96 protein-coding genes, 1 tRNA gene and 3 pseudogenes (1 of these 100 cut by a window edge) are annotated in these 97,968 nt (G+C 72.0%); 46 read left to right on the forward strand and 54 right to left on the reverse strand.

What is annotated here, in order from left to right:
- On the forward strand, positions 1-450 hold the 3' portion of the coding sequence (locus PV343_RS18290; RefSeq protein ID WP_319147994.1) for an FAD-dependent oxidoreductase. It extends 1,218 nt beyond the left edge of the window; only the last 450 of its 1,668 coding nucleotides appear in the window; its start codon lies off the left edge, out of view; its stop codon occupies positions 448-450.
- Positions 451-506: 56 nt separating this feature from the next.
- On the opposite strand, the gene PV343_RS18295 is transcribed toward PV343_RS18290, so the two are convergent.
- A tRNA-Thr gene (locus tag PV343_RS18295) sits at positions 507-580 on the reverse strand.
- Positions 581-797: 217 nt separating this feature from the next.
- Between PV343_RS18295 and msiK the strand changes: the two genes are divergently transcribed.
- From msiK to PV343_RS18310, 3 genes are all read left to right on the forward strand, one after another.
- Positions 798-1,934 carry a diacetylchitobiose ABC transporter ATP-binding protein MsiK gene (gene msiK / locus PV343_RS18300; RefSeq protein ID WP_319147995.1) on the forward strand — a complete coding sequence of 379 codons (1,137 nt, stop codon included), beginning with the start codon at positions 798-800 and terminating at the stop codon, positions 1,932-1,934.
- Positions 1,935-2,140: 206 nt separating this feature from the next.
- A complete protein-coding gene (locus PV343_RS18305) occupies positions 2,141-2,602 on the forward strand; it encodes a hypothetical protein (protein ID WP_319147996.1) in 462 nt (153 codons plus the stop codon).
- Positions 2,603-2,704: 102 nt separating this feature from the next.
- The gene (locus PV343_RS18310; protein WP_319147997.1) at positions 2,705-3,436 is read left to right on the forward strand and encodes a nucleotidyltransferase family protein; all 732 of its coding nucleotides are present in this window, start codon (positions 2,705-2,707) and stop codon (positions 3,434-3,436) included.
- 316 nt (positions 3,437-3,752) lie between these two features.
- Here the strand turns inward: PV343_RS18310 and PV343_RS18315 are convergent, their stop codons facing one another.
- The 7 genes from PV343_RS18315 to PV343_RS18345 all read right to left on the reverse strand — a co-directional run bounded on the left by PV343_RS18315 (position 3,753) and on the right by PV343_RS18345 (position 10,680).
- Positions 3,753-5,486, reverse strand: coding sequence for a DoxX family protein (locus PV343_RS18315; RefSeq protein WP_319147998.1), 1,734 nt, complete (start codon positions 5,484-5,486; stop codon positions 3,753-3,755).
- Between the two features lie 128 nt (positions 5,487-5,614).
- On the reverse strand, positions 5,615-6,556 hold the full coding sequence (rlmB, locus tag PV343_RS18320; protein ID WP_319147999.1) for a 23S rRNA (guanosine(2251)-2'-O)-methyltransferase RlmB: 942 nt from the start codon (positions 6,554-6,556) through the stop codon (positions 5,615-5,617).
- 99 nt (positions 6,557-6,655) lie between these two features.
- Positions 6,656-8,056: a cysteine--tRNA ligase gene (gene cysS, locus PV343_RS18325; protein WP_319148000.1), complete on the reverse strand. Its 1,401-nt coding sequence runs from the start codon at positions 8,054-8,056 to the stop codon at positions 6,656-6,658.
- Between the two features lie 84 nt (positions 8,057-8,140).
- Positions 8,141-8,545, reverse strand: a complete 405-nt coding sequence (locus tag PV343_RS18330; RefSeq protein ID WP_319148001.1) for a PPOX class F420-dependent oxidoreductase — start codon at positions 8,543-8,545, stop codon at positions 8,141-8,143.
- A 49-nt stretch (positions 8,546-8,594) separates the two neighbouring features.
- Positions 8,595-9,143: a 2-C-methyl-D-erythritol 2,4-cyclodiphosphate synthase gene (gene ispF / locus PV343_RS18335; RefSeq protein ID WP_319148002.1), complete on the reverse strand. Its 549-nt coding sequence runs from the start codon at positions 9,141-9,143 to the stop codon at positions 8,595-8,597.
- Positions 9,133-9,885: a 2-C-methyl-D-erythritol 4-phosphate cytidylyltransferase gene (gene ispD, locus PV343_RS18340; RefSeq protein ID WP_020940823.1), complete on the reverse strand. Its 753-nt coding sequence runs from the start codon at positions 9,883-9,885 to the stop codon at positions 9,133-9,135. The genes ispF and ispD overlap by 11 nt, the downstream gene beginning before the upstream one ends.
- Before the next feature lie 312 nt (positions 9,886-10,197).
- Positions 10,198-10,680 (reverse strand): CarD family transcriptional regulator, encoded by a 483-nt coding sequence (locus PV343_RS18345; RefSeq protein ID WP_003953493.1) that lies wholly within the window; start codon positions 10,678-10,680, stop codon positions 10,198-10,200.
- A 614-nt stretch (positions 10,681-11,294) separates the two neighbouring features.
- Here PV343_RS18345 and PV343_RS18350 point away from each other — a divergent pair.
- Entirely contained in the window at positions 11,295-11,987 is a 693-nt protein-coding gene (locus PV343_RS18350) for a DUF461 domain-containing protein (protein WP_319148003.1), read from the forward strand.
- Between the two features lie 104 nt (positions 11,988-12,091).
- On the opposite strand, the gene PV343_RS18355 is transcribed toward PV343_RS18350, so the two are convergent.
- Together PV343_RS18355 and PV343_RS18360 are read right to left on the reverse strand one after the other, a co-directional pair.
- Complete coding sequence (locus PV343_RS18355; RefSeq protein ID WP_010358452.1) at positions 12,092-12,772, reverse strand: response regulator transcription factor; 681 nt, start codon at positions 12,770-12,772, stop codon at positions 12,092-12,094.
- Positions 12,769-14,022 (reverse strand): sensor histidine kinase, encoded by a 1,254-nt coding sequence (locus tag PV343_RS18360; RefSeq protein ID WP_319148004.1) that lies wholly within the window; start codon positions 14,020-14,022, stop codon positions 12,769-12,771. The genes PV343_RS18355 and PV343_RS18360 overlap by 4 nt, the downstream gene beginning before the upstream one ends.
- A gap of 180 nt (positions 14,023-14,202) precedes the next feature.
- Between PV343_RS18360 and phoU the strand changes: the two genes are divergently transcribed.
- Together phoU and PV343_RS18370 are read left to right on the forward strand one after the other, a co-directional pair.
- Entirely contained in the window at positions 14,203-14,892 is a 690-nt protein-coding gene (gene phoU / locus PV343_RS18365) for a phosphate signaling complex protein PhoU (RefSeq protein ID WP_133921856.1), read from the forward strand.
- A gap of 123 nt (positions 14,893-15,015) precedes the next feature.
- The gene (locus tag PV343_RS18370) at positions 15,016-15,171 is read left to right on the forward strand and encodes a hypothetical protein (protein ID WP_020940827.1); all 156 of its coding nucleotides are present in this window, start codon (positions 15,016-15,018) and stop codon (positions 15,169-15,171) included.
- Between the two features lie 554 nt (positions 15,172-15,725).
- Here the strand turns inward: PV343_RS18370 and PV343_RS18375 are convergent.
- The 4 genes from PV343_RS18375 to PV343_RS18390 all read right to left on the reverse strand — a co-directional run bounded on the left by PV343_RS18375 (position 15,726) and on the right by PV343_RS18390 (position 18,586).
- Positions 15,726-16,010 (reverse strand): hypothetical protein, encoded by a 285-nt coding sequence (locus PV343_RS18375; RefSeq protein WP_319148005.1) that lies wholly within the window; start codon positions 16,008-16,010, stop codon positions 15,726-15,728.
- On the reverse strand, positions 16,007-16,870 hold the full coding sequence (locus PV343_RS18380; RefSeq protein WP_319148006.1) for a GAF and ANTAR domain-containing protein: 864 nt from the start codon (positions 16,868-16,870) through the stop codon (positions 16,007-16,009). The genes PV343_RS18375 and PV343_RS18380 overlap by 4 nt, the downstream gene beginning before the upstream one ends.
- A gap of 152 nt (positions 16,871-17,022) precedes the next feature.
- Positions 17,023-17,571, reverse strand: a complete 549-nt coding sequence (locus tag PV343_RS18385; RefSeq protein ID WP_319148007.1) for a GNAT family N-acetyltransferase — start codon at positions 17,569-17,571, stop codon at positions 17,023-17,025.
- A gap of 52 nt (positions 17,572-17,623) precedes the next feature.
- Entirely contained in the window at positions 17,624-18,586 is a 963-nt protein-coding gene (locus tag PV343_RS18390; RefSeq protein ID WP_319148008.1) for an ArsR/SmtB family transcription factor, read from the reverse strand.
- A 55-nt stretch (positions 18,587-18,641) separates the two neighbouring features.
- Between PV343_RS18390 and PV343_RS18395 the strand changes: the two genes are divergently transcribed.
- The 10 genes and pseudogenes from PV343_RS18395 to PV343_RS18440 all read left to right on the forward strand — a co-directional run.
- On the forward strand, positions 18,642-21,950 hold the full coding sequence (locus PV343_RS18395; protein WP_319148009.1) for an amino acid adenylation domain-containing protein: 3,309 nt from the start codon (positions 18,642-18,644) through the stop codon (positions 21,948-21,950).
- A 93-nt stretch (positions 21,951-22,043) separates the two neighbouring features.
- A complete protein-coding gene (locus PV343_RS18400; protein WP_317444074.1) occupies positions 22,044-22,247 on the forward strand; it encodes an MbtH family protein in 204 nt (67 codons plus the stop codon).
- Position 22,248: 1 nt separating this feature from the next.
- The gene (locus PV343_RS18405) at positions 22,249-23,511 is read left to right on the forward strand and encodes an MFS transporter (protein WP_319148010.1); all 1,263 of its coding nucleotides are present in this window, start codon (positions 22,249-22,251) and stop codon (positions 23,509-23,511) included.
- Positions 23,508-26,624, forward strand: a complete 3,117-nt coding sequence (locus tag PV343_RS18410) for a type I polyketide synthase (protein ID WP_319148011.1) — start codon at positions 23,508-23,510, stop codon at positions 26,622-26,624. The genes PV343_RS18405 and PV343_RS18410 overlap by 4 nt, the downstream gene beginning before the upstream one ends.
- A 20-nt stretch (positions 26,625-26,644) precedes the next feature.
- Positions 26,645-27,415, forward strand: coding sequence for a thioesterase II family protein (locus PV343_RS18415; protein ID WP_319148012.1), 771 nt, complete (start codon positions 26,645-26,647; stop codon positions 27,413-27,415).
- On the forward strand, positions 27,318-29,177 hold the full coding sequence (locus PV343_RS18420; RefSeq protein ID WP_319148013.1) for an acyl-CoA dehydrogenase family protein: 1,860 nt from the start codon (positions 27,318-27,320) through the stop codon (positions 29,175-29,177). Before PV343_RS18415 ends, PV343_RS18420 begins: the two co-directional genes overlap by 98 nt.
- A gap of 1 nt (position 29,178) precedes the next feature.
- A complete protein-coding gene (locus PV343_RS18425) occupies positions 29,179-31,149 on the forward strand; it encodes a non-ribosomal peptide synthetase (RefSeq protein WP_319148014.1) in 1,971 nt (656 codons plus the stop codon).
- Between the two features lie 138 nt (positions 31,150-31,287).
- Positions 31,288-31,740, forward strand: a complete 453-nt coding sequence (locus PV343_RS18430; protein ID WP_319148015.1) for an SHOCT domain-containing protein — start codon at positions 31,288-31,290, stop codon at positions 31,738-31,740.
- Positions 31,741-31,767: 27 nt separating this feature from the next.
- Entirely contained in the window at positions 31,768-32,208 is a 441-nt protein-coding gene (locus tag PV343_RS18435; RefSeq protein WP_319148016.1) for a hypothetical protein, read from the forward strand.
- A gap of 202 nt (positions 32,209-32,410) precedes the next feature.
- Positions 32,411-32,680 (forward strand): annotated as a pseudogene (locus tag PV343_RS18440) (membrane-associated oxidoreductase); the annotation flags it as partial.
- A 294-nt stretch (positions 32,681-32,974) separates the two neighbouring features.
- Here PV343_RS18440 and PV343_RS18445 read toward each other — a convergent pair.
- Entirely contained in the window at positions 32,975-33,196 is a 222-nt protein-coding gene (locus tag PV343_RS18445; RefSeq protein WP_319148017.1) for a hypothetical protein, read from the reverse strand.
- Positions 33,197-33,455: 259 nt separating this feature from the next.
- Here PV343_RS18445 and PV343_RS40420 point away from each other — a divergent pair, with 259 nt between their 5' ends.
- A complete protein-coding gene (locus PV343_RS40420; protein ID WP_106960698.1) occupies positions 33,456-33,530 on the forward strand; it encodes a 50S ribosomal protein bL37 in 75 nt (24 codons plus the stop codon).
- Positions 33,531-34,115: 585 nt separating this feature from the next.
- Here the strand turns inward: PV343_RS40420 and PV343_RS18450 are convergent.
- A complete protein-coding gene (locus PV343_RS18450) occupies positions 34,116-34,265 on the reverse strand; it encodes a hypothetical protein (RefSeq protein WP_319148018.1) in 150 nt (49 codons plus the stop codon).
- Positions 34,266-34,684: 419 nt separating this feature from the next.
- Between PV343_RS18450 and PV343_RS18455 the strand changes: the two genes are divergently transcribed.
- On the forward strand, positions 34,685-36,673 hold the full coding sequence (locus PV343_RS18455) for an Ig-like domain repeat protein (protein ID WP_319148019.1): 1,989 nt from the start codon (positions 34,685-34,687) through the stop codon (positions 36,671-36,673).
- Positions 36,674-36,932: 259 nt separating this feature from the next.
- Here the strand turns inward: PV343_RS18455 and PV343_RS18460 are convergent, their stop codons facing one another.
- The 5 genes from PV343_RS18460 to PV343_RS18480 form a co-directional block, all read right to left on the reverse strand.
- Positions 36,933-37,418 carry a DUF4265 domain-containing protein gene (locus tag PV343_RS18460; RefSeq protein WP_319148020.1) on the reverse strand — a complete coding sequence of 162 codons (486 nt, stop codon included), beginning with the start codon at positions 37,416-37,418 and terminating at the stop codon, positions 36,933-36,935.
- Positions 37,419-37,769: 351 nt separating this feature from the next.
- A complete protein-coding gene (locus PV343_RS18465) occupies positions 37,770-38,144 on the reverse strand; it encodes a hypothetical protein (RefSeq protein WP_319148021.1) in 375 nt (124 codons plus the stop codon).
- Positions 38,141-42,082, reverse strand: a complete 3,942-nt coding sequence (locus PV343_RS18470) for a CHAT domain-containing protein (RefSeq protein WP_319148022.1) — start codon at positions 42,080-42,082, stop codon at positions 38,141-38,143. The genes PV343_RS18465 and PV343_RS18470 overlap by 4 nt, the downstream gene beginning before the upstream one ends.
- Before the next feature lie 397 nt (positions 42,083-42,479).
- Complete coding sequence (locus PV343_RS18475; protein ID WP_319148023.1) at positions 42,480-42,734, reverse strand: hypothetical protein; 255 nt, start codon at positions 42,732-42,734, stop codon at positions 42,480-42,482.
- Between the two features lie 214 nt (positions 42,735-42,948).
- Positions 42,949-43,587: a hypothetical protein gene (locus PV343_RS18480; RefSeq protein WP_319148024.1), complete on the reverse strand. Its 639-nt coding sequence runs from the start codon at positions 43,585-43,587 to the stop codon at positions 42,949-42,951.
- A 347-nt stretch (positions 43,588-43,934) separates the two neighbouring features.
- Between PV343_RS18480 and PV343_RS18485 the strand changes: the two are divergent.
- From PV343_RS18485 to PV343_RS18495, 3 genes and pseudogenes are all read left to right on the forward strand, one after another.
- Positions 43,935-44,342 (forward strand): annotated as a pseudogene (locus PV343_RS18485) (replication initiator); the annotation flags it as partial.
- Positions 44,335-44,573: pseudogene (locus tag PV343_RS18490) on the forward strand (helix-turn-helix transcriptional regulator). The pseudogenes PV343_RS18485 and PV343_RS18490, both read left to right, overlap by 8 nt.
- On the forward strand, positions 44,573-45,820 hold the full coding sequence (locus tag PV343_RS18495) for a tyrosine-type recombinase/integrase (protein ID WP_319148025.1): 1,248 nt from the start codon (positions 44,573-44,575) through the stop codon (positions 45,818-45,820). Before PV343_RS18490 ends, PV343_RS18495 begins: the two are co-directional and overlap by 1 nt.
- A gap of 80 nt (positions 45,821-45,900) precedes the next feature.
- Here PV343_RS18495 and PV343_RS18500 read toward each other — a convergent pair whose 3' ends face one another.
- Positions 45,901-46,662, reverse strand: a complete 762-nt coding sequence (locus tag PV343_RS18500; RefSeq protein ID WP_319148026.1) for a phosphoglyceromutase — start codon at positions 46,660-46,662, stop codon at positions 45,901-45,903.
- 176 nt (positions 46,663-46,838) lie between these two features.
- Here PV343_RS18500 and PV343_RS18505 point away from each other — a divergent pair, with 176 nt between their 5' ends.
- Positions 46,839-48,155, forward strand: coding sequence for an MDR family MFS transporter (locus PV343_RS18505; protein ID WP_319148027.1), 1,317 nt, complete (start codon positions 46,839-46,841; stop codon positions 48,153-48,155).
- Positions 48,156-48,268: 113 nt separating this feature from the next.
- On the opposite strand, the gene PV343_RS18510 is transcribed toward PV343_RS18505, so the two are convergent.
- The gene (locus PV343_RS18510; RefSeq protein WP_020940846.1) at positions 48,269-48,694 is read right to left on the reverse strand and encodes a DUF2000 domain-containing protein; all 426 of its coding nucleotides are present in this window, start codon (positions 48,692-48,694) and stop codon (positions 48,269-48,271) included.
- 49 nt (positions 48,695-48,743) lie between these two features.
- Between PV343_RS18510 and PV343_RS18515 the strand changes: the two genes are divergently transcribed.
- Positions 48,744-49,553 carry a helix-turn-helix transcriptional regulator gene (locus tag PV343_RS18515; protein ID WP_319148028.1) on the forward strand — a complete coding sequence of 270 codons (810 nt, stop codon included), beginning with the start codon at positions 48,744-48,746 and terminating at the stop codon, positions 49,551-49,553.
- On the opposite strand, the gene PV343_RS18520 is transcribed toward PV343_RS18515, so the two are convergent.
- From PV343_RS18520 to mshA, 3 genes are all read right to left on the reverse strand, one after another.
- Positions 49,532-51,244, reverse strand: coding sequence for a glycosyl hydrolase family 28-related protein (locus PV343_RS18520; protein WP_319148029.1), 1,713 nt, complete (start codon positions 51,242-51,244; stop codon positions 49,532-49,534). The two genes, PV343_RS18515 and PV343_RS18520, sit on opposite strands and share 22 nt — an antisense overlap.
- A 141-nt stretch (positions 51,245-51,385) precedes the next feature.
- Positions 51,386-51,886: a YbjN domain-containing protein gene (locus tag PV343_RS18525; RefSeq protein ID WP_319148030.1), complete on the reverse strand. Its 501-nt coding sequence runs from the start codon at positions 51,884-51,886 to the stop codon at positions 51,386-51,388.
- Positions 51,879-53,216: a D-inositol-3-phosphate glycosyltransferase gene (gene mshA / locus PV343_RS18530; protein WP_319148031.1), complete on the reverse strand. Its 1,338-nt coding sequence runs from the start codon at positions 53,214-53,216 to the stop codon at positions 51,879-51,881. Before mshA ends, PV343_RS18525 begins: the two co-directional genes overlap by 8 nt.
- 187 nt (positions 53,217-53,403) lie before the next feature.
- Between mshA and PV343_RS18535 the strand changes: the two genes are divergently transcribed.
- The 3 genes from PV343_RS18535 (at position 53,404) to PV343_RS18545 (ending at position 57,206) form a co-directional block, all read left to right on the forward strand.
- Positions 53,404-54,249 carry a class I SAM-dependent methyltransferase gene (locus tag PV343_RS18535; protein ID WP_387952867.1) on the forward strand — a complete coding sequence of 282 codons (846 nt, stop codon included), beginning with the start codon at positions 53,404-53,406 and terminating at the stop codon, positions 54,247-54,249.
- Positions 54,250-54,493: 244 nt separating this feature from the next.
- Positions 54,494-55,615 carry an NlpC/P60 family protein gene (locus PV343_RS18540; RefSeq protein WP_319148033.1) on the forward strand — a complete coding sequence of 374 codons (1,122 nt, stop codon included), beginning with the start codon at positions 54,494-54,496 and terminating at the stop codon, positions 55,613-55,615.
- A 286-nt stretch (positions 55,616-55,901) separates the two neighbouring features.
- Positions 55,902-57,206, forward strand: a complete 1,305-nt coding sequence (locus PV343_RS18545; protein ID WP_319148034.1) for a PP2C family protein-serine/threonine phosphatase — start codon at positions 55,902-55,904, stop codon at positions 57,204-57,206.
- 68 nt (positions 57,207-57,274) lie between these two features.
- Here the strand turns inward: PV343_RS18545 and PV343_RS18550 are convergent, their stop codons facing one another.
- From PV343_RS18550 to PV343_RS18580, 7 genes are all read right to left on the reverse strand, one after another.
- Positions 57,275-57,625: a DUF2516 family protein gene (locus PV343_RS18550; RefSeq protein ID WP_319148035.1), complete on the reverse strand. Its 351-nt coding sequence runs from the start codon at positions 57,623-57,625 to the stop codon at positions 57,275-57,277.
- A gap of 100 nt (positions 57,626-57,725) precedes the next feature.
- Positions 57,726-58,322 carry a hypothetical protein gene (locus PV343_RS18555; RefSeq protein WP_319148036.1) on the reverse strand — a complete coding sequence of 199 codons (597 nt, stop codon included), beginning with the start codon at positions 58,320-58,322 and terminating at the stop codon, positions 57,726-57,728.
- A gap of 85 nt (positions 58,323-58,407) precedes the next feature.
- Complete coding sequence (locus PV343_RS18560; RefSeq protein ID WP_319148037.1) at positions 58,408-58,899, reverse strand: helix-turn-helix domain-containing protein; 492 nt, start codon at positions 58,897-58,899, stop codon at positions 58,408-58,410.
- A gap of 296 nt (positions 58,900-59,195) precedes the next feature.
- The gene (locus PV343_RS18565) at positions 59,196-60,575 is read right to left on the reverse strand and encodes an MFS transporter (protein ID WP_319148038.1); all 1,380 of its coding nucleotides are present in this window, start codon (positions 60,573-60,575) and stop codon (positions 59,196-59,198) included.
- Positions 60,576-60,716: 141 nt separating this feature from the next.
- Positions 60,717-61,214 (reverse strand): HAD domain-containing protein, encoded by a 498-nt coding sequence (locus PV343_RS18570; RefSeq protein ID WP_319148039.1) that lies wholly within the window; start codon positions 61,212-61,214, stop codon positions 60,717-60,719.
- 11 nt (positions 61,215-61,225) lie between these two features.
- On the reverse strand, positions 61,226-61,849 hold the full coding sequence (locus tag PV343_RS18575; RefSeq protein WP_319148040.1) for an RraA family protein: 624 nt from the start codon (positions 61,847-61,849) through the stop codon (positions 61,226-61,228).
- 26 nt (positions 61,850-61,875) lie between these two features.
- On the reverse strand, positions 61,876-62,931 hold the full coding sequence (locus PV343_RS18580) for a phosphotransferase (protein WP_319148041.1): 1,056 nt from the start codon (positions 62,929-62,931) through the stop codon (positions 61,876-61,878).
- A 306-nt stretch (positions 62,932-63,237) separates the two neighbouring features.
- Here PV343_RS18580 and PV343_RS18585 point away from each other — a divergent pair, with 306 nt between their 5' ends.
- On the forward strand, positions 63,238-63,969 hold the full coding sequence (locus tag PV343_RS18585; protein WP_319148042.1) for an HAD-IA family hydrolase: 732 nt from the start codon (positions 63,238-63,240) through the stop codon (positions 63,967-63,969).
- Positions 63,970-64,003: 34 nt separating this feature from the next.
- Positions 64,004-64,987, forward strand: a complete 984-nt coding sequence (locus PV343_RS18590; protein ID WP_319148043.1) for a hypothetical protein — start codon at positions 64,004-64,006, stop codon at positions 64,985-64,987.
- A gap of 3 nt (positions 64,988-64,990) precedes the next feature.
- Here the strand turns inward: PV343_RS18590 and PV343_RS18595 are convergent, their stop codons facing one another.
- The 3 genes from PV343_RS18595 to PV343_RS18605 are packed head-to-tail and all read right to left on the reverse strand — an operon-like array spanning position 64,991 to position 67,546.
- Positions 64,991-65,893: a GntR family transcriptional regulator gene (locus PV343_RS18595; protein WP_319148044.1), complete on the reverse strand. Its 903-nt coding sequence runs from the start codon at positions 65,891-65,893 to the stop codon at positions 64,991-64,993.
- A gap of 37 nt (positions 65,894-65,930) precedes the next feature.
- Positions 65,931-66,668: an HAD family hydrolase gene (locus PV343_RS18600; protein ID WP_319148045.1), complete on the reverse strand. Its 738-nt coding sequence runs from the start codon at positions 66,666-66,668 to the stop codon at positions 65,931-65,933.
- Positions 66,668-67,546, reverse strand: a complete 879-nt coding sequence (locus PV343_RS18605) for a winged helix-turn-helix domain-containing protein (RefSeq protein WP_319148046.1) — start codon at positions 67,544-67,546, stop codon at positions 66,668-66,670. The genes PV343_RS18600 and PV343_RS18605 overlap by 1 nt, the downstream gene beginning before the upstream one ends.
- Positions 67,547-67,676: 130 nt before the next feature.
- Here PV343_RS18605 and PV343_RS18610 point away from each other — a divergent pair, with 130 nt between their 5' ends.
- Positions 67,677-67,865: a hypothetical protein gene (locus PV343_RS18610; RefSeq protein ID WP_319148048.1), complete on the forward strand. Its 189-nt coding sequence runs from the start codon at positions 67,677-67,679 to the stop codon at positions 67,863-67,865.
- 5 nt (positions 67,866-67,870) lie between these two features.
- Here PV343_RS18610 and PV343_RS18615 read toward each other — a convergent pair whose 3' ends face one another.
- From PV343_RS18615 to PV343_RS18625, 3 genes are all read right to left on the reverse strand, one after another.
- The gene (locus tag PV343_RS18615) at positions 67,871-68,779 is read right to left on the reverse strand and encodes a winged helix-turn-helix domain-containing protein (RefSeq protein ID WP_319148049.1); all 909 of its coding nucleotides are present in this window, start codon (positions 68,777-68,779) and stop codon (positions 67,871-67,873) included.
- Between the two features lie 340 nt (positions 68,780-69,119).
- The gene (locus tag PV343_RS18620; RefSeq protein ID WP_319148050.1) at positions 69,120-70,361 is read right to left on the reverse strand and encodes a GNAT family N-acetyltransferase; all 1,242 of its coding nucleotides are present in this window, start codon (positions 70,359-70,361) and stop codon (positions 69,120-69,122) included.
- 60 nt (positions 70,362-70,421) lie between these two features.
- Complete coding sequence (locus PV343_RS18625) at positions 70,422-71,015, reverse strand: aerial mycelium formation protein (protein WP_319148051.1); 594 nt, start codon at positions 71,013-71,015, stop codon at positions 70,422-70,424.
- Positions 71,016-71,174: 159 nt separating this feature from the next.
- On the opposite strand from PV343_RS18625, the gene dtd reads away from it, so the two are divergent.
- On the forward strand, positions 71,175-71,600 hold the full coding sequence (dtd, locus tag PV343_RS18630; protein ID WP_319148053.1) for a D-aminoacyl-tRNA deacylase: 426 nt from the start codon (positions 71,175-71,177) through the stop codon (positions 71,598-71,600).
- A 36-nt stretch (positions 71,601-71,636) separates the two neighbouring features.
- Here dtd and PV343_RS18635 read toward each other — a convergent pair whose 3' ends face one another.
- The 6 genes from PV343_RS18635 to PV343_RS18660 all read right to left on the reverse strand — a co-directional run bounded on the left by PV343_RS18635 (position 71,637) and on the right by PV343_RS18660 (position 76,373).
- The gene (locus tag PV343_RS18635) at positions 71,637-72,602 is read right to left on the reverse strand and encodes a YgfZ/GcvT domain-containing protein (RefSeq protein WP_319148054.1); all 966 of its coding nucleotides are present in this window, start codon (positions 72,600-72,602) and stop codon (positions 71,637-71,639) included.
- Between the two features lie 10 nt (positions 72,603-72,612).
- Entirely contained in the window at positions 72,613-73,050 is a 438-nt protein-coding gene (locus tag PV343_RS18640; protein WP_319148055.1) for a Fur family transcriptional regulator, read from the reverse strand.
- A gap of 32 nt (positions 73,051-73,082) precedes the next feature.
- The gene (locus tag PV343_RS18645; protein WP_319148056.1) at positions 73,083-73,658 is read right to left on the reverse strand and encodes an FABP family protein; all 576 of its coding nucleotides are present in this window, start codon (positions 73,656-73,658) and stop codon (positions 73,083-73,085) included.
- A gap of 239 nt (positions 73,659-73,897) precedes the next feature.
- Complete coding sequence (locus PV343_RS18650; RefSeq protein WP_319148057.1) at positions 73,898-74,761, reverse strand: hypothetical protein; 864 nt, start codon at positions 74,759-74,761, stop codon at positions 73,898-73,900.
- The gene (locus PV343_RS18655) at positions 74,758-75,672 is read right to left on the reverse strand and encodes a hypothetical protein (RefSeq protein ID WP_319148058.1); all 915 of its coding nucleotides are present in this window, start codon (positions 75,670-75,672) and stop codon (positions 74,758-74,760) included. Before PV343_RS18655 ends, PV343_RS18650 begins: the two co-directional genes overlap by 4 nt.
- Positions 75,669-76,373, reverse strand: coding sequence for a hypothetical protein (locus tag PV343_RS18660; RefSeq protein WP_319148059.1), 705 nt, complete (start codon positions 76,371-76,373; stop codon positions 75,669-75,671). The genes PV343_RS18655 and PV343_RS18660 overlap by 4 nt, the downstream gene beginning before the upstream one ends.
- Before the next feature lie 211 nt (positions 76,374-76,584).
- On the opposite strand from PV343_RS18660, the gene PV343_RS18665 reads away from it, so the two are divergent.
- On the forward strand, positions 76,585-76,947 hold the full coding sequence (locus PV343_RS18665) for a DsrE family protein (RefSeq protein ID WP_133921900.1): 363 nt from the start codon (positions 76,585-76,587) through the stop codon (positions 76,945-76,947).
- Positions 76,948-76,989: 42 nt separating this feature from the next.
- Here PV343_RS18665 and PV343_RS18670 read toward each other — a convergent pair whose 3' ends face one another.
- The 8 genes from PV343_RS18670 to PV343_RS18700 form a co-directional block, all read right to left on the reverse strand.
- Positions 76,990-77,253 (reverse strand): DUF3099 domain-containing protein, encoded by a 264-nt coding sequence (locus PV343_RS18670; protein ID WP_319148060.1) that lies wholly within the window; start codon positions 77,251-77,253, stop codon positions 76,990-76,992.
- Between the two features lie 128 nt (positions 77,254-77,381).
- On the reverse strand, positions 77,382-77,669 hold the full coding sequence (locus PV343_RS18675; protein WP_020940877.1) for a DUF1416 domain-containing protein: 288 nt from the start codon (positions 77,667-77,669) through the stop codon (positions 77,382-77,384).
- 44 nt (positions 77,670-77,713) lie between these two features.
- On the reverse strand, positions 77,714-78,559 hold the full coding sequence (locus PV343_RS18680) for a sulfurtransferase (RefSeq protein WP_319148061.1): 846 nt from the start codon (positions 78,557-78,559) through the stop codon (positions 77,714-77,716).
- A 140-nt stretch (positions 78,560-78,699) separates the two neighbouring features.
- Positions 78,700-78,780 (reverse strand): Ms5788A family Cys-rich leader peptide, encoded by an 81-nt coding sequence (locus PV343_RS40425; protein ID WP_350751515.1) that lies wholly within the window; start codon positions 78,778-78,780, stop codon positions 78,700-78,702.
- Positions 78,781-79,026: 246 nt separating this feature from the next.
- A complete protein-coding gene (locus PV343_RS18685; RefSeq protein ID WP_319148062.1) occupies positions 79,027-79,764 on the reverse strand; it encodes a DUF2993 domain-containing protein in 738 nt (245 codons plus the stop codon).
- Between the two features lie 148 nt (positions 79,765-79,912).
- Complete coding sequence (locus PV343_RS18690) at positions 79,913-81,172, reverse strand: hypothetical protein (protein ID WP_319148063.1); 1,260 nt, start codon at positions 81,170-81,172, stop codon at positions 79,913-79,915.
- A 4-nt stretch (positions 81,173-81,176) separates the two neighbouring features.
- A complete protein-coding gene (locus PV343_RS18695; RefSeq protein ID WP_020940881.1) occupies positions 81,177-81,431 on the reverse strand; it encodes a MoaD/ThiS family protein in 255 nt (84 codons plus the stop codon).
- 73 nt (positions 81,432-81,504) lie between these two features.
- Entirely contained in the window at positions 81,505-82,371 is an 867-nt protein-coding gene (locus tag PV343_RS18700; protein ID WP_319148064.1) for an alpha/beta hydrolase, read from the reverse strand.
- Between the two features lie 159 nt (positions 82,372-82,530).
- Here PV343_RS18700 and PV343_RS18705 point away from each other — a divergent pair, with 159 nt between their 5' ends.
- The 7 genes from PV343_RS18705 (at position 82,531) to PV343_RS18735 (ending at position 88,957) form a co-directional block, all read left to right on the forward strand.
- A complete protein-coding gene (locus PV343_RS18705) occupies positions 82,531-83,310 on the forward strand; it encodes a response regulator transcription factor (RefSeq protein WP_319148065.1) in 780 nt (259 codons plus the stop codon).
- Between the two features lie 85 nt (positions 83,311-83,395).
- Complete coding sequence (locus PV343_RS18710) at positions 83,396-84,421, forward strand: LacI family DNA-binding transcriptional regulator (RefSeq protein WP_319148066.1); 1,026 nt, start codon at positions 83,396-83,398, stop codon at positions 84,419-84,421.
- A gap of 113 nt (positions 84,422-84,534) precedes the next feature.
- Positions 84,535-85,608, forward strand: a complete 1,074-nt coding sequence (locus PV343_RS18715; protein WP_319148067.1) for a S1C family serine protease — start codon at positions 84,535-84,537, stop codon at positions 85,606-85,608.
- Between the two features lie 29 nt (positions 85,609-85,637).
- Positions 85,638-85,868, forward strand: a complete 231-nt coding sequence (locus PV343_RS18720) for a hypothetical protein (RefSeq protein ID WP_319148068.1) — start codon at positions 85,638-85,640, stop codon at positions 85,866-85,868.
- A gap of 87 nt (positions 85,869-85,955) precedes the next feature.
- Entirely contained in the window at positions 85,956-86,690 is a 735-nt protein-coding gene (locus PV343_RS18725) for a response regulator transcription factor (protein ID WP_319148069.1), read from the forward strand.
- Entirely contained in the window at positions 86,687-88,150 is a 1,464-nt protein-coding gene (locus PV343_RS18730; RefSeq protein ID WP_387952854.1) for a sensor histidine kinase, read from the forward strand. The genes PV343_RS18725 and PV343_RS18730 overlap by 4 nt, the downstream gene beginning before the upstream one ends.
- 93 nt (positions 88,151-88,243) lie before the next feature.
- Positions 88,244-88,957, forward strand: coding sequence for a PH domain-containing protein (locus PV343_RS18735; RefSeq protein WP_319148070.1), 714 nt, complete (start codon positions 88,244-88,246; stop codon positions 88,955-88,957).
- 89 nt (positions 88,958-89,046) lie between these two features.
- Here the strand turns inward: PV343_RS18735 and PV343_RS18740 are convergent, their stop codons facing one another.
- Positions 89,047-90,840: a bifunctional metallophosphatase/5'-nucleotidase gene (locus PV343_RS18740; protein ID WP_319148071.1), complete on the reverse strand. Its 1,794-nt coding sequence runs from the start codon at positions 90,838-90,840 to the stop codon at positions 89,047-89,049.
- A gap of 181 nt (positions 90,841-91,021) precedes the next feature.
- On the opposite strand from PV343_RS18740, the gene mshD reads away from it, so the two are divergent.
- From mshD to PV343_RS18775, 7 genes are all read left to right on the forward strand, one after another.
- Entirely contained in the window at positions 91,022-91,948 is a 927-nt protein-coding gene (gene mshD / locus PV343_RS18745; RefSeq protein ID WP_319148072.1) for a mycothiol synthase, read from the forward strand.
- Between the two features lie 101 nt (positions 91,949-92,049).
- Positions 92,050-92,436, forward strand: coding sequence for a GntR family transcriptional regulator (locus PV343_RS18750; RefSeq protein ID WP_020940891.1), 387 nt, complete (start codon positions 92,050-92,052; stop codon positions 92,434-92,436).
- Positions 92,433-93,329: an ABC transporter ATP-binding protein gene (locus PV343_RS18755; protein ID WP_319148073.1), complete on the forward strand. Its 897-nt coding sequence runs from the start codon at positions 92,433-92,435 to the stop codon at positions 93,327-93,329. The genes PV343_RS18750 and PV343_RS18755 overlap by 4 nt, the downstream gene beginning before the upstream one ends.
- Entirely contained in the window at positions 93,326-94,327 is a 1,002-nt protein-coding gene (locus tag PV343_RS18760; RefSeq protein WP_319148074.1) for an ABC transporter permease, read from the forward strand. Before PV343_RS18755 ends, PV343_RS18760 begins: the two co-directional genes overlap by 4 nt.
- On the forward strand, positions 94,324-95,073 hold the full coding sequence (locus PV343_RS18765) for a hypothetical protein (RefSeq protein WP_319148075.1): 750 nt from the start codon (positions 94,324-94,326) through the stop codon (positions 95,071-95,073). The genes PV343_RS18760 and PV343_RS18765 overlap by 4 nt, the downstream gene beginning before the upstream one ends.
- Positions 95,074-95,195: 122 nt before the next feature.
- Positions 95,196-97,550 (forward strand): RNA degradosome polyphosphate kinase, encoded by a 2,355-nt coding sequence (locus PV343_RS18770; protein WP_387956082.1) that lies wholly within the window; start codon positions 95,196-95,198, stop codon positions 97,548-97,550.
- The coding region (locus tag PV343_RS18775; RefSeq protein ID WP_319148077.1) for a CHAD domain-containing protein at positions 97,531-97,968 on the forward strand (438 nt) is incomplete at its 3' end. The genes PV343_RS18770 and PV343_RS18775, both read left to right, overlap by 20 nt.

Raw genomic sequence — 97,968 nt, forward strand, 5'->3', positions numbered from 1 at the left:
GGCACCGACGAGGACCAGCCGGTGGTCCCCGACGGGCTGTCCCTGAACGGGCGCCCCGGCACCCGGGCCCCGCACCTGTGGCTGCGCCGCGCCGGGGCCCGCCTGTCCACGCTCGACCTGTACGAGCGCTCGCTGGTGCTGCTCACGGACGCCCCGGACGACGCCGGCTGGTACGAGGCGGCCCGCCGGGTCGCCTCCCTGGACGGCGTACGCCTGGACGCCTACCGCATCGGCCCGGGCGCCGACGCGGACCTCACCTACGACACCGGCGCTCCCGGCGCGGCGGACGCCCCGGACTGGGCCGAGGCCCACGGCACCACGGCCGACGGCGCGGTCCTGGTCCGCCCGGACGGCTTCGTGGCCTGGCGCGCGACGGGCGCCGTCCCGGACCCGGAGGGCACCCTGCGCGAGGTGCTGCGCACCCTGCTCCGGCCGGCCCGGCAGCCCTGACCCGGGCAGACGGAAGGCCACCCGCACCGGACGGTGCGGGTGGCCTTCGTGTACGGAGCCCCCTGTCGGATTCGAACCGACGACCTACGCATTACAAGTGCGGTGCTCTGGCCATCTGAGCTAAGGAGGCCTGCACGCGCATACCGCGTACGTGCCTGTGCAGTGTACCCACGTCCCACCACGGGCCCGTCGAAAATTTCCGCGAAGTTCACAGGGGCCGGGGTGCTGACAGACGGGTGAACGGCAGGTACCGTCCAGAACCGGTTCACTCGCGTGGACTACACCAACCACCTTCCTACAACGGATCGTCCGGCACGTTCCTGCCGGTAGAAGGGGGCCCATTCACCATGGCCACTGTGACGTTCGACAAGGCGACCCGGATCTACCCGGGTTCCACCAAGCCCGCCGTCGACGGTCTCGACATCGCGATCGAGGACGGCGAGTTCCTCGTCCTGGTCGGCCCGTCGGGTTGCGGCAAGTCCACCTCGCTCCGGATGCTCGCGGGGCTCGAGGACGTCAACGGCGGAGCCATCCGCATCGGTGACCGCGACGTCACCCACCTGCCGCCCAAGGACCGGGACATCGCCATGGTGTTCCAGAACTACGCGCTGTACCCGCACATGTCCGTCGCCGACAACATGGGCTTCGCGCTCAAGATCGCCGGCGTCAACAAGGCGGAGATCCGGCAGAAGGTCGAGGAGGCCGCGAAGATCCTCGACCTCACCGAGTACCTGGACCGCAAGCCGAAGGCGCTCTCCGGCGGTCAGCGCCAGCGTGTCGCCATGGGCCGCGCCATCGTGCGTGAGCCGCAGGTCTTCCTCATGGACGAGCCGCTGTCCAACCTGGACGCCAAGCTCCGTGTGTCCACGCGTACGCAGATCGCGTCCCTGCAGCGCCGCCTCGGCATCACCACCGTCTACGTCACCCACGACCAGGTCGAGGCCATGACGATGGGCGACCGGGTGGCCGTGCTCAAGGACGGCCTGCTCCAGCAGGTCGACTCGCCGCGGAACATGTACGACAAGCCCGCGAACCTCTTCGTCGCCGGCTTCATCGGCTCCCCGGCCATGAACCTGGTCGAGGTCCCGATCACCGACGGCGGCGTGAAGTTCGGCAACAGCGTCGTCCCGGTCAACCGCGACGCCCTGAAGGCCGCCTCCGACAAGGGTGACCGCACGGTGACCGTCGGTGTCCGCCCCGAGCACTTCGACGTGGTCGAGCTGGGCGGCGGTGCCGCCACCTCGCTGTCCAAGGACACCGAGGACGCCCCGGCCGGTCTCGCGGTCTCCGTGAACGTGGTCGAGGAGCTGGGCGCCGACGGCTACGTCTACGGCACCGCCGAGGTCAGTGGCGAGGTCAAGGACCTGGTCGTCCGCGTGAACGGCCGCCAGGTGCCGGACAAGGGCTCCACGCTGCACGTGGTGCCGCGTCCGGGCGAGATCCACGTGTTCTCCACCTCCACCGGCGAGCGGCTCTCCGACTGAGCGGCTGAGCAGCGCTTTCACGCACGGTTGACGGAAGGGGCCCCGCGGATCGCCGCGGGGCCCCTTCCGTTGCCGGGAGATACCCCGGCACGGCGAGCATTTCGGGCGGGTCGCGTCAACCCTCTACCCAGAAAGGGACGCCACTTCATCCCCCATAAGGGTGACCAAATGTCGCCATATGGTTACCGGGCGCTACCCTCACTCGCGTGAAGCACTCCACCAACCCTCAGACGCGACGCGGCCACCGGGGCGGCCCTGCCCGCCGGATCGGCCGCACTCTCGCCCTCGTCCTGCCCGTCGTCCTGGTGCTCTCCGGGACCCTCGCGGTCACCCGGGTCAACTGGACGGGGAGCCCTTCCAGCTCGGTGCTGACCGCCTCGGACGTCTCCGCGGCGGAGGTCTCCACCCGGACGGTCGCCCACGCCCCGCAGGACGTCCTGCGCGACCGGCTGATGACCGAGCTGCAGGACCGGAACCCCGGGGTGGTCCTGACCCACCTCCAGCAGGCCGTCAACGGGCACCCGTCGCTGGCGAAGCACTGCTCCTCCATCGCGCGGGCCCTGGGCCAGGCGGCGGTCCGTATCTACGGCGCCTCACGCGCGCAGTCCTACGCCCGGCCGGTGTGCGACACCGCCTTCGCTTCCGGCGTGCTGGCCGCGCACAGCTAGGCGCGGCGCCGAGGCTAGACCCGGTTGGGAAGTCGGTAACGGCTCCTTAAGGAGCTTGTTGCGGCCGGATTCCCGGCCGGGGCGCCACGTACAGTTCGGGTCATGACCCATCCGAACGCCGCGTCGCGCCCCACTCAAGCCGTAGTCCTGGCCGGTGGCCAGGGCTCACGGCTGCGTCCCTACACCGACGACCGGCCCAAGCCGATGGTCGAGATCCCCGGTACGGGCACTCCGATCATCGGGCACCAGCTGGCCTGGCTCGCCGAGGAGGGCGTGACGGACGTGGTGATCTCCTGCGGCCACCTCGCCGAGGTGCTGCAGAAGTGGCTGGACTCGGCCGACCTGCCGGTGTCCGTCACCACCGTCGTGGAGACGGAGCCCCTGGGCCGCGGCGGCGGTCTCAAGTACGCCGCCGCGCACCTGCCCCATCCCGACCGGCCCTGGTACGCCACCAACGGCGACATCTGGACCCGCTTCTCCCTGCGGGACATGGCCGACTTCCACACCGAGCGGGACGCCCTCGCGACCCTGGCGCTGGCCCGGCCCCGGATCCCCTGGGGCGCGGTGAAGACCGACGGCTTCGGTCACATCACCGACTTCATCGAGGCCCCGCCGTCGACGTTCGAGATCAACGCCGGCGTGTACGTGTTCTCGCCCGAGTTCCGCGATCTGCTGCCCGAGCGGGGCGACCACGAGCGGACCACCTTCCCCCGGCTGGCCCGGGAGCGGAAGCTCGCCGGGTTCCCCATCCCGCAGGGTGCCTACTGGCGGGCCATCGACACAGCCAAGGACCTCACCGAGGCGGCGAAGGAACTGGCAGCCCTGGGCCGCTGACGGGCCGCTGGGCGCCCGGGGCGAGAGCCTGGGCGGCACGTTCCCATGCCCGGGTGACCGGCCGGGCGCCCGACCGACGGCCTCGGGCGGGCAGCCCGAGGCACACCCACGGCCGGGCCGGCGTCCGGGCGCACAGCGACAGCGTCGGCTCCGGCGGGGGCGGCCTCCCGGTCCCGCTCCCCGAACCACGGACCGCGGATCGGCCGCGCCGGGGCGCCGTGCTTCGAGCCTCGGACCCCGCGCGCCGGCCGTACGCCAAGGGCCCCGTACCTTCCCGGTACGGGGCCCCTTCGCGTGCTGTCGGCTGTCCTGTCCGCTAGCCCAGCAGGCCGCCCACCAGGCCCGGCTGGCCGGTGGAGGAGGTGCCGCCCGAACCGCCGCCGCTGCTGCCGCCGGTGGACGTGCCGCCGCCCGTCGCCGTGCCGCCCGTGCTGGTCGGGCCCGCCGTGGTGCTGGGGGCGCCGCCCGTCGGGGCGGAGCGGCGGGGCGGGACCTGGCCCGAGGTGCCCTGGGTCTGGCTGGGGGCCGTGGTGGTGGCGCCGGTGCTGCGGCTCGCACCCGGGGTCGTCGCCGCGCCGGAGGGGCTGGCGCCGGCCGTCGCGCCGCCGGACGGCGAGCTGGACGCCGACGGGGTCCGCCGGTGCGCCTGGCCGGGCTCCTGCGGGAGCGGGGAGCCGGGCACGTTGTTACGCGGGGCCTCGCCGGGGCCGGGCACGACCACCCGGCTGGAGTCGCGCACCGCGCCGCCCAGCAGGGAGCCGACCAGCAGGGTGAGACCGACCGTGACCGCCGTGACCAGGGCGCCGCGGCGCAGGACGTAGCGGCGCAGGTCCCAGATGTCGGCGCGGGGTCCCAGGGTGCGCCAGGCGCTGCCGGCGAGACGGCCGTCGACCGAGTAGACCGGGGCGCCCGCGATGATCAGCGGGGACCAGGCGGCCAGGTAGATGATGTCCGGGGTGTCGTAGGCGGGGACGCTCTTCCAGCTCACCGTGACGATCAGCGCGGCCGAGAGCAGGGCGCCGACCACGGCGGCGACGCGCTGCCAGCAGCCGAAGACGGTCAGGACGCCGACGGCCACCTGGAGGAAGGCGATGACGAGCCCGGAGCCGACCGGGTGGTGCAGCGCGAACTGGCGCAGCGGCTCGGCGACGTCCCACGGGTGCAGGGTGTTGAGCCACTTGACCATGGAGCCGCGCTTGCCGCCGTCGAAGTAGACGGGGTCGCACAGCTTGCCCATGCCGCCGTAGATGGAGATGAAGCCGAGGAAGATGCGCAGCGGGAGCAGGACGACGCCGAGGTTCATCCGGCGGCCCGGGTAGTAGGCGTGCCGCGCCGGGTCGTCGCCGTGGCGCCTGCGCAGACGCTCGCCCGTCTCGGCGGTGTCGTCGTAGTCGTCGTAGTCGTCGTAGTCGCCCTGGTCGGCGTACTCGTCGTGGCCGGCGTACCCGGCGTGGTCGCCGTAGTTCCCGTAACCGCCGTCGAACTCCTGCGCCGCGTAACCCGGTTCGTCGTAGGCGCTGCCCGCGGCGCGCATGGGGGGCAGGAGCCGGGTGCCCTCGTCGGGGGCGGTGCGCTGGTGCCCGACGACCGGGGTCTCCACCGTCTGGTCGAGCCCGGGGTAGGCGTCCGGGTATCCGGTGCCCACGCGCGGGATGACCTGGGTGGCGCCGGCCTCGACGGGCTCGTCGGCATGGCGGACGCTGCCCCGGACGGCCTGGAGCAGCCGGTGGGCGCCGGTGTCGTCGGGCGCGGACCTGCCGCTCCACACGACGGGCCGCCGGCGGCCGGCCGCGGCGGTGGCGCCGGCCCGTCCCCCGGTGCCCATGACCGGCATGCGGGCGGGTTCCTGGGTGGCGCTCAGGTGCCGGGCGATCCGCGGGGATTGGCCGCGCTTGGCCGACGCGCCCAACTGCACGCGGAAGCTGGCGTGACTGACGATGACCTGCGCCGGATCGCTCGGCACCTTCACCATGCTCAGCGCGGGAGCGTCGTCGAATCCCGACGAGCGGTCCCCCGTGGGTGTGCGGGGTGTTCTGGTGTCCACACGCATCTAACCGAGTGACGTGGAGTTAGGACACTGCTTTGACCGCCCGGATGTGTCCGGACCCCGTCAAAGCGGCTCCTGACGCCACATGGACGCCGTAATGACCCCGCACGGGTGACGTGCCGGACGGGTGTTCAGCTCCGCCTGCGCGCCGCCTCGTACAGCACGATGCCCGCGGCCACACCGGCGTTCAGGGACTCCGCGCCACCGGGCATCGGGATCCGCACCCGGAAGTCGCAGGTCTCGCCGACCAGCCGGGACAGGCCCTTGCCCTCGCTGCCGACCACGATGACGACGGGCCCGCCGAGCGCCTCCAGGTCGCCGAGCTCCACCTCACCGTCCGCCGCCAGGCCCACGACCGTGATGCCGGCCTTCTTGTAGGCCTCCAGGGTCCGGGTGAGGTTGGTGGCGCGGGCGACCGGCGTACGGGCGGCCGTGCCGGCGGAGGTCTTCCAGGCGCCGGCCGTCATGCCCGCCGAGCGGCGCTCGGGGACGACCACGCCGTGGCCGCCGAAGGCGGAGACGGAGCGGACGACCGCGCCGAGGTTGCGCGGGTCGGTCACGCCGTCGAGCGCGACGATCAGCGGGTCGGCGGCCTCGTCGTAGGCGGCCTCGGCGAGGTCCTCGGGGTGCGCGTACTCGTACGGCGGGACCTGCAGGACCAGGCCCTGGTGGTTCAGGCCGTTCGTCATGCGGTCCAGCTCGGGACGCGGGGCCTCCATCAGGTTGATGCCGCCGCGCTCGGCGGCGAGCTGGAGGGCCTCGCGGACGCGCTCGTCGTTGTCGACGAACTGCTGGACGTAGAGCGTGGAGGCGGGCACGCCCTCGCGCAGCGCCTCGACCACCGGGTTGCGCCCGACGACCAGTTCGGAGGCGGACTTGCCGCCCCGGCCGCGCGCCACGGGGCGGCGCGCCGTCTGCTTCGCCTTGGAGGTGGCGATGCGGTTCTTCTTGTGCCCCTTGCGCATCTCGGCGGGCGGGGTAGGGCCCTTGCCCTCCAGACCCTTGCGCCGCTGGCCGCCACTGCCGACCTGCGCGCCCTTCTTGCCGGACATGCGACGGTTGTTCGCGGCCATGACCTACCTGTCTCTGTGGTGCGTGCGGATGTGTACGTCTATGCAGTGTGCCGCCCGGAGGTCCGGGCGGCACAATCGATCATCGGACCGCGGACGGTCTCAGCGCTGGCCGAGGCTCCAGCGAGGCCCCTGCGGGCTGTCCTCGATGACCAGACCCGTCTCCTTGAGCTGGTCGCGGATGGCGTCCGCGGTGGCCCAGTCCTTGCGGCCGCGGGCCGACTCGCGCTGGTCGAGGACGAGCCGCACGAGGCTGTCGACCACACCGTGCAGGTCCTCGCCCCGGTCGGTCTCGCCGGCCCAGAACGGGTCGAGCGGGTCGAGGCCGAGAACGCCGAGCATGGCGCGCACCTCGGCGAGCCGGGCCACGGCGGCGTCCTTGTCGCCGGCGGCCAGCGCGCTGTTGCCCTGCCGGACGGTGGTGTGCACGACGGCGAGGGCCTGCGGGACCCCCAGGTCGTCGTCCATCGCCTCGGCGAAGGCGGGCGGCATCTCGGCGGCGGGCTCGACGGCCCCGCCGGCCGTCTCCACCACGCGCTGGATGAAGCCCTCGATGCGGGCGAACGCGGACTCGGCCTCGCGCAGCGCGTCCTCGCTGTACTCGATCATCGAGCGGTAGTGCGGGGTGCCGAGGTAGTAGCGCAGGACGATCGGGCGCCACTGCTTGACCATCTCGGAGACCAGGACGCTGTTGCCGAGCGACTTGGACATCTTGTCGCCGGCCATGGTGACCCAGGCGTTGTGCACCCAGTACCGGGCGAAGTCGTCGCCGTAGGCCTTGGCCTGGGCGATCTCGTTCTCGTGGTGCGGGAAGATCAGGTCGAGGCCGCCGCCGTGGATGTCGAAGGCGCTGCCCAGGTACTTGTGGGCCATCGCCGAGCACTCCAGGTGCCAGCCGGGGCGGCCGGGGCCCCAGGGGGTCGGCCAGGTCGGCTCGCCGGGCTTGGCGGACTTCCACATGGCGAAGTCGCGCGGGTCGCGCTTGCCGGTCTCGCCCTCGCCGGAGGGCTGGAGCAGGTTGTCCAGCTCCTGCCGGGACAGCTCCAGGTAGCGCGGGAAGGACCGCACGTCGAAGTAGACGTTGCCGTCGGACGCGTAGGCGTGGCCGCGCTCGATGAGGCCCTGCATCATCTCGATCATCTCGGTGACGTGGCCGGTCGCGCGGGGCTCGTAGGTGGGCGGGAGGCAGCCGAGGGCGGAGTAGCCGTCGTTGAAGGCGCGCTCGTTCTCGTAGCCGATCGACCACCAGGGCCGGTTCTGCTCGTGGGCCTTCTTGATGATCTTGTCGTCGATGTCGGTGACGTTGCGGACGAACGTCACGTCGTAGCCGCGGTGGGCGAACCAGCGGCGCATGATGTCGAAGTTGAGGCCCGAGCGGATGTGCCCGATGTGCGGGGCCGCCTGCACGGTGGCGCCACACAGGTAGATCGAGACACAGCCCGGCGTGAGCGGGGTGAAGTCACGGATCTGCCGGGCGCTGGTGTCGTACAGGCGAATGGTCACCACTCCAGGGTAGTGGGCGCCAGGCAGTGCCTCACGCCCCTTCCCCACAATGCCCCGTGCCGGGCGCACCGTACCGCCGGCGCCTCAGAGCATGCCGACCACCTTGTCCGGGGTGATGCGCACCACCACCCGCTGGGCGTCGTTCGCCGAGGCCGGGTTGAAGTCCGCGTATTTCTGGCCGGTGTACTTCTCGCTCAGTTCGTCGATGAGTTCCGCGCCGCCGTCGGTGGTCATCTCGGCGGTGCCGCGGATCTCGGCGTACTCGTAGGGCTGCTCGGGGTTCATAACGACGACCGTGACGCGCGGGTCGCGGTCCAGGTTCTTCTTCTTGCGGCGGTCGGCCGTGGTGGAGAAGAGGATGTCGTCACCGTCGCGCTTCACCCAGACCGGGGACATCTGCGGTCCCCCGTCGGGCTGGAGGGTGCCGACGACGATGAACACCTTGCCGTCCAGCAGGGACTTGACCCGGTCGGGCAGTACGGCGGGCATGGGGTACCTCCTCGGTCAGCGGTGACTGTGCGGGTACCCTCGCACGCCCTCAGCCCACCCGCACCACGAGTGCCGTGGCCACCGCCATGAGTCCCTCCTCGCGGCCGGGGAAGCCGAGGCCGTCGGTCGTGGCGCCGGAGACGGACACCGGGGCGCCGGCCGCCTCGGAGAGGATCTTCTGCGCCTCGTCCCGGCGCTTGCCGATCTTGGGACGCGGTCCGACGACCTGGACGGCGACGTTGCCGATGGTGAAGCCGGCCTCGCGGACGATGCGGGCGGCCTCGGTCAGCAGGGTGGTGCCGGAGGCGCCGGACCACTCGGGGCGCCCGGTGCCGAAGTGCTGTCCGAGGTCGCCGAGCCCGGCGGCGGAGAAGAGCGCGTTGCACGCGGCGTGCGCGACGACGTCGGCGTCGGAGTGTCCGGCCAGGCCCGGGCCCGCGTCCTCCCACTTCAGGCCGGCGCACCACAGCTCGCGGCCTTCCTCGAAGGCGTGGATGTCGGTGCCGATGCCGACCTGGGGCAGCGCGAACGGGAGCGCCGCGGCCGGGTCCTGGGCGGGCCGGTCCCCGGAAGCCGCGGGCCGGTTCTCAGAAGCCATCGTTGAGCCTCCTGCGGGCGAGGACCGCCTCGGCGAGGACCAGGTCGAGGGGGCGGGTGACCTTGAAGGCCTCCTCGTGCCCGGGGACGGTGACGACCCGCAGGCCGAGCCGCTCGACCATGCTCGCGTCGTCCGTGACGTCCTCGGTGACGGTCTCGTGGGCGCGCACCAGGGTCGCGCGGTCGAAGCCCTGTGGTGTCTGCACGGCGCGCAGCCTGGCCCGCTCGGGCGTGGCCACGACCGGCTCGGGGTCGCCGTGGACGGCCGCGGGCTCGACCTCCTTGACGGTGTCGGCGAGCGGCAGCGCGGGGACCACGGCGGGCGCGCCCTCGCGTACGGCCTCGATGACCCCGTCCACGGTGTCGACGGGGACGAGCGGGCGGGCCGCGTCGTGCACGAGGACGACGCCGTACTCGGGCGGCAGCGCGTCCAGGCCCAGCCGGACCGACTCCTGGCGGCTGTCCCCGCCGGGCACGACGAGGAAGTCGGTGCGGTCGGGCAGGGCGTGCGCGTCGAGCAGGGACTTCACCTCGGCGGCGCCGTCGGGCGGGGCCACGACGATCACCAGGGCGACGTGCCGGGAGGCGGCGAGGGCGCGGACCGCGTGGATCAGCATGGGCGTGCCGTTCAGCGTGCGCAGCGCCTTGGGGGCGCCGGGGCCCAGGCGTACGCCCCGGCCGGCGGCGGGAATCACGGCGGCGACGGGGATCTGCGCGGGTGAGGGGCGCGAATCGTCAGACATCGGTTCCTGTCAGGTTTGTGTGCTCGACCTAGGTGGGTATGGCCTGGAGGAGTGCCGGGCGCGACGCCTTGACCGGACCCTTCCGTGACCCTGGTCGAGCCATCTGCCCGGGCCCGGCACACCAAGTATCGGGGGGCTTCCCCCGAGATGAACGACAGGCGTCGTACCGGCCCGTCGCCCCGGCCGCACCGCGGCCGGAGTTCCGGAGACGAACATGCCGCAGCGCCCGGCGACAGGGTCAGTGTCATCGGGCACCGCGGCAGTTTCACTGTGTTGCGCGTGCTGAGGGCGGCGGTTGCCGCCGGGGGCGCGTCAGGAGGCGAGTACCTCGTCGAGCAGGGCCTCGGCCTTGTCCTCGTTCGTGTTCTCCGCGAGAGCGAGCTCGCTCACCAGGATCTGGCGAGCCTTGGCGAGCATGCGCTTCTCACCGGCGGAGAGTCCGCGCTCGCGCTCGCGACGCCACAGGTCGCGCACGACTTCCGCGACCTTGATGACATCGCCGGAGGCGAGCTTCTCCAGGTTTGCCTTGTAGCGACGGGACCAGTTCGTGGGCTCCTCGGCGTACGGGGCGCGCAGCACCTCGAAGACTCGGTCCAGCCCGTCCTGACCGACCACATCACGCACGCCGACGAACTCCGCATTGTCCGCTGGCACACGTACCGTCAGGTCACCCTGGGCGACCTTCAGCACCAAGTAGGTCTTGTCCACGCCTTTGATCTGGCGAGTTTCGATAGCCTCGATCAGCGCGGCCCCGTGATGGGGATAGACCACGGTGTCGCCAACCTTGAACGTCATGTGACAGGTACCCCTTCCGTGGCTATCCAGAGTAACACGGATACGGCGGGTTCTGAATGGCGTTTTCGCAGGTCAGGGCATATCTCGGGGCTTGACAACAGCGACAGGAACGTGCTGCGGAGGGCCTGCGGAACCAGGTATTCGCAGGTCGGAGGGGCTCTCCGGGTGGAGGGAAACGCGCACGTTACACGCTCCGGGAGGCGCTTCCAAGCGGATGAACATCCCGATTTGTCGGGTTCCAGACGTGCGACTTCCGCTACTCCGTTCGGAGGCCCGGCGCCGGCGGGAACCGATTCCGGAATTGATCAACGCGGGCCGGACGGGTGATCGGTGATCAATTTCCGGGGGATCGCGCATTCCTTCACAAAAATGTCGCCGACGGTCCCAGGAGGGCTCGCGCGCGCGTTATGTGAATGCCGGACGGGGCTTCCGGCAAAGTGACCCGCGGGTCACTTGTCGGCGGTCGCGGTACCCCCACCCGGAGGGAAGCGGGGGGCTTGGGGGAGGGTCGGGTGCGGCGGCGCGGGAACGGCTCGGTAACCTGAGGTCGCTGACAGACACTTAGGGTGGCTTTATAGAGGAGCCGCCCCTGCGTTCAAGGAGTTGCCGCCGCCGTGAGCAGCAGCCTTCGACGCGGCGCCCTCGCCGCCTCCGCCATCGCCTTCTCGATCGCCTCGCTCGCCGCCTGCGGCGCCGGAAACAACTCCCAGACCCTGGAGATCAAGCCGGACAACGCGGCCACCAGCGTCGGCGCCATCAAGGTCCAGAACGCCACGATCATCACGCAGCCCGACCCGCAGGCCACCGGCCCGGCCGTCGTCTCCGCGACGATCTTCAACGGGGGCTCGACCAACCAGACCCTCCAGTCGGTCACCGTCGCGGGTGCGAGCGCGCCGCTCAAGCTCTCCCCGGCCAAGGGCCAGAGCCTGACCGTCCCGGCCCACGGCTCGCTGATCCTCGGCGGCAAGGGCAACGCGTCCGCCGTGCTGGCCACCGGCCGCGAGGCGGTCCAGAACGGCAACGTGCAGAAGGTGACCTTCACCCTCAGCTCGACCGGTCCGGTGAGCCTGAGCGCCTACGTGGTCCCGGCCACCAGCTACTTCAGCGGCTGGGGCCCGAGCGAGATCCCGACCGCCTCGGCCACCGCCGCCCCCGCGCCGGGCGCGTCCGCGTCGGGCAGCGGTAAGCCGCACAAGGGCGGCAAGGCCACCGCCTCGGCGACGGCCGGCGACACCGCGTCCGCCGGCGACGCCGCGGACACCGGCGCCACCCCGAGCGACTCGGCGTCCCAGTCGGCCGGCAACTGAGCGACCGCACGCACGAAGGGCGGCACCCCGCGCGGGGTGCCGCCCTTCGTCGTCCTTCGTCAGTCCTTCGCGGCCGCGGCCGGCCTGCCGCGGGACGGTACGGCCTACGGCTCGAACTTGTACCCGAGGCCCCGCACCGTCACCAGGTACCGGGGCGCCCCCGGGTCCGGCTCGATCTTGGCGCGCAGCCGCTTGACGTGGACGTCCAGCGTCTTGGTGTCACCGACGTAGTCGGCGCCCCAGACCCGGTCGATGAGCTGCATGCGGGTCAGCACGCGGCCGGCGTTGCGCAGCAGCATCTCCAGCAGGTCGAACTCCTTGAGCGGGAGGTCGACCTTCGAGCCCGAGACGGTGACCACGTGGCGGTCGACGTCCATGCGGACCGGACCCGCCTCCAGGGCGGCCGGGGTGACCTCCTCCGGCTCGCCGCGGCGGCGCAGCACGGCCCGGATGCGGGCGACCAGCTCCCGGGAGGAGAAGGGCTTGGTGACGTAGTCGTCGGCCCCTATCTCCAGGCCCACGACCTTGTCGATCTCGCTGTCCTTGGCGGTCACCATGATCACGGGGACGTTGGAGCGGCCGCGCAGCTGCCGGCACACCTCCGTGCCGGGCAGCCCCGGCAGCATCAGGTCGAGGAGGACGAGGTCGGCGCCGTTGCGCTCGAACTCGTCGAGTCCGTCGGGGCCGGTGGCCGCGACGGCGACCTCGAAGCCCTCCTTGCGGAGCATGTACGACAGGGCGTCGGAGAAGGACTCCTCGTCCTCGACGACGAGCACTCGGGTCACGGAAGGACCTCCGGGGCGGGAAGCGGTTCGTACGGAGATGTGTCGGTGGGGCCGCCGTCCTCTTCGTCGAGGTCGGGGTGGTGCAGTGCGCGGTCACGGGCCACGCCCGCCTCCGGCAGCCTGAGCGTGAACGTGGAGCCCTGCCCCTCGGCGCTCCACACCGTGACCTCCCCGCCGTGCGAGGCGACCACGTGCTTGACGATGGCGAGTCCGAGGCCGGTGCCCCCGGTGGCCCGGGAGCGGGCCGGGTCGACGCGGTAGAAGCGCTCGAAGACGCGTTCCTTGTCCTTCTCGGAGATCCCGATGCCCTGGTCGGTGACGGCCAGCTCGATCATGTCGCCGCCCGGGGCGACCACCCGGCGGGCGGCGATGCCGACCCGGGTGCGGGCCGGTGAGTAGTTCACGGCGTTCTCGACCAGGTTGCCGAGGGCGGCGGCGAGCTGGCCGCGGTTGCCCCACACGTGCAGGTCGGCGGTGCCCCCGGCGGCCATGATGATCTGCTTGGTGCCGGCCTGGTGGCGGCAGCGGTCGACGGCCTCGGCGACCAGCTCGTCCACCCGGACGGGCTCGGCGTCCTCCAGCGGGTCGTCGTTCTGCACCCGGGAGAGGTCGATGAGCTCCTGGACCAGGTTGGTCAGCCGGGTCGCCTCGATCTGCATGCGGCCCGCGAAGCGCTGCACGGCCTCGGGGTCGTCGGAGGCGTCCATCACGGCCTCGGAGAGCAGGGAGAGCGCGCCGACGGGCGTCTTCAGTTCATGGCTGACGTTCGCCACGAAGTCGCGCCGCACGGCCTCGATCCTGCGGGCCTCGGTGAGGTCCTCGACCAGCAGCAGGACCAGGCGGGAGCCGAGCGGGGCCACCCGCGCGGAGACGGCGAGGGCCTCGCCCCGTCCGGTGCCGCGCCGGGGCAGGTCCAGCTCCACCTGGCGTATCTCGCCGTCGCGTCTGGTGTCCCGGGCCATCTGGAGCATCGGCTCGACCGAGAGCTTGCCGCCGCGGACCAGCCCGAGGGCGTAGGCGGCGGAGCTGGCCTTGACGACGGCGTCGGCCTCGTCGAGGACGACGGCCGAGGAGCGGAGCACGGACAGTACGGTGTCCACGCCGGGCGGGAGTACGGGATCGGTGTGCAAAGAAGTCCTGGTGGGTCGCTTCTGGTCGCGTTCACTCCAGCGGAACGCCAGCATGGCGATGACACCGGTGAGCACCCCGGCGATCGCTGCCGCTGCGGCGACCGCCGCGTTCACGTCCATGCCTCAAGGTTAGGCATGTCGAACGAGCTGACCACAGCCGTCGAGGTGCGACCTCGAACACTCGTCGCCCAGAGTTCACCTTGGAGCCAGTACCGGTTCATTTGGGAGGGCAGAAACCGTCGCGTGCGGGACAGAACGTGGGAGCGTGGGGACCAAGCACACCTATGAGAGGGAACCCTGATGCGGGACGCGTACCACGAGGAACTGGACTCGATCGGCGACGGTCTGGTGGAGATGGCCCGGCTGGTCGGCTCCGCCATCGGGCGCGCCACGACGGCGATCCTCGACACCGACCTGAAGCTGGCCGAGAGCGTGATCGAGGCCGACCAGAAGGTCGACGAACTCCAGCACGACCTGGAGGCGCGGGCGATAGCCCTGCTCGCGCGCCAGCAGCCGGTGGCGACGGACCTCCGTATCGTCGTCACGTCGCTGCGCATGTCCGCCGACCTCGAGCGCTCCGGGGACCTCGCGCAGCACGTGGCCAAGCTGGCCCGGCTGCGCTTCCCCTCGCGCGCGGTGCCGCACGACCTGCACGCCACCATCCTGGAGATGGGCCAGCTCGCGCAGCGCCTGATGGCCAAGGCGGCCGAGGTGATCGTGACGAAGGACGTCGACCTCGCCCTCCAGCTGGAGCAGGACGACGACGACATGGACCTGCTGCACCGCACGCTGTTCCAGCACCTGATCGACGAGCGCTGGAAGCACGGCATCGAGACGGCCGTCGACGTGACCCTGCTGGGCCGCTACTACGAACGGTACGCCGACCACGCCGTGGCGGTCGCCAAGCGTGTGGTCTACCTCGTCACCGGCGAGCACGCGGACGACCTCCAGCAGGACATCCAGCCGGTCACCGGGCTCGACGGGGTCTGAGGCCGCGGGGGCTCGAAGACCGCGGGGCGGGGCGCGCGGGCGCCTCTGTGCGCCGTTGATGCGCCCAGGGAAACGGGCATGCAATGGGTGAGGGCACCAGGCCCCCGTGTCGAGGAGGGACCCATGGCCGAATCCCCCAGCACCACGCCCGACCCCACCCAGGAGCGCGACACCGACCAGTCCGGCGAGATCAGGAGCCTGCCGCTCGTCGCCGCGTGCGGCTGCGGCTCGGGCTGCGGCTGCGGCTGCCAGTCGGGCGCGCCCTGCCAGTGCGGCTGACGACGTACGACCTGTGAGGGGCCCCGGGACTCCCGGGGCCCCTCACGCGTGCCGGGGCGGGTTCCAGCGCAGCTGGGCGGTCCGGTGCAGGTCCTCCTGGGCGTCCGTCACCGTGACCGCCCGGTACCAGTCGAGCCACGCGCCGGCCTCCCGGGCGGCGGTGTCCAGGGCGCCGAACCCGGCCTCGGTGCAGGCGTGGCCCGGCCCGTCCGGGGGCTTCTTCCGGTTCCTTCAGGGACAGGCCGCCCGCCTCGGCGATCATGCCGGACGCCATGTCGGCGGTGGCCTTGGCGGCGAGGGCGGCCGCACCGCGGCCGCTGACGTCGGCGGGCCGCACCCGGTCCGGGGACCAGTTGACCAGCGCGACGGCGGTGACGTCGGCGAGCGTCCGGGCCGGTTCCAGGTCGAGCGGCGGCAGGCCGCCGGGTTCCCGGATCAGCAGGTTGACCGCGCCGACGCGCTGCCGGTGGACGCGCAGCGGGACCGCGTGCACCGAGCCGAAGCCGCTGCGCAGCGCGAAGGGTGCCACCAGGGGCCAGCGGTCGTGCAGGCGCTCATGTCGCGGGCGTCCACGCGCCGGCCCTCGCGGTAGCAGCCGAGGCAGGGGCCTCGTCGGTCCGGAGCTGGAACAGCTCCATGAAGGCCGCCTGTTCGCCGGTGACCGCCAGGGTGCGCAGGTCGCCGCGGGCCGAGGCGACCATGACGCCCACGGCGGCGGCGCCGGTGATGTCGACGCAGGCGCGGGCCAGCCGGTCCACGAGCGCGACGGGGTCGACGTCGTCGGCGAAGGGTTCGGCCGGCCCGACGACCGCCTCGGCGAGCTGCTGTTCCCGGCTCATGACCGGTCACCGTCCCTTCCCTCTCCGTCGCGCCGGCCGTCGTCCTGAGGGCCGGCGCGACGATCGCCGCCGGGCTCCGGCTCGAAGCGGAGTCTGCGGGCCAGGACCTCCCGGGCCACCTGGCTGACGGTACGGCCCTCGACGAAGGCGCGGGCCCGCATCCGGTCCAGGGCCTGCTCCGGGTCGGCGTCGAGCTGCACCATCACCATGCCGACCGCCTGGTAGACCTCGGTGTGGTCGGCCTCCGAGGCCTCCACCCAGGACGCTACCTCCTCGTCGGTGGCCTCCTCGGTGCCCCGGTGCGTCGGCTGGGTGCTCATCAGGGCGTACGTGACCGCGTCCCGCACCCAGAGCGCCGTCCGCAGGTCGGGTTCGGACAGGCCGCCGACCCGGTCGCAGTACAGGTCGAGGGTGCCGAGGGCGGCGCCGCTGACACCCAGGGGCAGCGAGAACACCGCGGACACGCCGAGCCCGACCGCCTCGTGCGCGAAGATCGGCCAGCGCCGGGCGTCGCGGCCCGCGGTGAGGTCGGGCGCGAGGACCGGGGCGCCCTGTTCGAGCGCGGAGTGGCAGGGCCCGTCCCCCATCGTGTACTGCAGCTCGGCCAGCCGGGCCGCCACCCGGTCGCTGGCGCACCAGGTCATCTGGATGCCCCGGCCCCCGGAGATCGACACCGAGGCCCCGCTGACCGGCAGCAGCCGTACGCATGCCGTGCACAGCGCGTCCGGGACGCGCCGCGGGTCCGTGACCTCACGGGCCGCGGCGGCCAGCGCCTCGCTCACCCGCAGCCGCCCCCGGGAGTCCGCGGACTTGCCGCCACCCGCCCACTCGTCGGGTGCGTCGGGCCGATCGGGGGACACGGTCATCACCCCCGTGGTGGCGTTCGGTCAGCGGCCATGATCCGTCAGTAATCCCTTTGTGTTCCCCCGCGGCACGCACGGCACGGGCTCTCGGCGGCCGGGTTCCCCTGTCGCGGCGGGTCATGACAGCGCGGTGCCGGGGCGTTTCGCCGCTAGCGTGCCGGCCGGCCGTCGTCCCGCCACTCGTGGTCCAGCATTCCGAGGACGACCTCGTCGGAGAAGGCACCGAATCCCCACGCGGACCCGCGCAGTGTTCCCTCTCTGGTGAATCCGGCCCGCTCCGCCGCGCGAATCATCGCCGCGTTGTCGGCGGCGGTTTCGATCTGCAGCCGGTGCAGGCCGCGCACCGCGAATCCATAGGTGCACAGCGCCCGCACGATATCCGTCCCCAGGCCCGTTCCACGGAATGCGGGAAGCAGCGAAAGGCCGAGGTGGCAGCGCCGGTTGTACGTGTCGATGCCCCACAGCAGCGCTTCACCGGCGAGTTTCTGGGAGGCCAGTTCCACCACCGAGAAAAAGACGATGTCGTCGTTCTGCTCACCCACCGCGTACGGGGATTTCTCGGAGCCCGGCGGAACGGGCCGCCAAGGGGCGGAATCGGCCAGCGCCTGGGTTCTCACGTCGTCGTACAGCTCCGACTGCAGGACGGCGATGTCGTCTTCGTGGCGGGCGCGCAGCCCGATCTTCTCGCCTCGTATCACGGGACATTGGTAGCCGACGACCGATGGCGGCCACAAGTGATCAACGGCGGGTTCAGCCGACCATGCGGTCGCCGAGCGGGGTGCGCGAATAAAGGATCGTGTGCCCGTGCCGGGCCCGGTCCAGCAGGCCGGCGCGGTGCATGATCCCGAGGTGCTGGCTGATCGCTGCGGGGCTGAGGTCGAGGCGGCGGGCGAGTTCGGTGGTGCTGAGCGGCTGGCTGAGCACCTCGAGGATCTGGGCGCGGCTGCGGCCCACCAGTTCGGCCAGGGCGCGGCTGGTGGCGACCACCCCGGCGCCCCACACGGTGCCCCGGCCGCGCGCCGGGTACCAGAGCCGCGGCGGCTGCGAGTAGTCGATGAGGGTGACCGCCCGGTTGCAGAACAGCGAGGGCGTGAAGGTGAGTCCGCGGCCGCGGACGTCCATGTCCGCCTCGACGCCCGGTTCGTCGACGTTGAGCGCGCCGTTGCTCCATCTCAGGCCGCGGTCGATGTCGTTGAACAGCCCTTGGGCGCCCTCGTCGGCGAGCCTTCTGGCGCGGTACAGAACGTCCGCCTCCAGCACGGCGATCAGTTTCGGCCAGTGGGGTTCGAGTATGGCTTTCCAGTAGCCGGTCAGAGCCGCGGTGATCTCTTCGAGCAGCCCCCGGACGTCGGTCTTCACGTCTTCCAGCCGGGGGTTAAGCCGGCGCCCGTTCGCCGCGTTGAGCAGATCGCGCAGCACGACGTCGTGGCCCGTGGCCCGGACGACCGCGAGTTCGTCGCTTATGTCCGGTCGCGGTGTGGCGGGATAGGGGGTGAGAAAGTCCGGAAGGAAACCAGCTGGGCCTATCAGCGCCTGCAGCAGATCCCAGTCGAGATGCGCGAGCTGCTTGGCCGAGGCGCGCACAAGTGGCTGGTGGATGGCGTATTTGGCGGGGTTCTGCCAGATCCACAGGCTCATGACCGCCTCTTGGAGCGGGGAGCACGCGAAGCGCACGGACGCGAGGTCGTCGGCGTCGAAGCGAAGAACCAACATTCGGCTGAGCCTAAATGTCTCGCCCGGCCGAGGGGAGGGCCTTTTTGATGTGGCCATGGCCTCCCGCACAGCCGACCACCCGTCGGCAACTCCTGCCCCCACAACCGCGGTCGGCGGCGTACGGACCCGGGAAACATCCGCTGACCGGCCGGACCGCCGGCCCCTCTCGCACGCCCAGCGCGCCCTGTGGCTGCTGGACCGTCTGCACCCGGGTTCCTCGCTGTACAACGTTCCCTTCGCGGTCCGGCTGCACGGACCCCTCGACGTCCCGGCGCTGCACGCCGCGCTGTGCCGCGTCGCCGAGCGGCACCAGGTGCTGCGGACCGTCTACCCCGAGCACGACGGAGAGCCGTACGCCCGGGTGCTGCCCGACGCGACGGTGCCGCTGGCCCGCGTGGACCTCGGCGGCCTCGCCCCCGACGCCCGGGAGAAGGAGGGCCTGGCCACCCTGCGCACCTGGGCCGAGGCCCCCTTCGACCTCGCCGCCGACCGGCTCCTGCGGGCCGGCCTGGTGCGGCTCGGCCCCGAGGAGCACCTGCTCGGCCTCTTCCTGCACCACATCGTGTGCGACGGCCCCTCCATGCACCTGCTCTTCGACGAACTGGGCGCCTGCTACGCGGGCGGCACCGACCTTCCCGCGCTCCCGGCGCAGTTCGCCGACCACGCGGAGCGGCAACGGGCGGCGGGCACCGACCCGGAGTCGGTCTCCTGGTGGCAGCGCTACCTGGACGGCGCCCCGACCAGGCTCGCCCTGCCCGCCGACCGGCCCGCGCCGCACCGGCGCTCCGGCCGCGGCGCCACCCACGCGGTCCGGCTGCCCGGCGCCCTGGTCGAGGCCGGCACGGTGCTCGCGCGCGGCCTGCGGGCCACGCCGTTCATGGTGATGACGGCGGCCTACGCCGCCCTGCTCGGCCGCCTGACCGGCGCCTCCGACCTGCTCGTCGGCACCCCGGTAGCCGGCCGCACCGAGGAGGAGTACGAGCCGCTGATCGGCTTCTTCGTCAACACCGTCCCGCTGCGCGTCGACCTGTCGGGCGACCCGGGCCTCGGTGAGCTGGTACGGCGGGTGCGCACGGCGACGCTGGAGGCGGTCGGGCACGCCGACGTGCCGTTCGAGACGCTGGTGGACAAGCTCCGCGTCGCACGGGACCCGGGGACCGTCCCGCTGGTCCAGGCGATGCTCACCTTCGAGTCCCGGCCGCTGGCCGAACCGCGCTTCGCCGGGCTGGAGTCCCGGCTGCTGCCGCTGTTCGCGCCGGCCGCCAAGTTCGACCTCGACGTCATGATCGTGCGCGCCCCGGACGGCAGCGGCGACTACGACCTCACGGTCACCTACAGCACCGACCTGTTCGAGGCAGGCACCGTCGCCGCGTTCGCCCGCCGCTTCGAGAACCTGCTCGCCGCCGGCGTCGGCGACCCCGAACTGCCCCTGCACCGGCTGCCGCTGCTCACCCCCGAGGAGACCCGGGACGCGGCGGAGCGCTGGAACCCGGCCCCGCCAGCCCGGCTCGCCGGGGAGCCGGTGCCGGTGCACGAGTGGGTGCGTCGGCACGCGGCCACCGCCCCCGACGCCCCCGCGGTCACCTCGGCGGCGGGCACCCTGTCCTACGCCGGACTCGACCGGGACACCGACCGCCTCGCCCACCGGCTGGCCGGGGCGGGCGTCCGGCCCGGCGACGTCGTCGGCATCCTGCTGCCGCGCGGCACGGACCTGGTCACCGCGATGCTCGCGGTCCTCCGGACGGGGGCCGCCTACCTGCCGCTGGACCTCACCCACCCCGCCGGCCACCTGCGCCGTGTCCTCGGCGCCGCCGGCGTCCGGCACGTCCTCACCGACGGGGAGGGCGCCCCGCGCCTCGCGGGGACCGGCGTCCAGCCCCTCGACGTCCACCGGTCCGGCGCGGCCACGCCCCAGGCGCCTCCGGCCGCGGTCCACCCGGACGGCCTCGCCTACGTCCTGTTCACCTCCGGGTCGACCGGCGAGCCCAAGGGTGTCGCCGTGCCGCACCGCGCCCTGGCCAACCACGCCCTGGCCATCCGCGACACGTTCCGGCTCGACGCGGGTGACCGCGTCCTGCAGTTCGCGAACGCCGCCTTCGACGTGGCCGCCGAGGAACTGTTCCCGACCTGGGCGGCCGGCGCCTGCGTGGTGCTGTGCGAACAGCCGCCGGTGCCCGAGGACCTGACCCGTCTGCTGGACGAGCGCGCCGTCACCGTGGCCAACCTGCCCGCCAGCTACTGGCAGCGCTGGGACGCCGCGATCGCCGCGGGCACCTGTGCGGCCGCCCGCACGCTGCGCCTGCTCGTCGTCGGCAGCGAGCCCGTCGACCCCTGGGCGCTGCGCTCCTGGCAGTCCCGCGACGGCGCTCCGGTCGTCAACGCCTACGGCCTGACCGAGACCACCATCACCGCCCTGACCCACGAGATGACGGGCCCGCTCGAGGACACCGTGGTGCCGGTCGGCACCCCCCTGCCGGGTGTGCGCGCCTACGTCCTCGACGACCGGCTCCAGCAGGTGCCGCCCGGCGTGCCCGGCGAGCTGTACATCGGCGGCGCCGGACTCGCCCGCGGCTATCTCGGGCGGCCCGACCTGACCGCCGACCGCTTCCTGCCCGACCCGTTCTCGCCCGCGCCCGGCGCCCGGATGCACCGCACCGGCGACCTGGCCCGGCGGCGGCCCGGCGGCCGCATCGAGGTGCTCGGCCGCATCGACGCCCAGCTCAAGGTGCGCGGCTACCGCATCGAGCCCGCCGAGGTGGAGGCCGCACTGAGCGCCCACCCCGACGTGGTGCAGGCGGCCGTCGCCGCCCGCGCCGGCACCGACGGGGTGGCCCGGCTGGCCGGCTACGTGGTGACGCGCTCCGGCACCGTGCCGCGGGACCTGCGGGAGCGGCTGACCGCGCTGCTCCCGGCCCACCTGGTGCCCGGCTCCGTCACCTGCCTGCCGGCGCTGCCACTGCTGCCCAGCGGCAAGGTCGACCGGTCGGCGCTGCCCGAACCGGTTGCCCCGGCCGCGCCCACCGGCTCCGGAGCGGCGCCCGGGACCGACCTGGAGCGGCTGCTGGCCGGACTCTGGCGGGACGTCCTGGAGCTCGACCGGGTCGGCGTCCACGACAACTTCTTCGACCTGGGCGGCACTTCCTACGGCCTCGCCGCCGTGCACGCCCGGCTGCGCGAGCGCACCGGCGGCACGCTGCCGCTGGTCGCGCTGTACGAGTACCCGACCATCGCGGCGCTCGCCCGCCACCTGGCCGACGGCCCCGGCGACCGCCCGGCCCCGGACGGACCGGGTGCCGCCCGGGAGAACGACCGGCTGCGGGCCGGACGGGACCGGCAGCGCCGGCGCCGGCTCCAGCAGCACTGACCGGCATCCCGCCCGGGGCCGCCGACGCGACGCTCCGCCGTCGTCCCGTCCCCGTCCGACCAGACAGTTCGCCCTGAGAGAGGTTTCCCCCACATGTCCACCGAGTCCGCGGTACGGCGTTACGTCGTCGTGCGCAACGACGAAGAGCAGTACTCGATCTGGCCGGCCGGCCGCGCCCTGCCGCCCGGCTGGCACGACCAGGGCTTCTCGGGGCCCAAGGACGAGTGCCTCGGCCACATCCGCCGGGTCTGGACCGACCTGCGCCCGCGCACCCTGCGCGAACTGGCGGGGAGCTGACATGCGACGCAACCTGTGGCGAGTCCCCGACTACCGCAACCTGTGGCTGTCGCACTCGGTGAGCCTGGTCGGAACCCAGGTGAGCGTCCTGGCGTTCCCGCTGATGGCGCTGCTCCTGCTGGACGCCTCCGCCACCGAGGTGAGCATGCTCTCCGCGGTGGAGTTCCTGCCCTCCCTGCTGCTCGGGCTGCCCGCCGGGGCCTGGGTGGAGCGGCTGCCCCGGCGGCCCGTGCTGATCGCCTCCGACGTCGTCCGGGCCGTGGCCATGGCCAGCGTGCCGCTGGCCTACGCCCTGGACCTGCTGAACCTGCCGCTGCTGTTCGTGGTCGCGTTCGTCATCGGCCTCGGCACCATCTTCTTCGACGTGGCGCAGCTGTCGTACCTGCCCTCGCTCGTCGACGAGGACGAGCTGACCGACGGCAACGCCAAGCTGGAGGGCGCGCGTTCGGTCGCGCAGCTCGCCGGGCCCACCGCGGGCGGCTTCCTGGTCCAGCTGTTCACCGCCCCCGTGGCCATCGCGCTCGACGTGTTCAGCTACGTAGCCTCCGCCGTCTTCCTGCTGCGGGTGCGCGGCCGCGGGGTGCCGCCGGAGCCGATCGAGCGGCTGAGCCTGCGCGGGGAGATCGCCGAGGGCGTCCGGTTCGTCTTCAGCCATCCGCTGGTACGGCCGCTGGCGCTGTGCGCCTTCGCCGCCGACCTCGCCTTCGCGGCCGTGCTCGCCCTCCAGGTGCCCTACGCCGCCGACACCCTCCACCTGCACTCCGGCTTCATCGGCATCGCCCTGGCCGTCGGCAGCGCGGGCGGGCTCGTGGGGGCCGCGGTGAGCGGCTGGGTGTCCGAGCGGTTCGGTCCCGGCCGTACCGTCCTGGTCAGCATCGTGGTCTTCAGTGCCGGTGCCGCGATCGTGCCGCTGGCCGGCGGTGCCATCGGCTTCGCGGCCGGTCTGTTCGTGGTCTACCTCGGCGTGGTCGTCTTCAACGTGCTCCAGATGACCATCTGCCAGAGCGTCACCCCGGAGCGGCTGCTGGGCCGTATGAACGCCACTCTCCGCTTCATCTCCTGGGGTTCGGTGCCGCTCGGCGCGGCAGTCGGCGGCCTGCTGGTCGGACCACTCGGTGTGCGCGGTGTGCTGTGGGTCGCGGCGGGCGTGTGCGCCCTGTCCGTCCTGCCGCCCCTGTTCTCCCGGATCCGCACGCTCACCGACGACCCGGAGCCGGGCGCCGAGGCCGAGCCGCTGCCGCTGGAGACGGAGGGCGCGGCGTGAGCGGGCACGGCACCGCGGGGGACACCGCGCACGACGCGTACAGCGTGTACGAGACCGACGACGCGTACGAGGCCGACGACGCCCACGACACGTACGCGTCCGGTGAGGCCGAGGACATCGGCGGGTTCGCCGCCGTGGTCGGGATGGCCGCCCGGGTGCCCGGCGCCGGTGACGTCGACGGCCTGTGGGAGACGCTGGCCGGCGGCACCGAGTCGGTCACCCGGTTCCCGGCGGCCCCCGGCGGGCCCACCCCCGCCTACGGCGTCGTCGAGGCCGCCGACGAGTTCGACGCCGCCTTCTTCGGCTACGCCCCGCGCGAGGCGCTGCTGCTCGACCCCCAGCACCGCGTGTTCCTGGAGTGCTCCTGGGAGGCGCTGGAGAACGCCGGGTACGACCCCGGCCGCTTCGACGGTCTGGTCGGTGTGTACGGCGGCAGCGGCGACACCGGGCACTTCTCCACCCTGCTGGCCAACCGTGCCGCGTTCCCCGGGGTCAGCGAGTGGCAGCTCCGGCTCGGCAGCGGCGCCGACTTCCTGACCAGCCGGGTCTCCTACAAGCTCGGCCTCAACGGCCCCGCCGTGACCGTGCAGACCGCCTGCTCGACCTCGCTCGTCGCGGTCCACACCGCGCTGCAGGCGCTGCTCGCCGGCGAGTGCGACCTGGCCCTGGCCGGCGGTGTCACCCTGCGCGTCCCGCACCCCGTCGACGAGAACCTGGACGACGGCCTGCTGGCCCAGGACGGCCACTGCCGGGCCTTCGACGCGGCCGCCACGGGCACCGTCTCCAGCGACGGCGTCGGTGTCGTGGCGCTCAAGCGCCTGGAGGACGCCCTGCGCGACGGCGACGAGATCCACGCCGTGATCCGCGGCTCGGCCGTCAACAACGACGGCGCCGCCAAGGCCGGGTTCACCACCCCCAGCGTCGACGGACAGGCCGCCGCCGTCCGCGCCGCCCACCTGGTGGCCGGCGTCACCCCCGACACCATCGGCTACGTCGAGGCGCACGGCACCGGCACCCCGGTCGGCGACCCCATCGAGGTCCGTGCCCTGGCCAAGGCGTTCGCCGGCGGCGGCGGGCCCGGCTCGTGCGTGCTCGGGTCGGCCAAGAGCAACCTCGGCCACACGGACGCCGCGTCCGGCGTCATCGGCCTGATCAAGGCCGTACTGGCTCTGCGCCACGAACTCATCCCGGGCACCGTTCACTTCGAGCGGCCGAATCCCGGGCTCGACCTGGAGCGCACGCCGTTCACCGTGAGCGCCGAGGCCCGTCCCTGGCCCCGCTCCGACGCGCCCCGCCGGGCCGGCGTCAACTCGCTGGGCATCGGCGGCACCAACGCCCACGTCGTCCTCCAGGAGGCCCCGCTGCCGGCGGCGGGCTCGCCGGGACGCCCGTACCAGCTCCTGCCCCTGTCCGCCCGCACCGGTACGGCTCTTCAGGAGTCCGCCCGGCGGCTCGGCGGCGCGCTGGGCCGCGGGTCCGCGCCGCTGGCGGACGTCGCCTGGACCCTGCAGACCGGACGCGCCGAACTCACCCACCGCGGCTACGTCGTGGCCACCGGCCGGGACGAGGCCCGGCGGGCGCTGGAGCCGGCGGGCACCGCCGCGCTCTCCCCCGTCCGGTACCGCGACCGGCCGCGGCCCGTGGCCTTCCTCTTCCCCGGCCAGGGCGGCCAGCACCTCGGCATGGCCCACGACCTGTACCGGCACGAGCCGGTGTTCCGGGACGTGGTCGACCGCTGCGCCGGGCTGGCCGAACCGGACCTCGGCGCCGACATCCGCACCGTGCTGTACCCGCCGAAGGACCGGCGCGCCGAGGCGGCCGCCCGGTTGGAGACCATGCGGTGCAGCCAGGTCGCGGTGTTCACCGTGCAGTGCGCGCTCGCCGCGCTGTGGCGCTCCTGGGGCGTGGAGCCCGCGATGGTCCTCGGGCACAGCCTGGGCGCCTACGCGGCGGCCACGGTGGCCGGCGTCCTCGACCTCCCGGACGCCCTGCGGCTGGTGCTCGAACGCAGCCGCATCCTGGACGACCTGCCCAGCGGGGCGATGCTGGCCGTGCCGCTGGCCGAGCGCGACCTGCTGCCGCTGCTCACCGACGAGGTGTCCGTGGCGGCGGTCAACGGCCCCCAGCAGTGCGTGCTGACCGGCACCGCCGACGGGGTGGCCGCGGTGCGGGACCGCCTGCACGCCGAGGACGTCGACGCCCGGCTGCTGCACATCAGCGCCGCCGCCCACTCCGCCCTGGTCGAACCGGCGCTGCCCGGCTTCGAGAAGTGCGTGGCCGGGGTGACCCTGCGGCCGCCGTCCCTGCCCTGGATCTCCGACCGCACCGGGCTGCCCGTCACCGGGGAGCAGGCGTGCGACCCGTCGTACTGGAGCGGGCACCTGCGGCACACCGTCCGCTTCGACGACGCGCTGCGCACGCTGTTCGCGGCCGGTGACCACGCGCTGCTGGAGATCGGCCCCGGACGCACGCTGACCACCCTGGCCCGCCGTCACCCCGACTGCGGACCGGACCGCCCCACGGCCCCCAGCCTGCCGCACGCCGCCGACGACACGGGCAGCGGCGTCACCGTGATGGCCGCGCTGGGCCGGCTGTGGCAGGAGGGCGCCGCGATCGACTGGGCGGCCGTGCACTCCGGCGAGTCACGGCGCCGTACCCCGCTGCCGACCTACCCCTTCGAACGGCAGCGGTTCCGGCTGGCGTCCCCGACGCCGCCGCTTCAGGCTCCGACGGTCACACCGCCACAGGGGAGCGGTGTGGCCGTCGGATCGGTCGAGTACGCGCGGCCCGACCTCGGCGACGACTACGAGGAGGCCGCGGGCCCGCTGGAGGAGGCCGTCGCCGCCGCCTTCGCCGAGGTGCTCGGCCTCGACCGGGTGGGACGGCACGACAACTTCTTCGACTACGGGGGCGACTCGCTCGTCGCGGCCCAGTACTGCGCACTGGTCCGCGCCACGACGGGGGCCGACGTCTCCGTGCGCATGGTGTTCCGGGCCCCGACCGTGGCCGGCTTCGCCGCCGCGATCGAGAAGCCGGCCGAGCAGGCGCCCGACCTTGCGCCCGACCAGACGACCGAACGGACGACGGAGCAGAGAGGGACGACGGGGGAATGATGCGAGGACGGACACGGTGGGTGCTCTCCCGGCCGGGCGGCTCCGCCGACGGAGCGCGCGTGTACTGCTTCCCGCACAGCGGGGGATCACCGGGCGAGTACGTGCGCTGGGCCGCCCGGCTGCCCGGCCACCAGGTGCGGGCCGTGCAGACGCCGGGCCGGGGCAGCCGCATGGACGAGGAGCCGTTCACCGGCATGGAGGCGCTGGTCGACAGCCTCGTCTCCCAGGTGGCCTTCGAGGAGCCGTTCGTCTTCTTCGGCCACAGCCTCGGCGCGCTGGTCGCCTACGAGACCGCGCTGGCCCTGCGGGAGCGCGGCCTGCCGGAACCGCGCGCCCTGCTGCTGTCGGGCACCGCGGCCCCGCACACCCTGCGCGCCCGGCCCTCGCTGCGGGGCCTCGCGGGAACGGAGCTGGTGGCGGCGATCGAGCGGGTCTACGGGCCGGTGCCCGCCGAACTCCACGAGGACCCCGAGCTGCGCGACCTGCTGCTCACCGGGCTGCGGGCCGACCTGGAGATCGTCAGCGGCTACCGGTACCGCCCGAGGCCGCCGCTGTCCTGCCCCGTCACCGTGCTCGGCGGCCGGGACGACGAGGAGCCCCTCGACGACCTCGGCGCCTGGCGCGCGTACACGACCGGCCCCTTCGACCTGCGGGTCTTTCCTGGCGACCACTTCTACTTCCGGGAGTGCCCCGATGAGTTCTTCGCCTTCCTCGACGGAGCCCTCGCGCAGTCCGCTGCACGAGCTGTACTCGGGCCGGGTCCCGTGGCAGCGGCTCACGTCCTTCCCTGAGCCGGCCCCCGGGCCTGACCGGGAGCGTGGGGACGCGGCGGTCGCGGCGCTGGCCCGGCTGCTGCGCGAGCGCGTCGACCCGGAGGAGGTGGAGCGCACGGGCCGGCTCCCCGAAGGGCTCATGGCGGCCCTGCGCGAGGGCGGCTTCCTGAAGCTGACGACGGGCCCGGAGCTGGGCGGCCTCGGCCTGACGCCGTACCACGCCTTCCGGGTGCTGGAGGTCGCGGCGAGCCGCTGCACGCCGGTGGCGTTCAGCCTGGCCATCACCAACGGCTTCGGCTCCGGCTCGTACCTGCCGCTGCTGCCCGAGGGACCGCTGAAGGAGCTGATCGCGGAGCGGGTGCGCGAGGGCATCGTGTCGGCGGGGGCCGACGCCGAGGCCATCGGCACGGCCAACGAGCGCCGGGCCACCACCGCCGTACCGGTCGACGACGGCAAGTTCTACGAGATCACCGGCGAGAAGGTGTTCATCGGCAACGGCACCGTCGCCGACCTGATGGACGTCTCCGCGACCGTGCGGGAGCCGGACGGCCGGGAGGAGGTCCGGCTGCTGTTCGTCGACAGCCGGACCGATGGGTTCGAGGCGCTGGACCGGCACGAGTTCATGGGCCTGCGCGGCGCCGAGATCGGCCGGCTGCGGCTGGACCGCGTCCGCGTGCCCGCCTTCCACCTGCTGGACGAGTCGGAGGAGAGCTGGCGGATGCGCCCCGCCGAACGGGGGGCCGGGCCCGGGGCGGAGGCGGGAACCGGGGCGGGGGTGGAAGCCGAGGCAGGAGCGGAGCCGGGGTTCGTCCCGACCGACTTCGGTCAACTGGCAGCCCTGGGCCGCATCCTGGTCATCGGCCCGGCCTCCCTCGCCCTTGCCCGGCTGTGCCTGCACTGGTCCCGCGAGTTCGTCCGCGGCCGGGTCATCGACGGACGCGGCCTCGGCGAGTACGAGGAGATCCGGCGCCGGATCGCCGAGACGGCCGCGGACGTGTACACCGTCGACACCGTCATGACGTGGGTGCTGCACGCCCACCGGTCCGGCGACAACCAGCCGGAACTGACCGCGGCGAAGAACCTCACCTCCCTGGCCTGCTGGCGGACGGTGGACCGTACCGTGTCGCTGCTCGGCGGCGAGGGCTACGAGACCGCGGCCAGCAAGGCCGGACGCGGCGCCCAGCCCTTCCCCGTCGAACGGGCCTTCCGCGACGCCCGGGCGCTGCGGGTGGCCGGCGGGGTCGACTTCATGGTGGACCGCTGGTCCGCCGAGGCCGCCCTGAGTACCTGCTGGCTCACCGGCGACCCGCCCGACATCACCCTGCTGGACGGGGTGCCCGCCCCCGACGGCGCCGGCCTGTCCCCGGCGGGCCGCGAGCACCTGGCGTTCCTGCACCGCCAGGCCCAGGAACTCGCCGCCACCTGCGCCCGGTTGAGCGTCGGCCGGCCGGCGGAGGAGGTGTTCCGGCAGCAGCGGCACACCACCGTGCTGGGCCGCATCGGCACCGAACTGCTGGGCATGGCCCTCGTGCTGGCCCGGGCCGCGGCCCGGGCCCGGCGGGGCGACCCGGCCGAACTGCCGCTCGCCGACCTGGCGTGCGCCACCGCCCGCCTCCGGCTCGCCGCCCTGTGGCCGCGGCTCGCCGAACCCGACACCGCCGAACCGGCGTTCGTGGCGCCGGCTGCGGCCTGGCTGGACGGCACCGGCCTCGACTTCCTCGTACGGGACGTGGTCACGGACCTCCCCTACACCGCCTCACCAGGAAAGGACGCCCGCTGAGATGCGCAACGGTTCCACCCGCCGAGCACACGACGCGCGCTGTGTGGACCTGTGCGTCCACGAACTGTTCGCCGGGCACGCGCTCGTCACGCCCGACCGCGTCGCCGTCACCGGTGCGGGCGCCGATCTCACCTACGGCGAACTCGACGCGCGCGCCGAGGGGCTCGCCGAGCGGCTCCGCCGGGCGGGCGTCACCGGCAACGCCCCGGTCGGCGTACTGCTGGAGCGGTCCACCGAGTTCGTCGTCGCGATCCTCGCCGTCCTCAAGGCCGGCGGCTGCTACGTCCCGCTCGACCCCGCCTACCCGACGGCACGCCTGACCGCGATGCTGAACCTGGCCGGCGCCGGGGTGGTCGTCACCCGCGGCTCCCTGCCACAGGGGATCGCGCCGCCTGCGGCGATCGTCGTGGACGTCGCCGAAGACGTCGCCGTCGCCGTCGCCGTCGATGGGGCGGTCACCGCGCGGCTCGGCGAGGCGGGGGCCGGCATCGGGGCGGAGCACAGCCCGGCGGCGGCCACCCACCCGGACGACCTCGCCTACATCATGTTCACGTCCGGCTCCACCGGCACGCCCAAGGGCGTAGCCGTGCGGCACGCCGGGATCGTCCGCCTGGTCGACGAGCCGAGCTACGTCCACCTGGACGCCGACCAGGTCGTCGCCCACCTGTCGTCGGTCTCCTTCGACGCCGCCACCTTCGAGATCTGGGGCGCCCTCGCCAACGGCGCCCGGCTCGTGATCGCCCCGCCCGGCCCGCTCTCCCCGCAGGAGCTCGGCACCCTGCTGCGCGAGGAGCGCGTCACCTGCGCCTGGCTCACCGCCGGGCTGTTCAACATCATGGTCGACGAGTGTCCCGACGGCCTGGCCGGCCTGCGCCAGCTCCTGACCGGCGGCGACGTCATGTCACCGCCGCACGCCCAGCGCTTCCTGCGGACGGCCCCGGACTGCGTGCTCGTCAACGGGTACGGCCCGACGGAGGTCACCACCTTCACGGCCTGCCACACCCTCACCCCGGACGACGCGGCGTCGGCGCGCGTCCCCATCGGCCGTCCGATCGAGGGCACCTGGACCGAGATCCTCGACGAGGACCTCCAGCCGGTGCCGCCGGGCGTCCCGGGCCTCCTCTACGCCGGCGGTCTCGGCGTGGCCCGCGGATACGTCGGCGACGCGGCCCTGACCGCCGAACGCTTCGTACCGGACCCGTGGGCGCACGGCCAGCGCCTCTACGCCACCGGTGACCTGGCCATGTACCGCCAGGACGGCACCATCGACTTCCTCGGCCGCGCGGACCAGCAGCTCAAGAAGCGGGGCTTCCGGGTGGAGCCCGCCGAGATCGAGGACGCGCTGCGCCAGGACCCGCACGTCAAGGACGCGGCGGTGATCCTGCGCGGGGAACGGTCGGACGAGGCCGTACTCGTGGCCTGCGTGGTGCTGGGCGCGGGTGCGGGGGTCGTGCTGGAGCCGGGGCCGACGGCCGGGGGTACCGACGGTGGCCGGGGCGACGGCGGTGAGACCGGTCCGCTCGCGGCGGTCCGCGACCGTCTGCGCCGTCACCTCCCGGACTACCTGCTCCCCGACCGGCTGCTGGCCGTCGACGCGCTCCCGCTGACGCCGAACGGCAAGGTGGACCGCCGCGGCCTGGCCGCCCTGGTCGACCGCTCCCTGTCGGCCGACGTCCCCCCGGAGGCGGGGCAGGACACTCGTCAGGACACCGTCCAGGCCACCGACCAGGCGGCCACCGATCGCGCGCGCACCGCGACCGAACAGGCCCTGGAAGGCATCTGGACCGAGATCCTGGGCCTGCCCGAGGTCGCCGTCGACGACGACTTCTTCGCCCTGGGCGGCCAGTCGCTCCAGGCCAGCCGCATGGCGTCGCGCATCCGCACCCGTCTCGGCGTCTCCCTCCCCCTCACCGTCATCTTCGACCACCCCACGATCGCGGAGCTGGCCCAGCGGGTGGAGGCGGGCGGCTGACCGACGCGGACTTACCCGAGCGGGCCCCGGCGCGAAATCACCCGGCCGGTGTGAGGCCGGCGGCCCGCTTCCGGCGCAGCGTGGACCCAGAACACCATCCGGGTGAGGACCCGGGCGGCAGACGAAGGGAACACGCAGATGTTTCTCGCGTACGACTACCCCCTGCTGAGCGCCTTCTGGACCATGCTCTGGTTCTTCCTCTGGATCATGTGGTTCTTCCTGCTCTTCAAGATCGTCTTCGACATCTTCCGGGACGACTCGCTGGGCGGCTGGGGGAAGACGGGTTGGCTGGTGTTCGTGATCGTGCTGCCGTTCCTCGGCGTCTTCGTGTACCTCATCGCACGGGGCAAGGACATGGGCCGTCGCGACATGGAGCACGCCAGGGCCCAGCGGCAGATGTTCGACTCCTACGTCCGCGAGACGGCCGCCACCGACCAGCCCAGCAGCACGGACGAACTCGCCAGGCTCGCCGAGCTGCGCAAGAGCGGCGACATCACGCAGGAGGAGTTCCAGCGGGCCAAGGCCCTGATCCTGTCCGACGCCCGTCCCGCGACCAGCGACACCCCGGTCAAGACGCCCAGCTCCCACTGAGCGCCGGCCGGAGCAAGCGAGGCTGAGATGACCACGACACGCACCACACAGACGCACGCGCGCAAGCAGCAGTGGGCCGGCGGACTGATGCTCTTCGGAGCCGTCATGCTGATGGTCGCCGGAGTGATCGATATCTTCCGCGGCATCATGGGGATCGCCAAGGACGACGTGTTCGTAGCGGCCAACGGCTACGTCTTCCGGTTCGACCTGACCGGCTGGGGCTGGGTCACCCTCGTCCTGGGCGCCGTCGCCGTGGTGGTGAGCATGGGGCTGTTCCAGGGGGCGATGTGGGCCAGGATCTCCGGCATCGTCATCGCCGGCCTGATCATCATCGCCAACTTCCTGTCCCTGCCGTACGCCCCCCTGTGGTCCACCCTGATGATGGCCTTCGCCGGCGTCGTCATCTGGGCCCTGTGCGTGGCACAGCCCCGGGAGTCCACAACCCCCGGGACCCCGACGGGCACCTGACCGTCCTCGGCACGGCCCCCGGCCCCCGGGCGCGGCCGGGGGTCCGCCATGCCCTCGCCGGGCGGAAGGCGAGGAGACGCTCCGACCGGGCGGCCGCCCAACGCCGTGTCGTACAACCGCATCACCGGTGAACTCGCCCTGGAGCACGGCAGCGTGCCGCGGTTGTACGCGTCCCGGATCCGCTACATCGCCGGCACGCTGTTCCGGCGCCTGGCTGCTGTCCCTGCTGGCCGTCGGCTCGATCGCGTACGCCGTGCACCACCCCCGGCCCCTGAAGGCGTCCGAGGCCACGCACTTCAGCCCGGTCTTCCACACCCTCGACCTGCTGCTGCCGGTCATCTCGTCCGGGCAGGAGGAGTCCTTCGCGCCGGACGGCTGGTACCGGGCGCTGTCCTACGCCCTCATCATGACCGGCTGGCTCCTGGCCACCACGGTCATCACCGGTGTCACGAGGAACGTCAGCCGCCAGTGACGGCTTGCGCCGTACGTGGCGCGTGAACATGAAGCGTGGCGCGTGGAGCTAGGCCGCCCTGGACCGCGTCGCACGGACGCCCGGGGCAGACTCCTCCCCGTCCTCGAACGGGAAGACCTCGTCCCCGAAGTCGGGGGCCTGGAAGGGGTTGGTCGCCGGGGGCGGCGACGCCGCGGCGGAGCGGCTGGGCTGGCCTTCCACGGCGGAGAACAGCGATGTCGTGTCGATGAGAGGACTCTCTTTCTTTACAGGTCCCGGACGGGACCCGGTGTGCCGTGACCGGGCACTGCGGTCCTACAACTTGGTCATCTTGGCGTACGGGCTCAAGATCCGCATCTGCGACGAGCCGAAGTCCACCAGGGCGGCGATCCCGTCCTCGACACCGATCACCCGGCCGAGTCCGTACACGTCGTGCGTGACCTGGTCCCCCACGGCGAAGTGCTTGGGAACCGGTGCGACCGGAACCTTGAAGGGGCTGGTGGGCAGATGGCGCCGAGGCGCAGCAGGCTTGGTCATGGCTCAGTATGCGCCTCCGCGCAACCCGTCCGCTGTGGCGATCGGCACAGATCCACTTCGCGAGGGCCCCTTTCACCGCCCTGACCTGCACATTCGGGAATTCGACCGACTTCGCCGAGCAACCTCCGATAGCGACCGCGTGGGCCCGCTCGCGCCGGGTACCCCGCCTTGGTCGGCCGGCCGCGCTGATGCGGTCGCCCCCGGGCCGAACCTAGACTGACGAAGGCACCGAAAAGGTCACATGAGGGAGATATGCGCCATGGCGAAGCGAGGCAACAAGCGACGTGCCCGCAAGAAGAAGAAGTCGAACCACGGCAAGCGCCCCAACGCCTGAGCCGACCTGAGCGACAGGCCCAGCACCGCGCCGAGCCCCCTGCCCACGGGATCCCCGGGCAGGGGGTTCGGTCGTCCCCAGGGTGATCAGCACGGACCGGCGCGACCGATGTGCGAACGATTTGTTCCATGTCGACAGCCCCCAGCACTCCCGCCACCAGCCGGCCCGCATCCCCCCGCACGCCACATGCGGGCCCGCACCGCCTCCAGGCCGACGAATCCCGCCTGAGCGAGGCGGACATGTGAGCCGGGGCCACGGCGCCGGCCCCCCGGGCCCACGGACCATGAACGACTTTTCCCGTCGCGGAGAGCTCTGTTCGCGCACACCCAGGGGAACCGGATCGAGGCAGGCACCGAGGTGACGAACATCGCCGAGCAACGCGCCCTGGAGTGGGCGGGCTTCACCCGCGAGGGCACCCTGAGCGGCGCCTGCTTCCGCGGGCGCGTGGCGCGACATGGTCATGTACTCAGTACTCCGCGCCGAGGTCACGACCGAGGCGTGACTGTCCCCCGGGGGTCGCTCTGAGGCGGGGCTGAGCATCTGGCGGCCCAGGGGACGGCCCGGTCATGGCCCACGTGGCCGGCGTCAGCTGACGGAGGCGGCCCGCCACTGAGCGGTGAGACACCCCTCTTCCATGTCCCGCCACTCCTCGGCTACGCCGTGCTTGAGCAGCCTCTGCACCTTGGCGAGGTCAGCGGAGGGCGGGACGTCCAGGGCCGCCATGCGCAGCACCACGCGCGCAGGCGATGCCTCGCACGGACCAGGGGATGTTGTCGAGCCGCACGGTGCCATCACCTCGGTCGACGGCCCACAGGCTCTCCACCGAGGCCGGAGGCCAGTCGTCGTCTATTTCAAGCCGAAAGTGCACCTTGACGTACGGGCCGCCGGGATTCGTCATGCTGCCAGGACGCACGCGTCGAACAGGCCGCCTGGAGCGGACCCCTTTCGATGACGACCCCTTCGTCTCGAAGCAACCCAAAGGGGGCTCAAGTGGGGGCAGGTATGCCGCTGACCTGCAGTAGAAGGTGCTCGGCGAACTGCGGAAACCTGCGCAGGCGGACCGTACAACCCTGGAGGGGCTCCATGGGTCTTGTGGGCAGCCTTGTCTTCCCAGTGGGGGTTGCATCACTGTGCGTGTACGCAGCATTTCAGCCGTGACGGCGCTCGCGGTCGTTCTCAGTTCCGGCGCCCTGATCGCGTCGGCCGCGGGCCCTGCCGTCGCCGACAGCAGCGCCGCGCTGCCCATCACGTCCAGCGGCGACATCATCGTGGACGGCGTTCACCGGCGGGTCTTCATCAGCGACCCGTCGGGAGGCAAGGTCGTCGCCACCGACTACAACGGCACCGTCGTCGGGACGATCACCTCGCTGCCGCAGGCTGACGGCCTGGAGCTCTCCACCGACTCGGCGACGGTCTACGTCGCCGTGCCGGGAGCTGATGAGATCGTGGCCATCGACACCGCGACCCTCACCAAGACCGGGCGGTACGCGACGGGTGACGGCACAGATCCGCAGCACCTGGCGCTCGCGGGCGGCGAACTCTGGTTCGGCTACGGCAGCGTCGGTCACGGCAACATAGGCTCTCTCGACCTGTCCGGCGGGCAGCCGCGGGTTTCGCTCGCCCAGGAGGCCGACGGAACGTGGAACGACGCTCCCCTGCTGGACTCGGTACCCGGCGCTCCCAACACCCTGGCGGCCGGCTCGCGCCAGTACCACTTCACCCTCGGCATCTATGACGTGTCGAACGGCACGGCCGGCCGGACCGCGTTCCTCGGGGGGCAGGACGCGGCCATCGGGAACACCGCGGAGGACCTGGCGCTCACCCCCGACGGCACAGAGCTCGTGGTGGCCACCACGGTGGGCGACTTCCAGCAGGTCTTTCGGACCTCAGACCTGTCGGAGACCACCAGGTATCCGAGCAGCTACTGGGAACAGCGGTCGGTGGACGTCGCGCCGGACGGCCTCGTCGCGGTGGGCACCGACACGTACGCCTCCTTCGGTCTCCCCCACGTGTCCGTCTACAAGCCGGGCAGCACGGCCCCGAGGCGGACCGCCGACTTCACCGACTACCAGAACGGAGTCGCCCAAGAGACCCTGCTCGACCACGGCGGCCTTGCCTTCGCACCCGACAGCAGCCGGCTCTTCGCGGTCACCCACGGCCTCCTCAACAAGTACCGCCTGCGCGTCGTCACCGACCCCGGCAAGGCCGTCACCACCACGACGGTGAACGCCCCGGCGACGGCCGGCCGTGCCAAGTCGCTGACCGTCTCCGGCAAGGTCACGAACACGCTCGGGCTGCCCGCGGGGACCACCGTCGCGGTCACCCGAACGGACCTGGAGTCCCCGAACGGCAAGACGCTCCCGGCCGCGAAGGTGAAGGCGGACGGGACCTTCTCCTTCACCGACACCCCGCCCGCGGGCGGCAAGGTCACGTACAAGGTCTCGTACGCGGGCGACGCCGATCGCACGACCGCCTCCGCCTCCGACACGGTCGAGGTCTCCCGGACCTCCCCGACTCTGACGGTGAACAAGAACGGCAACGTCTACGCAGAAGCCAGCAAGGTGACGTTCACCGCCCATCTCGGCACGACGTACAAGAACCGGACACTCTCGCTCTACGCGGACACCGCGGGCGACGGCAAGGGCAAATACCTGGTCAAGACCGGCACGGTCAACAGCGAGGGCAACCTGTCGGTCACCTTGACCCTGAAGCGCGACACCACGGTGAGCGCGTCCTTCTCCGGCGACGCGCGGACCGCACCGAAGACGGCCGAGAGCTGGGTGGGCGCGAAGGTCAAGGTGTCGCTGAGCCTGAGCCGCTACTACAAGACGGCCACGGTCAGCGGGCACACCAGGTACTACTTCCGGAAGACGACCAACCCGCGCCTCACGACCACGATGACGGCCTACCCCGGCCGCTCGCAGAGGCTGCAGTTCGAGATCTACGACAACGGCGCCTGGCGGTCGGCGGGGTCCCCGTACTTCACGCTCGACTCCACGGGCAAGTCGGTGGTGGACCTGGGCGGCACGCACCAGACCGGCTACTCGATGCGCGTGCGGTCGTCCTACATCAACAACTCCTCGGGCGACACCGTGAACTCGACCACGCACGGCTCCTGGAAGTACTTCACCTTCACCAGCTGAGACACACCAGCTGAGACAGAGACGGCCCAGAGGCAGCGACAAGCCCCCTACTCGCGGAGAAACCGCAGGTAGGGGGCTTGAGCGTGCGGGCTTACTTCTTCTTGCCCTGGGTCTTGCCGGGGATCTTGGCGACCTGCGTTTTCGCTGCTCAGAGGCAGTGGGCACGTGCGCCTGGTGATCGTCGTTGGTCGTCATTGGCCACTGCCGAGCGGCCTCGGACGGCCCAGAGACGGCCCAGCCATGGCCCACATCACCGGCGTCAGCCGACGGAAGTGGCCCGCCATTGAGCGGTGATACACCCCTCTTCCAGGTCCCACCACTCCTCGGCTACGCCGTGCTTGAGCAGCCTCTGCACCTTGGCGAGGTCAGCGGAGGGTGGGACGTCCAAGGCAACCATGCCGAACCGCTCTATGCCCTCGCCGGCGACGCCGAGTTGCTGAAAGGCGTTGATCACGCTCTGGCGTGCCGGACCCGAGCCGCTGTCACGGAACACAATGAGGCGGATGGTGCAGTTCTCCGAACGCCGAACCACCTCGCCGGCCCATCGCACGCCCTCCTCGTCGGGTTCCGCGGCCACGACGTCCCCGCAGGCAATGCCCCGGACGAACCAGGGGATATTGTCGAGCCGCACGGTGCCATCACCTTGGTCGATGGCCCACAGGCTCTCCACCGAGGCCGGAGGCCAGTCGTCCTCTACCTCAAGCCGGAAGTGCACCTTGACGTACGGGCCGCCGGGATTCGTCATGCTGCCAGGATGCACGCGTCAGACGGGACCGCCTGTAGGGGCCCTCCTTCAATGGCGGCCTCTTCGTCCCGAAGCAACTTGGGTGACCGTCTGACCTTGGTCGCTGCGTCTCTCACCTTTTTCGATGGTCCACAGGAGTCCACGCTTGTCCACGGCTGTCCGTCGGCGTTGTCGCGCAGTTAGACACTCACCCCGTCGGCCTCCTGGCTCGATTAGTGCATCAGGGATCTGACGCGCCAACTCCTCATCAAAGGTCTCTGTGCTCCGTCGTTGCTGTCAGTCCTGAACGGAGGCACGGGCGGTTGCGACTTGATGCGGGGCGGGACCGGGCCGATGTGGTGCTCTCAGGGGTCAGGTTGCTGAAGGCTCGTCGGCGATGATGTCCAGAAGCTGGTCGGGGGTGAGAGTGGCAAGGTCGACGGAGCGGTCTTCGTGTACGAGCCGTACCGCCGTGTGCTGAGTGTGGAGTTGTTGGGCGCGTTCGATGAGCTCGCCAGCGCGGCGCCGTTTGTGGATACGGTCGGCGATGTCCGCGACCGCGAGCATGGCCGATGGAATGGACACGATCAGGGACGTCACCGCGACGGGATCGACGCTCTTAGTGTCTGGATCGTTCCCCGGTTTCGCTGTCGGAGCTGGTACGGGTTGGTAGCCCCAGCTTGAGGTCAACGTGGCCACGCTCTTCCCGGCGGCTTCGACGTCCACTCCGACAAACTCGATGATCATAGTTCCTCGTTTCCGTCGCCCGTGGCCTTCAGTAGCTCATCAAGCAGGTCAACAACATCTGACAAACCGATCTTGGCGGCAGCGGCTCGGCTCGTCTGAAACACCTGTCGGGCTTGCCCGCGTTCACCTGCGGCCAGCAGAATTTGTCCCAAGGCAGTCCCGACGGCCGCGATGCCATCCGGTCGTTGAAGCTGCAGAAAGAGCTGAAAAGAGGTGACCATCCTAGGCGCCGCTGCGCCGAGATCCTGGCGACTCAGGTCGATTCGCGCAAGGTCCCAGTTGACTGCCGCGATGCCGTCCATGTCGCCGAGCTGCTCATTGACTTCCAAGCGTTTGAGCTGCAGTTCGAGGGCCTCGTCGACCCCGCCCCGCTGCTGGAAGATGTCGGCGATCTTTCCCCAGGTGACCGCGACCTCGCGGGTGTCACCGATCCGCTCGAACGCCGGCAGGGTGACCTCGCGGAGGATCCGCAGCGCCTCGTCGACCTCGCCCCGCTGCTGGAAGATTTCGGCGATCCTTGCCCAGGTGACGGCGACCGCGCGGGTGTCACTGATCCGCTCGAGCGTCGGCAGGGTGACCTCGCGGAGGATCCGCAGCGCCTCGTCGACCTCGCCCCGCTGCTGGAAGATGTCGGCGATCTTTCCCCAGGTGACGGCGACCGCGTGGGTGTCACCGATCCGCTCGAACGCCGGCAGGGTGACCTCGCGGCGGATCCGCAGCGCCTCGTCGAGCTCGCCCCGCTGCTCGAAGATGTCGGTGATCCTTGCCCAGGTGACCGCGGTCTCGCGGGTGTCACCGATCCGCTCGAACGCCGGCAGTTCGACCTCGCGGCGGATCCGCAGCGCCTCGTCGACCTCGCCCCGCCGTTGGAAGATGTCGGCGATCTTTCCCCAGGTGACCGCGGCCGTGCGGGTGTCACCGGTCCGCTCGTACGCCGGCAGTTCGACCTCGCGGCGGATCCGCAGCGCCTCGTCGACCTCGCCCCGCTGCTCGAAGATGTCGGCGATCCTTGCCCAGGTGACCGCGGCCTCGCGGGTGTCACCGATCCGCTCGAACGCCGGCAGGGCGACCTCGCGGCGAATCCGCAACGCCTCGTCGACCTCGCCCCGCTGCTCGAAGATGTCGGCGATTCTTGCCCAGGTGACCGCGGCCTCGCGGGTGTCACCGGCGTCAGTGAACAGTTGACGGGCCTGGTTGAGCAAGTCCTCAGCCTGGTCGACCTCGCCGCGGGTGATCAGGCGGTTGGCGTGGTCGTAGAGGAGCGCGGCGTGGTCGGCCGGGTTGGTCTGCCGGTCGCTGGCCTGGGTCTGCTGGACGGCACGGTGGAGCAGAGTGTCGGCATGGTCGCCGTCGCCGCTGGTTACTGCAGCGTCGGCGACGGCCCGTAGCAGGGTGACAGAAACCTCGTGGTCGTGGCGGTCTAGGAGGGTGATCGCGTGGTGGCCGAGCTCGGCGGCGGCGGAGGCCGGGCCTTGCCGCAGGGCGGACACGGCCGCGGCGGCGCAATCGGCGGTAATGGTCGGGTTGTCGGCGGCCAGGGCCAGTTGGGTCAGCTGCAGGTCCAAGTCGCTGCCGCGGGCGGGTCGGGGTGTGGCACCGCCCCACTGGGCGTACAGCGGTTCAACAGCCACGGTGGCGAGCGCAGCCCACTCGCTGGGGGTGAGGGGCGCCAGGCGTCCGCCCGCGAGGGCGTTGACGGCCAAGGCTGGGACGTCGGGGCGGTGCTGGTCGGGAAAGGCGTCAAGGAGCCCGAGGCCGCACAGGCGGGACGCCGATCCGCCGACAGCGGCGGCGAGGACGTCGACAACGGGTTGCGGGACCGGGACGGTGAACAGGGTGCAGGCCCGCAACAGGTCGCAGTGAGCGGGCCCGGCCTGGTCGAGGAGGGTGTCGAGAGCCAGGTTCTCCAGGAACGCGCCGATGTCGGCGTTGTCGGCCGGCAGGTCACCCTGGCGAAGGTAGGCCTTCATATCGGCGACGGCGGCCTCGGCACGGGCCTGGTCGACCTCGCTGCTGTAGACCAGACGCAGCCCGATGAGGTCCTGCAGCCCGGGATTGCCGCAACTGACCTCCAGGGCCCGCTGCGCCAGGTCGGCGCGCTGGGTCCGGTACCCGGCCGGGGCGAGGTCCTGCTGACGGCGTTGGAGCTTGCGCTGGGCCGCCGGCGACAGGGGCTGCAACTGGACCGGTTCCAGCCGGTTCTCCAGCCCGTCGAGAGTGAACGTGTAGCGGCTGGTGACCAGCAGTCGACTGTCGGTGATGGCCGGGTCGAATGAGGAGAGGACGTCGGCGAGCACGGTGGCGTGCTCGGGGTCGAGCCGGTGTGGGCCATTAGGGTTGGCGGTCAGGATCTGTTCGAGATCATCGATGATCAGCAGGAGAGGTTTGCGGACGCTGTCGAGTTCCTGGGCGCACGGTCCGGCCAGCAGATCAATCAGGAGCGGTTTGAGGCGTTCCGGCTGTTGGCGGACCTCGACGCGCCTCGCTTCGATAAGGCTGCGGGCGTCGGGGTTGGCGGCGACGGCATCAGCGATGGCGTCGAGGATCGCCGTCGGGGTGTAGTCGCCGAACACGACCGCCACGGCCCGGTTGGGGTGACGGTCGGCGATCCGGGCGGCCAGGCTCGACTTGCCCAACCGGCCCTGCCCGTGCAGCAGGGCCCCGGCCTTCTGCCCGCCGCGCAGGGCCCGCATCGTGCGCTGCATCTCCGGGCGGCGGCCGACGAACATTTCCGCGGCCGCGACCGGCAGCTGGTGCTTACGGTCCAGAAACGCCTTGGTCACATGGTGCGGGGGCACCATCTGGCGCTTGCGGGTTCCCGCGACCAGCGGACCGCCACCAGCCGGCCCCAGCCACAGCCGCGCCAGGTGCCAGTCGGCGCGCAGGCGCTCATCGGAACAGGCCAGCAGATGGCGGCGGGCCTCGGCGACGGCCTCGGCCACCTCGACACGCCGACTGAGCTGCCGGTACAGGCGTTCTGCGAAACGAGTGGCCGCCTGATCGCTGACCGAACCATCCCAGCCAATGACGGCGGGAATCCCGGCGGCCACCAGCCCGGTGGCCATCGAGTGCGCCACCGACACGCCTGGCTCGGCTGGCGGACCGCCGCGATGGCCAGCGCCAGCAGGAACATGCCCGGCCACGTCGGCACCGGTGGCGGTCAGGCAAGCCGACACGAACGCTAGCCGCGGCCGAGGAGTCAACAAACCCACCAACGCGTCCGCGCTCGTCGGACACCCCTCCCCGAGATCATCCTCCATCAGCAGGACAGGGGTGGCGGGCCCGTCAGGCCCGGGGCGCCAGTTGTGCAGCCCGTGACACGACAGATGAACCACCGGCATCCCGCCGAGCTCGGACAGACGCAGGCCTAGATGCTCGGGACTGCCGGAGTCCTCGACAACAAGATCAAGGCTCGTCTCCCCGACAGCGTTGAGGATGGCCATCTCCTCAGCCTCGAAATCCAGCTCATGCTGACCCCGCGGCGCCGAGGCCATGAACGCCACCCCCAGCCGGTACCCGTCCAGAGCCGGCGCCGGACTCGGATGACCGAGCCGACGCGCGACAGCGAACAGCTTCGGCGCCTCGGCAAGGAACCCGCCCTCGGGGGCGGCCAGCAGCTCGTACGGGGCCCGCAGCAGCGCCCACGCAGCTGCGGACGGTCTCGCCGGCGCTCGGACCTCGAACACCAGCGGCGCCGACGCCTCATCGAGCAGGCGCGTCAACTGGCCAAGGTCACCGTCAAGCCACCGATACAACTCACGTCCCACCGCGAGCAGCGCACGGTCCTTGGAGCCGTTAGGCACGGCGTCCACATACTGGCCAGCAACGGCATTGAGCAGCTCGACGTCAGAGGTCTGCAACACCCGACGGGGACCGACCCGCTGGCCAGCAACGACCAGCTCAAACCCGTTGGCATCCACAACCAGCCCCGTAACCATGAACTCAGCGTAGAAACAAGGCCCTAACCGTGAGGCCAAAACGCCCGAATCAGCTAAAGCGGCTCCGCAAACACCTCGCCGGATACCGGCCCGAGCACGACTGCACCGTAGGAGGGCGGACCGCGGCCTTGTAAGTGCGGGGGCATGGAACGACCCCGGCGCGCAGGTCACTCCGGCTTTGAAGAGCTCGCAGGTCACCGGCGCATCTTGCCTGGTGTGAGCCGCTGTTGACCGTGGTTGACCGCTCTATCTAGCACGGCCGTGGCACGCACTGTGAGCCCAGGCGCTTAGAAGATGCGGGCACACCCCAGCTTGCCATCCCAGCGCGGCTGCAGGGATTCCCTGACAGGCCGCTGGGTGCTGTCGTCGTCTGCACTCGTTGCCGTCAGCGCTGCCGTCACTGCCGTCCAGCTGCGAGATGCTGACGCGTTGCCAGTCGCCGCAGTTTACGTCGGCGCTGTCCCGCTGCGCGCTGTTGAGCTTTCACGATGGCGACTGTCTGCGGATCACTGATCAGGTCGTAGTCGCACAGCAGTAGCGCGTCGTCGTGCTCGGCGAGCAGGCATCGCAACGTGTCGATGTGATGCTCAGGACTGGTGAGTAGCCGCTTCGACTCCAGCCAGGCGGCGAGACCACCATCCTCTTCGAGCACGGGAACCACCGTAGTCCGTCGACGGGGCGTCGTCATACCAGTTCTCCGGGCTTCGGCATAACCCTTCCAGTGTCGCAGATCCAATCGGGTGACCTGCGGCTGTCGCCTGCTACGACTGTCGTTAGTAGTCGTCGCCGGTCGGCACTGGGTGGCCACAGACGGCCCAGAGACGGCCCAGCCGGCGGCGCGGCGCACCCCGGCTGAGCTGCTCTATCTATCGCTCCGGTCCACTCACGCGGAGCAGATCATCCATGGCGTTACGTGCTGCCGCCACGAAGGCGTCGAGGCAGTCATCGAGGCGCGAGTGGATCTGGAACCACGAATCAGCGGGCGTCTCTTCGCCCGGCCCTCCACGGCTTCCCTCCTGCCGCCAACGCCGCAGCGTTCGGAGTGAGGGAGGTAGCTGGGACAGACACAACATGAGTTCGTCAGCCAGTTGCGACACCGCCTCCGGCCCCTCCAGCTGCACTTTGTGGACTGAGCCTCCAGCCGCTTTGACTGCTGCGTCGAGCTCTGCAGCGAAGGCGGCGGTGTCGCCGACCACCTCGTAACGGGAGCGCATGATCATGTCGCCAAGCCTGCCGCCATCGTGACTGACGGTATGGGCGTCGGTCAGGAACTGCTGATACACCTGCCGACGATGATCGATCTGGAGCTCTCGTATCTGTCGACGCTCCTCGGCTTGCAACAGCCGCGCCTGTTGCTGTTCGGCGGACAGGAGCTGTAACCGTTGCTGCTCTGCGAGGACTGCATCCTTGCGTCGTTCCGACCGGAACGTAACTGCTGCAGTCAGTGCGCCGCCGGCAAGCGTCCCCAAGACGCTCACAGCCGCCACAAGTAAGGAGTCCGCCATGGGCCTCATGCTGCCAGCGAAGAGCTCTTCGCGTTCGGGGATTGATCACTAGCTTGGAAACCTCTGACCCTCTCGATGCGAACTACGGGCGGGGCGGTCGTCGAGGTCTGGTGGGCTGGTCAGCCGGACTGTGAGAGGCATGGGGGGGGCAGCGCCGGTCGGTGGGGTTGCTGTACTTCGCTGCTGTACGGGAGCCGGTTCTGCTCTACGGCGTCCGGCCTCCGCTCTCCCTAGACGGTGAGGGCGTCGAGCAACAGGGCGCCGACAACCCAGTGAGGTACAGACAATGCGTGTGATCCCCGTGGAGACATCGGCCGCGACGCTCCTCGTCACCAAGCTGCCCGAGGTCCCTCGACCGCCCCATCCGCAACCCGATCACGGACCTGGTTGGCTCCGGCGTCACCGACCACGCCCGGCGGATGATCCTCACCTGCTGGCACCTCGGCGCGCTCCCCGAACTCGAAGACCTGCGCCTGCGCAAGTGGGCCCACATGCTCGGCTTCCGCGGCCACTTCTCCACCAAATCCCGCGCCTACTCCGTCACCCTCGGTGCCCTCCGCCAGGAGCGCGCCGACCACAACGAGGCCTTGGCCCGCGAACGCGCGGCCGAAGCTGGCCACCCGCTGCCCGACCCGGACACCGTCCTCGTCCTCTCCCACTGGCGCTTCGCAGGCACCGGCCTGACCACCGCTGAAACCTGGCTCGCTGTCTCAAGGACCGACGCGTCCGCTACCGAAGGGGAACCCTGTGGCTAACCGACGCCTCGCCCCAGCCGACGACGCCAACGAGCCCCGCTCTCTGCCCGAGCGAATCTGACGCCCGACGACCTGGTGGAGATGTTCGACCTCCCCAGTGTCGAGACGGTCTATCAGTGGCGTCGCAAGCGCACCGGTCCCCGCGGCTTCCGGGTCGGCCGGCACCTTCGCTACGACCCTGCGGACGTTCGAGCCTGGGTGGAGTCCCTGCGTGAAGGAGCTGCCGCCTGATGGCCGGGCACATTCAGGACCGGTGGTACCGGACCGAGACCGGCCCGGACGGGAAAGTACGCAAGGTCAAGACCGAGCGCTACGGATCGGGTCTCCGCTACCGGGCTCGCTACGTCGGCCCGGACGGCACGGAGAAGTCCAAGAGCTTCCCGGACCGACAGAAGCGGCTTGCTGATCAATGGTTGGCGCACGTCGAAGCGGACATGGCGCGCGGGCAGTACATCGATCCGCGCGCGGCCCGGCTCACCTTTCAGCAGTACGCCGAGCGGTGGGTCGCCACGCAGGGCGCCGACCCGAACACGCAAGCCTCAATGGAGTCGCAGTTACGACTGCACGCCTTCCCCTACCTCGGCTCGCGTCCACTCGGCTCCTTCCAGCCGGCGCACATCCGCGACTGGGTGCGGCAACTCCAGGAGAACGGCGTCCGGGGGTCGTACGCCCGGACCATCTACTCCAACGTGCGCGCGGCGCTCAGCGCAGCGGTGGATGACGGCCATCTTCCGCGCAACCCCTGTGCCGCCCGGTCCGTCCGGCCGCCGACCGTCGACAACAAGCGCGTCGCGCCCTGGACGCCAGAGCGGGTCTTCGCCGTCCGGGCCGCTATGCCCGAGCGCTTACAAGCCATGGTCGACCTGGGTGGCGGCTGCGGGCTCCGTCAGGGCGAGATCCTTGGCGTGGCCGTCGACGCGATCGACTTCACCTCGGACACGCTGCACGTGGTCCAGCAACTGAAGTTGAGCCGCAGCAAGGCCGTGTACGCCCCGCCGAAGGGTGGCAAGCTTCGGGACGTCCCGCTTCCTGGCCCCGTAGCCGATGCGCTTCGGGAGCACATGAAGCGGTTCCCGCCGATCGAGGTCACCTTGCCGTGGAAGGTGGCGGACGGTCCACCGGTGACCAAGCGGCTGATCTTCACCGGGCCGCGCGGCGGCCACGTCTGGCGTACGTCGCTCAACGAAGAGGCAAGGAAGCGGGCTCTCGCCTCCGTCGGCGTGATTCCCAAGCGGAAGCCGGGCGGGTCGTACGTCGAGTCACGTGAGAACGGCATGCACGCGCTGCGCCACTTCTACGCCTCGGTGCTCCTGGACGCGGGCGAGAACATCAAGGCCCTCGCCGAGTACCTCGGCCACTCGGACCCTGGACTGACTCTCCGCGTGTACGCGCACCTCATGCCGTCGAGCCAGGAGCGCACCCGCAAAGCGGTCGCCGCCGTCTTCGACACGACCCGACCGGAGCCATCCAGCACCTGACGGCCCAGAGACGGCCCAGAGGCAGCGACAAGCCCCCTACTCGCGGAGAAACCGCAGGTAGGGGGCTTGATCGTGCGGGCTTACTTCTTCTTGCCCTGGTTCTTGACCGCCTCGATCGCCGCCGCAGCGGCCTCCGGGTCGAGGTACTGGCCGCCGGGGGTGACCGGCTTGAAGTCGGCGTCCAGCTCGTAGTAGAGGGGGATGCCCGTCGGGATGTTCAGGCCCGCGATGTCGGCGTCCGAGATGCCGTCCAGGTGCTTGACCAGGGCGCGCAGGCTGTTGCCGTGGGCGGCGACGAGGACCGTGCGGCCGGTCAGGAGGTCGGGGACGATGCCGTCGTACCAGTAGGGAAGCATGCGGACGACGACGTCCTTCAGGCACTCCGTGCGCGGGCGCAGCTCCGGCGGGATCGTCGCGTAGCGGGCGTCGTGCGCCTGGGAGAACTCGGAGTCGTCCGCGAGCGGGGGCGGCGGGGTGTCGTACGAGCGGCGCCAGAGCATGAACTGCTCCTCGCCGAACTCGGCCAGCGTGGCCGCCTTGTCCTTGCCCTGCAGGGCACCGTAGTGGCGCTCGTTCAGGCGCCAGCTGCGGTGGACCGGGATCCAGTGGCGGTCCGCGGACTCGAGGGCGAGCTGCGCGGTGCGGATCGCGCGCTTCTGGAGGGACGTGTGGACCACGTCGGGGAGCAGGCCGGCGTCCTTGAGCAGCTCACCGCCGCGGACCGCCTCCTTCTCGCCCTTCTCGTTGAGGTTGACGTCCACCCAGCCGGTGAACAGGTTCTTCGCGTTCCACTCGCTCTCGCCGTGGCGGAGGAGGATCAGCTTGTACGGTGCGTCGGCCATGCTTCAGAGCCTAATCGACGGATTCCGCCCTCAGAGCGGCCGCCCAGCAGCCGGACAGTTGACGTCATCTGCTAATTGAGTGGCCCTGGCCGGACCCCCACTTGTAAGTTCCAGGTGCCGCATTGGCCGCTTACACCGCCGTCCGTCTCGCCGTGCATCTCCGTGGGGGTCCTGCCATGTCCGAAGCCCGTCTCAGACGTGCCGCACGGGAGACCGTCTCCGGGCTCCCCCGCGAGTTCTGGTGGCTGTGGACCAGCACCCTCGTCAACCGGCTCGGTGCCTTCGTCGCCACCTTCATGGCGCTCTACCTGACGCTCGACCGCGGCTACTCCGCCACCTACGCCGGTCTCGTCGCCTCCCTGCACGGGCTCGGCGGCGTCGTCTCCTCGCTCGGCGGCGGGGTGATGGCCGACCGGCTCGGCCGCCGGCCCACCCTGCTGATCGCCCAGTCCGCCACCGCCGGCTCCGTCGCGCTCCTCGGCTTCATGCACGACCCGGTCGCGATCGCCGCCGTCGCCTTCCTCGTCGGCATGGCCTCCAACGCCTCCCGACCCGCCGTACAGGCGATGCTGGCGGACATCGTCCGGCCCGAGGACCGGGTGCGGGCCTTCTCGCTCAACTACTGGGCCATCAACCTCGGCTTCGCCGTCTCGTCCATGGGCGCCGGTTTCATCGCCCAGTACAGCTATCTCGCCGGCTTCCTCATCGAGGCCGGCATGACCCTGGCCTGCGCGATCGTCGTCTTCCTCAAGCTGCCCGAGTCGCGGCCCACGGCCGATGCCAAGCAGGCGGGGCAGGACGACGTCCGGCTCGGCACCGTGCTGCGCGACGGGCGGTACATGGCCGTCGTCGGACTGTGCTTCCTGGTCGCGCTCGTCTTCCAGCAGGGGTCGGTCGGGCTGCCGGTGGCCATGGGCCGCGCCGGGTTCTCGCCCGCCGACTACGGCCTCGCCATCGCCGTCAACGGCTTCCTGATCGTCGCCCTGCAGATCCCGGTCACCCGCTTCATCGAGCACCGCGATCCGCGCCGGCTGCTGGTCGTGTCGTCCGTCCTCGCCGGGTACGGCTTCGGGCTCACCGCCTTCGCCGGGTCGGTCGGCGTGTTCGCGCTCACCGTGTGCGTGTGGACGCTCGCCGAGATCGTCAACGCCCCGACGCAGACCGGGCTCGTCGTCGCGCTCTCGCCGGTCCACGGGCGCGGGCGCTACCAGGGCGTGTACACCCTGTCCTGGTCCGTCGCAGCCCTGATCGCCCCCCTGATGTCCGGTGCGGTCATCGACCGGTTCGGCGCGGAGTGGCTGTGGGGGATGTGCGCGGTCGTGGGAACGGCGGCCGGCATCGGGTACGCGGTGCTCATGCGGGGGCTTCCGGAGGAGCGGGGACTTCCGCAGGAGCGGACGGCAACCGCGCCTGCGCCCGCGTCGGCCGGTGCCGGGTCCGGGGCCGGGGGCAGGACCGGCCCCGAGGCCGAGCCCGAGGTCAGCACGGCCTGAGGGGCGGACGGCGCCGGGCCGGACAGCGCAACCCAGGTGGCGGGCGACACGGCCGGGGAGCGCGGCCGGGGGCCAGACGGCGGGCGGCACCGCCGGAAGGTCCCCCGGCCACCTCACGGATGCATCCGCGCCCCCTTCAGCACCTTGTCCACCGCGTTGCGCGGACCGTGCACCGCCAGGCCGACCACGTCCAGGTCCGCCGTCGGGACGGCCCGTACCGCCGCCCGGTTGTCGCGGTCGTTGCCGGTGCCGAAGAGGTCGGCGGTGAAGACGGCGCGGGGCAGGGCGCGGGTGAGGGCCTTGGCGTGGGCCGCTTTCAGGGTCTCCTTCGTGCCCTCGAAGACCAGCACCGGCTGGCGGAACATCGGCAGGTAGGCCACACCGTCGGCGTCCTCGTAGGGCTCGCCGACCAGCTCGGGCAGCCGGCTGCCCAGGCCACTGACGAGGAACGCCGTCACGTTCAGGCGCTGCCAGGGCTCCAGGTCCTCACGGAGCAGTACGGCGATCTTGGTGTCGAAGCGGATCGGGTCGGTGTCCATGCGATGAGACTGCCGCTCGCGGCACGGGACCGTCTTGTACGTTCTTTGCGTGGCCGCAGTCGCTCAGCCGGACGTCTCCGCCTGGCGCCCGCGCATCCCGGGCGTGGTGGAGGTCTTCCACGCCCACTTCACCGAGTACGCCTACCCGATGCACGTCCACGACGCCTGGACGCTGCTCATCGTGGATGACGGGGCCGTACGGTACGAGCTCGACCGGCACGAGCACGGCACCCCGGACGACACCGTGACGCTGCTGCCGCCGCACGTCCCGCACAACGGCTCCCCCGCCACCCCGCACGGCTTCCGCAAACGGGTGCTGTACCTCGACGCCAGCCACCTCGGGGACGAGCTGATCGGCCCGGCGGTGGACGGGCCCGACCTCCGGGACCCGGCGCTGCGGCTGCGGGTCGGGCAGCTGCACGGCGCGCTGTCCCGGGCCGGCGACGAGCTGGAGGCGGAGAGCCGGCTGGCGCTCGTCGGGGAGCGGCTGCGGGACCACCTGCGGCGGCGATCCGCCGGCGCCCACCGCACCCGCCGCCCCGACCCGGCCCTCGCACGCGCTTTGCGTGAACTGCTCGACGAGCACATCGCCGACGGGCTCGCCCTCGCCGACGCCGGGCGGCTGCTGCACGCCCATCCCGCCCATCTGGTACGGGCGTTCAGCACCGCATACGGCCTTCCCCCGCACCAGTACCTGACGTCCCGCCGCGTCGGGCGGGCCCGCCGGCTGCTGCTGGACGGGCGCTCGCCGGGCGAGGTGGCGGCGGCGACCGGGTTCTGCGACCAGGCCCATCTGACCCGGCACTTCAAGAAGCTGGTGGGGGTCACCCCGGGGCGCTACCGGCTCAACGCGCGCTGAGCGTCGTACAGGTTGCGCGGGCGTACGACGTCCGTGGTGCCGTACAGCTCCAGGCGGGAGCGCAGGTCGCCGGTGAAGTCGGGGACGTCGGTCTGGTCGAACTCCCGGACCTCGTTCAGGCCGACCGTCGCCGACCAGGGCGCCAGGCCGTCGATCTTCACGAGCCCGGCGCGGCCGTTGGTGACCCGGATGTTCCAGTGGGTGAAGCGGGCCCCGAAGAGCGGGCCGGCGCTGGCGTCGCCGCCGTGGCGGCCGTCGTTCTCGACCGTGATGTCGGTGCGGACGTTGGCGAAGGGCAGCCCACGGTGGCTGTCGAAGGTGCCCATCCGCATGTCGCCGCGCGACCAGACGTTGTGGGAGGACAGGCCCTCGACGTTGATGCCGTGCAGCTGGGTGCCGGCGGGCGCGGGGACGGTGCGCCGCTCGACGGTGAAGTCCTCGACCAGGTTGTCGTGGGAGCCCTCGCGGCAGAAGTAGGGGTGGTGGGAGCCGCGGCCGGCGACCCGGGTGCGGCGCAGGGTGCAGGCGGAGGCGGCGACCAGGCCGAAGCCGTTGTCGACGTGCCGGACCGTGACGTCGTCCACCCAGCAGTCGTAGGCGCACTGCAGGACGACGCCGTTGTAGCCCTTGTCCAGGAGGTGCGGGGACTGCGGGGTCTCCACCGCCTCCAGGGTCAGCCCTTCCACCCCCGAGCCGGTCAGCTCCGGGACGTGCGTGGTCAGCCGGGGGTCCCATTCGGGGCGCAGGTCGAGCGGCAGCGGGCGTTCGAGGGTGACGCGGCGGCCGCGCACCCGGGTGATCCGTACGGGCCACTCGTAGGGGACGTACGAGGTCAGCTTGGTCTTGTCGGCCCAGGTATAGGCCGCGGGGCCGGGGCCGCCGCCCGACATGTGCTGCAGCAGGGTGTGGGCGTCGTCGTCGGCGAGGCGCAGCAGGACCAGCCGGCCGGGCCGAAGGCGGTGCGCGTCGGCGACGGTCACCGTCCAGGAGCCCTGACGGGCGGGCTCGACCGTCGTGAGCGTCGTCCACTCGTCCCGCGCGTTGCCGGTCCAGCCCTCGAAGGGCCAGGCGCGGGACCGGATCGCCGCCACCAGGGAGTCCAGGCGGGCCCTGGGGGCCAGCCAGATCAGTCCTCCGGCCCAGGACCAGGACGACTTGTCGCCGCCGTAGCGCGAGCCGTAGGCGCCGATCAGTTCGGTGAGGCTCCTGGTGGCGTACAGGGTGGTGCGGCCGCTGCCGGCGCCGCGCAGGACGACGCCGGAGTCACCGACGCGGATCACGTCGTCGATGCGGAAGGTGCCGGGCGGGATGGTGACCGTGCCACCGCCGGCCCGTCCGGCGGCGGCGATGGCACGGTTGATCGCGGGGGCGCAGTCCGTGGTGCCGTCCGGCACGGCGCCGAAGTCGGTGACGTCGGCGACGGCGCGGGGGCGGGAGAAGCGGCGGGTTCCGGCGCGGCACCCCGCCTTGCCGACGAACGGCACCTGGGGGTGGGTGAACGGGGCGTAGGTGAACTCGCGCCACAGGGACGGGACTTCGCCGCTCGCTCCGGGTGTTCCGGCCGCCTCGGGAGCGGCCGGGGTCGCGGGTGCCGCTGCCGCCGTGCCCGTAGCCGTGCCTGTCGCCGCGCCCAGGGCCACGGCGGTGGCGCCGGCGAGGAGTGCGCGTCTGCCGATGTGCTCGTGGTTCATGTCCGGCCGCCCCTTCATATTCATGGATATGAACTACGTTCAGGAATGCGTCGGCGGTGAGCATGCCACGGAGCCCCGGGGCGGGGAAGGGGGCGTGCGGCGGGAAGACAGGGCGGTAGCCGGGCGCAGCCCGGAGGCGTGCTAGTCGGTCGGGCGCTCGATCAGGCTCTTGAACGCGTCCAGGTTCTTCGTCGACTCCCCCCGGGACACCCGCCAGGCGTACTCCTTGCGGATCGCCGTGGCGAAGCCCAGCTCCAGCAGGGTGTTGAAGGCGCCGTCCGCCGCCTCCAGCACCTGGCCGAGCAGGCGGTCGGTCTCCTCGGGGGTGACGGCGGCGAGCGGCAGGCGGGCCGTGACGTAGATGTCGCCGAGCCGGTCGACGGCGTAACTCACGCCGAACAGCTTGAGGTTGCGCTCCAGCAGCCAGCGGTGGACGCCCGCCTCGTTCTCGTCCGGGTGGCGGATGACGAAGGCGTTGAGGGAGAGGGTGTGGCGGCCCACGAGGAGCGAGACGGTGGTGGAGAGCTTGCGCGTGCCGGGGAGTCTGACGACGTAGTTCCCGGTCTCCGGGCTCTCCCACTCCAGTTCGGCGTCCTTCAGCACGCCCGCGACGACCTGTGCGGCCCTCTCAACATCACCCATGCTGGGAGCGTACGCGACGGCGGTGGGACTGGGTCGCGGCCGTGTACACGTCCGCGGTCGTGGCCGCCGCGGTGTCCCAGCCGAAGCCCTGCGCGTGCCGGGCGGCGGCCGCGCCCATGTCCGTGTGCAGGGAGGGCTCGTCGGCGAACCGGCGCAGCACGCGCGCGTACGCGGCGGGATCGTGGCCGTCGACGAGGAAGCCGGTGACTCCGTCGCGCACGGCCACCGGGAGGCCGCCGACCGCGGCCGCGAGCACCGGGGTGCCGGCCGCCTGGGCCTCGATGGCGACCAGGCCGAAGGACTCGCTGTAGGACGGCATGACGAGGACGGAAGCTGCGCGGAACCAGTCCGCGAGCCGCTCCTGGCCGACCGGCGGGCAGAACCGTACGACGTCGGCGACGCCGAGTCGCGCGGCGAGTTTCTGCAGCCCCTCGGGCTTGGCGAGGCCGCTGCCGCTGGGACCGCCGACGACGGGCACGACCATCCGGGAGCGCAGCTCCGGGCGCTCGTCCAGCAGCACCGCGACCGCCCGGAGCAGGATGTCGGGGGCCTTCAGGGGCTGTATGCGGCCCGCGAAGAGCGGGACCAGCGCGTCCTGCGGCAGGTCGAGGCGGGCGCGGGCGGCCGCGCGACCGTCGCCGGGGCGGAAACGGTCGAGGTTCACCCCGGGGTGGACCACGGCGACCTTGGCGGGCTCGGCCGCGTAGTACCGGGCGAGTTCGCCGGCCTCTTCCGCGGTGTTGGCGATGAGGCGGTCGGCGGCGGCGACGATCTGGGTCTCACCGATGACGCGGGCGGCGGGCTCGGGGGTGTCGCCGGCGGCCAGGCTGGCGTTCTTCACCTTGGCCATGGTGTGCATGGCGTGCACCAGGGGGACGCCCCAACGCTGGGCGGCGAGCCAGCCGACGTGGCCGGAGAGCCAGTAGTGGGAGTGGACGAGGTCGTAGTAGCCGGGGCGGTGGCGAGCCCACGCCTGCATCACGCCGTGGGTGAAGGCGCAGAGCTGGGCGGGCAGGTCCTCCTTGGCCAGGCCCTCGTAGGGGCCGGCGTCGACGTGCCGGACGAGGACGCCGGGGGCGAGCTGGACGGTGGGCGGGAGGCCGCCGGCCGTGGCCCGGGTGAAGATCTCGACCTCGATGTTGATCGCCGCGAGCCGCTGGGCCAGCTCCACGATGTAGACGTTCATCCCGCCGGCGTCGCCGGTGCCGGGCTGGTGCAGCGGCGAGGTGTGCACGGAGAGCATGGCCACGCGCCGGGGCCTGCGGTGCAGCCTGAGGCGCGAGGGGACCGACGGGGAGCGACGCCCGATCCTGGCGGCGTACTGGCTCACGTGGCGTTCCTCCTTGCTGCGGGCATGCCGGACGGAGGACCGGTCTCGCCCTCCACCGGGGTGCAACAGTGGCGCGTTCGGCTCCCATTCCCGATCAAGGCGCTTTAACGAATCATTACCCTTGCTCGCTCAACCGTTCGACAACGTGTCGCGTGGGCCTGCCGGGTACCCGCCTACCCTCGTAGGTATGGCAACCCGCGCGACGACCCTCCCCCCTTCCCGGCTTCGCTCGGGCGGGCCCGTCGTGGGAACGGTGACGCGCGGCACGACCAACCCCAACCGGCTGCGCCGCATGGACCGCTGGATCGCGGCCACGCACGGCGCCGAGCTGCGTCGCGCCGAGGACCCGGTGGCGGTGGACCTCGGCTACGGAGCGGCGCCGTGGACCGCCGTCGAGCTGCTGGGCCGGCTGCGGACCGCCGCCCCGCGCACGCGGGTGGTCGGCGTGGAGATCGAGCCGGAGCGGGTGGCCGCGGCCAGGCCGTACGAGCGCGAGGGGCTGACTTTCCGGCACGGCGGCTTCGAGGTCCCCGTCCCTGGACGGCCGGCCCTCGTCCGGGCCGCCAACGTGCTCCGGCAGTACGACGAGGAGCAGGTCGCCGCGGTGTGGGAGCGGCTGTGCGCCCGGCTCGCCCCGGCGGGCGGCGGCTCGCGCGGCGGCCTGCTGGTCGAGGGCACCTGCGACGAGATCGGGCGCCGGCACGTGTGGGTGGCGCTCGGGCCCGAGGGGCCCCGGACGGTGACCTTCGCGACCCGGCTGGGCTCGCTGGACCGCCCTTCCGACCTCGCCGAGCGGCTGCCGAAGGCGCTGATCCACCGCAACGTGCCGGGCGAGCCGGTGCACGCCTTCCTGCGCGACTTCGACCGCGCCTGGGCGGCCGCCGCGCCCTACGCCTCCTACGGCGCCCGTCAGCGCTGGATCCGCACGGTCCGTGCCCTGCGCGCCGACTGGCCGGTGACGGACTCCCCGGCCCGCTGGCGCCAGGGGGAAGTGACGGTCTCCTGGGCGGCTTTGGCGCCGCGCACCCGCTGACCCGTCACGGGGCCGACGGCCCGGGGAACGATCTCCGTGCGTCGTTCGTCACATCGGCGGGGAGATCGTCGTAGCGGGCGGACGCCCCGGGGAGAAGTGCGGACGGACGGGGAGGGCGTCGGTGGGCCGGGTGCGGGTGGGTGATGATCCGACTTCCGACGACCTCTGTCGTTTTGCGCGAGTCCGTGGCACGATCCCTCAGGCCACCGTAAGTTACTGACGGTAAATCAGGTTGGGGGAGAGTATGGGTACGGGCAAAAGCGGCCTGCTCACGGCAGCCGTCACCGTGGTCTGCGCGGTGACCGTGCTGGCGGCACCCGGCACCGCCTTCGCCGCCCCCAAACCCACCCCGAGCACCAGTACCGTCCCCGACAGCGGCGCCGCCCCGCGCGCGGGCGCGACCCCCGGCGCGGTGCCGACTCCCCCGCCGGACAAGGACCTTGAGAAGGTCCGCGAGAGACTCGACCGGCTCTACCACGACGCGGCGGTGGCCACCGACTCCTACAACGCGGCCGAGGAGCGGGCGAAGGAGCAGTCCGCCCGGATCGTCGCGCTGGCGAAGAAGATCGTCGCGGGGCAGCAGAAGCTGGAGCGCCTGAAGGACCAGGCGGGCGCGTCGGCCCGCGCCCAGTACCGCGGCGGCGGGCTACCGCCCACGGCCCAGTTCCTGCTCAGCGACGACCCGCAGCAGTTCATCGACGGCGCCGGCACGGTGCTCAACGGCCAGCGGGCGACCACCAAGCTGATCGGCGAAATGACCCGCACCCAGCAGGAGTTGCGCGAGTACGCCGACGACGCCTCCGCCCAGTGGCGCAAGCTCGACGCCAACCGCAAGGCCAAAGCCGCCGCGAAGAAGAAGATCAAGCGGCAGATCGCGGAGGCCGAACAGCTCGAGTCCCGGCTGGAGAAGAGGCAGAAGGCGCGGCTCGCCGAGCTGGAGCGGCAGGCCGCGTACAAGGCGCAGACCCAGTGGCTGGACACCGGCATCCTCAAGGAGATCGACGGCAAGGCCACTCAGCAGGGCAGGAAGGCGGTCGCGTTCGCCACGGCCCAGCTCGGCAAGCCGTACGTGTGGGGCGCCGAGGGCCCCGACTCCTTCGACTGCTCGGGCCTGACCTCCCAGGCCTGGGCGGACGCCGGGCACCCCATCCCGCGCACCTCGCAGGAGCAGTGGCGGCAGCTGAAGCACGTCGACGTCGAGGACATGCGCCCCGGCGACCTCATCATCTACTTCGACGACGCCAGCCATGTCGCGATGTACGTCGGGGACGGCGCGATCATCCACGCGCCGCGTCCGGGGCGGACCGTGACGGTCGCGGGCGCGGGCTCCATGCCGATCCTCGGGGTCGTACGGCCGGACGCGTGAGCCACGTCATGTGACGGCTCCCACGCGGGCCCGCAAGGCCGCCGTGTGACCCACCGCACCCCCAATCCCCCGTGAAACCCGGGGGGTACGTGAGCTTCGTCATTCCCCCCGCCGGGGCGGCCTGTCCAACTGCGGTACGGAACGCGGCATATGACTGTGGCCTGCACTGGAGCGACGGGGCTCACACCATTCCATCGGGGCGGGCAGTACCGCTAGGGTCACCCGTCGGTGGGGCGAGGTCCCTCGCACCCGCCATGCCCTCGGGGGGAGGGAAGGAACCAGGACGATGCCCGTACCCGTACCGCGGCAGAGAGCGATCCCGGCCGTGGAGAGTGGTCAGGCGCACGCCGCAGCCCAAGGTGGCCCCCTCAAGGAAGAGGCTCACCGCAGCGCCACGGCCGGCGGCGCGAACTCCGCCCCGCTCACCCTGCTGCTGATCGAGGACGATCCGGCCGGGTCGCCGATCGTGCCCGAACTCGTGGACGCCTCCGGCAAGCCCATCCGGGTCCGTACCGCCCGCAACCTCACCGAGGCCGAGCGGCTGCTCACCGACGACGTCCACTGCATCCTGCTGGACCTCGCGCTGCCCGCGCCCGGCCGGCCCGCCGGCGAGGACGCCGACGAGCTCGCGGTGCTCCGGCACGTGCTGCGGCTCGCGCCCCGGCACGCCGTGCTCGCGCTGACCGCCTCCGGCGACGCCGAGCGCGGCGCCGAGGCCGTGCGCGTCGGCGCCCAGGACTACCTGTTCCGCGACGAGCTGGACGGCCGGCTGCTCAGCCGCGCCATCCGCTACGCCGTCGAGCGCAAGCGCTCCGACACCGCCGAGCGGCGCCTCGCCGAGGGCAAGCTGCGCGCGCAGGAGAACCGCCGCCTGGAGCGCGGGCTGCTGCCCACGCCGCTGCTGGACGGCGCCTCGCTGCGCTTCGCGGCCCGCTACCGCCCCGGCCGCTCCCGCGCGCTGCTCGGCGGCGACTTCTACGACGCCGTCCGCACCCCGGACGGCACCGTGCACGCCATGATCGGCGACGTCTGCGGCCACGGCCCGGACGAGGCCGCGCTCGGCGTGGAGCTGCGCATCGCCTGGCGGGCGCTGACCCTGGCCGGGCTGTGCGGGGACGAGCTGCTGGGCACGCTGCAGCAGGTGCTGGAGCACGAGCGCGCGGACGACGAGATCTTCGCGACGCTGTGCACGGTGGACATCGCGCCCGACGGCCGCCGGGCCGGGCTCTGCCTGGCCGGCCACCCGTCGCCGCTGATCGCCCGCCCCGGCCGCGCGCCGAAGCTGCTGCCGTACGACAACAACGGCCCCGCCCTCGGCCTGCTCCCCGGCGCCCGCTGGCCCCGGATGCAGGTGGAGCTGGGACGCGAGTGGAGCCTGATGCTCTACACCGACGGCCTGATCGAGGGCCGGGTCGGCACGGACGGCGAGCGGCTCGGCCAGGACGGGATGGTGGACATGATCCGCCGTCAGCTCGCCGAGGGCCTGCGCGGCGAGGATCTGCTGCGCGCCGCCGTGAGCGAGGTCCGCGACCTCAACGGCGGCGAGCTGACGGACGACGTGGCGGTGGTCCTGCTGGACCGCACCGGCTGAGCGGGCGCGGCCGCCTCGGTGGCCGCCCCTTGAGGGACCGGCCGGCGGCCGCCGTTGCGGCGACCGGCTCAGCGGCCGCCGTTGTAGGGGCCGTACGGGCCGTCGCTGCTGCTTCCGCCGCGGCGGCGGCCCCAGCCGTTGCCGCCGCCGGAGATCTGCTTGAGCGCGGGGCGCACGTCCACCAGGTAGACGATGCTCGCGATCAGGCCGGCGATCGGCAGGATGCCGAGGATCGAGAACAGGTAGCTGACCACGAGCGCGATGCCGAGGACGATCAGCCAGAAGACCTTGTTCTGCTTGTCGGCCGCGCGGAAGGCGTCCTCGCGCCGGAACGCGGCGTCGACCAGCCCGAACGCGGCGAGGGCCATCAGGACGATCTTCAAGATCCCCATGAACCCCGCGAAGCCCAACATCAGCATGGTGCCCACCGCCCGCCGTCTCCCGATCCTTACTTCGCCACGCTACCCGGAGAACGGGCCGGTCACCTCAAAGGTGCCCGGCCCGTTCGTGGTTCCCCGGTCACTTGGCCGGCGGAGTGGTCTTCTTCGTGGTGGGAGTGGCGGCCCTGCGGGGGGCCGGAGCCTTCTTCGCCGCGGGCTTGCGCGCCGCGGCGGGCTCGTCCGTGGCCTCGGTCGGCTTCGGCTGCTCCGCGACCGGCTCGGGCTTGCCCTCGACGGCGATCGCCAGGTCCTCGATCTCCTCGGCGGCCTCGCCGCGCCAGGTCTTCACGGCCTGCTCGCCGTGCTCGGCGACGCGCTCGTAGGTCTCGCGCGCCTTGACGGCGTACTCGGCGGCGACGCCCACCCCGCGCAGCGCGAGGTCCTGGGCGTTCTCACCGAGCTTCTTCAGGTCGACGTCGAGGTTCCCGATGAACTCGTTGACCCTGGACTGCAGGGTGGCCTGCGCCTCCTTGGCCCGGTCGGCGGCCTTCTCCTGCACGGCCTTCGGGTCGGTGTTGCGCACGGCCTCGATGCGGGCCGGGGCCTCGGCGCGCAGCTGCTCGACCAGCGCGGGCACCTTCTTGGCCTGCTGGAGGGCGAGGTCGGCCGTACCGGCGGCGAAGTAGAGCGGAGTCGGGTCGCTGAAGGTCTTGCGCAGGTCGTCGGTGATGGCCATGGTGATGGTCCTCCCGGATTCGCGTTCGGCTGAGGTTGGTGTGGTCCGCGGTGCCACGACCGGGGCTGACTTGTCGAGGGCCCGCCTATCCGGTCGTCCGCCGCGGACCGGCATCACTGCCGCCGGCCGTGCGGGTGCCGCGTACGTCGGTGTCGCTCGGGGCATCGGTGCCGCCCGCCGGTTCCTCCGCGGTCCCCTCACCGGGGTCCCACGCCGGTTCGCCGATCCCGAATCCGTTCTCCTTGCGGAACGACTCGTAGATCTGGAGCAGCACCTGCTTCTGCCGCTCGCTCAGCGTGGGGTCGGCGAGGATGACGGCGCGCGTCTCCACCTCGTCCCGATCCCGTTCGGCGTCAAGAATCCCGGCGCGGACGTACAGCGTCTCGGCGGAGATGCGCAGTGCCTTGGCGACCTGCTGGAGCACCTCCGCGCTGGGTTTGCGCAGCCCGCGCTCGATCTGGCTCAGGTACGGATTGGACACCCCGGCGGCGTCGGCGAGCTGCCGCAACGAGAGCTGGGCGTTGCGCCGCTGCTCGCGCAGGTACTCACCGAGATTGCCGACGTTGAGCGATGCCATGCCTCCACCATGCAGCACGTGCGCTAACAATTGCAAGCATCTGCTTGCAACAGTGCGCCACACCACGCCGGAGATTCACCCGGCCGCCACAGGCCCGCTGCCGCCGAGCTCCGCACAGCCCGCTCGCCGCGGGGCCGGCCGTCACGGCGCTTGCCGCCGCAGGGGTGCTCGCCGCCGTAAGGCGCTCGCCGCCGTAAGGCGCTCGCCGCCAACCGGGCCACCGCCCCAAGGCGTGCTCACCGTAAGGCGCGCGCCTCGAAGGACCGGCCGGACCAGTACCCGCGTGCCGCAGGTTCTCACCTCTCCGCCGTTTCACCCGCCGGTCGGGACGGGACACGCGACGCGGGGCCGGGGGTTCCGGGACGGGTGGAGTGGTGGAGCAGGAGGGCGGCGGTGAGGCAGACCGTTCCGGCGACCGCCAGACCGGCGGCGGGGCCGAGCGTCGTCGTCACGCCGGCGGCCGCCGACAGGGTCAGGGTCTCCAGGCTCATCCGCGCCGTGCCGAAGAGCGCGGCGCCCGCGCCTCCGCGCGCGGCGGGCACATGGGCCAGTGCCTGCCCGTCCGGGACGCCCTCGGTCAGCCCCAGGCACAGCCCGACCGCTCCGGAGGCGACGAACAGGGCGACCGGCCGGTCGGTCACCTGGAGGACGGCCGCGGTGACCGCGCACGCCGCGAGCGCCCCGGTCACCAGCGGCCGGGCCCATCGGCGCGCCAGCCGCGCGGCGAACAGCGGAAGGACCGTCGACGGCACGGTCAGCAGGCTGAGTACGACCGCGGCCCCGGACGGGCCGAGCCCCTGCTCTGAACCCAGCGGGGGGAACACGGTCAGGCCCACCACCAGCATGCCCATGAACGCGCCCGTCGCCACCGCGTACGCCCGGTAGGCGGGGATGCGCAGCAGGTCCAGGGGGATCGCGGGAGCGGGGACGCGCCGCTCGACGCGGACGAGGGCGGTGGCGCAGGCAGCCGCGACGAGGAGGAGGCCGACGGGGCCCCACCACGGGACGGCACCGCCGAAGCCGAGGCCGAGCGCGGTCACCGCGGCGGCGACGGCCAGCCCGAACAGGACGGCGCCGGCCCGGTCGAAGCGCTCGGCCGGCTCCTCGCCGCGAAGGCCCGGAAGGCCGAGCGTGGCCAGCGCCGCGAGCGCGGCGACGGCGCCGGGCACGACGAAGACGAGGGGCCATCCGCCGACGGCCATGAGGCCCTGGGCGACGACCGGCCCGAGCGCCAGGCTGCCGCCGAGGACGGCGCCGACGTAGCCGTAGACCCGGCGCCGTTCGCCGGGCGGGTACACGGCCAGGACCATCGACGACCCGCCGGCGGCGCACATCGCCGCCCCGACGCCGGCGACGGCCCGCAGCGCCACCAGGGCAGGCAGTCCGGGCGCGAGGGCGGACAGGAGGCCGGTGACCGCGACCACGAGGTTGCCGGCGGCGAAGAAGCGGGTGCGGGCGGTGCGGTCCGCGGTGGCTCCCGCCAGCAGCAGGGCCGCGGCGAACAGGCCGTTGTAGGCGAGGACGGTCCACGGGCCGAGGGCCGCCGGGCCCGGCAGCCCGTCGGTCGCCTCGGGTACGGCGGCCGTGGCGCCGGTGATGGCGAGCGGGAACACCGCGTCGGAGAGGAGGGCGGCGGCGAGGACACGCCGACGGCGGCGGACGGACAAGGTGAACAAGGGTGCGCTCCGGAACGGAAGGGAGTCCGAGCGCCACGAAGGCGCTCCTGGCCTGGGGTCAGGAGCGACGGCGGGAGGCTGGTGTTCGCGCCGCCGCTCTCAGCGACGGCGCACCCTGTCTGATTCCGGCACGGGCTCACGCTAGCAGCGGGCCCGGTCGAGCCACTCCCGTACGGTCGTGAAGTCGGCGTCGGTCAGGCCGTAGCGGTGGTCCACGCGGTGCAGGAGCGCGGGGCGCGGGTGGTGCACGGCCACCCAGGCGCGGTCGGCCTCCGTGAGTTCGTCGTCGATCCAGACGAAGGGCCGGCCGGCCGCCCAGGCGACCAGGGGGCGCGTCTTCCAGTGCAGCAGGTCCGGCGGCTCGTCCTCGTCCGGCCATTCGACGACGGGCAGCGGTGGCAGCCCCAGCCAGGGCGCCAGGCTGGCGTTCGCGTCGTCCATCCAGGTGGTGGCCCACACCAACTCGCAGCCCAGGGCCATCAGTCGCCGCCCGAGCGCGGGGTCGACGCGGTGCAGCAGGGGGTGCTCCGCCGGGCCGGGGTCCGGGGCCCCGGCGTGGCCGCGGTCGTACACGGGATACGCGCGGTCCGCCGCCCCGAAGGGCAGCAGCGGACCGTCGACGTCGAGGAAGAGCAGCATCAGAGCAAGGATCAGCCCTCGAAGGCGTGGTCGGCCAGGATCGCGTCGATCCGACCCCGGTGCGCCGCCTGCCACTCGTCGAGCGTCTCGTCCGCCTCCTTGGCGAGCTTGGCGCGCGCGTCGGCGAGCACCTGCGCCCGGCGGCCCGCGGGCACCACCACCACCCCCTCCTCGTCGGCCACCACCACGTCCCCGGCCTCCACCCGCACGCCCGCGCACCGCACGGGTCCGTTCAGCGGGCGTACGACCTTCTTGGCGCCCGGAATCGGGACCACACCGCGGGCGAAGACCGGGAAGCGCATGGCGCGAACCTCGGCGAGGTCGCGGATCAGGCCGTCGGCGACGAAGGCAGCGACGCCGCGCCGCTGCGCCACGGCGCACACGTTCCCGCCGGCCAGGGCCCAGTCGAGGTCCCCGGACTCCACGACGATCACCGAGCCGGGCTCGGCACGGTGGATCGCCGCGTGCAGCATGAGGTTGTCACCGGGCGGACAGCTCACGGTGAACGCGGGCCCCGCGACCCGCGGCACCGGCCCCCACAGCGGCCGTATCGCGCGGTCCATCACCTGGTCACGGCCCAGCAGGTCGGCAAGGGTGGTCGTGGGGACGTCGTGGAACTCGGGGGGAGTCGTCATAGGGGTGACGGTAGCGTCGGCGGCGTTCAGTGCTCCCCGGCCAGTACGCTCCCGTGCCGCCCGCACCAGCGCATCAGCGCCACCACGATGCGTCGCGGACCGGGAACCAGCTCGACCCCGAGCGCCCCGGCCGCGTCGGCCAGGATGGTGCGCAGCCCGAGGGCCGCGGGAACGAAGTGCCGCCAGCCGACGTGCTCGGTCGCTCCCAGCACGAGAGCGGTCCGAATGACATCCGTGAAGACGGACTGGGCCCTCTTGTAGTCGACCAGCCGGCGGAGATCGTCCTGCCAGCCGTTCGAGCTGTGCGGACGCACCGCTTCCACGGTGGTGCACCACTGCTTGACCACCGCCCGCGCCTGCCGGGCGGGATAGCGCATCAGGTGGAGGTGAGTGGCCAGGTCGTAGAGGGGGTCGCCGACCATCGCCAGTTCCCAGTCGATGGTCCACAGGCGCTGTTCCGCGTCGACGATGAAGTTCTCGCGGTGCAGGTCGGCGTGGAGCAGACAGAACGGACGTTTCTTCAGGCCGGACACACGCTTGCGCAGATGCCTGAAGGAGTCCGTGTTCAGTCCGAGCTCCAGGAAGAGCTCCTGGAACCTGTCCGCGTTGTGCTCATAGACCCGGTGCTCGGTGAAATGGACGAGCCGCTCCAGGAAACCCTGTGTGTCGCCGTCGTCAGGTCGGTCCTGCGCCTCGCATCTTCGCTTGACCGCGAGAGTCATGGGATCGATGGCGACCAGTTGCCTGAACAGGTCGGTGATCTGATGGCCGAACACGTCCGGAACCACCGTGCCGGACCGGTGGAGTGAACCGAGCGTCTGTCCTTCGATGAAGCGCTGCAACTCCATACCACCGACCTCGACGATGTCGGGAATGGAACGGATCCGGCCGCCCAGAGCCTTGAGCAACTGCTCTTCCGAGAAGAAACAGCGCCGGTCGAACCACAGCAGATCAGCCCGCGGCTCTCGGCACTTCCATCGTCCCGACCGAAGCGGACCCGCTTCGCCGAGCAGCGGAAACACGTAGGTCTCATGGTGATACCCGTGGAGCGGGCCTTCGACGACGCTCGCGTCACCGCTCATCTCGGCAGCGTGCAGCCGAGCAATCGATGCTGATTCGGGGGACATTGGCCGTTTCTCTCGCCGTGTACCCTTCCGACGGGTGCAGAAGTGGCAGCACGGTACTCCTGTTGCGGCATGCATCGTGTCAGATGCGTTCGACTCGTCGAGCCGCGTCCCACTGATCGGCGATCGAGCGCACACGTGTACCGCTTGCGCTGCTTGTGCCGCCATGCCTTCACCGGCGTCGGCGTTCCGCCATGACCTGCGGTGCTGGCAGCACCGCCCACCGTGGTCCAGACTGGCCGGGCGACCGGCGGGAGGAGACCCATGGGCTGCACCGAACGAACGGCTCCGGAAGTGCTGTTTCATGACGCACATGCCGTGCTGTTCGACTTCGACGGACCGGTCACCGACCTGTTCGGCGACACGTCGACCGCGCCCGTGGCAGCGGAAATCAAGAAGAAGGTGCTCGGCATCTGGGGGCACCTGGACCCCGACGTCGAGGCCTGCGACGACTCACACGGCATCCTCAGGCGCCTCAGCGACATGTACGGCCGCCCCACCGCCACGCCCTGGGACCCGCGCGTGCTCAAAGAGGCCGAGGCCATCGTCACCGAGGCCGAGCACGCCGCGGTCCGGACGGCCGTGCCCGCACCGCATGTCGAGCGCCTCGTCGAAGCACTGTCCCAGCGCGGCCGGCGTCTCGTGATCGTCAGCAACAACGCCGACGGACCGGTCCGCGAGTTCCTCGACAAGTGGGACCTGCGTTTCGACTTCGTGGTGGGCCGGGACCCGCAACGACTGGAGCTGATGAAGCCGCATCCCGCCTCGGTGGAGCGGGCCCTCGCGCGCGTGGGGGTCAAGGAGCCCGAGCAGGCCTTCCTCATCGGTGATCAGCTCACCGACCTCCAGGCCGCGCACCAAGCAGGGATCCGCTTTCTCGGCTACACCCAGTCGGAGGAGCGCGCCGAATTGCTGCGGGTCAAACAGGCCAACTGGGTCGTAAAATCCCATGAGCCTCTCATCAAGGCCGCGGATTCCCTGATTCGGAGCAACTGACTTTCCACGAGGTTCAGCACACCCGGGGGTATGTGTGACATCTCGCGATCCGGGCGACGACGGCTCGAACAGACTCGACCGTATCCGGGACACGCTGGGCGAGTGGAAGCCACGCATCGTCAGGGGACTGCTCGCACTGGTCGCCCTGCTCGGAGTCGCCGCCGAGCTCATCGACCCCTTGGGAGACATGCTCAAGGGACAGCAGCTTCTCGGCGGTTCCTTCGCCGCGCTGATGGCGCTCATACTGTTCGACGCCATCAGCGAGTCCGAGCCCAGAGAGATCTCGGGTGTCCACGTGTTCGCCGACCGCAGCGAGCTGCACGCCGAGTTCCGGAAGGCGTTCAACGCGCGGTTCGTACGCGTCGACTTCTCCGGCTTCACCATGCAGACGCTGCTGGACGCCCTCCGGGAACCGCTGGAGAGAATGGCCGACCACGAAGTTCGGACGGTCGAACTGAAGCTGTGCGTCATCATCGCCCATCTGAACCTGCCGATGGGTCTGCCCGGAGGCCTCGTCCCTGCAGACCCTCAGGGAGGTTCCCGGGGCGGGACGTTCCACTTCAGGGACTCCCCGGAGAATCGGGAGCGGATGCGAGTCGACTTCACGGAGCACAATTGGCGCACTTTGAAGGAACTGCTGAATCGCGTGCACCAGAGGAACCCACGAATCGTCATAACCTGCGAGATACGGGAATCGCCGCAGCTACCCGAGCGGAAGCTGTACATCCTCAACCAGGAGTGCGTCTTCTCCACGCCCTACGGCATCGAGCCGAGAACGGTCACCGGACACGGGGGCAGCTACGAGATCCTGGACACCGAGGGCTTCGGGCCGCTCTACGGCCGGGCCCGCTACATCGGCTGGGATCTGCGTTCGAAGTCACGCTCGACCAGGGACATCGCCGAGCATCACATGGAATGTCATCGAAATTTGTGGGACAAATTGGGCGACATCAAGCCCGAGCATCCCGTCATCGTGGACCCGGTGTGGGCTTCACCTGGCCGGCGAGCGGCTGCGTAGCCTTCACGCCTGGTCGGTCAACAACGTCCAGACTGCCTCGAACCATGCCGTCATGCTCTCCACGAACGTCGACCCCGGCGAGTCGGGGCGGCCGTCTCGGACGTGGTGCGTGAGGGTGGCGCCGAGACCGAGGACGTCCACCGCCTTGACCTCCTGGATCCCCCCGCCGTCCCCCAGCACCACCGGCCGGATGAGCGGGATGTACGGACCATGCAGTACCTCGGCGCGGTTGATGACGTACAGCTTGAACGTCGGGGTGAGCGGGGTGTGCCGGAACTCGTACTCCACCTCGTCCACCAGCCCCTCGGCGCGCAGTTCCCCGAGGACCTTGTGGAGCGAGGCGATGTGGTGCTCGGCGATGGCCCGCAGCCGCGCCCGCAGCCGGGCGTCGACGTCCGGGTCGGGGTTCTTCGCGTCGGCCTTCTTCGGGTACTGCAGCGCGTCGACGGCCGTCGGGAGCATGATCCGCAGCGCGATGCGGTCGGGCGAGATCAGCCCGAGCCGGATCCGCTCGGCCTGCGCGCGGATGTGCGTGTCCAGGCTCTCCCCGGTCAGGGTGTAGATGTCCAGGGCGACTTCGGGCTGCTCGAACGCCTCGCCGATCAGCGGCCCGAGGGTCATCGGATGACGCGACCTGCTGGCCCGCGGGGTGGAGGACAGGATGCGCTGGTTGCGCAGGACCCGTGAGCCCTGGCCCTGCCGGGTCTCGATCCAGCCCTCGCCGCGCAGTTCGCGCAGCACCCGCTGGATGGTGTCCCGGGAGACCCCGAACTCCGTCGCCAGCTCGTGCTGCGACGGCAGGGGGGTGTCGGGCGGATAGCCGCCGTCGGCTATCCGCACCCGCAGCTCCGCCGCGACCCGGCGGGAGTCCCCGCCGCGGGGCTCGTCCTTACGCGTCACCGTCACTCGCGGTACGTACCTCCAGCCCTCCGCCGGCAAACGGTCACCGCCCCCGCAACCCCCGCAGCACCGGCTCCAGCGACGCGACCACGTGCTCTGCTCCGGCCTCCCGCAAAAGCTTCCCCTTCTCTTCGTTACGCGCGTAGCCGAGGAACGGGACGCCGGCGCGGTCCGCGGCGTCGAGGTCGGAGAGGGAGTCGCCGATCATCAGGGCGGCCCCGGGGGCCGCGCCCATCGCGTTCAGGGCGCGGTTGAGGCAGTGCGGGTCGGGCTTGAGCAGGTGCAGGTCGGCGGTGCGGCCGTAGATGTGGGGGGCGAAGCAGGCGGTGAGGCCGCGGCCGTCGAGGTAGGAGCGGACCACCCGGGGCGAGTTGTTGGTGGTGATGGCCAGCCGGGAACCGACGGCGGTCCAGGTGCGGATCAACGGGTCGGCGTAGGCGGTGGGCAGCGCGGAGATCGCGGCCCGCAGCTCCTCCTGGGTGAGGCGTTCCTCCAGTTCGGTGACCAGGTCGCTGCCGGGGTGCCGGCGGTCCACGGCGCGCAGCACCACGTGCGGGTCGAGCGAGGCGCGCTCGCGGTCGCTGAGCAGGCCGTGCAACCCCCGTCCGGCCAGCCACTCCACCAGTTCGGCCGCCACCAGTTCGGCCTTGTGGCGGGCGAAGAGGCGGCAGATCGGGCCGTCGAAGTCCCAGAGGACCACCCGGGCACTTCTGATCAGTTCCCGTAGCTTCTCGGACTCGTTCGTGGTCTCTTCGGTCTGCGTCGTCGTCTCAGAAGTCACTAGGAGAGTGTCAGGTCCGTGGTGATGGTTTCCCAGAGGGCGTCGAACCACTTCTGGGACTGCTCCACGAACGCGGCGTCCCGCCGCCCGGCCCGCTTCTCGAAGGAGAACAGCAGGGACTCGGACCCGAGGGTGTCGTACATCTCCAGCGTTCCGCTGTCCGTCGGCTCCTCGCGGCGGGCGATCATGTAGTACGCGTACAGCGCCTCCGCGCCGTTGAGCAGGTACAGCTTCGCGGGCGGGGTGAAGGGCAGGGCCCGGAAGGTGACGTGCACGTCGATGTCGTGGGTGGAGCGCAGGGCCTGGAGGTTGTACTGGAGCACCTGGCCCTGGGCGTTGCGCATCGCCAGCCAGCGCTGGTGCACGGCGTCGTCGTCGCCGTGGCCGTCGACGGAGACCGGGAAGGCGAGGTTGATGTCGCGGGAGGGCAGCAGGATGCGCACGTCGATGCGGTCGGGGCGGATGCGGCCCTCGTGGATCAGGCGCAGCGGCTCACCGAGGGCGGGGATGAGGGACTGAGCGGTCAGGCAGGCCGCGTCTATGCGCACGTGCGGCGCGGAGAACGCCTCGGTCAGCCGGGGCGCGAGGCCCACCATCGTCGGCTGGGGCTCGTCGCGGGCGGGGGCGGGACCGGCGACCCGGGGCGGGCTGCCCTTGCTGACGTCGCTGAGCAGGCCGTCGTCGGCGAGTGCCCGCAGGGCCTGGCGCACGGCGCCGCGCTCCACTGCGAACTCCTCCGCGAGCTCGGCCTGGGTGGGCAGGCGCTCGCCCGCCTTCAGCTCCCCGGAGCGGATGCGCGCGCGCAGGGTGTCGGCGATCTCCTGGGGCGTGAGCCTTCTGCTGCCGTTCACTGCCACGTTCTCCTGGGTCACGACCAAACGCTACAACCCTGATCCATCTTATGGGAGTTGTTGCAAAGTTGTTTGTGAGTATGGGCCAAGTGGGGACAACTTAAACAGAGTTGGTTGCCAACTTGGTCGAGTTGGCACACTGAAAGGGGGAACCACCATGCCAGTCCTCGCACTCGTGTGCGCCCTCTTCGTCGTCGGCTTCGAACGGCTCGTGGAATGGAGGTACGGCGCCGCCGGCATCATCGGTCTGCTCCTGCTGTCCGTGGGCATCAAGGCCAAGAGCCCGGCGGTCAGCTCCGCCGGGGCCGTCCTGCTCGCGGTGCTCCTCGCGGGTCCGGCCCTCTGACCGGCCTACGAGGTCAGCACCAGGTCCGAACTGATCGTCTCCCACAGCGCGTCGAACCACAGGTGGGACTGCTCCACGAACATCGTGTCGCGCAGGTCCGCGCCCTGCCCGAAGGCGAACAGCATCGACCGCGTGCCCTCGGCGTCGTACAGCTGCAGGTGCTCGTGGTCGATCTGCCGTTCACGGCGGGTGAGTGTGTAGTACGCGAACAACGCCTCGGAGCCGTTGAGCAGGTACAGCTTGACCGGCGGGGTGAAGGGCAGCGCGCGGAACGAGACGCGCACCTCGATGCCGTGCGTGGTGCGCAGCGCCAGCAGGTTGTTGCGCAGCACCTGGCCCTGGGCGTTGCGCTGGGCCAGCCAGCGCCGGTGCAGCAGCGTGCCGTCGGAGGCGTCCACCGGCGCCGGGAAGGCGAGGTCGATGTCCCGGCTGGGCAACAGCAGCCGGACGTCGATCTTGGCCGGTTTCAGCCGTCCGGCGTGGATCTGCCGCAGTGGCTCGCCGATCGCCAGCGTGAGCGAGACCGCGGTGAGGCACAGGGCGTCTATCTCCACGTGCGGTGCGGCGAACGCCTCGGCGATACGGGGGGTGAGCCCCGCCATGGTGGGCTGCGGCGCCATCCCCGAGCCGGCCGCGGGACGGGCGTGCTCCAGGGGGGCGGCCACCGTGGCGGGGCTGCCCTTGGACACGTTGGTGAGCAGATGCTCGGACTGCAGGATCCGCAGGGCCTCCCGCACCGCCCCGCGCTCGACGCCGAACTCGTCGGCAAGCTTCGCCTGGGTGGGCATGCGCTGTCCCGGCCGCAGCACACCGGACCTGATCCGGGCGCGCAGTTCGTCGGCCACCTCGCGATGTGACGTGCGTGACCGCTGTGGCCTCTTCCGCCCACTGGCGGAGGCGAGTTCCGGGTCCACGAAGAAACACTACAACTTCCCGCCATCTTACGGCAGTTCACGGAAAGGTGGTTATGAGACGCGTCCAAGCGGAGATAAGTACAGTGAAGTTGGTAGCCAACTTGAACAACATGGTCGAGCTTCCCAGTGGTTGGCCGACCGGGCTCCCTTCCGGAGGGGAGCCGGGAGCCTGGTGAGGGGACGGCCACCGGAACGCACAGTCACAACTGAACAGCAGGCACAGCCACAACTGAACACGGTCAGCGCACAGCCACAACTGAACACGTGGGACAACCGAACAAGCAGCACAGCAGCACAGCAGCTACGGATGAACGGTCAGGCGCGATCGGGAGGAAGGAGCCTAGAAGACGTCCGGGCACCAGGGCCGCACGGGCGTACGGAACAGGGCGTCGGCCTTACGGGCGGCGCCCTCGCTCTCTTCCCGGACCCGCCCCAGCGCCAGGAGCCGCACCGGCGACTCGTCCCCGAGCCAGATCCGGCTCAGCTCCTCCACCGGGAGCGTGAGGTCCGCGCCCGCGCCGCCGGCCGGCACACAGGACACGCCCTCGGGCGAGGCGTCCAGCCGGAACCTGCCCCCGGCGAGCCCGCCCCGGTCGACGACCTCCAGCACCAGCGAACCCGTGCCCTCGTACGTACGCGCCTCCAGGGCCCGTACGACGTCCAGGATCCGCACCCACAGCCAGTCCGCCTGCGTGGTCACCCGGACCGCGCGCGGATTGGGCAGGTGGAAGGGCAGCAGGTCGTCCGGGCCGCGCCGGCCGGTCCTGATCTCCGCGACCCAGTCGATCGAGCACAGGTGGCGCCAGAGCGCGGCCTCGGCCGCCGGTGTCGTCGCGATCAGCGCCTTGACGTCGGCCGTGTGCCGCGGCTGCTTGTCCACCCAGGTGTCGTCGGACACGTACGCCGCCAGACCCTCGACCTCCCCGGAGGCCGAGCGGTAGACCGCGTAGAACGGCTCGGTCCAGCTCCGGTTGAACGGCACCAGCCCGGTGCTCACCTCCCACCACAGCTCGCTGCGGTCCACCGCGCCGGGCTGGACACGGCAGAGCCGCCGGTGCAGCTCGGGGCCGAGCTTGCGGACGTCCTCGCCGTCCACCAGATCGATCCGGCCGCCGTCCTCGGGACCCGCCCAGCGCGGGTCGACCCCGGCCCGGGCGACGTCCACGCTCCACTCGGTCGTCCAGGTCGCGGGGCCGAAGCCGTAGCGGCCGTAGATCGGGTACTCGGCGGCGATGAGGGTGGCGACGACGTCGCCGCGCTCCCGCGCCGCCGCGAGGTCGAGGCCCATCATGCGGGTCAGCAGGCCGCGGCGGCGGTGCGTGGAAGTGACGCTGACGTTGGTGATGGCGTCCGCGGGCACGGCGGCACCGCCCACCGCGGTGAGCTCCTGGGCGAACGACCGGAAGGTCGCCACACAGCGGTCCCCGTCGAAGGCGCCCAGCAGCCGGCCGGGCACGAACTGACGGCGGCGGGTCTCCAACTGCTCGGGCGTCAGCACCGGTTCACGCAGGAAGCCGGTGTTCAGCGCGCGCTGCCAGTCCTCGAACTCGGCCTCGGTGACGGTGCGGACTTCGGTGCTCATGGCATCAAGGTAGGGGGGCGGCCCCGGCCGTGTCGCCCGAATTCCGCGGACCGTGGCCGGTCAGGTCAGCAGGTCGTCTACCTGCGCCTCGCCGACCCGGTAGCGGCGGGCGATCTCCCCGCTGCAGTCGTCGGTGATGCGCTGCAGACGCTGGCGGCGCCGGGAGACCTCCTGCTCGTAGCGGATCAGCCGGCCCATCGCGGTGGTCAGTTCCAGGTCGGTCCGGGCGTCCAGGTCCGACAGCTCGACCTCGCCCAGCATGTCCGCGGCCAGCCGCCGGTACTCCTCGTTGTGCGGGGGCCCGAGCGTGACGTGGCGGGCCGAGGAACGCTGGCGGGCCGGGGCGTCGGTGAGGATCTCCGGGAGCCGCTCCACCACGGAGGCGTCCGCCGGCGCGGGCACCGCGGCCCGGCCGCGCCGCGCGAGCTCCGCGCGCAGGATGTCGATCCTCCCCTGGAGCAGCCGCCGCACATAGCTGAGGTCCGCCTCGTCGCGCTGCGCGTCGCGACGCAGGGTGCGCAGTTCGGGCAGGCTCAGCGCGGACAGGTCGGGCTCCGGCGGATCCGCGGGCAGCGAGGGGCCGGACGGTTCGTCGTCGCGCTGGGCGGGCGGGCGGTGCGTGTCCAGCCGATCGCTGGTACCCCGTGTGCTCATGTGCGTGTGACCGTCCCCTCGACCGGCGTGTGACAGCATCGTGCCACCCCCAGTGGCCACTATGTGACCGAGTGCCCCCGAACGGCCCACATGCGGGGTTTAAGGCTCCATAATGGGCCGCTGCCGGTCCCCGCCGGGCCACCCGGCATGATGGTCCGCATGCGTGCGGTGGTGCAGAGGGTGGACGGCGCCGGTGTCGTCGTCGACGGCGAGACGGTGGGCGCGATCGAGGGCGAGGGCCTGTGCGTCCTGGTGGGGGTGACCCACGAGGACACCAAGGAGAAGGCGGCCCAACTGGCCCGCAAACTCTGGTCGATCCGGATGCTGCGGGACGAGAGGTCGTGCAGCGACGTCGACGCGCCGCTGCTCGTCGTCAGCCAGTTCACCCTCTACGGGGACGCCCGCAAGGGCCGCCGCCCCACCTGGAACGCGGCCGCGCCCGGCGAGGTCGCCGAGCCCCTGGTCGACGAGGTGGTCGCGCAGCTGCGCGCCCTGGGCGCGACGGTGGCGACGGGCCGCTTCGGGGCCGCCATGCGGGTGTCCCTGACGAACGACGGCCCGTTCACCGTGCTGCTGGAGATGTAGCCCCGGTCCCCCGGGCTGCACCGAAAGCCGTCGGCCCTAGGGCTCGACGACGGTCTCCTGGGCGGCGGCCGTGTCCCCGGCCACCAGCGGGGCGTCGGTCGGCACGTTCCGCTTGACCAGGGCGAGAGCCACCGGGCCCAGCTCGTGGTGGCGCGCCGACGTGGTGACGAAGCCGATTTTCCGGCCGTCGGGGCCCTCGTCCGCCAGGCGGATCTCGGTGCCGTGGACCGGCAGGTGGACGTCGCTGCCGTCCAGGTGCAGGAAGACCAGACGGCGGGGCGGCTTGCCCAGGTTCTGCACCCGGGCCACCGTCTCCTGGCCGCGGTAGCAGCCCTTCTGGAGGTGGACCGCGCTGCCGATCCAGCCCAGCTCGTGCGGGATCGTGCGGTGGTCGGTCTCGAAGCCGAGGCGGGGGCGGTGCTGCTCGACCCGCAGCGCCTCGTGGGCGAGCAGACCGACGGCGGGCCCCGCAGCGGCGGCGAAGGACTCCAGGTCGGCCCGGGGCAGGAAGAGATCACGGCCGTACGCCGTCTCGCGTACGACGGCGCCCTCGGGGACCTCGGTGATCGAACCGGCCGGCAGGTGGACGACCGCGATGTCGGCGGTGCGGTCGGCGACCTCGACCCGGTAGAAGAACTTCATCGACTCCAGGTAGGCGATCAGCGCCTCCTCGGTGCCGGGCTCGACGTGCGCCCAGGTCGTCGCGCCGTCGTCCACCAGGTACAGGGCGTGCTCGATGTGGCCGTGCGCGGACAGGATCAGCGCCTCGGTGGCCTGGCCCGCCGGCAGGTCGCTGACGTGCTGGGTGAGCAGCAGGTGCAGCCAGCTCAGGCGGTCCTCGCCGGAGACGGTGACCACGCCGCGGTGCGAGAGGTCGACGAAACCGTCGCCCTCGGCGAGGGCGCGCTGCTCGCGGAACAGGTCGCCGTAGTGGGCGGCGACGCCTTCGTCCACGCCCTCGGCGGGGACGGCGCCGGGCAGGGACAGCAGGGGGCTCTTCATATGGGCAAGCCTACGACGTGGTAGTTGAACTCTTCAGAGAGCAGTCCTTGCAGCGGCCGAAGATCGCGAAGTGCTTCATGTCGGTGTCGAAACCGAACCGCTCGCGCAGCTTGGCCGTGAAGTCGGCGGCCACCTCCACGTCCGCCTCGATGACGTTCTCGCAGTCGCGGCAGACCAGGTGCAGATGGTGGTGCCGGTCGGCGAGGTGGTAGGTGGGCGCCCCGTGGCCGAGGTGGGCGTGGCTGACCAGGCCCAGCTCCTCCAGCAGCTCCAGCGTGCGGTAGACGGTGGAGATGTTGACCCCCGACGCGGTCTTGCGCACCTCGCCGAGGATGGCGTCGGGGGTCGCGTGCTCCAGGGTGTCCACGGCTTCGAGCACGAGTTGCCGCTGCGGCGTCAGCCGGTAGCCGCGCTGCCTGAGGTCGCTCTTCCAGTCGGTGCTCACCACACCGGAAAGTCTAGAGCCACCCGGTGCGGGGCCTACTTGAAGAACGCGATGCCGTCGTCCGGCATATCGTCGGGCAGGGCCTTCGCCCAGCGCTCGACCTCTTCGGGGGTGACGACCTTCTTCAGGTGGGCCGACATGTAGGGGCGCAGCTCGACCTCGGGGGTCTGCTTCTCGCCGACCCACATGAGGTCGCTCTTGACGTAGCCGTACAGCCGCTTGCCGCCGGTGTACGGCTGGGACGCCGCCGTACGCGCCACCGCGTCGGTGACCAGGTCGATCTGCGGCTTCTTGTCGGCCATCTCGCCGTACCAGATCTCGATGACGCCGTCATCGCGGGTCATCGTCACCTCGACCTTGCGGTCGGCGTCGATCCGCCAGAAGCCGGACTCCGACTCCAGGGGCCGGACCTTGTTGCCCTCGTTGTCCAGGACCCAGGTGTGCGAGCGGTACTCGAGGAAGTCCCGGCCGTCGTGGGTGAAGGTGACTTCCTGCCCGAAGTTGCACTTCTCGGAGCCGGGGAAGTCATGGACGCCGGCACCGGCCCAGTTGCCGAGCAGGAAGGCCAGCGGGACGAGGTCCTTGTGGAGGTCGGACGGGATCTCGATCATGAGGGAAAGTTCCTGGTCGGTTCTTCGGGGATGCTCAGCGCTGGCCCTGGTACAGCTTCTTCACGGTCAGTCCGGCGAAGGCGAGAACGCCGACGCAGACCAGGACCAGCAGGGTTTCGAAGAAGATCTCCACGGGTGCTCCTTGAGCGAGGGTGGGCGTACGACAGAGCCGGGGCCCAGCTTACGCGGCCCGGGCCCCGGGCTCCTTCCGAGGTAGGCCCTCGGGGCTCCGCCACCGGTCAGCCGAGCAGCTGGCTCTGCAGGGTGACCGTCTGCCGGAAGGGGATCGCCGGTGCGGTGCCCCTGCGGGACTGCAGGACCACCGCGAAGACGTCCCCGGCGGCGACGTAGGCCTGGCGGACCTGTTCGGCGCCGTACGGCCTCGTCTCGACGTAGGCGGTGCGCTCGGTCCCGGAGACCGTGGCGGCGTCGGGGAAGTGCTCGTCGAAGACGGAGGTGCCGGCGCCGCGCACCTGGTGGCCGGGGGCGCTGTAGGCGACGTTGTCGCTGGCGAACTCGTTCTCCACGACGTTCGCCGTGCCGAACTGGAGCAGGTAGACCCGGGTCCGGGTGCCGTCCGGCGTGGTCCAGCCGCGGGCCGCGATGTGCCGCAGACCGGTGTCGACGAGCTTCTGGCGCAGCTCGTCCCGGTCCTCCTTCAGCGCGTACTCGGCGAGGTACTCCTTGGTGGCCAGCCAGCCGTCCCGGCCCCGCAGCGCCTTGTCCTCCTTCGCGCCCTCGGGCGCGGGCAGCACCAGGGCGCGCAGGTCGGCGTAGTGGGCGCCCGCCTCGTTGGAGTCGGTGAAGGGCGACGGGCTGCCGGCGGGCAGCGGGGGCCGGGTCAGCTCCGGGTAGTCCCAGCGGCCGTCCGGGGCGGTGGCGAGCCCGGGTACGTCCGTCCGCTCCACGCGGGTGATCCCGTACGCCGTTCCCGCCCCGACCACCGCGAACGCCACGACGGCGGCGGTCCAGCGCAGCACCGCCCGCAGGACGCGGCGGTCCCCGGCCGGGGCGGGCGGCGGCTCGGGCGGCCCGGGCGGGACGGTGGGCTGCGGTGCCACGGGCTGCGGCACGGTGGGCTGTGTCGTCGGCTGCTCGCTCATACGGCCGCTCCCGGCTCGGCGATCCGGTCGAGCTGGGTGCGCAGGAGCCGGGCGACTCCGGTGCCGTCGAACGACCCCGGGCCGGACGCGGTGGCGGTGACCAGGACGTCACCCACGTAGGCCGAGCAGAACGCCTCGCGGACGTCCTCGTCGGAGCCCTTGGGCGAGCGGAAGCACCTGGCGTCCGCGTACCCCTTGATCCTCGGTCCCGCCCGGAAGGCGCCGAGCTTCTGGAGCAGGGCGTTCGTCGACGTGCTGATCCTGCGGGCCGCGCCCGCGTCCCCCATCCGGGACAGCGTGATCTCCACCGAGAACACCTCCTCGTTCCACAGGTAGGCCTCGGTCTTGTCGCTGAAGTAACTGCGCATCGCCATGCCTGTGATGTGCTGCCGGTCGATCTGCTGTTCCAGCGGCTTGCGCAGGGAGCGGGGCAGACCGCTCACCGAGTCCTTGCGCAGCGCGGCGGCCTGGGCGCCGTCGAGTTCCACGTCCGAGCCGAACTCCTTGATGTCGGGTCCGCGGACCCAGGTGCCCGTCCCGTACGGCACGAGCATCCCGGCGAGCCCGTGCCGCGGCGCCGCCTTGTCCTCGTCGGCCGCCGCCCGGGGGAACTTCCAGGTGGGCGCGCCGGCGTCGCGGTCGGCGCCGCGCACGGTCACGACGGTGTACCCGACGCCGGCGACGAGGGCCGCGGCGAGCAGCACGGAGCCGGCGACGGCGGCGACCCGGTTCCGGCGCCGGACCGGCTCGGCCGGCTCCGTCGGCTCGTTCCACCCGTTCGCCTCGCTGGGCTCGCTCGGCTCGCTCGACTCGTCCGACGCTTTCGGCTCGCTCGACTCGCTCGGCTCGTTCGCCACGATCGGCTCGTCCGGCTCGTCCGGCTCGTCCGGCGCGATCTGGGTTTCGCTCACAGCCGCTCCATCTGCCGCTGGGCCAGGCCCCTGATCGTCTTCTCGGCGATCGGCTGGGCGCTGTAGATCCATATCTCCACCGCTATGTCACCGCGCCAGGCGTACGCCTCGGCCATGTACAGCGACTTCGCCCCGAAGTCGGCGACCGGCCGCCGGTGGACGTACGCCATGCCGTCACCGGTGCCGGGGACGGCCGAGCTGTCGGCCACGGTGTCGGACTCCGCGTCGTTCTCCATGTTGTGGGTGGCATCGGCCGCCGCCATGGAGTCCTCCTGCCGGTACTGGACCAGCCGGATGTCGACGGTGGCGGCGGTGCCCAACTTCCAGCCGGTGACGGCCGCGCGGCGGAACCGGTCCGTCGCGAGCGAGCTGAACTTCTCGCCGGAGTCACGGAGGTAGCCGGCGTAGGCGGACAGTTGCAGCCAGCCGTCGTGGGGCAGCCAGGTCGCCTCGCGGGTGCCGCGCGGCCGGTCGAGCAGGAGCTTGCGCAGGTCGCCGTCGGTCTTGACCTGACGGTCCTGCGCGGCGGAGAGCGGCTCGGCCGTGCCCTTGGCCTGCTTGATCACCGGCTGCGAGAGCGGCGGCGGCTGCGTGGGCGCACGGTCGGCCTGGACGAGGTATCCGGCACAGGTCCCGGCGACCAGCCCCAGCAGGGCACCGGCACCGACCAGACGGGCCGTACGGCCCCGCCGGCGGGACACCCCCGCCGCGCCGGGTCTTCCTTCCGGCTCCTCCGGCTTTTCCGGTTCCTCGAGTCTTTCCGGCCCTTCCGGTTCTTCGAGTCTTTCCGGCTCTTCCACTTCTTCCAAGACGCCCCCCAACAGAACGTGAGGCGTGGATTCCGCATCCACGCCTCACAGGTGACTCATGGCCGGGGGCCGGAGTTGCGGCGGCGTTGATTACGATTCGGGCATGGCGAAGAAGCTCGTGATCAAGGTGACGGCGGGGGCCGATGCCCCCGAGCGCTGCTCGCAGGCGTTCACGGTGGCGGCGGTCGCCGTGGCCAGTGGGGTCGAGGTCTCGCTGTGGCTGACCGGGGAGTCCTCGTGGTTCGCGCTGCCGGGGCGGGCCGCCGAGTTCGAGCTGCCGCACGCCGCACCGCTGCCGGACCTGCTCGACTCGATCCTCGCGGCCGGCCGCGTCACCCTGTGCACGCAGTGCGCCGCCCGGCGCGAGATCACCGAGAAGGACGTCCTGGAGGGCGTACGGATCGCGGGCGCACAGGTCTTCGTGCAGGAGGCCCTGGGCGACGAGACACAGGCGCTCGTCTACTGAGCCGGGGCCGCCGGGAGCGGAGGCCGCCAGGAGCGGGGACTGCTACGAGCGGGGGCCTTTCTTGCCGTCCAGCTCGTCCCACCACTCGTCGGACTCCGGGTCGCCCGAGGGGTCGTCCCACCAGCGGTCCTCCGGGCCGCGCCGGTTGGCCACCATCGCGGCGACGGGCGGGATGAGCATGGCGGCCACGCACATGCCGACCGCCGCCGGCACCGACCAGAGGCGCACGACGGCCCAGGCCAGGACGAAGAGGCCGATGCAGATCCCCATCATGGCGAAGTACAGGTGCCGCCGCCGGGCGTACATGAGTCCAGGGTAGGTCGGCCCGGGCCGAAGGGCCTCACCACGGACGGGGCGGGGCGGGACAGGCCGAAGGGCCGCACCCCGAGGCGTCCAACCCGGTGGGTGCGGCCCTTCGGACGCGCTGAACCTGCTCAGACCGCGATCGCGACCTCCGCGAGGCCGCCCTGCTGGGCGACGACCGTGCGGTCGGCGGTGGCGCCGGGGACGAGGGCGCGCAGCGTCCAGGTGCCCTCGGCGGCGTAGAAGCGGAACTGTCCCGTCGCGGAGGTGGGGACCTCCGCGGTGAACTCGCCCGTCGAGTCGAGCAGCCGGACGTAGCCCGTCACCGGCTCGCCGTCGCGGGTCACCTGGCCCTGGATGGTCGTCTCACCGGGCTTGATCGTCGAGGCGTCCGGGCCGCCGGCCTTCGCTCCGCACATGTGTCTCTCCTGAGGGGTCTGACCGGGAAGGTCGGTCGGGTGGGTTACTTGCCGGCGCCGAGCTCGATCGGCACGCCGACGAGGGAGCCGTACTCGGTCCAGGAGCCGTCGTAGTTCTTGACGTTCTCCACGCCGAGCAGCTCGTGCAGGACGAACCAGGTCAGGGCCGAGCGCTCACCGATGCGGCAGTAGGCGATCGTGTCCTTGGCGAGGTCCACGTCCTCGTCGGCGTAGAGCGCCTTGAGCTCCTCGTCCGACTTGAAGGTGCCGTCGTCGTTGGCGTTCTTCGACCACGGGATGTTGCGGGCGGTGGGCACGTGGCCCGGGCGCTGCGACTGCTCCTGCGGCAGGTGGGCCGGGGCGAGCAGCTTGCCGGAGAACTCGTCGGGCGAGCGGACGTCGACGAGGTTCTGCGCGCCGATCGCGGCGACGACGTCGTCGCGGAAGGCACGGATCGAGGTGTCCTGCGCCTTGGCCTTGTAGTCGGTCGTGGCGCGCTCGGGGACCTCGCTGCCGTCGACCAGCTCGCGGGCGTCCAGCTCCCACTTCTTGCGGCCGCCGTCGAGGAGCTTGACGCCGTCGTGGCCGTACAGCTTGAAGTACCAGTAGGCGTAGGACGCGAACCAGTTGTTGTTGCCGCCGTAGAGGACCACCAGCGTGTCGTTGGCGATGCCCTTCTTCGACAGGAGCTTCTCGAAGCCCTCCTGGTCGATGAAGTCACGGCGGACCGGGTCCTGGAGATCCTTGGTCCAGTCGATGCGGATCGCGTTCTTGATGTGGTTCTTCTCGTAGGCGGACGTGTCCTCGTCCACCTCCACGATGGCGACGTTCGGGTCATCCAGGTGGTCCTGGACCCAGTCTGCGTCGACGAGGACGTCGCTGCGGCTCATGCTCTTTCTCCTCCGGGGCAGTTACGGCGGGGCGTGCAGATAGAGAAGGTGCGCGCTCACTCGGAAGGCGAGCGGTCACACGGGTGCCCTTGACGCAGGGCGGCTGAGAGACGCGGAGGCGCGTGGGCGTCCGCTCGGAGTCAGAAGGGGCGACAGAGCATGGCGGCAACGCGGCACAGGTCCACTGCCCGCCGCTTCGTGAGGTCCGCCTGTCGCTTCATGGCCACGATCGTAGGGACGTACGGGCGGGCGTGTCACCGGCGTGTCGCATCCTGAGACGGGATCGTCCGGATACTGGGATGCGAAAGCGCCCGGGGCGTCGTTCGACGGCCACCGGGCGCATGTCTCGGTCAGGGCTTCTGCGGTGCGGACGCGGGCGTCTCGCCTGTCGGACGTCCGCCGTTCACCGGCGGTCCTTCCCCGTCCTCCGGCCGGTCCCGCACCGGCCCCGTGGCTGCCCCGCCCGACTACCCCGCGAGCTTGACGTCCGAACCCTTCACGCTGATCTCCACGCCGTCCGGGGCGGCCTGCACCTTGTCCAGCTTGATGCCGCCGGGGAGCTGGTCGATGGCCTGCTGGAAGTCGGTGATCTGGCGGATGCGGCCCTCGGCGATGGCGGCGCCGCCCAGCTTGGGGAGGGCGTCCGCCTGCACCTTGACCTTGTCGTTCTCGACGGTGACCGAGCTGAGGACGTAGACCGGCTTGGGCAGCTTGGTGCCGAGCACGGTGGCGTCGACCGCGACCTTGATCTTGCCGTTGCCGCCGTCGGAGAGGCCGACGACGCGGGCCGTGACGCCCGGCGCGACCTCGGTCGGCTGGGACTTGGCGGTCTTCAGCAGTTCGTCGTAGGCGATCGTCGCGGTGCCGGTGGCGGTGGAGGCGGTCGCGGAGCTGTAGTCGCCGGAGAAGTCGACGCCCTTCATGTCGGCCGTGAGGTCGTCGATCCGGATGGTCTCGCCGCCGGTGCCGGTGGCCGCCTCGTAGTCCTTGATGCCGACCTGGACGTCGTCCAGGGAGCCGCTCGCGACCTGGGTGAGGAAGGGGAAGCCCTTGATGTCCACGTCCGGGGTGGACGCCAGGTTCTCCGTGTTCCGCAGCTTGTCCGCGGCCTCGTTCTCGGCGAAGTGCACGGCCACCCGGTCCGCGATCACGAACAGGCCGCCCAGGATCACGACGAGGATCAGGAGTATTCGCAGGGCGCGCATGAGGAGTTCCCCCGGGTCGGCAGTGGTGTACGGCTACGTCACGGTAACCCTGCGGGGAGCGGCCGGGAGGTTTTGTGGATCACTTGTGACAGGGCGGCCGCGGCGGGCCGGGCCCGGGCCGGCCCCGAGGAGGGCCGGCGCACGGGCCCTAGCCCAGGGCGCGTCCCAGGACCCACACCACCGGCGCCGCCGCCGCCAGCGGCAGCGCCACGCCCGCCGTGAAGTGGACGAAGCGGGAGGGGTAGTCGTAGGCGGCCACCCGGTGGCCGACCAGCGCGCAGACCGCGGCGGCCGCGCCCAGGGCGGCGCCCTTGGTGCCGAAGCCGGTCATGCCGCCCACCGCGATGCCCGCGCCGGCGGCGGCGAGCAGCGAGACCACGAGCGAGGCCGGGGTGGGCAGCGGCAGGGCGCGGGCGAGGACCGCGACGGCGACCGCGGCCGCGCCGACCGACACCGCGTGCGGTGCGGCGGCCAGGTAGCCCGTCGCGAGGACCGCGAGGGACGAGGAGGCGACGGTCGCCATCAGGCCGTACATGCGCTCGTCGGGGGAGGCGTGCGAGCGCAGCTGGAGGACCAGCGACAGCAGGACCCAGACGCCGAGCGGGCCGAGGATCGCGACCGGCGCGTGCGCGCGGCCCGCGGCCAGGACCGCCACGTCGGCGGTGAGCGCGCCGAGGAAGGCCAGGGCGATGCCCTGGCGGGCGGGCCACATGCCGTTCAGCCGGAACCAGCCGGCGGCGGTCACGGCCTGGAGCAGCACCAGCGGCACGACGAGGGCGTACGAGCCGAGGGGGGCCGTCACGGCGAGCAGCAGGCCGAGCCCGGCGGTGAGCAGCGCGGGCTGCATGCCGGGGTCGATGATCGGGGAACGGCCCTCCAGGCGGGCCCGCTGGGCGTCGGTGATCCGGGAGTTCCCGGCGAGGGTGGCGGGCCCGTACTCGGGGCCGGCCTCCGGCTCGGCGGTGGTCTCCGGCCCGGCGGTGGCCTCCGGCGCCTGGTGCGGCTGGGGCCCGGGGGCCGGAGCGGGCGGGGTGTACGGCTCCTGCGGGGGCAGGTACGCCGTCTCGGCCCCCCGCACCTGCGCCTGGGACTGCGTCTCCCAGGTACGGCCCTGCCACTGCTGGGTGTGCTGCGGGTCGTAGCCGGCCTGCGGGTACGGCTCGGCGTACGGCTGCTGCCCGTACGGCTCGTGCCCGTCCTGGCCGTAACCCGCCTGGGCCTCACCGGGCCACGGCTGCGCCGCCTGCTGCTGGTGCGGCTGCGCCTGGTGGCCGTCCTGATACGGCTGGTGCTGCTGGGCCTGCTGGTGCTGCTGGTGCTGCTGGTGAGCCGGGTCGCGGTAGGGGTCGTACGCCTGGTGCCCGTCGTACCCCTCGTACGGCCCGCCCTGGTACGGCTGGTCGCTCATCGCCTCATCCTCCTGCGAACGGCGGGAGCACCTCGACCGTGCCGCCCTCGGCCAGCCGTACCGTCTCATGCGCGCGGGTTCCGACGGGGTCACCGTCGACGAGGAAGGAGCATCGCCGCAGGACGCGCGTGAGTTCACCGGGGTGTCGCTCGCGCACCGCGGCGAGCGCGTCGGCGAGGGTCGCCGCGTCGTACGGCTCCTCGGCGACCTGGGCCGCGGCCTTGGCAGCGGCCCAGTAGCGGACCGTGACCTTGGGCATCTGGTTCCTCAATCGACGGCGGACGGAAGGGGGACGGACGCTGTCAGGCTAAGCCACCGGGCCCGCGGGCCCGTCATGCCTCCCGCCCGCTCCGCGGCGGCCGGACGGCCCAGTCGCCGATCCGGGCGAGCAGCGCCTCGTCCGCCGCGTTCTCGGCGTGCCCCATGCCGGCCTCCACCCACAGCTCGCCGTGCTCACCGGCGGCCTCGGCGAGCGTGCGCGGGTGGTCGAGCGGGAAGTAGCCGTCCTGGTCGCCGTGCACGACCAGCAGCGGGACCGGCGCGATCATCGGGACCGCCTGCACCGGGGAGAGCGGCACCGGGTCCCACTGCCGGTGGTGGATGCGGGTGCGCAGGCCGTAGCGGCTCACCAGGCGTCCCCCGGGGCGGCTCACCAGCCAGTGCAGCCGGCGCATGGGGGCGGTGCCCCGGTAGTACCAGCGCGCGGGAGCGCTGACCGAGACCACCGCGTCGACCGTGCCCGGGTACAGGGCCGCGTGCCGCAGCACGACCGAACCGCCCATGGAGAAGCCGACGGTCACCACGCGGGTGTGCCCGAGGCCACGCGCCCACTCCACCGCCGCGGCCAGGTCCAGGACCTCCTTGTCGCCGACCGTGGACCGGCCGCCCGAGGCGCCGTGGCCCCGGAAGGAGAAGGTGACGACGGCGCCGTACCGGGTGAGCGCGTCCGCCACCCTGCGCACGTGCGGCCGGTCCACGTCCCCGGTGAAGCCGTGGGCGACCACGAAGACCGTGCCACCGGAGGGGGCCGGGGAGGCGTCCGGTGATGCTTCGTATACGACCGGTCCCGGGTCGTATACGGAATCGACCGGAACGCCGTCGGTTGTGCGCAGGAACGTCCTGATAGGAACCCGTCTGCCGGTCTCGTCATTCGGACGAACGGTGGAACGCGTCTCTCGACCTGCCGGACGGATGCTCATGTGGGCTATTCTGCTGGGCAGAGGACTCGGGCAGCGCAGCCCCCGGGTCCTTTTGTGCTTTCGGAAGCGTTGTATACGGCGCGGGCGACCGCGGCTGTACGGGGCCTTCTGGATCGCAGAGCAGTCACGTACCGCAGGGACCGAGGAGGAACCAGACGTATGAGTTCTCTGCTGCTCCTGACCAACGCCCTCCAGCCGTCGACCGAGGTGCTCCCCGCGCTCGGCCTGCTCCTGCACAACGTGCGGGTCGCCCCGGCGGAGGGCCCCGCCCTCGTCGACACCCCCGGTGCCGACGTCATCCTGATCGACGGCCGCCGCGACCTGCCGCAGGTGCGCAGCCTGTGCCAGCTGCTGCGCTCCACCGGTCCCGGCTGTCCGCTCCTGCTCGTCGTCACCGAGGGCGGCCTGGCCGCCGTCACCGCCGACTGGGGCGTCGACGACGTGCTGCTGGACACCGCGGGCCCGGCCGAGGTCGAGGCCCGGCTGCGGCTGGCCATGGGCCGCCAGCAGATCGTCAACGACGACTCCCCGATGGAGATCCGCAACGGCGACCTCTCGGTGGACGAGGCGACCTACTCGGCCAAGCTGAAGGGCCGGGTCCTGGACCTGACCTTCAAGGAGTTCGAGCTGCTCAAGTACCTCGCCCAGCACCCGGGCCGGGTCTTCACCCGCGCCCAGCTGCTGCAGGAGGTGTGGGGCTACGACTACTTCGGCGGCACCCGGACCGTGGACGTGCACGTACGGCGGCTGCGCGCCAAGCTCGGCCCCGAGCACGAGTCGCTGATCGGAACCGTCCGGAACGTCGGTTATCGATTCGTTACGCCCGAGAAGGGCGACCGGTCCGGCGAGGACTCCAGGGCCAAGGCGGAACGGGCAAAGGCGGACGATGCGGACGCCTCGGCCGTGCTGGACGGAGTGGAGCTGCACGCGGACGCGTAGCGGGCTCCTCGGCAAGGCATTGCTACCGCACAGTCAGCTTCGGTTTGCCCTGCCCAGCGCGGGTCCATCCGCGTAGACTCCGCGCGTGGCCAAGGTGACTCGGGATGATGTGGCACGGCTGGCGGGGACCTCCACCGCCGTCGTCAGTTATGTCATCAACAACGGACCCCGGCCGGTCGCCCCGGCCACGCGCGAGCGTGTCCTCGCCGCGATCAAGGAACTGGGGTACCGCCCGGACCGGGTCGCCCAGGCGATGGCGTCCCGGCGCACCGACCTCATAGGTTTGATCATTCCCGACGCCCGCCAGCCCTTCTTCGGGGAGATGGCGCACGCGGTCGAGCAGGCCGCCTCCGAGCGCGGGAAGATGGTGCTCGTCGGCAACACCGATTACATCGGCGAACGCGAGGTCCACTACCTGCGCGCCTTCCTCGGCATGCGGGTCTCCGGCCTCATCCTCGTCAGCCACGCCCTGAACGACCTCGCCGCGGCGGAGATCGACGCCTGGGACGCCCGGGTGGTGCTGCTGCACGAGCGCCCGGAGGCCATCGACGACGTGGCCGTGGTCACGGACGACCTGGGCGGCGCCCAGCTCGCCGTCCGCCACCTGCTGGAGCACGGCTACGAGTACGTGGCCTGCATGGGCGGCACGGCGGACACGCCGGCCGTCGGCGACCCGGTCTCCGACCACGTCGAGGGCTGGAAGCGGGCCATGGCCGAGGCGGGCATCCCCACCGAGGGCCGGCTCTTCGAGGCGCCGTACAACCGCTACGACGCCTACCGGGTGGCCCTGGACCTGCTCTCCGGTCCCGACCGGCCGCCCGCGGTCTTCTGCTCCACCGACGACCAGGCGATCGGCGTCCTGCGGGCCGCGCGCGAGCTGCGCATCGACGTGCCCGGGGAGCTCGCGGTGGCCGGGTTCGACGACATCAAGGAGGCGGCGCTCGCGGACCCGCCGCTGACCACGATCGCCTCGGACCGCTCGGCCATGGCCCGGGCGGCGGTCGACCTCGTCCTGGACGACGGGCTGCGGGTCGCCGGCTCCCGGCGTGAGCGCCTGAAGACGTTCCCCTCCCGGCTGGTGGTCCGCACCAGCTGCGGCTGCGAGGCCTGAGCCCCGTCTTCGCAGAGGCCCTCGCTCTGTCTTCATCAGGGACGAACGAGGTTCTGCCGGGCTTCTCAGGGAGCACTCAGGCAGCTCTCATGGTGGCGGGACATGCTCAAGCCATGACCGAGAGCATGCGCCGCAGCGACGAGTACGAGTACGAGTACGGCAATCCCACCGGCCACGGCAGCCCGCAGGGTCCGTACGCTCAGCAGCCCAGCCACTCCGCTCCCGTGAACCCCGAGTGGCCGCCGCCGCCCTCCTACGAGCCGCCGACGGCCCCGGCCGGCACCCCGCAGCCGGGACCGGTCGCGCACAAGAAGCGCACCCGCGGCCCGGTGGCCATGCTCGCTGCGGTGGCGATCGTCGCGGCCGCCGTCGGCGGCGGCACCGCCTACGCCTTCCAGGAGCTCACCGGCAAGGACACCGCCGCCTCCGCCGGCACGACCACCGCCGTGGTGCCGACGGGCAAGCGGGGCGACGTCGCCGCGATCGCCGCCGCGGTCAGCCCGAGCGTGGTCGAGGTCCAGGCGACCCTGGCCAACGGCTCGTCCACCGGTTCGGGCGTGATCATCACGTCCGGCGGTGAGATCGTCACCAACAACCACGTCGTCTCCGGCGCCTCCTCGGTCAAGGTGCGCACCAGCGACGGAACGACCTACCCGGCCGAGGTCGTCGGCACCGACAGCTCCAAGGACCTCGCGCTGGTCGAGCTCAAGGGCGCCTCCGGCCTGAAGACCGCCTCGCTCGGCGACTCCTCCGGGGTCCAGGTCGGTGACACGGTCGTCGCCATCGGCTCCCCCGAGGGCCTGACCGGCACCGTCACCAGCGGCATCGTCTCCGCGCTCGACCGGGACGTGACCGTCTCCACCGACGAGAACCAGGGACAGGGCCAGGACGGCGGCGACGGGCAGTGGCCGTTCCAGTTCGGCGGCCGCCAGTTCAACGGCGACACCGGCTCCTCCACCACGACCTACAAGGCGATCCAGACGGACGCCTCGCTCAACCCCGGCAACTCCGGCGGTGCGCTGATCGACGCGAGCGGCCATGTCATCGGCATCAACTCGGCCATGTACTCGTCGAGTTCGCAGTCCTCGTCGTCCTCCGACGCGGGCAGCATCGGCCTCGGCTTCGCGATCCCGGTCAACACCGTCAAGTCCGACCTGGCCAAGCTGCGGGCCGGCTCCACGAGCTGAGCCCCGGCGCCGGCGAAAGGGAGTACGTCATGATCCAGCAGGTTGCGCACGACGCCGGCACCGGCACCGGTCCGGCCGCCCTCGCCCTGGCCCTCGCGGTCGCCCACGAACTGCACGCCCCGGACCCGGCCCCGCGCGCCGGTGAGGTGGCGGTCCCCGAGCTGATGGGGCTGCGCACCTCCGCCGACCGCCCGCACCGCCGCAAGGTCCCGCTGTGCCGCCTCACCGCGGTCGGCGGTCTGGCGGCACTCGGGGTCTGAGCCGTCGCTCGTGCCCGCCGGCCGGGAAACATGCGACGCTGAGAGACACCCCGACCCCCGTCCCCGCACCCCGAGGAACCGCGAGCGATGAGCCCCGCCGAAGGCGACCGTGAGACCCAGCGCATCCTGATCGTCGACGACGAGCCCGCCGTACGCGAGGCGCTCCAGCGCAGCCTCGCCTTCGAGGGATACGACACGCAGGTCGCCGTCGACGGCTCGGACGCGCTGGACAAGGCCGCCGCCTACCGGCCCGACCTGGTCGTCCTGGACATCCAGATGCCGCGGATGGACGGCCTGACCGCCGCCCGCCGCATCCGGGGCACCGGCGACACCACCCCGATCCTCATGCTCACCGCCCGCGACACGGTCGGCGACCGGGTGACGGGACTCGACGCCGGCGCCGACGACTACCTGGTCAAGCCCTTCGAGCTGGACGAGCTGTTCGCCCGCATCCGCGCCCTGCTCCGCCGCAGCTCCTACGCGGCCACCGTGTCGCCCGAGGCCCAGGAGGACGAGGCGCTGACCTTCGGCGACCTGCGCATGGACCTCGCCACCCGGGAGGTCACCCGGTCCGGCCGCCAGGTCGAGCTCACCCGCACGGAGTTCACCCTCCTGGAGATGTTCATGGCCCACCCGCGCCAGGTGCTGACCCGCGAGCAGATCCTGAAGGCGGTGTGGGGCTTCGACTTCGAGCCCTCGTCCAACTCCCTGGACGTCTACGTCATGTACCTGCGCCGCAAGACGGAGGCCGGCGGCGAGCCGCGGCTCGTGCACACGGTCCGGGGCGTGGGCTACGTGCTGCGGCAGGGCGGCGCGGAGTGAAGAGCCCCACCCGCCGGTACCGGGCCCTGCCGATCCGGACCCGCCTCGCCATGCTGGTGGCGGCGGCGGTGGCGTTCGCCGTGGCCGCGGTCTCGGTGACCTGCTGGTTCATCGTGCAGAGCAAGCTGTACGACCAGATCAACGCCGAGCTGCGCAAGGCCTGGGTGCCGCAGCGGCTGAACGACGTGGCGGGCGCGCTCGACTCGTGTCCGCAGAAGCCGAGCGAGTCCGGTCTCGGCGGCTTCCGCACCCATGGCAACTACTACTACGTCGAGCTGGTCAAGACGGACGGCACCGCCTGCGTCTCCTCCAGCTCCGCGGGCCGGGTGCGGACCACCTCGGCGGACACCGCCGTCATCAGCGACCCGAGCGGCGAGGGCGTGCTGCGCAACGGCACCGACTCCGACGGCAACGCCGTACGCGTCATGACCGCCCCCCTCTCGGTCACCACCGGTCCCGTCACCCCGCCGCAGGCGTACCCGGACACCGCCCTGCTCGTCGCGGTACCGCTGAAGAACACCGAGAACACGCTCAACGACCTCGCCCTGATCCTCCTCCTGGTCTCCGGCATCGGGGTGATCGGCGCCGGGGCGGCCGGGCTCGCGGTGGCCCGCGCGGGGCTGCGCCCCGTCGACAAGCTCACCGAGGCCGTCGAACACGTCGCGCGCACCGAGGACCTCAGCGTCCGCATCCCCGTCGAGGAGGACAGCGAGGACGAGGTGGCCCGGCTCTCCCGGTCCTTCAACTCGATGACCTCCTCCCTGGCCAGCTCCCGCGACCTCCAGCAGCAGCTGATCGCCGACGCGGGACACGAACTGCGCACCCCGCTGACCTCGCTGCGCACCAACATCGAACTGCTCACCCGCAGCGAGGAGACGGGCCGCCCGCTGCCGCCCGAGGACCGCAAGGCGCTGCTCGCCTCGGTGAAGGCGCAGATGACGGAGCTGGCCTCGCTCATCGGCGACCTCCAGGAGCTGTCCCGCTCGGAGGGCCAGCGCGGCGAACGCGTCCAGGTGGTCTCCCTCCAGGACACCGTGGAGTCGGCCCTGCGCCGGGCCCGGCTGCGCGGCCCGGAGCTGACGATCATCGCGGACCTGGAGCCCTGGTACGCCAGGGCGGAGCCCTCCGCCCTGGAACGGGCCGTGGTCAACGTCCTCGACAACGCGGTGAAGTTCAGCCCCGAGGGCGGCACGATCGAGGTGCGGCTGAGCGAGGGCGTGCTGACGGTACGGGACCACGGACCCGGCATCCCCGAGGACGAACTCCCCTACGTCTTCGACCGGTTCTGGCGCTCGCCGAGCGCGCGCGCCCTGCCCGGCTCCGGCCTGGGCCTGTCCATCGTCGCCCGCACGGTCCAGCAGGCGGGCGGCGAGGTGTCCCTGGCACGGGCGGAGGGCGGCGGGACCGTAGCGACGGTACGGCTGCCCGGCGCACCCACCGCCCCGCCGGAGACCCCGTAACCGGCCGCGCGACAACCCTCGGCGGCGGGCCCCCGGCGGGGCTACGATCCTGCGCACCGGCGTCGGGGAGACCCGGGGAGAGAGCGGTGGGGCGTGGACGTGCGGGGGGCCGGGATCGAGCGCGAGTACCGCAGCCGGAGGAAGACACCGCGCGCGGTCTTCCTCGCGACGGGACTGATGGGACTGGAGAGCGTCTACCGGATGGCGCACGGCCACCTGTTGCCGCGCTGGTCCTGGATGCCGCTCCTGGGGTTCTGGGTCCTGGTGTTCGCGCGCGTGGCGCTGTACACGTGGCGCGGCCGCACCCTCGTCGGGGTCCGCGGGATCACCCTGCGGCGGGCGGTCACCTCGCGCAGCCTGGCCTGGCGGGACGTCTACGACATCCGGGCCGTGCCGGTGCCGAGGGCCAAGCCGCCGGCCCGCACCTGCCTCACCTACGTGTACGACAGCGGCGGGCGCCGGTTCCTGCTGCCGCACCTGGACGACTGGCAGGTGACCGACCCGCACGCCGAGATCGCCGCGCTGCGCGAGGCCGCCGCCCGGCACCGCGGCATGACGTTCGAGCGGCGGCCGGAGACCGAGGCGCGGATCCGGCGCGCGTCCGGGCACCGCAAGGCGTGGGAACGGGCGGTCACGGGCGGGCTCGTCGCGTTCGGCGGCGGGTTCCTGGTGTGGGTCGTGCTGCTGATCACCACGGACCACCCGCCGACGCCGCTGCTGTTCCTGTGGATACCCCTGGGCACCTTCGCCGCCCTCGCCGCCCTGCTGAACTGGCGCTGGGAGTCCCAGGTCCCCACGGTCCCGTAGTCCCGCGCCGGACGCCGAACGACCCCGAGAGACGTCTCTCGGGGTCGTTCGCGAGCCGCGGGGGCGGCCGGTCGGGCGCCCCGCCGCCGTCACCGCACGATGGTGATCCGGTTCGCCGCGGGCGGCGCGATCGGTGAGGACGCCGTCGAGTTCGCCGTCAGGTACTTCTCCAGCGCGGTCAGGTCGTCCACGCCCACCAGGTCGCCGGTGCCCGTACCGAGGGTCGGGAAGCCGTCGCCCCCGCCCGCGAGGAAGCTGTTGGTGGCGACGCGGTAGGTGGCCGCCGGGTCGACGGGGGCGCCGTTCAGGCGGATCGAGTCGGTGACGACACGGTCGGCGCCGGACTTCGTCATGTCCAGCGTGTACGTCAGGTTCGCCGACGGCTGGAGGATCTTCGGCGCGGCCGCGTTGGCCCCGCTCACCTGCTCCTTGAGCACCTGGACGAGCTGGGCGCCGGTGAAGTCCTGGAGGTTCACGGTGTTGGCGAAGGGCTGGACCGTGAAGCCCTCGGCGTAGGTGACCACACCGTCGCCCTCGGCGCCCTTGGCCGCGTAGGTGAGCCCGGCCCGCACGCCGCCCGGGTTCATCAGCGCCAGGCTGGTCCTCGGGTCCAGCTCCTTGCCGTAGGCGAGCTGGGCGTCGGCGATCAGGTCGCCCATCGGGGACTCGGTGCCGGTGTTGCCGATGTCCGCGGAGATGTAACCGATGGCACGGTTGCCGATCGGGGCGGCCAGGGTGTTCCACCGCCCGATCAGGTCCGTCATGTCCTGCGCCTTGGGCACGTCACGGCTGACGACGCGGTTCGCCGACTTCACGGCCGTGCGCGCGATGTCGCCGGTGCGGCGGTCGTAGGTCAGCGTGGTGTCGGTGTAGAGCCGGCCGAAGGAGGCGGCCGAGGTGACCATGCGGGGGCGGCCGGACGGGTCCGGGATGTCGCAGACGTACGCGTTGTGGGTGTGGCCGGTGACGAGGGCGTCGACGGCCGGGGTGACGTTCTTGGCGATGTCCACGATCGGGCCGGAGATGCCGGTGCCCGCGCCGCCCGCGTCGCAGTCGTAGTTGTAGGAGCCGGAGGCCGGGAAGCCGCCCTCGTGGATCAGGGCCACGATCGACTGGACGCCCTGGCGCTGGAGCACCTTGGCGTACTTGTTGATCGTCTCGACCTCGTCCTTGAACTTCAGGCCCTTGACGCCGTCGGCGGAGACGATGCCCGGGGTGCCTTCGAGCGTGACCCCGATGAAGCCGATTCTGACGTCCTTCTTCTTCCAGACCCAGTACGGCTTCAGGATCGGCTTGCCGGTCTTGTCGTTGAGGACGTTGGCCGCCAGGTAGGGGAAGTCGGCGCCCTTGAACTTCTTGTCCGTGTAGCAGCCGTCCGTCGGGTGGCAGCCGCCGTTCTGCAGGCGCGCCAGTTCCTTCGCGCCCTCGTCGAACTCGTGGTTGCCGACCGAGGTGACGTCCAGCCTGAGCTTGTTGAGCGCCTCGATGGTCGGCTCGTCGTGGAAGAGGCCGGACAGCAGCGGGGAGGCGCCGACCATGTCGCCGCCGGCCGCGGTGACCGAGTACGGGTGGCCCTGGCGGGCCTGCCGGAGGTGGGTGGCGAGGTACTCGACGCCCCCCGCGTCGATCGTCTTCGTCGTGCCGTCCGGCTGCTGCTCGGTGACCCGGCCGGAGGAACCGGACGGCGGTTCGAGGTTGCCGTGCAGGTCGTTGAAGGACAGCAGCTGGACGTCCTGGTAGCGGCCCGGGTGCTGGTGCCCGCCGTGACCGGTGTGCGCCTGTGCGGGCAGCGCGGCGGTCAGGGCGGCGGCCGTCGCGAGAGCGGCGGTCGTCCCGAGGAACGCGTACCTACGGCGTCTGGTGCGCCGGGGTGCGGCTGGCATGGACCCCCCTGTGGGTCGGCTGTGGCGAGTGGGTCGTCAGCCGCGAAGCCTAAGGTCAACGCGCGTAGCGCGACAGGGGGTTCGTGGTTACATCCTGGTTTACCTTTGCCGGTCCCTTTACCCCCTGCGCACCCGCTGCGCTGTCGGCACTTCGCCCCGGCCGCCCCGTACCCTCGTACGCATGAGCAGCGACGACACCCTACGGCCCTTCCCCTCCCGCTCCATCGAGACCCGTTCCGCACTCGACCCGGACCAGGCCGAGGCCGTGCTCGGAATGCTCGCCGAGGCCGCCCACGTCGACGGTCAGCAGCCGGTGTCCGAGCAGGGGCGGCTGCAACTGCGCGGCGGAGCCCGCGAGGGCGTCTCCCACCTGGTGCTGACCGTCGGGGACGAACTCGTCGGCTACGCCCAGCTGGAGGACACCGACCCGGTGGAGGCGCCGGCCGCCGAGCTGGTCGTCCACCCCGCGCACCGCGGGCACGGCCACGGTCGGGCGCTGGGCTCGGCCCTGCTCGCCGCCTCGGGCAAGCGGCTGCGGGTGTGGGCGCACGGCGGGCACTCCGCCGCCCGGCACCTCGCCCAGGTCCTCGGCCTGACGCTCTTTCGTGAACTGCGGCAGATGCGCCGCTCGTTGACCGACCTCGAGCTGCCCGAGCCGCGGCTTCCGGAGGGCGTGACGGTGCGCGCCTTCGTGCCGGGCAAGGACGACGCGGCCTGGCTGGCCGTCAACGCGGCCGCCTTCGCGCACCACCCCGAGCAGGGCGGGCTGACCCAGCGCGACCTGGACGACCGCAAGGCCGAGCCGTGGTTCGACCCGGCCGGGTTCTTCCTCGCCGAGCGGCGCGGGGAGTTGGTCGGCTTCCATTGGACCAAGGTGCACGCGGAGGAGGGGCTCGGAGAGGTGTACGTGCTCGGGGTCCGGCCGGGCGAGCAGGGCGGCGGCCTCGGCAAGGCCCTGACCACCGTCGGCCTGCGCCATCTGGCGGCCCAGGGGCTGCCCACGGCGATGCTGTACGTCGACGCGGACAACGCGGCCGCGGTGTCGGTGTACGAGCGGCTGGGATTCCGCACGCACGAGACCGACCTCATGTACCGCACCGAGACCTGACCCGGCCGGACAGACGCCCGCTCAGGGGCGGCCGACTTGACGGCCGCCCCTCTCTTGGACCACCCTTTCACTACTCAATTAGTGAAAGGGTGGTTCAACGCGTGGTCGAATACCGCATCGACCGGCACAGCGGGGTCGCCACCTACGTCCAGATCGTCCAGCAGACCAAGCAGGCCCTCCGTCTGGGCCTGCTGCGGCCGGGCGACAAGCTGCCGACGGCCCGCGAGGTCGTCGAGGCCACCGCCATCAACCCGAACACCGTCCTCAAGGCGTACCGCGAGCTCGAACGCGAGGGCCTGGTCGAGGCGCGGCGCGGGCTCGGCACCTTCGTCCGGCGCGCGCTGGGTGCCGCCCCCGCCGACTCGCCGCTGCGCGCGGAGCTGGACGCGTGGGCGGCGCGGGCCGCGGAGTCCGGGCTCGACCGGGACGACGTGGCGGCCCTGTTCACCGCCGTACTCGACAAGCACTTCCAGGGAGAACGTTCATGAGCGACACGGCTCTCGAGGCCGACGGCCTCGGCAAGCGCTTCGGCCGGCGGGGAGGCTGGGCCCTGCGCGACTGCGCCTTCCGGCTGCCCACCGGGCGGGTGTGCGCCGTCGTCGGCCCGAACGGCGCCGGCAAGTCGACCCTGCTCGCCCTCGCGGCCGGGCTCCTGCCGCCCACCGAGGGCCGGCTGACCGTGCTCGGCCGGACCCCCGCCGAATCCCGTGCCCGGGTGGGCTTCGTCGCCCAGGACAAGCCGCTCTACCCGCAGCTCACGGTCGCCGAGACGCTCCGGATGGGCGCCGACCTCAACCCCGGGCGCTGGGACACGGCCACCGCGGAGCGGATCGTGGCCGCCGGCGACCTGGACCCCAAGGCACGCATACGCTCCCTGTCCGGCGGACAGCGCACCCGCGTCGCACTCGCCCTCGCGCTCGGCAAGCGGCCCGCACTGCTGCTCCTGGACGAGCCGATGGCCGACCTCGACCCCCTGGCCCGGCACGAGCTGATGGGCACGCTGATGGCCGAGGCCGCCCAGTACGGCACCACCATCGTGATGTCCTCGCACGTCGTCACCGAGCTGGAGGACTCCTGCGACCACCTGCTGCTGGTCGGCGGCGGCCGGATCCGGCTGGCCGGCGAGCTCGACGACCTGCTCGCCGCCCACCTGCGCGTCAGCGGCCCCGCCGACTCCGCCGCCCTCGACCCGCACACCGTGGTCGAGTCCCGGGTCACCGGCCGCCAGCTCTCCGCGCTGATCCGGCCCGCCGGCCCGCTCGCCGGCGAGCTGCGCTCCTCGGCCCCCTCCCTGGAGGAACTCGTCCTCGCCCATCTGCGCAACCCGCAGGCCCCCGCCCTCACCCCCGCCGGGGCCGCGCGCAAGGAGGACGCCGCGTGAGCGCCGCCACCGCCCCGGCCGCCGTCCGGCCCGCCACGGCACGGCCCCGGCTGATCCGCTGGCTGCTGCGCCTGCACCGGCCGGCGCTCCTCGCCTGGACCGGCCTGGCGGTCCTCGGGGCCGCCCTGCTGCTGTGGCTCGCCGGACCGCTCACCGACGCGGCAGCGGCGGGCTGGCGGCAGTACGACGCCTGCGGCTTCGCCCCGAAGTGCGCCTACGACCAGGACGCGATCCTGCGCTACAAGGACTGGTACGGCTACGCCACCACCGCCCTGGACGCGCTGCCGCTCGTGGTGGCCGCCTGGGCCGGTGCCGCCCTGACCGGCAGGGAACTGGAGTCCGGCACCGCCCGGCTCGCCTGGGCCCAGAGCACCTCCCCGGCCCGCTGGCTCGCGGTCCGGCTGGCCGTCCCGGCCGCCGCCGTCACCACCGGGACCTGCCTGCTGTTCTGGCTGCACCACCGCGTCTGGACCGCGGGCCGGGGCCACATCGACACCGCCAAGAGCTGGGCCGACTTCGGCACCTTCTACGCCAACGGGCCCACCGTCGCCGGCCTGACCCTCGCCGGGCTCGCGGCCGGCGTCCTGGCGGGCCTGCTGCTGCGCCGCACGCTGCCCGCGCTCGTCGCCGGCACGCTGGCCACCGCGGGCGTCTGGGCGCTGGCCCACGCGCTGATGCCCCACCTGTGGCCGGCCGTCACCTCGGTCGGCGGCCTCGACAGCGGGGCGCCGGGCACCGGCATCGTCGTCGAGGAGGGCCTGGTGACCAGGAGCGGGGCACACCTGCCGCTGCCCCACTGCGTCTCCACCGCCGACTGCGACGCGGCCTACGCGCACGCCGTCGGCCAGTTCAAGGCCTACCACCCCTACGCCCACTACTGGCCGCTCCAACTCGTCACGACCGCGCTGCTGCTGGCCGTGGCCGGCCTGTTCGTACTCGGCTCGTTCCTGGTGCTGCGGCGCCTGGCCGGGCCCCGGACCGGGGAGACCTCCGCATGACCGGCGCCGCCTTCCAGGGCCTGCCCCGCACCGCGCTGCGGCTGCACCGCCCCGCGCTGCTGCTGTGGGCCGCCTTCGTCCTCCTCGCTCTCGGCGAACTGCTGTGGGTGCACTTCTCCGGCGCACCCCGGGACCGGATCTGCTTCCACCGCCCGGGCGCCGTGTGCACCTACACCGCCTTCACCGACGTCAACAACGTCATGAACTTCCTCGGCGAGGCTCTCACCTGGGCCCCCTGCGCGGTGGCCGCCTGGGCGGGAGCCGCGCTGATCGGCCGCGAGCTGGAGTCCGGCACCGCCCGGCTGGCCTGGTCCCAGGCCGCCTCCCCGGCCCGCTGGCTCGCGGCCCAGCTCACCACGGCCGCCGTGCCCCTGCTCGCCGGCAGCGGCGTGCTCGCCCTGGCCTTCGGCTGGGTGTGGACCACCGACGGGGACGACCTGGTCACCCACTGGACCTGGGACCGCGTCTTCGTACCGCGCGGCCCGCTGCTCCCGGCGCTGGTGCTGTGCGCCCTGGCCACCGGCGTGCTCGCCGGACTGGCCCTGCGCCGCACCTTCCCCGCGCTGGTCACGGCGTTCGCGGCGACGCTCGCGCTCCGGCTGTACCTGCGCGAGGCGTGGCAGCCGCTGCGCGGCGCGCTGCCCGGTTTCTGGCCCCTGCACCTCGCGGCGACCGGCATGGTCCTCGCCCTGACCGCGCTGGCCACCACGGCCGCCTGCCTGCTGCTGCGCCGCCGGGCCGGCTGACCCGGCATCCGGGGTGCGCCCCTGCCACGGGGGCAGGGGCGCACCCCGGGGGCCGCCCCCCGATAGCCGGGACGTCATGTCTCCGTAACCATCGATTCAGACGGGCTTGCGACGCTCGGCCAATGAAGCCCGCCGTGCCAGAGCCTTCGCCGCCCCCCGAGGGGCCCGCGGGGAACGGGGCCGTGAAGCTCCCGCCCGCACGTTCCGACGCGCCTGTCTCGCCCCTGGCGCGGAAGAATGGGTTCATGAGTCAGCAAGACACCCAGGCAGAGGTCCAGCACGTCCAGCCCTCCGTGGGCTCCATAGCCGCGCACCGCCAGCATGCCGTGTCCGCGGCGGTGTCCGATCTCGAACCCGACCTCGACGCCGACCTCGACATGTACGAGGAAGCGCCGAGCGACGGGGCACCGCTGCCACAGGGTCGGTTCCTCGACCGGGAACGCAGCTGGCTCGCCTTCAACGAGCGCGTCCTTGAACTGGCCGAGGACCCCGACACGCCCCTGCTGGAGCGTGCCAACTTCCTCGCCATCTTCGCCAGCAACCTGGACGAGTTCTTCATGGTCCGGGTGGCCGGCCTGAAGCGCCGCATCGCCACCGGCGTCGCCACCCGCTCCGCCTCCGGCCTCCAGCCGCGCGAGGTGCTGGAGATGATCTGGGCCCGCTCGCGCGAGCTGATGGCCCGGCACGCCGCCTGCTACCACGAGGACGTCGCCCCCGCACTCGCGGAGGAGGGCATCCACCTGGTCCGCTGGAACGAGCTGACCGAGAAGGAACAGGCCCGTCTGTTCACCCTGTTCCGGCACCAGATCTTCCCGGTGCTGACCCCGCTGGCCGTGGACCCCGCCCACCCGTTCCCGTACATCTCCGGCCTGTCGCTGAACCTGGCCGTCGTCGTGCGCAACCCGGTCAGCGGCCACAAGCACTTCGCGCGCGTGAAGGTACCGCCGCTGCTCTCCCGCTTCCTGGAGGCCGCGCCCGGCCGGTACGTCCCCTTGGAGGACGTCATCGCGGCGCACCTGGAGGAGCTGTTCCCGGGCATGGAGGTGCTGGAGCACCACGCGTTCCGGCTCACCCGCAACGAGGACCTGGAGGTCGAGGAGGACGACGCCGAGAACCTCCTCCAGGCCCTGGAGAAGGAGCTCATGCGGCGCCGCTTCGGGCCGCCGGTGCGCCTGGAGGTCGAGGAGTCCATCGACCGCGAGGTGCTGGACCTCCTCGTGCGCGAGCTGAAGATCTCCGAGGCCGAGGTGTACCCGCTCCCCGGTCCCCTGGACCTCACCGGTCTCTTCCGCATCCACAGCCTCGACCGCCCCGAGCTGAAGTACCCGAAGTTCATCGCGGGCACCCACCGCGACCTGGCCGAGGTCGAGTCGGCGTCCGCGCCGGACATCTTCGGCGCCCTGCGCGCCCGGGACGTGCTGCTGCACCACCCGTACGACTCCTTCTCCACCTCCGTGCAGGCCTTCCTGGAGCAGGCGGCGGCCGACCCCGACGTGCTCGCCATCAAGCAGACGCTGTACCGCACCTCCGGCGACTCCCCCATAGTCGACGCCCTCATCGACGCCGCCGAGTCCGGCAAGCAGGTCCTCGTCCTGGTCGAGATCAAGGCACGCTTCGACGAGCACGCCAACATCAAGTGGGCGCGCAAGCTGGAGGAGGCCGGCTGCCACGTCGTCTACGGCCTGGTCGGCCTGAAGACGCACTGCAAGCTGTCCCTGGTGGTCCGCCAGGAGGGCGAGACGCTCCGCCGCTACAGCCACGTCGGCACGGGCAACTACCACCCGAAGACGGCCCGGCTGTACGAGGACCTGGGCCTGCTCACCGCCGACCCGCAGGTGGGCGCCGACCTCTCCGACCTCTTCAACCGCCTCTCCGGCTACTCACGCCGCGAGACGTACCGGCGTCTGCTGGTCGCCCCCAAGTCGCTCAGGGACGGCCTGGTCGCCCGGATCAACAAGGAGGTCCAGCACCACCGCGCCGGCCGCCCCGCCTTCGTCCGCATCAAGGTCAACTCGATGGTCGACGAGGCGGTCATCGACGCGCTCTACCGCGCGTCCCAGGCGGGCGTGCCGGTCGACGTCTGGGTGCGGGGCATCTGCGCCGTCCGGCCGGGCGTCGCGGGCCTGTCGGAGAACATCCGGGTCCGCTCGATCCTCGGCCGGTTCCTGGAGCACTCCCGGGTGTTCGCCTTCGGCAACGGCGGCGAACCCGAGGTCTGGATCGGCAGCGCCGACATGATGCACCGCAACCTCGACCGCCGGATCGAGGCCCTGGTCCGGGTCATCGACCCCGGCCACCGGGCGGCCCTGAACCGGCTGCTCGACACCGGCATGTCCGACACCACCGCCTCCTGGCACCTCGGCGCCGACGGCGAGTGGACCCGGCACGCGACCGACGCGGACGGACAGCCACTGCGCAACGTCCAGGAGATGCTCATAGACGCCCGGAGGCGCCGGCGTGGCACAGCAACACCTTGACCCGACGGACCCCGGGGCCCCGGAGGTGACGGGGGACGCGCTCGCGGTCTACCTGCGCGCCCAGGCCACGGAGTTCCTGCGCGCGCTGCGCCTGCACCGCGAGACGGGCGGCGGCACGGCCAACGGCGCGCAGGAGACCGTCGACGCGGCCCGGGCGCTGCGCCGCTCGGCCCGCCGGATCAGCGGCAGCCTGCACACCTTCCGCCCGCTGCTGGACGCCGACTGGTCCGAGGAGATCAGGCCCGAACTGGCCTGGCTCTCCGGCACCCTGGGTCTGGAACACGCCTACGCCGCCCGTCTCGAACGGCTGTTGCTCGCCCTGCACCGGCTGTCGGGCGCGGCCGTCTTCCCGGAGCAGAGCGTCGTCGTCGCGGGCACGGCGGCGCAGCGGGGCGGCTCGGTGGCCGCCCTCGCCGGG

Origin of the sequence: Streptomyces sp. WI03-4A (assembly GCF_033792105.1) — a bacterium.
Lineage (GTDB): Bacteria > Actinomycetota > Actinomycetes > Streptomycetales > Streptomycetaceae > Streptomyces > Streptomyces collinus_A.

What these genes read in the sequence shown, in the direction of transcription:
- PV343_RS18480 (WP_319148024.1), bottom strand. Translation starts at nt 43,587, where the DNA reads ATGGCGGACTCCTTACTTGTGGCGGCTGTGAGCGTCTTGGGGACGCTT.
- PV343_RS40425 (WP_350751515.1), bottom strand. Translation starts at nt 78,780, where the DNA reads ATGAAGCGACAGGCGGACCTCACGAAGCGGCGGGCAGTGGACCTGTGC.
- PV343_RS18395 (WP_319148009.1), top strand. Translation starts at nt 18,642, where the DNA reads ATGGCCTCCCGCACAGCCGACCACCCGTCGGCAACTCCTGCCCCCACA.
- PV343_RS18560 (WP_319148037.1), bottom strand. Translation starts at nt 58,899, where the DNA reads ATGGCATCGCTCAACGTCGGCAATCTCGGTGAGTACCTGCGCGAGCAG.
- PV343_RS18405 (WP_319148010.1), top strand. Translation starts at nt 22,249, where the DNA reads ATGCGACGCAACCTGTGGCGAGTCCCCGACTACCGCAACCTGTGGCTG.
- PV343_RS18720 (WP_319148068.1), top strand. Translation starts at nt 85,638, where the DNA reads ATGATCCAGCAGGTTGCGCACGACGCCGGCACCGGCACCGGTCCGGCC.
- PV343_RS18715 (WP_319148067.1), top strand. Translation starts at nt 84,535, where the DNA reads ATGACCGAGAGCATGCGCCGCAGCGACGAGTACGAGTACGAGTACGGC.
- PV343_RS18520 (WP_319148029.1), bottom strand. Translation starts at nt 51,244, where the DNA reads ATGAACCACGAGCACATCGGCAGACGCGCACTCCTCGCCGGCGCCACC.
- PV343_RS18705 (WP_319148065.1), top strand. Translation starts at nt 82,531, where the DNA reads ATGAGTTCTCTGCTGCTCCTGACCAACGCCCTCCAGCCGTCGACCGAG.
- PV343_RS18700 (WP_319148064.1), bottom strand. Translation starts at nt 82,371, where the DNA reads ATGAGCATCCGTCCGGCAGGTCGAGAGACGCGTTCCACCGTTCGTCCG.
- mshD (WP_319148072.1), top strand. Translation starts at nt 91,022, where the DNA reads ATGAGCAGCGACGACACCCTACGGCCCTTCCCCTCCCGCTCCATCGAG.
- PV343_RS18510 (WP_020940846.1), bottom strand. Translation starts at nt 48,694, where the DNA reads ATGGACACCGACCCGATCCGCTTCGACACCAAGATCGCCGTACTGCTC.
- PV343_RS18375 (WP_319148005.1), bottom strand. Translation starts at nt 16,010, where the DNA reads ATGAGCCGGGAACAGCAGCTCGCCGAGGCGGTCGTCGGGCCGGCCGAA.
- PV343_RS18315 (WP_319147998.1), bottom strand. Translation starts at nt 5,486, where the DNA reads ATGCGTGTGGACACCAGAACACCCCGCACACCCACGGGGGACCGCTCG.
- PV343_RS18540 (WP_319148033.1), top strand. Translation starts at nt 54,494, where the DNA reads ATGGGTACGGGCAAAAGCGGCCTGCTCACGGCAGCCGTCACCGTGGTC.
- PV343_RS18495 (WP_319148025.1), top strand. Translation starts at nt 44,573, where the DNA reads ATGGCCGGGCACATTCAGGACCGGTGGTACCGGACCGAGACCGGCCCG.
- PV343_RS18390 (WP_319148008.1), bottom strand. Translation starts at nt 18,586, where the DNA reads ATGTTGGTTCTTCGCTTCGACGCCGACGACCTCGCGTCCGTGCGCTTC.
- PV343_RS18310 (WP_319147997.1), top strand. Translation starts at nt 2,705, where the DNA reads ATGACCCATCCGAACGCCGCGTCGCGCCCCACTCAAGCCGTAGTCCTG.
- PV343_RS18690 (WP_319148063.1), bottom strand. Translation starts at nt 81,172, where the DNA reads ATGAGCGACCAGCCGTACCAGGGCGGGCCGTACGAGGGGTACGACGGG.
- PV343_RS18360 (WP_319148004.1), bottom strand. Translation starts at nt 14,022, where the DNA reads ATGGACGTGAACGCGGCGGTCGCCGCAGCGGCAGCGATCGCCGGGGTG.
- PV343_RS18685 (WP_319148062.1), bottom strand. Translation starts at nt 79,764, where the DNA reads ATGCGCGCCCTGCGAATACTCCTGATCCTCGTCGTGATCCTGGGCGGC.
- PV343_RS18585 (WP_319148042.1), top strand. Translation starts at nt 63,238, where the DNA reads ATGGGCTGCACCGAACGAACGGCTCCGGAAGTGCTGTTTCATGACGCA.
- PV343_RS18575 (WP_319148040.1), bottom strand. Translation starts at nt 61,849, where the DNA reads ATGACGACTCCCCCCGAGTTCCACGACGTCCCCACGACCACCCTTGCC.
- dtd (WP_319148053.1), top strand. Translation starts at nt 71,175, where the DNA reads ATGCGTGCGGTGGTGCAGAGGGTGGACGGCGCCGGTGTCGTCGTCGAC.
- PV343_RS18370 (WP_020940827.1), top strand. Translation starts at nt 15,016, where the DNA reads ATGGCCGAATCCCCCAGCACCACGCCCGACCCCACCCAGGAGCGCGAC.
- PV343_RS18525 (WP_319148030.1), bottom strand. Translation starts at nt 51,886, where the DNA reads ATGGGTGATGTTGAGAGGGCCGCACAGGTCGTCGCGGGCGTGCTGAAG.
- PV343_RS18740 (WP_319148071.1), bottom strand. Translation starts at nt 90,840, where the DNA reads ATGCCAGCCGCACCCCGGCGCACCAGACGCCGTAGGTACGCGTTCCTC.
- PV343_RS18550 (WP_319148035.1), bottom strand. Translation starts at nt 57,625, where the DNA reads ATGCTGATGTTGGGCTTCGCGGGGTTCATGGGGATCTTGAAGATCGTC.
- PV343_RS18765 (WP_319148075.1), top strand. Translation starts at nt 94,324, where the DNA reads ATGACCGGCGCCGCCTTCCAGGGCCTGCCCCGCACCGCGCTGCGGCTG.
- PV343_RS18755 (WP_319148073.1), top strand. Translation starts at nt 92,433, where the DNA reads ATGAGCGACACGGCTCTCGAGGCCGACGGCCTCGGCAAGCGCTTCGGC.
- PV343_RS18460 (WP_319148020.1), bottom strand. Translation starts at nt 37,418, where the DNA reads ATGACGAATCCCGGCGGCCCGTACGTCAAGGTGCACTTCCGGCTTGAG.
- PV343_RS18625 (WP_319148051.1), bottom strand. Translation starts at nt 71,015, where the DNA reads ATGAGCACACGGGGTACCAGCGATCGGCTGGACACGCACCGCCCGCCC.
- PV343_RS18470 (WP_319148022.1), bottom strand. Translation starts at nt 42,082, where the DNA reads ATGGTTACGGGGCTGGTTGTGGATGCCAACGGGTTTGAGCTGGTCGTT.
- PV343_RS18535 (WP_387952867.1), top strand. Translation starts at nt 53,404, where the DNA reads ATGGCAACCCGCGCGACGACCCTCCCCCCTTCCCGGCTTCGCTCGGGC.
- PV343_RS18650 (WP_319148057.1), bottom strand. Translation starts at nt 74,761, where the DNA reads ATGAGCGAGCAGCCGACGACACAGCCCACCGTGCCGCAGCCCGTGGCA.
- PV343_RS18430 (WP_319148015.1), top strand. Translation starts at nt 31,288, where the DNA reads ATGTTTCTCGCGTACGACTACCCCCTGCTGAGCGCCTTCTGGACCATG.
- PV343_RS18545 (WP_319148034.1), top strand. Translation starts at nt 55,902, where the DNA reads ATGCCCGTACCCGTACCGCGGCAGAGAGCGATCCCGGCCGTGGAGAGT.
- PV343_RS18570 (WP_319148039.1), bottom strand. Translation starts at nt 61,214, where the DNA reads ATGCTGCTCTTCCTCGACGTCGACGGTCCGCTGCTGCCCTTCGGGGCG.
- PV343_RS18610 (WP_319148048.1), top strand. Translation starts at nt 67,677, where the DNA reads ATGCCAGTCCTCGCACTCGTGTGCGCCCTCTTCGTCGTCGGCTTCGAA.
- PV343_RS18770 (WP_387956082.1), top strand. Translation starts at nt 95,196, where the DNA reads ATGAAGCCCGCCGTGCCAGAGCCTTCGCCGCCCCCCGAGGGGCCCGCG.
- PV343_RS18435 (WP_319148016.1), top strand. Translation starts at nt 31,768, where the DNA reads ATGACCACGACACGCACCACACAGACGCACGCGCGCAAGCAGCAGTGG.
- PV343_RS18420 (WP_319148013.1), top strand. Translation starts at nt 27,318, where the DNA reads ATGAGTTCTTCGCCTTCCTCGACGGAGCCCTCGCGCAGTCCGCTGCAC.
- PV343_RS18500 (WP_319148026.1), bottom strand. Translation starts at nt 46,662, where the DNA reads ATGGCCGACGCACCGTACAAGCTGATCCTCCTCCGCCACGGCGAGAGC.
- PV343_RS18675 (WP_020940877.1), bottom strand. Translation starts at nt 77,669, where the DNA reads ATGTGCGGAGCGAAGGCCGGCGGCCCGGACGCCTCGACGATCAAGCCC.
- PV343_RS18725 (WP_319148069.1), top strand. Translation starts at nt 85,956, where the DNA reads ATGAGCCCCGCCGAAGGCGACCGTGAGACCCAGCGCATCCTGATCGTC.
- PV343_RS18445 (WP_319148017.1), bottom strand. Translation starts at nt 33,196, where the DNA reads ATGACCAAGCCTGCTGCGCCTCGGCGCCATCTGCCCACCAGCCCCTTC.
- PV343_RS18695 (WP_020940881.1), bottom strand. Translation starts at nt 81,431, where the DNA reads ATGCCCAAGGTCACGGTCCGCTACTGGGCCGCTGCCAAGGCCGCGGCC.
- PV343_RS18670 (WP_319148060.1), bottom strand. Translation starts at nt 77,253, where the DNA reads ATGTACGCCCGGCGGCGGCACCTGTACTTCGCCATGATGGGGATCTGC.
- PV343_RS18505 (WP_319148027.1), top strand. Translation starts at nt 46,839, where the DNA reads ATGTCCGAAGCCCGTCTCAGACGTGCCGCACGGGAGACCGTCTCCGGG.
- rlmB (WP_319147999.1), bottom strand. Translation starts at nt 6,556, where the DNA reads ATGGCCGCGAACAACCGTCGCATGTCCGGCAAGAAGGGCGCGCAGGTC.
- PV343_RS18465 (WP_319148021.1), bottom strand. Translation starts at nt 38,144, where the DNA reads ATGATCATCGAGTTTGTCGGAGTGGACGTCGAAGCCGCCGGGAAGAGC.
- PV343_RS18680 (WP_319148061.1), bottom strand. Translation starts at nt 78,559, where the DNA reads ATGAGCCGCAGCGACGTCCTCGTCGACGCAGACTGGGTCCAGGACCAC.
- PV343_RS18635 (WP_319148054.1), bottom strand. Translation starts at nt 72,602, where the DNA reads ATGAAGAGCCCCCTGCTGTCCCTGCCCGGCGCCGTCCCCGCCGAGGGC.
- msiK (WP_319147995.1), top strand. Translation starts at nt 798, where the DNA reads ATGGCCACTGTGACGTTCGACAAGGCGACCCGGATCTACCCGGGTTCC.
- PV343_RS18645 (WP_319148056.1), bottom strand. Translation starts at nt 73,658, where the DNA reads ATGATCGAGATCCCGTCCGACCTCCACAAGGACCTCGTCCCGCTGGCC.
- ispD (WP_020940823.1), bottom strand. Translation starts at nt 9,885, where the DNA reads ATGTCTGACGATTCGCGCCCCTCACCCGCGCAGATCCCCGTCGCCGCC.
- PV343_RS18330 (WP_319148001.1), bottom strand. Translation starts at nt 8,545, where the DNA reads ATGCCCGCCGTACTGCCCGACCGGGTCAAGTCCCTGCTGGACGGCAAG.
- ispF (WP_319148002.1), bottom strand. Translation starts at nt 9,143, where the DNA reads ATGGCTTCTGAGAACCGGCCCGCGGCTTCCGGGGACCGGCCCGCCCAG.
- PV343_RS18345 (WP_003953493.1), bottom strand. Translation starts at nt 10,680, where the DNA reads ATGACGTTCAAGGTTGGCGACACCGTGGTCTATCCCCATCACGGGGCC.
- PV343_RS18580 (WP_319148041.1), bottom strand. Translation starts at nt 62,931, where the DNA reads ATGAGCGGTGACGCGAGCGTCGTCGAAGGCCCGCTCCACGGGTATCAC.
- PV343_RS18555 (WP_319148036.1), bottom strand. Translation starts at nt 58,322, where the DNA reads ATGGCCATCACCGACGACCTGCGCAAGACCTTCAGCGACCCGACTCCG.
- phoU (WP_133921856.1), top strand. Translation starts at nt 14,203, where the DNA reads ATGCGGGACGCGTACCACGAGGAACTGGACTCGATCGGCGACGGTCTG.
- PV343_RS18620 (WP_319148050.1), bottom strand. Translation starts at nt 70,361, where the DNA reads ATGAGCACCGAAGTCCGCACCGTCACCGAGGCCGAGTTCGAGGACTGG.
- PV343_RS18400 (WP_317444074.1), top strand. Translation starts at nt 22,044, where the DNA reads ATGTCCACCGAGTCCGCGGTACGGCGTTACGTCGTCGTGCGCAACGAC.
- PV343_RS18425 (WP_319148014.1), top strand. Translation starts at nt 29,179, where the DNA reads ATGCGCAACGGTTCCACCCGCCGAGCACACGACGCGCGCTGTGTGGAC.
- PV343_RS18665 (WP_133921900.1), top strand. Translation starts at nt 76,585, where the DNA reads ATGGCGAAGAAGCTCGTGATCAAGGTGACGGCGGGGGCCGATGCCCCC.